Source organism: Sphingorhabdus sp. 109 (assembly GCF_902506555.1).
In the GTDB taxonomy this organism is placed as follows: Bacteria; Pseudomonadota; Alphaproteobacteria; order Sphingomonadales; family Sphingomonadaceae; genus Parasphingorhabdus.
The window spans coordinates 549,574-664,916 of record NZ_LR732707.1 but is presented as its reverse complement, the minus strand read 5'-3'; the positions used below and the strand labels follow the sequence as shown (position 1 = coordinate 664,916).

The window sequence follows — 115,343 nt, the reverse complement described above, 5'->3', positions numbered from 1 at the left end:
GGCTTGACCGCATCGATCTGCCGGTCCTTGAGCGGGAAGATTTTCGGTTTTTCGCTACTCATGGTCCGCGGCCTCCGCCGGCGCGCGGCCATACCATTCCTCGAGCCGCATCAGCTGGTCATAATCGGCATAGCGGGCATATTCCGGATGCAGCATGGCGGTCATCGGTTCGTCGCCCAATATATAGCGGTCGGCGGCCTCGTTGAACCGGGCGACGGCATGGTCGACCATCGCGTCGGCCGGAATGATATTGTCACCGCGCCCCTTGGCGGGTGAGCGGATATAGCCGAATGCATCGACGCCACCCTTTTTCGCCAGCGACCAATATTCAAAGGCCACCGCCTCGCCTTCAATATCCTTGAAGCCGCCCAGTTCGGAGATGGCAGCGAGCAGGCCAAGCTGCAGATTATAGCCTTCGGCCACCGCCTTGTTGCTCGGCGCGCCGCCGGTCTTGTAATCGACAATGGCGAGTCCGCCATCGGGCATCCGGTCAATACGGTCAGCGATGCCCGACAGTTCGACACCGGTAATCTCGGCCTTGCCATAGATTTCCGAAGCCAGCGGTTCGCGACCCGTCTTGCGGCCCTCGGCCAGCGTGGCAGCGATCCAGTCCAGCCCTTCGAGCAGGCGCGGCGCCCACAGGCTGCGCATCAATGGGTGTAAGCCCGGGTCCTGCAGAAAGCTCTGCGCCCTTTCCCGCAACGCCGCCGGTGCATAATCATCCTGTTTGGCCCATTGCTCGAGAATATCGTGAATAATGGTCCCCCGCCAGGCGGCACTCGGATCCGCATCGATCATGTCGAGCGCCGCGAGGCCCATGACTTTCTTTGCGTAAAAAGAATAGGGATCGGCGATCAGGCTATCGACCTGGGTGACCGAAATCGGGATATGGCGCTGCTCTTTGCTCGGTAACGGAGCGGGGCGCGCATAAGGCTGGGGTTCGCTTTCCGGCTGGTCGATCGCCGACAACCAGGCGCGGGCTTGCGGATGTTTCTTCAGATTGTCGCCGCACATGCCCTTCAGCCGCAGCAGGAAGCGCGAGGCAATGGCCGGACCGGAATCATCCCGGTGCGCGCGGGAGAGAATGACTTTTCTGGCGCCCATCGCGCCGACGAGATCGTGCGCGGAAAGACCGATCTGCCGTTCCTGCGCCGGCAGGCCGAGCGACTTGCGGATCATTGGCGCGAGCCAGGGATCGGGCGTGATGGCCTGCGGCCAGCTGCCCTCGTTGAGGCCGCAGCAGATAACGAGGTCGGACTGTTGCAGCCGCGCTTCGAGCAGACCGTAGAGCGCGATCCGCGGGTGGCCGCCATAAGGCGGGCGCACGGATATGTCGGCCATCAGGGTTTCGAAATAGCCGGGCAGCTCATCCGCCTTTATCCGGATCGGCCCCATTTCCGCGCGGGTCTGCAACTTGGCCAGCAGGTCAGCCATTTCCCGGCCACCCGGACCGGCCCAGATCGCGCCTTCCGTCAAATTTTCGGCGAGTTGCCGCAACTGGTCGAGCAGTTTCGGCCAGTCGAGCGCAGCAACGAACAGGCTTTGCATCGGTTCGAATATGGTGCGCACCGATTGCCACCAGGGAATGATGGCTTCCCGCAGCTTCTTCGTCCGATGATTGTCTGCCTTCAGCAGCGCGTCAATGCCCGCCAGTCCCGGTGCCGGACGCGGTCCGCGCAGCAACAGGTCGAGCTTGCGGACATGGTCGAGCCATTGCAGCCGCCCTTCCCCGCGCTGCACCAGCGGATGCTTGAGCAAGGCCAGAAATTCCGCCGGCGGGAAACCGTCCGCGACCGCCGACAGCAGGTTCAGGAAAAATACACCCTCCGGCAGCTTCGCCAGCGGCTGGCCGGCCGTGTCATCCACCTGGATATCCCAGCGTTTCAGATGGGCGGAGATGCGGGTTGCCAGAGACCGGTCCGGCGTGACAATCGCCACCCGCTGATCCGGGTCTTCCAGCGCCTCACGCGCCAGCAACGCGATGACCTGCGCTTCCTCGGCGCTGTTGCGCGCCTCGACCGTCTGCACCCCGGCGAGACTGCGTTCGCTGCTGTCCAGCGTCTGCCAGCGCACCGTCAGCTTCGGGATCGCGAAGGCATTGCTCAGCGCCCGGCTCCGCTTGGCCGCCGCGCCGCTTTCGCCGGTGCGCGGCCAGCGCAATATTTCGCCCCGCGCAATCGACATCCGGTCGAGCAGCACTTTCATATGATATTGTGGATGGGTTTCTTGGGCGCGCTTTACATAGCCGCTGTCGGGGTCGGGCTGGAAGGGACCCAGCATATCCCATTCCGCGTCCGGCATGATCAGGTCGAGATCGGGCAGGACCGCCAGCCCCTGCGGCATGAAGGCTATGGTCTCGAGAAAACGGGCAATGGCCGGAGCGGAGGTGGTTATACCGGCCGCAACGACGAAATGATCGGGCGGCGACGTCTTCCAGCTTTTGGCGATATGATCGAACAAAGCGTTGCGGCGGACCGCCTGGTCCACCCGCTGCCATGCATCCAGCTGCTTTCGCCATTTCTCGGCAATGATCAGGAAGAAGCGATAGGAATCCTGCCAGTGGCGCGACAGGTCGAGACTTTCCGGCTCCGTCTTCATCAGGTCGGCCAGCGAGATTTCCTCGACATTCAGCTGGTCAAGCGTGCTGGCGAACTCGCGCGCCAGTCGCAGCGCATCCTTGGCCAGTATCGCGTCGTCGCGCAGCCGGACTTCCTTCTGGATCAGCTGCGCGAGCGTGAGCAAGCGGTCCATCGGGTCGACGGCGGCCGGAATATCCAGCGCCAGTTCGCCGGAGTCGAGCGCGACACCGATGGATTCGTCCAGATTGAGATCGCCGATCACCGCCATTTGCGGGAGCAGAAGCCCGTCTTCGCTCAGCCGGACGAAGGCATCCTGCAAGGCGCGCTGGGCGCGGTTATTGGGCAGTATGACGAGCCCACGGGCCAGCCCGAAAGCATCCTTGGCAAAACGGTCGATCAGCCCCTGTGCCAGCGCATCGGCGAAGCCGCCATGCGCAGCGATATTGTAGATGGATGGTCGCCGACGGTCAGACATTCGCCAGCGCGGCTTCTGTCGGCGCGATCGCCTGCGGCGTGCCGACCTCGAACCATTGGCCTTCGTGTACTGCCCCGAACAACCGACCGTCCCCGATGGCGCGCTCCCAGAGGATATTGGTAGAAAAGGGGCCGGCGGGTGCATCGCGCAACAGTCGTTTGGAAATCAGCTGGATGCCGGAGTAAATCAACGGTGCCGTCTGTCCGGGTCGCCTGCGCGAAATCCGCTTTTCGTCATCGAGATGGAAATCGCCGTCGCCCTTGTAATTGTTGGCCGCTTCCCGTTTGACCAGTAGCAGCAGGGCATCCATACGATCCCCGTCCCAGGCCTGCGCCAGTTGCAACAGGCTGTTGGTCGGCCCGTTGGTCCAGAGATTATCGCTGTTGATACAGAAAAAAACATCCTCTGCGATAAGTGGTTCCGCCCGGACCAGACCACCACCGGTCTCCAAGAGCTGCGCCCGCTCGTCGGACACAAGGATATCGACCGGATAGGGCACGGCGGCCAAATGTGCTTCCATCAGGTCTGCATGATAATGAACATTGACCACGGCCTTGCTCACGTCCGCTTCGACCAGCTTCTCGAAACAATGGTCGATCATCGCCTTGCCGGCCACCTCGACCAAAGGCTTGGGACGGCTATTTGTAAGCGGCCGCATCCGGGTACCCAGCCCTGCCGCCATGATCATCGCGGTTTCGACCCTGGTCATTTGATTGCCTTCGTCACCTGCATGGGACGGCTGCGGACCTCTTCGGGGATATTCCGGTCGAACCATTGCGCGACTGGTGCCAGCGCGGGGTGACGCAGGTCCTTTTCCAGCAGACGCCACATTCTCGGCAGGAAATCGAGATAGCGCGCCTTGCCGTCCCGCACGCAGAGACGGGTGAAGATTCCGATGATCTTGCTGTTTCGCTGTGCGCCCAGAATGGCGTAATGACCGCGGAATTCGTCCGCCGCATCCCTGTCATGATCGGTGAGATAATATGCCAGCATATCCTCTTCGAGTTCGTCCGCCACATCGCGCCGGGCATCCTGCAGCATCGACACCAGATCATAGGCCGGATGCCCCATCAGCGCATCCTGAAAATCCAGCAGGCCGAGCCGGCCGTCGTCCAGCAGCATGATATTCTCGGCATGATAGTCGCGCATCACGGTGACCGGCGGATCTTGCGCGGAAAGAACCGGCGCCAGAACCTGACGCCAGATCGCTTCGAAACCCTCCGCATCAACCTCCAGCTGCTGCGCCGGGCAATACCATTCGGTCAGCAAATTGGCCTCCCGCAAATATTGGGCCTCGTCATAGGGCGGCAGTGATGCCGCCGGCGCCTGATGCAAATCCCGCAGCAGATCCATTACCCGGCGGTATATCCCATCTTCGGCCGACGGATTCTCATCCAGATATTCGCGCATTCGCTGGTCGCCAAAATCCTCCAGCAGAACCAGTCCCCGATCGAGATCGCGAGCGTAAATCGCGGGTGCTGCAAATCCGGCACCGGTCAGATATTCGGCGATCGCGATAAACGGCCGGGGATCTTCATGCGGCGGCGGCGCGTCCATCAATATCGCCTGACGACCACCCTCCTCAACGCGGAAATAGCGACGAAAAGACGCATCTCCGGCAACCGGTGATATGCGGGCGTCCTGCCAGCCGTTCTGCTTCAAAAATTCTGCCGCCGTAGCAGGCGGTTTCATGTCAATGGCCATCGGTTGTTCCAAGCGTTGCCGGCAGTCCAAGTCAACCGGCGATTGCCTTCCACGGTTATTTCAAGTTCAAGATTGAGCGCATCATTCCAGAAACCGTCGGGCATCCGGTCGGGCCATTCGACGATCATCGCGCCGTCAACCAGCACCTCTTCGAGACCGAGTTCGGGAATTTCTTCGGGGTCGTCGATACGATACAGGTCGACATGAGCGACGGGAATTCTGGTGTCGGGCGGTTCATAGGGCTGGACAATCGCGAAGGTTGGACTGGGCACTTCCTCGCTATAGCCAAGCCCTTCCAGCATGCCTCTCGCCAATGTGGTCTTGCCTGCGCCCAGCGTGCCCCGCAGCGCGATCTTGTCGCCGGCGCGCAATAATTTGCCCAGTTTCCGTCCGGCGTCCAGAGTTGCCTGCTCGTTTTCGAGGATCATCATAGTATCAATGCCGCGGCAATTGCAGGGTGACCAGCGTGCCCTGCCCCGGTTCGGATGTGAGTGACAGATCGCCGCCATGGGCACGGACCAGCTGCCGCGCGAGAGGCAGGCCAAGGCCGCCGGATTTCTGTCCGGCCTTCTGATCCCGTGAACGGGCAAAACTGTCAAACACCTTGGACTGCTCGCCGGCGGTCATCCCGGGACCATTGTCGGATATATGGATCATTGCTTGCTTCACATTTCCCGATCCGTGGATGAGCAATCTGCCACCGTCATCAGTATATTTGATCGCATTGTCGACGATCTGCGAAATGGCCTGTGTCAGGCGCTTCTTGTCGGCCATTGCCGAACCGAGCGTTTCGTCCAGCTGCAGTTCCACGCCGATCGCCTTGGCGGAAGCATCATCGGCAAAATGACCGGCAATATCCTCTATCATCTTTTTCAGATTGACCTTCTCCTTGGCGATTGGCAACGCGCCGGCCTCGCTCTGGCTGAGGTCGAGAACATTTTCGATCTGGTTGCCAAGCCGTTTGACCGACTGCAGGATCGCCCGCACATAATCGTGCCCCTGGTCAGTCAGCGGCCCGGCAATGCCCTGGTCCAGAAGCTCGGCAAAACCGCCGATAGAAGTAAGCGGGGTCCGAAACTCATAGCTCATGTTGGACAGGAAACGACCCTTGATCGAGTCGGCTTCGACCAGCGCTTCGTTGCGTTCACGCAGCGCCTGCTCGATCCGGTAGCTGTCCGATATGTCCAGCATGGTGAACAGTGCGTTGCCATCGGGCAAGGGGATCGCGGCAAATTCAAACCGGCGGCCATCGGCGAAGTTGAGCCGCCCACCCTTTTGCTGACGTTCGGTGGTAGCGCTCCGCACCATTTCGCGCACTTCCGAAATTCGCGCCGGCTGCTTCAACTGGCCTGCCATTTTCTGCATCAGCGAATCCACACGCGGATGTTTCCCGAGATCGGTTTCCGCCAGTCCCCAGTTGCTGGCAAACTGGTGGTTCCAGATGTTCAATTTTCCATCGGCAGCGAACACCGCAAGCGACTCGAACAGATTGTCGAAGGTCGCGGTCCGCACCCTGAGCAATGTGTCGCGGGCGCTCGCCAGCTGGACCTGTTCGGTGCGGTCTTCGAAAATGACCAGCAGCCCGCCGTCCGGCGTCGGATTGGCCAGCACCCGCAAATGGGTTCCGTCGGCCAGCAGCCAATTCTCTTCCATCGCCCTGGCGGACTGGAACCAGCCGGTCCGTTCCTCGCGCCATTCCGGAAAATCACGGACTTCGGGAATGCGGTTCATCTCCCGCATGCGATCCAGTACGCGCGGAAATTCGGGCCGTTCCGCGATCCATTGCTGGCGCATGGAGAAAATGCGCTGGAACGGAAGATTACAGAATTTCAGCGATTTGTCCGCGCCAAACTGGGCCACACCGGCGGATATACGGTCAAGCATATCGCGCTGCGATTCCCCGAAACGCCGCTGTTCCCGGCGCGCATCTTCCAGATCCTGGATGTCGATCGCATAGCCGGCGATCCCCGATTTGCCGAGCGGCACATCGACCACCTGGGTCATCCGCCGTTCGCCGCCAACGGTTGTCGCAACGACCCGTTCAAGCGGTTCGCCCCTGTCCCGCGCCCGGGCCGCGGCATCGACGGGACTGAAACCGTCGACCGGTTCGACCAGTTCGACCCCATTGGCAATGACCTGCTCGCCATTCTCGGCATCGACGGCGGCAACATAGGCGCTGTTGACCAGTGTCAGGCGCAGGTCGGGCGAGCGGTGCCACATCGGCACCGGAGCCGCCTCGATCAGGGCGGAAAGCGCATCAAACGCCGCCCGTGCCGCCGCATTCTCCTCGCGTAGCTTGGCGATCTCGCCCTCGCTGTCGGTCGCGTCGAAAATCCAAAGCAGGGCACTCCCATTGGGCGCGATTTTCTGGTCCGCCAGCCCGCCACGGATCAGCAACGCCTTGTCCGACCCCCGCACATTGATCGCGCGGACGAAACTGCTTCCGGTTTTCTGGGCGAGATTGACATCCTGCATCAGCGCGTCGAGATCCTCCCGGACCATCCCCCGACTCTCCTCGGACAATTCCGAAATATGGGCCGGCAGATGATCGAAACCGAGCCAGAGCATCAGCCTTTGCGAGGCCTCCAGCTTGCCGTCGGAACGGACGAGCAGCGGCAGCGCCGGTGATGTTTCCAGCAATCGTCCGAGCCTGCCGGATTGCCGGAGGGTGGATTCCGCCTTGGCCTTCATTGCCAGACCGGTCCAGATGGCCCAGGCAGCCACGCCCAGCCAGGCCGCAAGTATGAGGCCCAGTATGACAGCCGTGAGATCAGGGACGTTGGACATTGACTAATCCGATTAGACGGATAGTTAACCCACGAAAACCCCTATTCTTTATGACTTGGAAATGCGCCGCAGACTAAGTTATTCTGGGCGTCTTACCAAAGCGGAGAGCAGCCATGCCAATCGACGAAAGCCGGACCTTCAAACCGATCAATATCGCATTGCTGACCGTGTCCGATACACGCTCGCTGAAAGAAGACACGTCGGGCGACATCTTGGCTGGACGGATCGAAAGCAAGGGCCATGTGCTGCTCTACCGGAATCTGCTGAGAGACGATAAATCCGTGCTGGTGGCACAGCTTCACCAGTGGATTGACGATGAAGAGGTCGATGTCATCATTACCACCGGTGGCACAGGCCTGACCGGACGCGACATTACGCCGGAGGCTCTGGATGCGGTCAAGGACAAGGATATACCGGGTTTTGGTGAATTGTTCCGCTATCTCAGCATCGCTCAAATCGGCACTTCAACGGTGCAGTCCCGCGCTTGCGCCGTGGTTGCGCGCGGAACCTACATTTTTGCGCTGCCCGGCTCAAACGGCGCGGTCAAAGACGGCTGGGACGGCATCTTGGACACCCAGCTGGACAGCCGTCACCGGCCCTGCAATTTTGTCGAGTTGATTCCCAGACTGCTTGAAAGATAGCGATTAAATTTATTTGTTCTTACTATGTTCTCATAGTATGAAGACGCGATGGTCGACAAGCACAAGGAATTTTACCTGGCCCGCAAGGGCAGAGGTGCACCAAGCAACGGGGTTTCACAGCGGTTCAATCTGCAGGACCGCGAGATCGACGGTGACTGGCTGGACGAACGGGAATGGATCGGCGACAGCCCTGCACCACTGCGGACCGACGTCACCACCGAATTTCCCAAATCGATCATTACGTACAATCAGTCACCGGACCTGCCCTTCGACCGCTCGATCAATGCCTATCGCGGCTGCGAACATGGCTGTGTCTATTGCTATGCCCGACCGACCCATGCCTATCACGACCTGTCTCCCGGCCTTGATTTCGAAAGCCGGCTGTTCGCCAAGCCCAATGCCGCCGATCTGCTGCGCCGGACATTGGCCAAACCCGCCTACCGGCCGGCCAGCCTCGCCATCGGCACCAACACCGATCCCTACCAGCCTATTGAAAAACGTTACCGGATCACGCGGCAGATCTTGGAGGTCATGCTGGAAACGCTTCACCCGGTGGTAATCACGACCAAATCCAGTCGCGTGGTCGAGGATTTCGACTTGCTGGCTCAGCTTGCGGTGCAGCAGCTTACGGCGGTGGCGATTTCCGTTACCTCGCTCGATCCGCAGACGGCGCGCCTGCTGGAACCCAGAGCGCCCGCTCCCGCGCGGCGGCTGGATGCCGTGCGGGCGCTCAGCGACGCCGGCATATATGCGCATGTCAATATCGCGCCGGTCATTCCGGGGATCACCGATCACGAGATTGAAGCGATTGTCGCGGCGGCGGCGGATTGTGGCGCCAAGAGCATCTCGTTCATTCCCATGCGGTTGCCGCACGAAGTGGCGCCGCTATTCGAACAATGGCTGGAAAACCATTATCCGGAACGCAAGGCCAAGGTGATGAGCATCGTCCGGCAAATCCGCGGCGGCAAGCGCAACGATCCCGGCTTCCACAGCCGCATGCGCGGCCAGGGACCATGGGCCGACCTGATCCGCACCCGCATAGGCATCGCGTCGCGCAAGGCGGGAATCGGCAAGGCGAATCTCAAACTCAGAACCGATCTTTTCCGGCGTCCGGTGATCCAGGGCAGCCAGATGGAACTGTTCTAGGCGTCCAAGAGGCTCTTCAGCTGATAATCTTTATATTCGTCCCGCAGCGAGCGCTTGAGGATTTTCCCGGTTGCGGTGTGCTGCAATTCGTCGACGAATTTCACTTCGTCCGGCAACCACCATTTCGCGACCTTGTCGCCGAGATATTCGATCATATCAGCTTCCGACACATCGCTGCCGGGTTTGCGCACGACCAGCAGCAGCGGCCGCTCGTCCCATTTCGGATGGTAGACACCAACCGCCGCCGCTTCGGCAACGCCCGGACAGCCGACAGCGGCATTTTCCAGCTCGATCGAGCTGATCCATTCGCCGCCCGACTTGATCACATCCTTGGCCCGGTCGGTAATCTGCATCGTACCGTCGGCATGCAGCACCGCGACATCGCCGGTATCGAACCAGCCGTCATCCGCGACCGCATCCTCATCCGCACGATAATAGCGCTGGATAATCCAGGGGCCCCGGATTTCAAGCGTCCCGCTGGTCTTGCCATCGCGCGGGGCGACATTGCCCTCCTCGTCGATCACCCGCAGTTCGACGCCGAATGGCGGCCTGCCCTGTTTACAGATAACATCTACCTGCTCGTCAAAGCTCAGCTCGTCCCAGTTGGCGGGAAGCGAACCGGCCGTCCCGATCGGAGAAGTCTCGGTCATGCCCCAGGCATGGGCGACGCGGATGCCGTTCTTCATCAGCCGTTCGATCATCGAGCGCGGGCAAGCAGAGCCGCCGATCACGACAACCGCCAATTTGCCGTAATCGCCACCATTTTCATCCATATCGGCAAACATTGACAGCCAGACGGTCGGCACGCCCGCGCTATGGGTCACACCCTCGTCCCGGATCAGCTTCCACAGGACATGCGCTTCATTGCTGGCCGACATGACCATTTTCGCGCCAACCGCAGCACAGGCAAAGGGCAAGCCCCAGGCATTGGCATGAAACATCGGGACCACCGGCAACATTACCGAGCGGGTCGCCAGATCCATCACATCCGGCTGCACCTCGGTGATCGCGTGAATGACGTTCGAGCGATGCTCGTACAGCACACCCTTCGGGTTCCCCGTCGTGCCGCTGGTGTAGCAAAGGCCGCAAGGATCATTTTCATCGACATCGACCCATTCGAAATCGCCATCTTCCGCGTCGACAAGCTCGCGAAAGGTCGGATAGTCGCCTTTCTCGCCATCGAACTGGATATAATGCTCAACCGTTTTCAGCTGCGGCTTGAGCATTTCGACAATGGGAGCGAACATCTTGTCGAACAAGAGCACGCGGTCTTCGGCATGGTTGATGATATAGACCAGTTGCTCCTCGAACAGGCGCGGATTGACCGTGTGGAGAATGCCGCCAATACCGGCCGAGCCGTACCAGCTGATCAGATGATGCGCATGGTTCATCGCGATGGTCGCGATCCGGTCGCCCCTGTTCATGCCGAGCCGTTGCAGCGCCTGAGAGAATTTGCGGGATTCGAGCCCTATTTCGGCCCAGTTGCTGCGGCTGATACTTCCGTCGGCCCAGTAGCTGACAATCTCGCGATCACCATGTTCTCTGGCGGCGTGATCTATCAAATTGGTAATCTTGAGCGCGCTCGCTTGCATCGCACCGGCCATATTATCTCTCCAGACTAGTTGTATTTGGCCGGTTTCTGGTATGTTTCAGGCTAGCTGACAAGCCTTAATTTGGGTTTCGCCACCCGCATCGGTCGCGCCGGCCCCAAGCGGACGTTGGCCAGGCCTTCAACCCGCTCCAGCATCTCCACCGTTTCAGCGTCGAGGCGGAAGGATCGTCCGAGGCAGACTTTGACAAGATCATCGTCGGGACCAGCCATGATTGCCACTATTTCGCTCTGGCCGCCAAGCAGCGGCGCCACCAGATTGGTCAACTCGTGCAAACCGGCAATATCGAGGATTTCCAGCTCCATCCGGGTGCGGGTGGTCTTCTCCAGACCGTCCAGCGGTTGCACCGTCCGGATCGCAACCCGCGGATTTTCATCTTCCGACTGCTGATCCAGTTCAACCTTGAGCAGGGCACAGCGCCCTTCCTGCGAGAGTTCCTCCAGAATCTTGCACTGGTCTTCGTCAAAGCAACTGGCGGAAAACTGGCCGCTGCTGTCCGACAGGTCGGCGAGCGCGAATCTCTTGCCCCTGCGGCTGTCCCGCCAGCGCACCTTTTCGATGAGAGCGGACATCACCGCCGGTTTGCGTATGCCTTCGCCGATCGGTTCCCCGCTGCACAGGGCCGCATAGGTCATGGCGCCAAGCGAAGAGGAAACCGCCTGAAACTGGGAAACCGGGTGCGAGGAAAAATAGAAACCGAAAGCATCGCGCTCCCGGGACATGATCTCGTTGAGCGACCAGTTGCTCCCCTCCGGCAATCGGATCGCCTGCATGTCCCCCCCGGCACTACCCTCCCCAAAAAGGCCGCCCTGTCCGCTTTCACGCGCATCGGTCGCACTGCTGGCCACCGAAAGGATCATGTCCGCACCATCATGGACCGCCGCGCGATTAGGCTCCAGATCATCAAAGGCACCAGCCGAAGCCAGGCTTTCCAGCTGGCGCTTGTTGAGACCATGCGGATCAATCCGGTTGGCAAAATCCTCTATCGACAAAAACGGACCGGACTCGGCGCGTTCGGTGACCAGCGCGTGCATTGCCTTCTCGCCGACATTCTTCAGACCGGCCAGCGCATAGCGCACGGCGAGTCCGGATTCCGGCTGCTCCTCGACCGAGAAATTTGGCCGGCTTTTGTTGATTGCCGGCTGCAGCACGGTGACTCCCAGCCGCTTCATGTCGTCGACAAAAATACTGAGCTTTTCCGACTGATGCATATCGAAGCACATCGAAGCGGCGTAAAATTCATGCGGGTGATGCGCCTTTAGCCAGGCCGTCTGATAGGCGAGCAGCGCATAGGCCGCCGCGTGGCTCTTGTTGAAGCCATAGCCGGCAAATTTGTCGATCAAGTCGAACAGTTCGTTGGCCTGATCACTGTTCAGACCGTTTTCCGCGGCCCCCGTCACGAACCGCTTGCGCTGGACATCCATTTCCGCCTGGATCTTCTTGCCCATGGCCCGACGCAGCAAATCTGCTTCGCCAAGCGAATAGCCGGCGATGATCTGCGCGGCCTGCATCACCTGTTCCTGATAGACAAAAATCCCGTAGGTTTCCTTGAGAATTTCTTCGAGCAAGGGATGCGGATAAGCAATATCGACGCGTCCGTTCTTGCGGTCCCCGAACAGCGGTATATTGTCCATCGGGCCCGGCCGGTAGAGCGAAACGAGCGCGATAATATCACCGAAATTGGTTGGCTTCACGGCCGCAAGCGTGCGTCGCATGCCTTCGGATTCCAGCTGGAACACACCGACGGTATCGCCGCGCTGGAGCAGCTCGAAAACTTTGTCGTCTTCCCAGCTCAGGTTTTCCAGCTCGACCGTTATGCCGCGTTCAGCAAGCAGTTCGACCGCCTTCTTCAGCACCGAGAGCGTTTTCAGCCCCAGAAAGTCGAATTTCACCAGACCGGCTTTTTCAACAAATTTCATGTCGAACTGGGTTACCGGCAGATCCGAGCGCGGATCCCGATACAGCGGCACCAGCTGATCGAGCGGACGATCGCCGATCACCACCCCTGCAGCATGGGTAGAGCTGTGGCGCGGCAAACCTTCCAGTTTCATGGCCAGATCGAACAGCCGCTTCACGTCCGCCTGCTTATATTCCTGCGCCAGTTCCGTAATCCCGTTGAGCGACCGCTTCAGATCCCAGGGATCGGTGGGATGATTGGGTACCAGCTTGGTCAGCCGATCCACCTGCCCGTAAGGCATCTGCAGGACCCGGCCGACATCGCGCAACACGGCACGCGCTTTGAGCTTTCCGAAAGTGATAATCTGGGCAACCTGCCGGTCGCCGTATTTTTCCTGCACATAGCGAATGACTTCACCGCGCCGGGTTTCGCAGAAATCGATGTCGAAATCGGGCATCGACACACGTTCCGGATTGAGGAAACGTTCGAACAGCAGTCCAAGCTGGATCGGATCCAGATCGGTAATGGTCAATGCCCATGCGACAACCGAACCGGCACCCGAACCACGCCCCGGCCCCACCGGTATATCATGATCCTTGGCCCATTTGATAAAGTCGGCAACGATCAGGAAATAGCCGGGAAATCCCATGCTGACGATCACATCCAGCTCGAAAGCCAGACGTTCAAAATAGACTTGCCTTTCCTCCTCGTCCGTCACCCCGGCAAACTCCAGCCGCCTTTCGAGGCCGGCGGTGGCGTCTTTGCGCAATTGTTCGATCTCCCCATCCAGATCGCCAGCGAGACTGGGCAGGATCGGGTTCCGCTTGGGCGGTGAAAAGGCGCATCGCTGGGCGATGACAATGGTGTTCTGCAACGCTTCGGGTATGTCGGAGAATAGTTCCTCCATCACCAGCGCGCTTTTCATCCACAGATGTTTGGACGGCTTCTCGCGCTCGTCATTTTCGACATAGGCCGACTGCGCGATACATTTCATCGCGTCATGGGCTTCGTGGAAATCGGGTTCGGAGAAACAACTCGGGTTGGTTGCCACCAGCGGAATATCCCGGTCCATCGCCAGCGCAATCAGGCCCTGCTCCGCGGCCATTTCGACCGGGTCCTCGCGGCGCGACAATTCGATATAGAGCCGTCCCGGGAAATATTGCTGCAACAGGGAGAGATAGGCTTCGGCTTCCGGTTGCTGCTCCTCGGCAATCAGACGGGCTAGCGCGCCCTCCCCGCCCCCGGTCAGGGCCAGCAGTCCGGCATTATGGTCGCGCAACATTTCCATGGGAACATGGGCATCGAGTTCACCGGGGCGGTCGAGATGGGAGGCTGAAACCAGCTTGCAGAGATTTTCATAGCCCTCGGCATCCTGGGCATAGAGCGCGACCCAGTCCAGCACCACTTTGGCCGGGTCCGCCCCTCCGGGCCGCGCTATCCTGAGAAAGCAGCCGGTGATCGGCTGCACGCCCTGGGAGCGACAGCCGTCATCAAACGCCATGGAAGCGAAAAGGCCGATCCGGTCGCATAGGGCGACGGCCGGAAAGCCGCGCTCTTTTGCCGCAGCACCAATGACGGCCGGCTCCATCGCTCCGTCAAGAATAGTATAGGCAGAAAAGGTTCGAAGAGGGACGAAGGGAGTCTGGGCCATGATACTCAGACTAGCGCTCGATCCTGGTCTTGCATATGGCGACGATCAGACCGGGAGAAACTATCGACCATTTGTCCACAGCATATTTGCCGGCAATGGTGCTGGATTGCGTCCGGGACAAAGGACAGAGCTTGGCTACAACAGCTCTTCAATCTCGTTTTTCAGCTGGTCGGGCTTTACAGCGGGACCGTAGCGCGCGACGACATTGCCTTCGCGGTCGACGAGAAATTTGGTGAAATTCCATTTGATCCGGGAGCCGAGCAGACCGGATTTTTCCGCTTTCAGATATTTCCACAGCGGGTCGGCGTCATTGCCGTTGACGTCGATCTTGGCCATCAGCGGGAAGCTGACATCATAGTTCAGCGAACAGAAATTCTTGATTTCGTCGGCATCGCCCGGTTCCTGATTGCCGAATTGGTTGCACGGAAAGGCCAGTATTTCGAGGCCCTTGTCATGAAATTCCCGATGCAGCTTTTCGAGCCCTTCATATTGCGGCGTGAACCCGCATTTCGAAGCGGTGTTGACGATCAGCAGCACCTTGCCCTTGTGCGCAGACAGGTCCTCCATCGAACCATCCGCCTGCTTCACCTGAAATTCCGTAACCTTCATATGCGCCCCGCAATGTTTGTTTCTAGATTTTCCCTGCCCCACAGATTGATACTCGCAGGAGAAAAGTCAAAGCCAATCTCGATTCGAGCCGAAAAGCCTAGGATAAAACACCTTCATGCAGCCGCACAACCCGATCCATTTTGGCCGCCAGCCGCTCGTTATGAGTGGCAATCAGGGCGGCGCTGCCTTCCTGCCGCACCAACGCAATAAACTCGGAGAGAACCAGATCGGCGGTCGCTTCGTCCAGATTGCCGGTCGGCTCGTCGGCCAGCACCAGTTTTGGCGAAGTCGCGAGGGCGCGGGCAACGGCCACTCTTTGTTGCTCGCCACCGGACAATTTGCTCGGATTATGATCCAGCCGCGCACCCAGTCCCAGGCTACACAGCAATGTTTCGGCTCTGGCCTCGGCTTCTTTCTGACTCGTCCCGGCAATAAGCTGTGGCATCACCACATTTTCCAGCGCGCTAAAATCGGGTAGCAAATGGTGGAACTGGTATACGAAACCCAGAAGATCGCGGCGGATCCGCGTATGACCACTGGAAGGCAGTTGCGCGGTTTCTTCACCGTTCAGCTTGATCGAGCCCTCAAAACCGCCCTCGAGCAATCCCACCGCTTGCAGCAATGTCGACTTGCCCGAACCGGACGGGCCGAGAAGCGCGACAATTTCGTTCGCGTGGATGTCGAGGTTGACGCCACGGAGCACCTCGATCCTGACATCTCCCTGGACGAAACTGCGCCGTACATCTCGCAATTCCACCGTTTTTGCATTTTCTCTGTCACTCATAGCGAAGCACCTGGACGGGATCGGTACTGGCCGCCTTATAGGCGGGATAAAGCGTCGCCAGGAAACTGAACAGCAGCGCCAGCCCGGCGATACCCACGACCTCCATCGGATCGGTTCGCGCCGGCAGTTCGGTCAGAAAGCGGATCGACGGGTCCCACAGATTCTGGCCGGTGATCATCTGGACAAAATTGATAACATTCTGCCGGAAATGGATTGCGATCAGGCCGAGTATGATCCCGGCGGCGATGCCGAGCGTTCCGATGGATGTGCCCACCGTGACGAAGATCCTAACCAAGGAAGCACGCGAGGCGCCCATCGTGCGCAGGATCGCAATATCCCGCGTCTTGGCGCGCACCAGCATGATCAGCGACGACAATATGTTGAAAACCGCTACCAGGATGATGATCGAGAGGATGACGAACATCACCACCCGTTCAACCTGCAGCGTTTCGAAAAGCGAGGCATTCATTGTCTGCCAGTCGGTAATCACCCCGCGATCGGCCACCTTGGGCACGAGAGGCGCGATTATCTTGCCGACATTGTCGGCGTCATTGGTCTTGATTTCGATCATCCCGATCTGGTCGCCGAGCAGCAGCAGGGTCTGCGCATCTTCCATCGGCATGATCACGAACGCCTTGTCATAATCATAGACGCCGACCTCAAAAATAGCGGCGACGTCATAGGCGATCTCGCGCGGTACCGTCCCGAACGGCGTCGAGCGCCCTTGCGGATTGATGATGGTGATCCGGCTTCCAACCTGCGCACCCAGCGTGGTCGCCAGCCGGCTGCCGATGCCGACCCGTCCCGATCCGGACTCGAGCTGCGCCAGATCGCCGGAGATGGTTTTTCCGTCGAGCGTCTCATTGTTCAAAATGTCCGGCACCTGCATACCACGCACCAGCACGGCTTCGACCCGTCCGTTGAACGTGGTCAGCAAGGGTTGCTCGATCAAAGGCGATGCCGAGATAACCCCCTCGGTCTCGCGGGTTTCCTCGAGCAAGTCGCGCCAACCGGGAAGACGGCCGCCATAACCCTGGATGACGGCGTGGCCATTGAGACCGACAATCTTGTCGAACAGCTCGGCGCGGAAACCGTTCATCACGCTCATCACCACGATCAGTGCGGCTACACCAAGCATGACCGCGACCAGACTGATGCTTGCGACGAGGAAAATGAATCCCTCCCCCTTGCCTGGCAACAGATAGCGTTTTGCGATGACCCATTCATAACGGGATAGGAGCATGACTTGCGACGACTTCCTTGGATCAGAATATCCTGCCTTTACGGTTGCAGGTCGGGGCAAGCAAGTGGCATGGCACGAAATATGCTGTTGCCAATATGCCACAAGCGGCGACCAATCTTCCAAAACCAACAATTTTGTCATGACAAAATTAAGTCAGTCGATCAGATATGCCTACAGAATCAAACATCTCGATAAACGGGTCATGGTTCAGGGATCCCTTCCGGTTCCGCCAAATGTTGGGGGACAAGCGGCGTTGAATAGGACGGGAAAACAGGGGACGAATTAGTTCGTCACCATTTTCGCCCGGGTGCTTAGCGGCATCCGGGCGTTTTTTTCACTGCGAAAACATCCAAGATATAATTATCCAAAGCATTGGTATTTCTGTCTTTTCTTCCCCTTGAAATCGGGAAAGTTGATCATATCTCTATTGATGTGGGGCGCCATATGGGTTCCACAATAACGAACCGGATGCCGCATTTGCGGGTCCAGATTTACATTGCTCAATTGCAGAGGATATAGATATGAATCGTTTAGACTTTACCCCCTACCGCCGCTCAACCGTAGGTTTTGACCGGCTGTTCGACCTTCTTGAAAATAATGCCCGCGCGCAGCAATCCGAGAATTACCCGCCGTTCAACATCGAACGCAGCGGAGAAGATCATTACCGGATCACGCTGGCCGTCGCCGGTTTCAAGGATGATGAAATCGAAATTACCGCCCAGCAGAATCTGCTGCTCGTCGCCGGCAACAAGAAGACCGACGAACAGGAAGGCAAGCAGTTCCTGCACATGGGAATAGCCAACCGCAACTTCGAACGGCGTTTCGAACTCGCCGACTTCGTCCGCGTGGAAAATGCCGCGCTAGCCGACGGGCTGCTCGAAATCGATCTCGTCCGGGAAATCCCCGAAGCGATGCGGCCACAGACGATCGCGATCAACAAGGGCGACAATGTCACCAAGATCGCGGACAAGCGAAAGAAGAAAGAAGAGAAAGCCGCCTAGGCAGCGCATTTCTTCGCGAATCAGGGGCAGCCGGAGCGATCTGGCTGCCTTTTTTACCGTAGCTGAAATGAAATGGGGCAGCCGGATGAGGATCCGACTGCCCCTGACACCCGCTTGGTGTCACTCTTGACGATAATTAGCCCGGGTCGCAAAAGGCCAATTTTCGTCAAGAATCTGCTTCGGCAATATGGGAAAGCATCGCGTGGTCCAAAATCCGGACCTTCCCGCTCTCCACTGCCACAATCCCGCTTTCCGACCAGGCGGACAGCTGACGATTAATATGTTCACGCGACATCCCGGCAAAATTGCCGAGCTCGCTCTGGCTCAGGTCCAGCTTCAGACGCCCTTCATCTGCCCCGGCCACGGATAGCCTCAAAAGATAGCGCGCCAGTCTCGGCCCCGAGGTATAGGCACGATCGCCTTCGATCATGCTGTTGGCCGAACGGATGCGCTTGGCCATGACCTTGAGCAAGCGCAAGGCCATATTCTTGTGCTTGGCCAAAATATCTTCAAAGGCTTCCCGCGTTATCGACAACGCCGACGTTGGTTCGATGGCGGTAACACTGGCGGTCCGCTCGCCACCATCCAGCAGTGCGATTTCGCCCAGAACCTGCCCGGCTTCCGCATAGTCAAGAACAACCTCATAACCATTGCTGGCGATCATGCTGGTGCGCGCATTACCTGATAATAATATCAGAAGCGAGTTGCCAGGATCCCCCTGCATGATCAATTCGTCCCCTTTTTTATATTGCACGAAATGTCCACGCAATATCAAGTCAGCCAGCTCAGCGTCGTCGCAGTCAGCAAATAGGCTGTGTTCAGCCAAAAGATCTGCTAATTCTTCGACTTTCACTGCACCCGCCCCCGGCCTAATTCGAAGTTTCCACTAACTTCTTTATGCCGCATAATTGTGACAATAGTCACATCTCGTAAAATATATTGGACAAATTCGACATGTACCGGAATCTAGCCAAAACTATAGCTTGGCGTCCCTAAACGAGACGGCTTTGCTGCAACGCTGCGGCTATGAAGGAAGCAAATAGCGGATGCGGATCAAAAGGCTTGCTCTTCAGTTCCGGATGGAACTGTACGCCGACAAACCAGCTGTGATCGGGCCGTTCGACTGTTTCGGGAAGCTCGCCATCGGGTGACATTCCTGAGAACATCAGACCGGTTTGTTGCAGCCGCTCGACATAGCCCTTGTTCACCTCATAGCGATGGCGATGACGTTCGCTGATTTCGCGGCTGCCATAAATTTCGCTGATTTTCGATCCCTGCTGCAGCACCGCGTCATAGGCGCCCAGGCGCATGGTACCGCCCAGATCTCCGCCGGCCTCGCGCTTCTGCAGGCCTTCTTCGGTCATCCACTCGGTGATCAGGCCGACCACCGGTTCATCGGTTTCGCCAAATTCGGTGGTCGATGCACTGGCTATGCCGGCCAGATTGCGAGCCGCTTCGACGCACGCCATTTGCATGCCCAGACAGATGCCGAAAAACGGGATATCGTTTTCGCGAGCGAATTTGACCGAACCGATCTTCCCCTCGCTGCCCCGTTCGCCAAAACCGCCGGGCACCAGAATCGCGTGAAGCGGCTCCAGTTTGGAAGCAAGGTCTTCTTCATTTTCAAACAGTTCCGCATCAAGCCAGCGGACCTGCACTTTAACCCGATTGGCGAGACCGCCGTGAAACAATGCTTCCTGTAGCGATTTATAAGCATCCTGCAGGCCGACATATTTGCCGACCACGCCGACGATGACTTCACCTTCCGGATGCTCGATCCGCTCCATTACGTCATTCCACCGCGACAGGTCCGGTTCCGGCGCATCGTCGATCGAGAAGGCGCGCAGCACCTCTCTGTCCAGACCTTCCTGATGATATTGCAACGGCACATTATAGATATTGCTGGCATCCAACGCCGGGATCACGGATTCCTTGCGGACGTTGCAGAACTGGGCGATTTTTGCCCGTTCGGAATCGGGCAGCGGATGTTCGCAACGGCAGAGCAGGATGTCCGGCTGGATGCCCAGCGAGGTCAATTCCCGGACGCTATGCTGGGTTGGCTTTGTTTTCAGTTCACCAGCTGCGGCAATATAGGGCACGAGAGTGACATGTACCGAAATCGCATTGTCCCGGCCGACCTTGTTGCGCAACTGCCGAATCGCTTCGATAAACGGCAGACTTTCGATATCGCCCACGGTTCCGCCAATTTCGCAAAGGACGAAGTCGATACCGTCGAGCTTGTCTTCGGCAAAGGCCTGGATCGCATCGGTGACATGCGGAATGACCTGGACGGTTGCGCCGAGATAATCGCCACGTCGCTCCTTGGTGATGATCGACTGATAGATTCGGCCCGAAGTCACATTGTCGGATTGCAGCGACGGAACGCCGGTAAAGCGCTCGTAATGGCCGAGATCAAGGTCGGTTTCCGCCCCGTCGTCGGTAACATAGACTTCGCCGTGCTGATAAGGCGACATCGTGCCCGGATCAACGTTGAGATAGGGGTCAAGTTTCCGGATTCGCACGGAATATCCGCGAGCCTGCAACAGAGCACCGAGGCTCGCCGCCATCAGACCTTTGCCAAGAGAGGAAACCACACCGCCGGTAATGAAAATATATCGCGCCATGGGAGGAGAGGCTTAAGGCCTGTTAGGCCCAAATGGCAATCCCGCGAATCCGGAAAAGCGAAATAAATATTATTTGACAGCGTTCATCATTTGCTGGGTGAGCGGCCATGTTCCGCGCGCACGACCAAAGGTCGCGATCTTCGCGAAAACAGGAGTGAAGATGCTGCTGGAAAGTCTTATTGGTCGAGCGGGACGGCCCCGTCGGGGCTGTCCGCCGGCGCTTCTTCTGCCGCAGCGGCAGCCGCTGCGGCCAATGGATCGTCACCGACCAGAGGCACATCGTCAGCCGGTGCAGATATTGGTGCCGTATCGCGCTGCAGACTCTGGTCGATCGTTTCAATCTTGCCTTCCGCAGCCGCCATAACCGCAAGGGTGATCGACAATGCGACAAATAATACCGCCAGAATGGACGTCGTTCGCGTCAGCAAATCCGCCGCGCCGCGCGCCGACATCATGCCCGATGGCGAGCCACCCACACCTAATCCGCCGCCTTCGGATTTCTGCATCAAAATGACGCCCACCAGCATGGCGGCGACAATGGCTTGAAGGACGGTGACAAAAAGAAACATGGGTTTTCCGAACTAATTTAACGAGCATGCGCTCCGACGTGCAGCGCACATAGCGATTGCCCCGCCGGAGTTCAAGCAATGATCCACTCCCCTTGTCGTCGCCAGAGTCTTGCAAAATACCGGCAAAAGAAGCGGGGACTTGCACGCTGCGGGAAAGCGTAGGCGAAAGAAAAAACTACCGATCCGGCACACTGGCCGGCACATTGGACAGCCCGTCCCCTCGCGGCCGCAACATTTGCCTTGCGTCCGGCGTGCCTGTCAGCTCGACGCCGCCGCTTCGATAATCGGCCCGAATTTGGCTGCCGTCAGGCTCGCACCGCCAACCAGCCCGCCATCGACATTGGGAATCGCCAGCAATTCTGCCGCATTGCCGCCGTTCATCGAACCGCCGTAGAGAATGCGCACATCGTCACTGCCCTGCCCCATCAATTCTCCAAGCTTCACCCGGATTGCGGCGTGCATTTCCTCGACATCGCTGGCGGCGGGGACGCGGCCGGTGCCGATTGCCCATACCGGTTCATAGGCGATGGTCAGCCAGTCGGCGCTGGCCCCAGAGGGAAAGGATCGGGCGAGCTGGATGGTGACGATTTCAATCGCTTGACCGGCATCGCGTTCCTCTTCGGTCTCGCCGACGCAGATAATCGCCCCCATGTCGGTCGCATGGACCGCTTCGGCTTTGGCTTTCACCTCGGCGTCGCCTTCCTGCTGGTCGGCGCGGCGCTCGCTGTGGCCGAGAATCGAATAGGTTGCGCCCGCTTCCTTGAGCATTGCAGCGGATAGACATCCGGTATGCGCGCCGCTTTCGGCAAAATGGCAATCCTGCGCACCGATGGCAAAGCCGGGATTGGCCTCGGCCGCTGCGGCGATCAGTGTGGCAGGAGGACAGATTCCGACATCGGCGCCTTCATTATTGGCGGCAATCGCGGCAATCGCGGCGATATCCGACAGCTGCGCGCGCAGCCCGTTCATTTTCCAGTTGCCGACAATATATTTGCGGTTTGCCATAATACCCTTAGCCTTTTCCGTTTTTCCAATCTGCGCCCGCTAACAAATATCCTCCCGCTTGCCAATTTCCTTCCGCAGTCTTTTGCTTGAACCGCAAAGCCAAGCCGCCTAAAGCAGGCCCAAATCCACCTCGCGCAATGGAACATTTCCTTCATGATCAGTTTTTTCCGCCGTATTTTTTCTTCGAAACTGGGCCTTTTTCTGACCTTCTGTTTCGTCGGTTTGATCGCCATTGCCTTTGCCACGGCCGACGTGTCGAGCAGCGGCACATTCGGCGGAGTGACCGGATCGGGTACGGCCGCCAAGATTGGCGACAGCGCGTTAACCAGCGCGGAACTCGGCCAGTCGGTCAACAATGCCTTCCGCGGCGAACAGCGCGAGAATACCGGTCTGGACCTCAAGACCTTCATCAATGGTGGCGGTTTTGACGATGTTCTCGAACGGCTGATCAACAGCTTCGCCATTGCCGATTTTGGCTCCAAATATGGCATGGCCGCAGGCAAGCGTCTGGTCGATGGAGAGATCGCCGGCATCCCCACTTTCCAGGGTGCCGACGGCCAGTTCAGCGAGGAAAATTTCCGCCGCGCCCTGCAGCAGCAGGGCATTAACGAAACCCAGTTGCGTGACGATTTTACCCGCAACCTGATGGCCGACCAGCTGTTGACCACAGCCGGTTTCGGCGCGGCGGTACCGCAAAAGCTTGTCACGCCTTATGCCTCATTGCTGCTGGAATCGCGTGAAGGGCAGATCGCAACCGTCCCTTCGGTTGCCTTCATCGAAAACAGCAAACCGGCGAAGGCCGCCGTCGAAGCCTTTTATGCCAAGAACGCGTCCCGTTACACCATCCCCGAACGGCGGACGATCCGCTATGCACTGTTTGAAAAATCGCGGTTCAATGACAAGATCAAGCCGAGCGAAAAGGAAATCGCCGGCTATTACAAGCTGAACAACGCCCGCTATTCGGCCAGCGAGACCCGCACTCTGGATCAGGTCATCCTGCCAACCGAGGCCGCTGCCAAGGCACTTGCCGACAAGATCAAGGCTGGCACCACGATCGAGCAGGCCGCCCAGTCGGTTGGCCTTTCTGCGTCGTCTGTGGGACCGGTCAACAAGGCCGACTTTGCCGAAAGCGCGTCGCAAGCCGTAGCCAATGCCGCCTTTTCGGCCAGCTCAGGTGCGATTGCCGGGCCGGCGCAAAGCGCGCTCGGCTGGCACATCGTCAAGGTTCGGAATATCAAGCAAATCCCGGCTCGCTCGCTGGATCAGGTCCGCGCTGAAATCGTCACCGAACTGACGCGCGAGAAGATCGAAGAAGCGATCGCGGAATTGACCGTCCGTCTGGAAGACGAATTTGCCGACGGTGCAACGCTGGGCGATATTGCCAAGGCGGAAGAACTCAAGATCGAATCCACGCCGCCGCTCCTCGCCAATGGTCAAAATCCCAATGACCAGAATTACAAGCCAATCCCCGAGATGCAGCGGATTTTGCCGGTGGCCTTCGCCGTCGATGAAGACAGCGATCCGCAGATTGTCGAAATCGTTCCCGGCGAGAAATATGCTGCCATCGATGTTTCGGAAATCACTGAATCCGCCCCGCCACCGCTGGCACAGATCGAGCAACTCGTAACCCGCGACTATATGCTGGATCAGGGTGCGAAAAAGGCAAAGGCGGTTGCGGACAAGATCGCCAAGGCGGTCAGCAGCGGCACATCCCTGTCGAAAGCGGTTGCGGATGCCGGAGTAAAATTGCCCAATGTCCAGAAGATCAGCGCCACCCGGGCCGAACTTGCCCGGCAGAGCCAGCAGGGACAGGTCCCCGCGCCGCTCAGCCTGATGTTCAGCATGGCGCAGGGCACTGCGAAATCGCTGGCAGCACCGCGCGACCAGGGATGGTATGTGGTCGTGCTCGACAAGCTTAATCGCGGTGATGCCTCGAAACGGGAAGATTTGCTGACTGCGACGAGGGCCCAGTTCAAACAGGTGTTCGGTAACGAATATACCGCGCAATTTATCAACGCGATGAAGGCGGATGTCGGCGTCGAGCGCAACGAGGATACGCTGACCGCGCTGAAACAGCAGCTGCTCGGCGGAAACTGACCCTGGATGACGGGCAGTTTCGGAACGGACGCGGCGCGCGCGGCGCTGGATAACGGCAAGCCGGCGCTGATCTGGCGGCGACAGGTGGCAGACACCGAGACGCCGGTGTCCGCCGCCCTGAAGCTGATGGAAGAAGGCCGCGGCGATTATCTGCTGGAATCGGTGGAAGGCGGCGAGACCCGAGGGCGTCATAGCATGATTGGCCTCGCCCCCGATCTGGTGTTTCGTGCCGATGGCGAGCAAGCCGCTATCAATCCGATATGGCTGCAGGACCGCGAAGCTTTTGCTCCGGAAAGCGGCGACAGTCTCTCCGCCCTGCGCACTCTGGTAAAGGCCTGCCGGATGGACGTGCCGGAAGAATTGCCGCGTGCCCTCGCCTGTCTGGTCGGCTATTTCGGCTATGAAACCATCGGTCTGGTCGAGAAGCTCCCCCGCGCGCCGCAGTCCGAGCTATACCTCCCCGACATGCTGTTCGTCCGGCCGACCGTGATCCTGATTTTCGACCGGCTGGCCGACGAGCTGTTTCTGGTGGCACCGGTGTGGCCGGAGACCGACGGGAATGGCGATGCAAAAATCATCGCGGCGGAAAACCGGCTGGATGAAGCTCAGCGGGGCCTCTCCAGACCCGTTCCTCCCGAACTTGCCGAAGGACGCTTGTCTGGCACTCCGAAGGCGGGGCTCAATCCCGGCGAACCGGAATTCATCCCCCAGGTCCCGGCCGAAAAATATGGCGAGATGGTGTTACGCGCCAAAGATTATATCGAGGCCGGTGATATCTTTCAGGTGGTGCTGGCGCAGCGGTTCACCACGCCATTCACGCTGCCACCCATTGAACTCTATCGCGCATTACGCCGAATCAACCCCTCGCCCTTCCTGTTCTTTCTCGACCTGCCCGGCTTTGCCCTCACCGGTTCCAGCCCGGAAATCCTGGTCCGCGCGCGCGATGGCGAAGTAACCATTCGCCCGATTGCCGGCACCCGTCCGCGCGGTGCCAATGCTGCCGAAGACAAGGCAAACCGGGAAAGCCTGCTGGCCGATCCGAAGGAAAGAGCCGAACACCTGATGCTGCTCGATCTCGGTCGCAACGATGTCGGCCGGGTAGCGAGCGCGCACAGCGTCGAGGTCACCGACAGCTATACGGTCGAATTTTACAGCCATGTCATGCATATCGTCTCCAACGTCGTTGGCGAACTGGCCCCGGACAAGGATGCGCTCGACGCCCTGTTCGCCGGCTTCCCCGCCGGCACGGTCAGCGGCGCACCGAAAGTCCGCGCCTGCCAGATCATCGCCGAACTCGAACCCGAAACCCGCGGCGCCTATGCCGGCGGCGTCGGCTATTTCTCGCCCGATGGCAGCATGGACAGCTGTATCGTCCTGCGCACCGGGATTGTGAAAGACGGCACGCTGCACGTGCAGGCGGGCGCCGGGATCGTCGCGGACAGCGATCCGGACTATGAACTGGCCGAATGCCGGGCCAAGGCCGGCGCATTGCTGGCTGCCGCAAAAGAGGCGGTGAGACGAGCGCAGGATGTCGGTTTCGGGCAATGATCAACCAGACCGTCGGTAACTGAAGCGGTATCCTGGCCAGCCGGTCCCTCCGGTCATCCGGTTTCCGTCCGGAAAGGCGGGGAAATCGTCAAATTGCTTTTGCGAGAGCAATTTCCCCTTCACTCCATTGCCGCGGCGATTCGCCGTACAAGCGCTTGAATTCCCGGCTGAACTGAGACGAACTGACATACCCAACCTCCATTGCTGCCTGGCTGACCGGCATGCCGGCCGCAATTTTCAACGCAGCATTGTTGAGGCGCATCGATTTCACGAACTGGACGGGAGACATGGTCGTCGCGGACTTGAACTTGCGATGGAATACCGCGCGACTCATGCCGGCACGGGTTGCCAGATCCTCGACGGATATTGGTTCGCTGAGCTGGGAAGAGACATGCGCGATCGAACGCGCGATGGCGTTGCCGACGCCGAACGCTTGCCTTGCAGAATATCCGGCTTCGCCTTTCAGCACAGCGAAATATAGCTCGCGCAAACGGGACTTTCCAAGCACGGCAATGTCCACTTCGCTATGCCCCAGCTGCAGGAGCCGCAGCAGCGAACCCATAAAGTCGTCATCCCATCTTGCCAGCCCGATCGCCGGCGCCTCCCGCCCGCCGGTTGCCGCTGGCCTGACAGGTTCTGCATTCTCCATTTCCACCGCCAGCTCGGTCATCATCCGCGGATCGAGCGAGATATAGGCGCCATAAAGCGGATTGTCCGGCGTTGCACGGGGGGTCCCTGCCTCCACCGGCATCGACATCGGACAACACAGATAGCGGCTATCGTCATAGATGAGCCGCCTGCCGTCCAGTGCGGCCTCTTTGGACCCGCTGACAATGGCTATGACACAAGGCTCATAAACTACAGGGGCGCAGGGTATCGCCTCGGTCGCGCGAAAGAGTTTCACCCCGGAAATGCCGGATTCGACCATGCCGTCGTCCCGGACACGATTTTCGATAATATCCCTGATCTGTTGCTTGCTCATGCTGTCAGCTCTAATGTCTGCATCGGGCCGCTGCAATCCAGTTGATACAAATAGGCAAGCATTTGCGACGATCTCGCCTGTTTTATCATCATTGCGAGATTTATATGCTCATTCAACCATTGTTACAACGAGCAATGCGATCCGCGGAGCGCACGCTGAAGGAGAATGAAGAATGACAGATACACAATTCGGTCCCGATGGCTGGACCCCCGCCAGGCTCGGCTCGCTCGAAGGCAGAACCTATCTGATCACCGGTGCCAATTCGGGCACGGGTTTTCAGGCCTCCCGCATTTTTCTCGCAAAAGGCGCGCAGGTGGTCATGCTGAACCGCAATGAAGAAAAATCTGCCGCCGCTATCGCGACGCTGAAACAGGAGTTCGGTGCCGATGCGCCGGTCAGCTTCATCCGGATGGACCTTTCTGATCTCGCCAGCGTGCGCGCGGCGGCCGGGCAGGTCCGTGACAGCATCTCGAAAATCGATGCACTCATCTGTAATGCGGCTATCGCGCAGGTACCGACGCGGCAACTGACCAAGGACGGATTCGAAAGCCAGCTCGGCACCAATCATTATGGCCATTTCCTGCTTTGCGGCGAGCTTTTCGAAACCATCGAAAAATCGGCAGGCCGGATCGTGGTCGTCGCCAGTCTCGGCTATAAGATGGGACTGCGAACGATCCAGTTCGAAGACATGAACTGGGGACGGAATTACAAGGCCAATCCGGCCTACAGCCAAAGCAAGCTGGCACAGATGATGTTTGCTTACGAATTGCAGGACCGGATCGCTGCGGCGGACCGTAATGTTACGGTTCATGTCTGCCATCCCGGATCGTCGGCCACTTCCCTGATCGAGACAAGCGGCGGGTTGCTCACCCGCCTCATATTCGGGCTGATGGCAAAATCTCCTCTGGTGCAATCGGCCGAAAAAGGTGCCTATCCCGAAATAATGTGCGCGACCGAGGAGCGGCTGAAGCAGCGCGCGCTTTATGGACCGACCGGGCGCATGGAATGGGTCGGTCCGGTCGGCGAGGGCACGCTCGAATCCTTCGCCCACGACAAGTCGGTCATGAAAAAGCTGTGGGATCGGTCAGAGCGGGAAACCGGCTATCATTGGAATATCTGACATCGTCCGGTGTAAAATGGCACCGTCGTTCCGGTTCTTGACTTCTCCTGTCACTCCAGCATCTTCGGCGCTTCCTTTATCAGCTTCGCCTTGATCTTGTTGGCGAACATCGCCAGCATCGGTGGCAGGTCGAGCACGGCATAGACCTCGTCATCGCGGACATGCATGTCGCTTTTGATGCGCTGACCGATGGCTTCCAGGGTGAAGTGGAGATGATCGCCTTCCCAGTGATGGTCGGTCAGATTGGCGCCGGGGATGATGTCGCCCAGCGTGTGGATGCCGCTGCCGATACGGCTTTTGGCTTCTTCGAGCCCCAGTTTGTGCGGGATATTGACGGTGACGGGCTCGGCCATGCTGATTCTCCAATCGGATATCTGGTTTTTACCGTTGATCCTGAGCCTGTCGAAGGGCATCGGTCGATGCGCCACGCTCTTGGTCCGGCTCAGTACCCACGGTCTGTTGTTGGCAAATTCCCTATCACCGCTCGCGCCCACGTCAAACCATTCGCGGAAACACTTGGCCTGCCGATAATTTCCGATTAGGCAGCATCGCATGATCCTCGTTATCGACAATTATGACAGCTTCACCTTCAACCTGGTCCATTATCTGATGGAACTGGGCGCCGAGGTTCGCGTGGAGCGCAATGATGCGCTGACCGCCAGCGAAGCTCTGGCCACCGGCGCGCAGGCCTTCCTGATTTCTCCGGGTCCCTGCACCCCCAATGAAGCGGGCATATCGCTCGATCTGGTGGCGGCCTGTGCCGATGCGGAGAAGCCATTGCTTGGCGTGTGTCTAGGCCATCAGAGCATCGGCCAGCATTTCGGCGGCAAGGTGGTGCGCGGCGGTCTGATGCACGGCAAGACATCGCCGGTCACCCACGACAGCAGCGGCGTCTTTGCCGGCCTGCCCTCACCCTATACCGCGACCCGCTATCACTCGCTGATCGTCGAGGATATTCCCGCCTGCCTGCCGGTCAATGCGACCGCCGACGACGGTTCGGTCATGGGCTTCCGTCACGAAAGCCTGCCGATCCACGGCGTGCAATTTCACCCCGAGAGCATCGCCACGGAACATGGCCATGCCTTGCTGGCCAATTTCATGGCGATTGCGGGGATTGAAGCGAAGGAAGCAGCATGACCTTGCCTGATACGGCGAGCGCCCTGTCGGAAGCATCGGCCCGCGCAGCCTTTTCCGCAATCCTGGACGGCTCCTGCTCGGCAGAGGAGATCACGAAATTTCTGGTCGCGCTGGCCGACCGGGGTGAGACAGCGACGGAAATCGCAGCAGCCGCCACCGAAATGCGCGCGCGGATGATCGGCGTCGACGCGCCGGCCAATGCGATTGATGTCTGCGGCACCGGCGGCGATGGCAGCCACAGCCTGAATGTTTCCACCGCCACCGCTCTGGTGGTCGCCGCCTGCGAAATCCCGATGGCCAAACACGGCAACCGCGCTGCCTCGAGCAAATCGGGGGCTGCGGATACGCTGGAGGCGCTCGGGCTGGATCTGGCCAAAGCGGCGAGCAAGGCCGAGCAGAGCCTGCACGATATCGGCATCGCCTTTTTCTTTGCACCCAATCACCATCCGGCGCTCGGGCCGCTGGGACCGATCCGCAAGGCCATCGGTCGCCGGACGATCTTCAATCTGCTCGGCCCCTTGTGCAATCCCGCGAAGGTCAAGCGCCAGCTGATCGGCGTAGCCTCTCCCGATCTGGTCGAGACTTATGCCGAAGCGGCGCTGCAACTGGGCTATGACAAGGCGATGATCGTCTCCGGCGAAGAAGGGCTCGACGAGCTCAGCATCTCCGGCCCCAGCCGCGTTGCCATGATCAGCGACGGCAGCGTCACGATCAGCCGGATCGCCCCGGAAGATGCAGGCCTGACCCGCCATCCGGCGGAAGCGATAAAGGGCGGTGATGCGCAATATAACGCCGCTGCGCTCAAGGCGCTATTGCAGGGCGAGAAATCGGCCTATCGCGATGCCGTGCTGCTCAACAGCGCCGCCGCGCTGATGGTCGCGGGCGAAGTCGATAGCTGGGAGGAAGGCGTCGAGGAAGCCGCCGAGGTGCTCGACAAGGGTCTTGCCAACGCCATGCTCAACTGCTGGATCGCCAATCAATGAACAAGCTTGAAGAAATCTGCGCAACGACGCGGGAATATGTCCGGCAACGCAAAGCGGATGTCCCGGCGTCGAAGCTGAGCGAGGACATCGCTCTTCAAAGCGCGCCGCGAGGCTTTGCCACAGCGATCCGCGCAAAATCGGCCACCGGTTTCGCCCTAATCGCGGAAATCAAGAAAGCCAGCCCCTCCAAGGGCCTGATCCGCGAGGATTTCGATCCCCCGGCTCATGCCCGCGCCTATCAGGCCGGCGGTGCGGCCTGCCTGTCGGTATTGACGGACCAGCCCTATTTTCAGGGCGCGGACGAATATCTGGTCGCGGCGCGCGCTGCGGTCGACTTGCCCTGCCTGCGCAAAGATTTCATGGTCGATCCCTGGCAGATCGCCGAATCGCGGGCGCTGGGGGCCGACGCGATCCTGATCATCATGGCGGTGCTAGACGACGCTCTGGCGGCGGAAATCGAGGCGGAAGCGCTGGCGCTCGGCATGGACGCGCTGATCGAGGTGCATGACGAAGCGGAGCTGGAACGGGCGCTGAAGCTGCAATCGCCCCTGCTCGGCATCAACAACCGCAATTTGAAGACCTTCGAAACCAGCCTCGACCAGACCGAACGGCTGGCGAAACTGTTGCCCGACGACCGGATCATGGTGTCGGAAAGCGGTATCTTCACCCACGAAGATTGCCAGCGATTGTCAAAATCCGGCGCCCGCGCCTTTTTGGTAGGTGAATCGCTGATGCGACAGGATAATGTCGAGGCCGCGACCCGCGAGCTTCTGACAGGAACCCAATGAGCAAATTGACCCATATCGACGGCGACGGCGCGGCCCATATGGTCGATGTGGGCGGCAAGGCCGACACGGTCCGCGAGGCCCATGCCGAGGGCCGGATCACGATGAAGATGGAAGTATTGGAAGCTATAAAAGCGAACGCCATGAAGAAAGGCGATGTGCTGGCGACGGCCCGCATTGCCGGGATCATGGCGGCGAAAAAGACCAGCGATCTTATCCCGCTGTGCCACCCGCTGGCGCTGACCAAGGTGGCGGTTGATTTCACCTTTCTGGAGGACGGCATCAAGGTCTCGTCCATGGCCCGACTGACCGGAAAGACCGGGGTGGAAATGGAAGCTTTGACAGCCTGTTCTGTCGCACTCCTCACAATCTATGACATGTCCAAGGCGATACAGAAGGACATGGAGATCAGCGATATCCGCCTGCTCTCGAAAAGCGGCGGCAAATCGGGAGACTGGACAGCGGAATGAGCAGCTTGCTGCCTCTCGACGAAGCCCAGCAGCGACTGATCGCACTGGCGTCCCGCCTGCCCGCCGAAACGCTTTCCGTTCATGAGGCGCTCGGCCGCTATATTGCCGACGACCTGATCGCCAGGCGCGAACAACCGGCCGCCGATATGTCGGCGATGGACGGCTATGCGATCCGCTTTGCAGACCGCCACGGCCCATGGACATTGGTCGGCGAATGCGCCGCCGGCAACCCGCCCTGCCGCGCGCTGCAACCGGGAGAAACCGCCCGTATTTTTACCGGTGCCTTGCTGCCCGAAGGCGCCGATACCGTGGTCATGCAAGAAAATGTCGAAGCCGATGGTGCCACCATCCGCCTGACCGCAGAACCCTCACCCGAAAAAGGCCGCCATGTCCGGCATCAGGGTGGCGATTTCAAGGAGGGCAGCGTCGGTTTGCCCGCAGGCAGCCTGCTCAATGCGGCGGCGCTCGGCGAAGCGGTAATCGCCGGCTATGGCGAGCTATCGGTCGGCACACAGCCCCGCGTGGCGGTGGTCTCTACCGGCGACGAACTGGTCGCGCCGGGCAGCGACACCCTGCCCCACCAGATACCCGCCAGCAATGACGTCATGCTGTCCGCCATGCTCTCCGGCCTGACCGCCGAAACCCGCAGCCTGAGCCGCATTCCAGACGATATGAAAATCCTCTGCAAAGCGCTGGAAAGCGCAAAAGACTTCGATATCATCGTCACCATCGGCGGCGCATCGGTCGGCGACCATGATCTGGTCGGCCCCGCATTCGAGCGGCTCGGCGCGGAAATCGACTTCTACAAGATCGCGATGAAACCGGGCAAGCCGGTGATGGCCGGAACGCTCGGCAAGACGGTGATCCTGGCGCTCCCCGGCAACCCGGCCTCGGCGTTCGTCGCGGCGACCCTGTTCCTGCTACCGCTAATCCGCTTCATGGCCGGAGCCGCGCATCACCTGCCAGAATATCAAAGCGCCCCGACCACCGAAGCCCTCCCCGCCAACGGCCCCCGCGCGCAGTTCCTGCGGGCGAAGGTTGATCAGGACGGGATTACGCCTTTTGGCAGCCAGGACAGCGCCAAGCTTTCGGTTCTGGCCGCGTCCAATGCTTTGCTCTTCCGGCCTGCTCATGCGGAAGCGACTGATGTGGGTGAGATGGTGCCTTATATTGAGGTTTAGTGACCAACAGCCGCGAGAGGATATTTCGTTAGCGGCAAATGAAGCCTCCTGATCTGTGGCAGTCCGCTATCAGCATCCTGCTGGAGCACGCTGAAAGGCTAATATTGGAGTGGGAAGCGGACTGGCTCCTTCAAGGCGGCATTTTGTGAAAACGGACCTTGAACGCCACCAACCCATATGCCATTCTGAAGTCATGGATACATCGCCCGCCATTCACGCAGCTCGCCAATTTCTGTCTATTGCGTGGGATGGTCCCGTTCCAACAGACGCTGAGCTAACGGCGGCTCTCGATCGCCTCATCACGGCTTACCATATAACTCCCAATGGTGGGCCCTCAGAGGGTGATTTTGAGGCACCCCGCGATAGCGGTCCTGCTTTGTTTCAAAGAGTTGCCGCCCGATTTCCAGATTACGGTCTTTATCCGTGTGCGGACCCAACTGATGGACCAAATGCGGAATTGGGTGGGGGTGACGCAATCGATGATCTTGGCGACATTACGCTCGATATGAACGAAGTCGTCTGGCTGGCAAATAACGTTAGTTTGGACGATGCTCATTGGTCATTTCGGCTTCTCTTTTTCCATTGGGGCACACACGCCCGAGATTTGTTGCGTTATTTGCACGGCCGCCAGTTCGGTTGAATGTCCGCTTCTATGAGCATTCAATTCTGAGTTCGACGGCGACAATTGGGTCGTGAGAAGACAGGCGGCTTTTGTCGAAAAACGTCGCAGAGCAGCCGGTCAGCTTTTAGGCAATGCGGCGAGGCGATCGAATGTCTGAAAATGGGTGGTAAGCGGACATTGAGTCCGACGAAGGCTGACGGCAAAAACTAGCCCGAAAGCGGACATAAGGATTGCTAACCAAAACTTTGGCGGACTAAGCGACAGCAACTGCATTGCCTTCAGAGTGCATCCTTAGCTGGGGTTGCATTATTCCAATCAACCTCCGCGCCTAAGCCACACATCCAGCCTCGTTTGCAATCAACTGCTTTGTCGATGATATCTCGCAGTTCGGTTGCTCTATCGCAATTCGGTGCGCCAACTGGATCATATACTGTCAAAGGTTCAGGAACCATGTTTCTTGTTTCTGCAAAGAAGCCAGTCAGTTGGCTTTCTTTAACCGGTACGCCGTTCCAAGTGATCGAGGAATCGGACCAAGCAACGATGTTCACCAATGCGAATGTTGGGACTCCATCTTTTGGTTGGCTCCAACCCGCCGAAAGTAATGGACACTTCTCGGCATTCTGTACGCCATTGCTGCAAGCGACCAGACTTCCAATAAAACTCAAAACAAGAATGGATCGAAACATGGTGGGTCACATAACTAGTTAAGGCGTGTCGGACAAGTCTAAGCTAGTGTCCGCTTTTGCGCCCTATTCTGCCGTTGGCCATCGTCAGGTTGAATGACTGCAATTGGGTCGTTAGCCGACTGACCGCTTTTCGACGGAAAATGCAAACAGCCGCCATCAAGGCAGCGGATCAATTCCGTCTGTGTTGCCTGTCGCTCCACCAACGGCCTAATCACTTCCCGCTTAGTGATTATCCCCCTTGCATACGTAAAGACGCGGGCGCCAATCTCGGAGTGCAATCATGATTGATTGTGATAAAGAGATGGGATGGTTAGAGAATACATCCTATTCGTTCTCAAAATGTCTTGGGCCAACGCGTGGCGAACTATGATCGCCCATAGTTGGGCAGATTTGGCTGGGAAGGGATTGTCAGCGGTTTTGATTCTGGGCGTGCTGTATTTCGCGTCAGACAGTCCTGATGGTTACAGAGCATTCGACGATGAATTGAGCATCACTAAAACAGTATTATACGCCGCCCTATTGGGATTCGGGCTTGTTTTTGCAATTAATCTACTTTTTGTGGCACCTTATCAGCTTTATCAAAATGCCTCTATTGCGCTCGACGAGAAGATGAAATTTCAAGTTGATGAGATCGCATTTGATGTCCATCAATGGGATGATGTGAACTGCCTACAGCTGTTCCAGGCGGCTAGCCTTTGGGCTGAGGTCTCACCACCAATGAGTCCCGACGCAATGCATCACAAGGCGCTGCCAATATTACAGAAACTTAAATTCGGCGTCATAAATAGCGAACTCGCTCTTTTTGATGACTTAGACAATAAAAAGAGGCAGTGGTTATTGATGGTGCCTGCGGTTTCATTTGGCATGAACTCAAAAGCTATTGAGATACCAGATACAACCGAAACAGACAGGCAATCATTGATTAAATTTGCGGAGAAAATAAATGAACGGCCGCGCTTCTTATTTGGCGATGATGTGTGAATAAACTCGCCAATTTATTTCTTTTGGCTATGTTTGCGAAATGCGCCATCCACGAACACACAAATTTCTACTATGGGCAGGCCCCACGGTCTTTGGAGGGTTTTGCACCGCATTACTCACTATCGCTGGCCTTGCGGCGGTATGGACCGAAGTCAAAATGTGGGCACAAGGGGTTTTTATAGAGGTATCTTCTCTTATGTCACCGCTCTGGTTCTTTGGTTTGTTCTTGTTCGCGATATTGGCGTATGTTGGCGCTTTGGTCTATACAGGGTCACCAAGGCCTTATCGTCCTTGGTCTGTAAAATCCCTCGATGGGCTTCTGAATGTTTTAGAGAGAGGGCAAAAAACTGACAATCAAGGTGACCATGACCACACTTAAAGAAGCCCGAGAAAAGGGCAAACTCAAAGAGTTCATCAAAGAACATGCGACCGACAATGACGGCGATAAAGCCGCCATTGAGGCCACGCTTAGGTCAATGGTTGGTAAGTCGAAACCAGTTCCGAAAACATCGTCTCGGGACGGTGGCGACGATTGAAGCGATATTCCGCTTCCTTGGCATATTTCCAAAGATGCTGCGGCGAAACGTGAATGTGAGTGCCAAAGATACCGCGCTTCAACTGTGACCAGAAACCCTCAATGCCGTTGGTGGTCGTGCCGGTAGGAGTTACCCATTGGCCAGCACTGTGATTGACCGTCTTGTGCCAATATTTGTGGCCGGTTCCGTCAAGGCCAGCATAGCTCATAAAATCGTCGGTGTGGATCTCGGTATGTGGCAGCACATTGGCAACGATATTGCCCTGTAGCGTCGATTTGCGGCGATTGGGGATGACAACCGTCATGACTTCGCCGTTACGCTGCATCATGCCCATGATCGCTGTCTTGCCGTCTTTGTTGCCCGGACCGCCGCCATGATTGACGCCGCCGATATAGGTTTCGTCCACTTCAACGATTTTCATAAAGCCGCCAAGGGGATTTTCACCGTCCACATCGGCCATATGTTCACGGATCAGGCCAGCCATGCGCCATGCCGTCTTGTATGTGACGCCTAGCTGGCGTTCCAATTCTTTGGCTGCAACGCCGTGGCGCGTGGTGGTGAACAGATAGATTGCATAGAACCAAAGCTGCAATGGCGTCCGGCTCTTTTCAAACGGAGTGCCCACAGTAGGGTGCAAGTGATGACCGCACCACTGGCAGGAATAAGCGCGCTCGGCTTTGATCCGATACCAGTTGGAAGCCTTTTCGCACTTTGGGCATTCGTAGCCCTGTCCAAAACGAACATCAAAGATATGCTGCAAGCAGGTTTCATCATCGGGAAACTGCTTAAAGAATTGAGCGATCGTGAGAGGTTTCTGTTTCATGTCCATTATGTAGCAGATTTGACTACGTATGGCAAGGGGATAATCACTTCCCGCTTGACTTCCCCCGTTTTGTTTCTTAATTGTTCTTTATTCGTTCCCAGAACAGGACACTGGACATGCTCACGCAAAAGCAACATGAACTCCTCTGTTTCATCGATGACAGGCTGAAGGATAGCGGCGTTTCGCCCTCGTTCGAGGAAATGAAGGAAGCGCTCGGGCTCAAGTCCAAGTCGGGCATTCACCGGCTGATAAGCGCGCTGGAGGAGCGGCACTTCATCCGCCGCCTGCCCAATCGGGCGCGGGCGCTCGAAGTGCTAAAACTGCCCGAGGGCGGCCTGCACGAAGCGGAACCCTCCAATGTTGTTGCGCTGCATCCGGAAACGCCGGTGCGCGAAGTGGTCTCCAATCCTGCTCCGGCAGCTAATAATGATGTGCTGGAAATTCCCTTGCACGGCCGGATCGCCGCCGGCGCGCCGATCGAGGCGATGGAAGGCCAGTCGGCGCTCAGCGTGCCGGCCGCCCTGCTTGGCCCCGGCGAACATTATGCGCTGGAAGTGTCCGGCGATTCGATGATGGAGGCCGGTATTCTCGATGGCGATTATGCGCTGATCCAGAAAACCGAAGTGGCGCGCGATGGCGAGATCGTCGTGGCTTTGATCCACGAGGAAGAGGCGACGCTGAAATATCTTCACAAACAGGGCGCACAAGTGCGGCTTGATCCCGCCAATGCCGCCTATGAACCGCAAATCTATGGTGCGGGTGAAGTGCGTATCCAGGGCAAAATGGCCGGATTGCTGCGCCGCTACTGATCGGGACGGGCGCTGGCCGCATTGCCTCTCGCGGCAACGCGATAGCGGGTCCAGATATGCCTGCCGGTCCAGCCGAGCGCCGTGGATATTTGCCGGTTTTCCAGATCAATCGTCATGCCGCCGACTTGCGATAGCAGGTTGCGGTCGGCTTTCAGCCAGCGCGGCTGACAGCCGTCCGGCAGCCGCCTTTCGCTGACCACGATATCGGCGCGGCGGCAAGCTGCCGACAGCGCAAGCGCCGGGATATAGTGACCGCTGCGCGTCGCCAATATCTGCCAGTCGCGCCCGCCTGCCGATACAGTCGCCAGGCAGCTGTCACCATTGCACGTGGCGTTGGGCCAGTCTTCCAGCGCCTGCGGCTCCCCCTCTACCCCGGCATTTTCGCGGACCATGTCTCGGATAAAGTCGCCGCTACGGTTGCGCAGCATCGCCAGCTCGCCCTGCTCGTTTCGGATGGCGACATGGCGCCCGTCGCCGGTGATATAGAGATCGGGCGCGCGGGTGGTGGCGATGACCAGCCCGCCGACCAGCATCGGGCCCAGCCCCCAGTAGCGCCAGGGCTCCCGCCACAGGCAAAGCCACAGACCGCCAAGCAGCACCAGACCGAAGGCGATCACCGGCATGGTTGGCAACATGGTCACCGCGCCGGGCCGGCTGGAAACAAAATGGGCCAGCGCGATCAGGCTGCTGAGGGCCTGTTCGCATAGCCACCAGACGGGCGCGCCGAGACCGAAGCCGTCGAGCACCAGGGCCAGCGCCTCCAGGGGCATGATCAAAAAGGTCGTCAACGGGATGGCGATGATATTGGCGAGCGCGCCATAGAGGCCGGCCTTGTGGAAATGGTAAAGCGCGATCGGCATCAGCGCGATTTCCACCACCAGTCCGGTGAGGAACAGAGCAAAGACGAACCGTCCGGCGCGCCGCATCAGGCTTTCCTCGCGCAGCATCAGCAGCGCCTTGATCCGCGGATGCTCGTGCAACGCGATGATCGCGGTCACCGCTGCAAAACTCAGCTGAAAACTGGGACCGACCAGCGATTCGGGCCAGAAAATCAGAACGAACAGCGCCCCCGCCGCGACCATCCGCAGAGTGATCGCGCTGCGCCCCATCATCAGCGCCACCAGCACCAGCAGGGCGGCCACGCAGGCCCGGATCGTCGGCACCTGCGCCCCGGTCATCAGCGTATAGGCAACCGCCGCCAGCGCCGCGCCGGCGGCCGCCACAATCGGCAGGCGGAAGCGCAGCGCCAGCGCAGGCGACAGGGCAAGCGTCTTCAATATCAGCAGATAGACCGCCCCGACCACTGCGGTGACGTGCAGCCCGCTGATCGATAGCAGATGCGCCAGCCCGCTGCGCCGCATCGCTTCGGCATCTTCTTCATCAATCGCGCCGCGATCTCCGGTGGCCAGGGTCGCTCCAATCGCACCGGCTGCACCGGCCATCTGCGACTGGACATGCGCCGAAAGCATCTGCCGGTATCGGGACAGCGCGAAAACCGGGTCCGCAGCGCGCAATATCCGTATCTCTCCCAGCGCCTGTCCGGTCGCGCCGAGACCCTGAAACCAGGCGCGCTCGGAAAAGTCATAAGCGCCTGGCAGCGCCGGCATCGCCGGTGGCATCAACCGCGCGCGCAGCTGGATCAGGGCGCCATCCTGCAAACCGGGGCTGGTGCGATCCAGTGGCACGTTCACCCGGACGCGCGGCGGCAACCCGGAATTGTCACCGGTACTCAATGTCAGCCGGACCATATCACGCGCCAACACCGGTTCGACTCGTTCGATTTCCGCATTGAACGTGGTGACGATCGGTCGCTCCAGCACTGGCGCGGCAACGCTCCAAGAACGCAGCCAGATTAGCGCGCAGCCGATTCCGGCCAACAGCGCGAACCAGAACAGGACCTTGCCGAGCCGCGTGCCGCCGCTCGTGACCGCGAACAGCACAATTCCGCCGCACAGGCTGATAAAGGCCAGCCACCGCGCGCCAGTGGCCAGATTGAACCAGCAGGCGATGCCGAAACCAAGCGCCACCGGCACCCATAGAGGCAGTTGGTCCCGCTCCTTTTCCAGCTGCCTTTCAATCAATTTGGAGAGTTGTATATCGCGCCAGAAATCAGACAATTGTCGCGGGTGAAACAGCGTGCTAAGGGCGGTGCCAGTCGAACCGGAACCGGTGCCTGTGGTGCCATTCGGGCTCAATCCATCCCGCATTTCAAAATCCTATCACAGGGATCATGCAAGCGTGAATTCAAATGATGCTGAACAGCCGAAAGAGACAAATATGGTCGTAACCCGCTTTGCCCCCTCCCCGACCGGCTTCCTGCATATCGGCGGCGCCCGCACCGCCATGTTCAACTGGCTGTTTGCCCGGCACCACGGCGGAAAAGCGTTGCTGCGGATCGAAGACACCGACAAGGCGCGCTCTACCCAGGAAGCAATTGATGCGATTTCCGAAGGGCTCGAATGGCTCGGTCTTGACTGGGACGGAGAAACCGTTTTCCAGTCCGAACGCGCTGCCCGCCACGCTGAAGTCGCCCACGAGCTGCTGGCATCGGGCAATGCCTATAAATGTTTCGCCACCCAGGAAGAACTGGCCACCATGCGCGAACAGCAGAGGGCCGAGAAAAAGCCGATGCGCTATGACGGCCGCTGGCGCGATCGCGATCCGTCGGAAGCGCCGGAAGGCGCGCCTTATGCGATCCGGCTGAAAACCGAAACCGCCGGCAAGGTCACCATTGCCGATATGGTCCAGGGCGATGTCTCGGTCCAGAATAGCGAGATTGACGATTTCATCCTGCTGCGTTCGGACGGCACGCCGACCTATATGCTCGCGGTGGTGGTCGATGACCATGACATGGGCGTAACCCATCTGATTCGCGGCGACGATCATCTCAACAATGCCTTTCGCCAGCTGGCGCTGATCCGCGCGATGGGCTGGGATGAACCCGCCTATGCTCATATCCCGCTGATCCACGGCAATGACGGCGCAAAATTGTCCAAGCGGCATGGCGCGCTGGGCGTCGAGGCCTATCGCGACATGGGCATCTTGTCCGATGCGATGTTCAACTATCTGCTGCGTCTCGGCTGGGGCCATGGCGATGACGAGATCATTTCGCGGGAACAGGCGATAGAATGGTTCGACATCTCCGGCGTCGGCAAATCGCCTTCGCGATTCGACACCAAGAAGCTGCAGAATCTCAATGGTCACTATATGCGGGAGGCCAATGATGCGGATCTGGTGCGGCTGGCCACACCGTGGATCGAACAGGATCTGGGAGCGCCTTTATCCGCTTCGGACCGCGATTTGCTCGGCCAGGCCATGCCGGTTTTGAAGAGCCGCGCAAAAAATCTTATCGAATTGGCGCAAAGCAGTCTTTTTCTCTTTAAAAAACGCCCACTTGGCCTCGACGAACGGGCAGAAAATCTGCTAGAGGCTGCCGCACGGACGCTGCTGAAATCGATTCACCTTGGCTTGACCGATCTGGAAGACTGGACGCTCGAGACAACGGAAGAAACCATAAAAGCGATCGCGGAGTCTGCCGAATTGGGGCTGGGGAAGCTCGCACAACCTATGCGCGCGGCCCTGACTGGAAGCACCAGTTCACCCGGAATTTTTGACGTTCTGATACTTCTTGGGAAAGAAGAATCATTGGGACGTCTTGCAGATCAAATAGAAAAAACCTGAGTTTTCAGGAGCAGAAAGGACAATATCGTGGGCGATAACGCAAAATTCAGCATCGATGGCGACAATTTCGAATATCCGGTTCTACAGGGCACCATTGGTCCCGACGTGGTCGATATCCGCAAATTATATGGCCAGACCGGTGCCTTCACCTATGACCCGGGCTTCACCTCGACCGCCAGCTGCGAATCAGAGCTGACCTTTATCGACGGCGGCGAAGGCGTTTTGCTGCATCGCGGCTATCCGATTGAACAGCTCGCCGAAAACAGCAGCTTCATGGAAGTCGCGCATCTGCTGCTGCGCGGCGAGTTGCCGACGGCGGACGAATATTCCGAATTTACCAACACGATCACCCGCCACACCATGGTGCATGAACAGCTGCGCGGTTTCTATCAGGGCTTCCGTCGTGACGCCCACCCGATGGCGATCATGTGCGGCGTGGTCGGTGCGCTCTCGGCTTTCTATCATGACAGCACGGATATCAACGATCCCGCCCAGCGGATGATCGCCAGCCACCGTCTTGTCGCGAAAATGCCTACCATCGCGGCTATGGCCTATAAATATTCGATCGGTCAGCCGTTCGTCTATCCCGACAACGAACTGTCCTACACCGGCAATTTCCTGCGCATGACCTTTGGTGTTCCGGCCGAGGAATATGAAGTGCACCCGGCAATCGAAAAAGCGATGGACCGGATTTTCATCCTCCATGCCGATCACGAACAAAATGCGTCGACCTCGACAGTCCGGCTGGCCGGCTCCTCGGGCGCCAATCCGTTTGCCTGCATCGCCGCCGGCATCGCCTGCCTGTGGGGCCCTGCCCATGGCGGCGCCAATGAAGCGGCGCTCAACATGCTGCACGAAATTGGCCATCCTGACCGCATTCCGGAATATATCAAGCGCGCCAAGGACAAGGACGATCCGTTCCGCCTGATGGGCTTTGGTCACCGGGTTTACAAAAATTACGATCCGCGTGCATCGGTGATGCAGGAAACGGTTCGCGAAGTGTTTGAAACGCTCAAGGTCAAGGACCCCGTCTTTGACGTAGCCTTGCAACTGGAAGAAATGGCGCTCAACGATCCCTATTTCATCGACAAGAAGCTGTTCCCGAACGTCGATTTCTACTCGGGTATCATCCTGTCGGCGATCGGCTTCCCGACCTCGATGTTCACCGTGCTGTTCGCCCTTGCCCGCACCGTCGGCTGGGTTGCCCAGTGGAACGAAATGATTTCCGATCCCGGCCAGCGCATCGGTCGCCCTCGCCAGCTCTACACCGGCCCGGCAAAGCGCGACTATGTACCGATCGACAAACGGTAATTTTGATTGAAATTTGCAAAAAGGGGGGCGTTTCGCTCCCCTTTTTTATGCTGGCTTCCGTTCCGGCAAGGACAGGGTGAAGGTCGCCCCCTTCCCGGCTTCGCTGGCCACGGTCAGGCTGCCGCCCATCGCGCCGGCCAGGCGGCGGGAAATGAACAGCCCCAGACCGCTGCCGCCGTCCCCGGACCGGCCCAGCCGTTCGAACTTCTCGAATATCCGCTGCTGGTCTTCGGTGGCGATACCGTCCCCCTGATCGCTCACGGCAATCCGGGCAAAGCCGTCTTCGGTTGAAACCCGCAGCTTGATCACCGAGCCGTCGGGTGAATAGCGGATCGCGTTACCGATCAGATTGACAAGAATTTGCAGCGTCCGGCGAAATTCACCACTGGCGGGGCATTTCGCGCCTTCGTCCGGAAGATCCAGACGAATGTGATGGTCCGCCGCCTTGACCGCCAGCAGGCCTGCCGCCCGGTGGGCCAGATCAACCAGATCGATTTCGTCCCCGGCGACGGTGAATTCGGGCCGTTCGATTGCCTCGAGATCGGACAGGTCATTGACGAGATCGAGCAAATGGCGCCCCGCCGAAGCGATATCCTTGGCATAGCTGGCATAGTCACCGCGTAGCGGACCTTCCAGCTTGCTGCTGATCGTTTCAGCGTTGGCGATGATCTTGCCCAGCGGCTGGCGCAGCGCCGGCCCCAGTTGCATGCCGAACAGGCTGTCGCTGATCAGTTTGCCGCCCGGCCGCTTTGGCTCTGTTCCCTGAGTCACCATATCAGCATCTGTATCATCCGGGGTCGCGGTGAATCGATAGCCGGCAAACGCCCCTGTCTTGTCGATCAGCGGATTGCCCTGCAACACGAACAGCCGCTGGGCACCGCCCTTCTGGCGCATTCGCTGATTGCGTATCGGCTGCCGCTCGGCCACGGCTTCCAGCAGTCCGGCATTGGCCGATGGCGGAATCACGTCATATATATCGAGCAGGGACTGGCCGATGACATCATAATCCTGGCCCGCCTCACCCGACAGTTGCTGGGCGATGATTCGTAGCGCAGCATCAGTGCGGATCGCCCCGCGACCTTCGAGCCGGTCGAAATCGCGCTCCCGCGCCGGGTCGATTTTCTCGCTCTCGTCTTGCGGATATTCTTTCCAGTCGATGATCGACAGGCTCAGCGGCTCCGCCTTTTCCGGCGTGCTGAGCCAGGTCTCGACCCACATTTCAATACGTGACTCATTATCCGAAGCATGAACCGGCCGAGAGAGATTCATTCCCAACCGCCGGCTGAGGCGGCATAATTCTGCCAATTCCGGAACGGCCAGAGGGCCGCCCTCCTTGCCACCGCAGTGCAAATGCAACCGCAAGAGCAGCGGATCAGCCGACAGGAGCAATCCGTCGGCGTCCACCTGTCCCTGCACCGGCGCGGTCAATTTACCATCCGTGGTCATCTACCGGGAATATCCGGAAAATCGTCGGAAAGCAGCCGCGCGGCATTCTGAAAAGCGTCGGGCGAGGCCCAGCGCGACACCAGGCCCTGACAGCGATCCTGGTCGGTCTCGCCATAGGTTGCGGCGGTCAATATATGGTCGCCGCCGTCAAGCGCGGCAAAAATCGACAGCGCTTCCTGTACCGGAAAGTCCGCCGCCCGCATGACTACAACAAGACGCACCATATCGGGTTCAGCGGTGAAGCTTATAATCTGGTCGCTGGTCAGGCCGGTCCGCCGGGCGAGGCGCGCCACGAACAGGGTCAGACCATCCGTCATCGGATGGGGAACCGACTTCCGGTCGGCGGGGGACTGGTCGAGCAACTGGGCCAGCCGCTCGGCCTTGCGGGCCACGCCTGCGCTTTCATCATGCGCGGCAAGCAGCCTCTCGGTTGCCTGCTGCAACTGAAGACTGGCATGGCCGGACCGGCTGGCGAGCGCGGCGGTTACCGGCCAGGCAAAGGCATAAGCGATTTCCGGCGGTAGATCCGCGAGACTGGCGGCGATTTCTCCGGCAGCACCGGTTGTTTTGGACTGGGCCACCAGCAATCCCATGGCGGCTTCGGCAACGGCAGCATCCTCGTGATCCAGATGGCGCGTCAACGTGGACTCGAGATCTTCCTGCGAAATTTTCTGCAGCAATCTTGCTGCCAGTTCGCTTTGCTGCGTCTTGACAAACAGATGCCGGACAATCTCGGGGGTCTTGAGCAGGCCGGATTGCTCCAGCATGGCATAGCTCTGGCCTTTGCCGCCCTGCGCGATGCCGAGCAGCACCTCTTGCCGGAGCCCCATATCTTCGGTCGCGATGGTACAGATACGCCTTTCAATCTGGTCCACGACGCTGCGCAAATATTGCTGCGCATTGGACCGCATACGGTCGTTGAAAACGATGTCGGTTCTGGGGAACAGGGCATGCGAAAAATCATCAGCCACGAACGAGGCCTTGTCGGCCATCGCGGTCGCGCGGCGGACAATATCGTTGTGCTTGCTTGGATCCATCGGAAAAACTCGCTCTGCCATAGCCAGGCTGTACCCTAATGTGGTTAACAAGCCGCTAAGTCGATTATTCCGCTATCCGCCTCGCCGATCCTTGGAAATCGTCGGTTTTTTCGCCGGATAGCGATCAAGAACGAGCGTCATGCCGGCGTAGAGCGCGGCGGCATATATGCCATAGCTGATCGGACCGAAAATAGCGGCAACGAGCAGCACCAGCAGCACCAGCCGCAGATCCGGCCGGATCAGTGCGAAACGGCAATTCGCTGATACACCCCGCAACAGCAGCAGATGGGCCAGCAACAATGCAAAAATCACCAGATTGGGCAGCAGGGTGACCGCGTCGGAAGCCTGCAGCATCAAGATGGCGACGCTAGCGGCCACGATCAGATCCAGCCCCATGGCGGTCCAGTCCCTACCCATTGCGGTGCCGTCAAATTGCAGCATCGTGGTTCGGGCCAATTGGGCGACGCTGCCGAAAAACAGCAGCCCGATCGCCGCAATTGCGTAGCCAAAGGTTGCCAGCCCGATAGCGGCAAGTCCGGCCACCAGCGAAAAAATCTGCAGATATTGCGGTGCGGCCTTTTTTCTCCACAACCGGGGAAGACTGCGCTTGATCAGGGGACGCAGCAGAAAGCGATTGAGAAAATTGTCCTTTCCCCAAGGCATTTCCTTCAATTTGCGCCGCGTATATTGCCCCGCGCTGAGGGCGCTCTGGATATGGGAGACCGCCCCTGCCCCCATCCGCCGGTCCGAGATGATTGCGCGCGGACAATCGGCCTGCACTGCGGTCCGCAGCAGCGCCGACCCGATCTCCCATTCATCCGGAATATCGATCATCGCCACCAGCCGCGATGCGTTGAGGGATAGAATGCCGAGCCACCGCTGGTTGAGATCGATGCGCTCGAATTCCTGATATTCCTCTGCATGCAACACGGTGAACAGCAATTCTTGCGGCGCGGCGCCCAGCTGGCCAATGATCTCGTCATTGGGGATGATGCCATCGGCCAAGTAAACAATATGATCCTGCTCGCTCGCATATTGCACGAGATCGCTGGGACTGCGGACATATTCCGCGTCGAAGCCCAGCTGCTTCATTTCGTCGATTTTCTGCAATAATGCGCCGTGGGTGGCGGGACAGAGGAAGACAAATTTTTCGCAACCGATGCGCTGCGCGGCCTGAATCTGCAAGTCCAGCAAGGTTCCGGCAAACAACGGCAGCAGGGCAATCGGCCCCTGTCCGTCAAGATCGTCTTTTGCCAGAGAAATCAGAGCCAGTTTCACAAGATTGGGAGTCCCGAACGAAGAAGTGCCGATAGGTTCCTGTCCATATATGGTGGCGTCGGGACATGCCAAGCGATAATCGGTAATGTTTTGGCTGGAGTTTGCTTCTGGCTGACTAGCGGTCGTCCGGATGTGGATCAAACTGCGCTTCCCCGATCTCGTCATCGTGCCGACTGGCGAACCGATATACCGGTAGGGCGGCAACCGCGGTCAGAACAGCAATGGCTAGAAGCAGGTTTAGATTGCTTGGGGATGAGAATTCATCGGCAAGGAATATGATCGCTGCCCCGCCGGTTGCCAGCACGACCCACGTGCCACTCCAAGCAGCGGATGGTTCCTTGTTGCCGCTGGCACGCCTGTTCTTCGACTCAACAATGGTTAAAACCGCAATGGAAAGCTAGGATCCGAACTGTATATAACCAGACAGATGTCCGGGATCTGCGATGAACGAGTTCTCAATAAGCAGCCACCAGCCAAACAAGACCAAGACAAGCGCCGTGAGAATTATCTTCGCATATTTCATCGGGCTTTCATGGCTGAAAGATGCGAACCGGGCAATATGTGCAACAAAGGCAGAAGCGAAAACTTGCCCCGTGACATTCCTCTAAATTCGGGCGATGCCGGAGAGTTCGACGTGCCGAAGCCAGGATTTCAGTCCCGGTGCGCCTCGACCGCGGAAACCGCACGTTCCAGTTTTCGCAGGATGACCGGATCGCCGGGTGCGCTATGGGCTGCCTCGTCCGCCAGTTGCAGGATCCTGGTCGCGGAGAAGCTCGCAGCCAGACCTTTCAGACGCCAGGCCGCATATTCCCAATTGGCATCACAGCGCGCTCTCCCTAGCAAATCAACCTGCCGCTTCGCGCTCTCCAGAAACGCCGCACGCAATTCTGCAATAAGGGGCTGATCGTCCCCCACCGCAGCCGTCAGAGCGGCATCCAGAGCTCCATAATCAAATGACATTCCAGCCGTTTACAAGCAATATGGTTAACTTATGGTTTCTAAGGCCCGATATTGTGTTAAATAGTCCCCATGGCAGGTGAATCAAAGATAATCGGGATGTGGCGCGACCGGGACGAAAGTGCCGGCGAGGACCAGACAAAATCAACCGCAGGCATCGAAAGCGAAGCGCCAGACCTGACCGCGGAACCGCATGATCTTTCAGAAGAAAACCGCGAAAACGACGATGGTTCACCGGATGACAACTGGGATTATTATGCCGATGATGCGGCTTCGGACCCTGCCCGGTCGCGCCTGCTGCCGCTGCTGCTGTTAACCATGATCGCAATAGGCTGGACCGCGTTTTTCCTCTGGGCCTACCGCGACATATTTACAACAATGGTGACTCCCAAGGCCGGAATTGACCTGTTCAGCCAATGGTGCCTGCCTATTGCCACGCTGGGCATTGCCTATCTGCTCTACATGCGTAACAGCACCCGTGAAGCCGGCCGCTTTTCCGATGTCGGCCTCTCGCTGCGCACTGAATCAGAATTGCTCGAAGCCCGATTGAAGACCGTCAATAATGAGCTTAGCGTCGCCCGGGAATTTCTCAGTCAGGAAAGCCGGGAACTGGAGTTTCTCGGAGAGCAGTCATCGGGCAAGCTCACCACCGCTGCTGGCCTGATCCGGAAATCGCTGGATGACGGGCTGGACAAGATGCAGAAACTGGATGATGTCGGTGGCGCTGCCTACAAGAATCTCGAGCAGCTGCGCGAACATCTGCCGGTGGTAATCAACACCGCCAAGGATGTAACCAACCAGATCGGCAATGCCGGACGTACCGCCCAGACCGAAATGGCGGCAATGGTTTCGACGCTCAGGAAAATCGGTGAGGTTGGCACGGCGGCCGAAAAGAGCCTGACCACCCTGACTGACAAATCCACGCTGTCGGTTGAAAATCTGGCCGTTGAAGCCGAGCGGATCAAGGCCAGCTTGGCGGAACAGTTGCAGGAAGCCGAAGCCGGATCGGAGCAGTTGGCAGCCCTGTTGCGGAAAACCACATCAGAAACCGTTGAAACCATCCACAAGACACGGGCACGCCTCGCCACGGAAGCTTCGGATTCCACCACAGCGATGCGGGCCGATCTGGACGCGCTGGAAACCGCTCTGGCAAGCGCGGGAAAAATAGCCGACGAAGAAGAAGTCCGCCTAAAAACCCTTGCCGAGACGCTCGATCGGAATATCACCGACATTGCCGAGAATCTCGCAAATCTCGACAATGAGAGCGGCGACAAGACGGCCAAGCTGGCCTTTGCCATGACCGCCATGGAACAGAATAGCGAAGCGCTGAAACAGTCGCTGGAAAATGGCTATGCCGTTGCCGATGGCATGATAGAAAGGATGGAGCGGCTGCTGGTCGCGCTCGACAGCAGCGCTCGGGAAATGGACGAAACCCTGCCCACGGCTTTTGAGCGCGTGACAGAGAAATCGCAGGAAAGTCTGGCACTTTACAGCCAGATCGCCCGCGAAGCCCGCAAGGCACAGGAAGATGCCGGCAGGGTCGCCCAGCAGGTTGCCCAGACCGATCATTCGATTACCAAACAACAGGAACAGCTGGGCAAGTTGCGCGACAGGAGCGACGATACCAGCAAGTCGGTGGTCGAGCAGATTGATGATATTGCAAAATCCATCGAAGCGGTGCGCGAACAGAATGAATCGCTAGCCGAGAGCGCCGGCGAGAAGATGATCACCGCGCTGTTGCGGGTGAAAGAGACCGCAAAACAGGCGTCGGAACATTCGCGTCAGGCGCTCGAAAATTCCATTGCCGGCTCGACCGAAACGTTCGAGAAAATGAGCGAAGAGGCGCTGAACCGGATTATCGACGACAAGATCGCCTCGATTGCTCCGAAACTGGAGCAGGCCGTTTCAAGCGCTGTCATGACCACCGAGTCGACCGCTGCCCATCTTGCCGACCAGCTCGCCGCCATCGAAGATATGACGACGAAGCTGGAACAGCGTATCCTGTTTGCCAAAGAGAAGGCCGAGCAGAGCAGCGACGAGAATTTCACCCGGCGGGTCGCGCAGCTGACCGAGTCGCTCAACTCGATTTCGATCGATGTCGGGAAAATTTTGTCGAACGACGTTACCGACACCGAATGGGCCGCCTATCTGAAAGGCGATCGCGGTATTTTCACCCGTCGGGCGGTTCGCCTGCTCGACAACCGGGAAGTGCGCGAAATCCTCGCCCAATATTCCGGCAATAACGAATTCCGCGAGCATGTTAACCGCTATATCCACGATTTCGAGGCCATGCTGCGCGGCGTGCTCGCCACCCGCGATGGCAGCGCAATCAGCGTGACCCTGCTGTCATCCGACGTCGGCAAGCTCTATGTGGCGCTGGCCCAGGCGATCGAGCGCCTGCGCAACTAGCATCGGTCGCCTAGCGCATCCGTTCCCGGCTGTTGAAAATATCGATCGTGTCGAGCGTGATCCAGCCATTGGCATAGTTGAGATAGAAGAGACCGAACGCCGCCGTTGCCAGCAATGTGGTCATCAGCAACACGCGCAACGGCCGAAAGTTGGCCGGCGCTCCATCCGCCTGTCCCTTGACCATCTCGACCCCGGATTCATGATGGTTCCGGATGCCGATGGGCAGCACGATGAAGGCTGCCGTCACCCAGAAAAGCACATAAATCGCAATGATCGAAGTGAGTTCCAAAGTCCGCTAAGCCTCCACCGTCAGTACCGAAACAATGGGCTTCTTGCCCGTCCACTCGGTTGCACTGCGGCGCACCAGCAGCCGGATTGCTTCGTTGAACTTGTCGATATCGCCGACCGGCTGGCTATATTTGCCAACAATCTTGTCGATGACCTCGTCGAGAAAATCTTCTTCGTCTTCCTCCAGCGGAACGCCGTTGAGTTTCAGCACCGGCTGGCCAAAAATTTTCCCCTTGTGGTCGAGGCCGATGGCAACCGAAATCAGGCCGTTATGAGCAGATTTGCGGCGCTCGTTCAGGGTTTTTCCGTCAGCCGGAATGATCACATCGCCGTCAACAACAAGCCGCCCGGTCCGCTCCTGCCCCAATATTTTCGGGCCATTGGGCGCCAGCCGGACGACATCGCCATTCTGCTGGAAGATCGCTTTGGGAATACCGTGCTCAAGACCAAAGGCGGCCTGGGTTTTCATATGGCGGATCTCGCCATGGACGGGCACCAGGATTTCCGGTTTGATCCAGTCATACATTTGCGCCAGCTCCGGCTGACCGGGATGACCAGAGACATGGATATGCTCCTGCCGTTCGGTGATCATAACCACGCCTTTGGCCGCCAGCTGGTTCTGGATTCGGCCGATGGCAATTTCATTGCCGGGAATCTGTTTCGAGGAGAAAAGCACATGATCGCCCTCGGAAAGCTTGATCTGGTGGCTGTCGCCGGCGATCCGGCCCAGCGCAGCCCGCGCCTCGCCCTGTCCGCCCGTGGCTATGATCATGATTTCGTCGCGCGGCAGGCTCATTGCTTCCTGGAAATCTACCGTCGGCGGAAAATTCTTGAGATAGCCGTTTTCGCGGCAATTTTCGATGATCCGGTCGAGCGAGCGGCCGGCCACGCAGAGCTTCCGGCCCGCGTGGATGGCAACCTCGCCCAAGGTCTGTAACCGGGCGGCATTGGAGGCAAAGGTGGTTATCACGACGCGGGTGTCGATTTCATCGACCACGCGCATCAGATTGCGACGGACTTCGCCTTCCGAACCGGAAGCATTGGTGTTGAAGACATTGGTCGAATCGCAAACCATCGCGAGGACGCCCTCGTCGCCTATTTTCTGCAATTCCTCGGGAGTCGACGGCACGCCAAGCACCGGCTCGTCATCCAGCTTCCAGTCACCAGTGTGAAAAATCCGGCCATAAGGCGTGTCAATCAGCATCGCATTGCCCTCGGCAATAGAATGCGCAATCGGCAGGTAGCGGAAACCGAACGGGCCGAGATCAAAACTGCCCTCATTGGGAATGATATTCAGTTCGACATCATTTTGCAGGCCAACCTCTTCCAGCTTGCGCCGGATCAGACCCGCCGTGAACGGCGTTGCAAACAATGGCACATCCAGATCGGCGGCAAAATAGGGAACCGCGCCAATATGATCCTCGTGCCCGTGGGTCAGCACGATACCGAGCAGGTCCTTCTGGTTTTTCTCGATAAATTCGAGATCGGGCAGGATCAGGTCGATCCCCGGATAGCTGGGATCGGCGAAGGTCATGCCGAGATCCACCATCACCCATTTGCCGTCACAGCCATAAAGATTGACGTTCATGCCGATTTCGCCCGAACCGCCAAGGGCCAGGAAGAGAAGTTCTTTTTTTGCTTTTGTCATGAAGCGCTGGTTGCTCGCTGATAGAGGAAATGCAGGCCCTGAAGAGTCAGGTCCGATTCCAGATGATCGAATACATCTGTATGTTCGTCAAAAAGTACGGCTAATCCACCGGTAGCAATGATCTTCGTCGGGCGGCCGATTTGTGCTTTCGTGCGCGCTACCAGACCTTCGATCATCGCGACATAGCCCCAGAAGATGCCGATCAGCATCTGGCTTTCGGTGGTTGTGCCGATCACATTGTCATCTTGCGGCGATTCCAGTGCGATCCGTGGCAATTGCGCGGTCTTGCCGACCAGCGCATCGAGCGAGAGATTGATCCCAGGGGCGATAACACCGCCCTTATAGGCGCCTTGATAATCGGCAACGTCGAAGGTGGTCGCCGTCCCGAAATCGATGATGACGATATCCTGTCCGTATTTTTGGTGCGCGGCGATTACGTTGAGCACGCGGTCCGCGCCTACGCTGTCGGGCTGCTCGACATCGAGCGCAATACCCCAGTGCGCAGCGTCACGGCCGGCAATCAGCGGGCTCACGCCAAAATATTTTTCCGAAAGAACCGTCAGATTATGCAACGCGCGCGGAACAACGGTGCCGATGATCACCGCATCGACGGCGCCCAGCTCCAGCCCTTCGAGCTCAAGCAGCTGCCTGAGCCAGACGACATATTCGTCCGCTGTGCGACGGGCATCGGTGGCGATCCGCCAGCGCGCACGAATGTCGTCGCCGTCAAACAGAGCGAACACGACATTGGTATTTCCGGCATCTATGGCCAATAGCATAAGCGACTCTTCTGTTCAGCCGATGGAAATATCACCGGCGCGTATTTCGATAAGCGTTCCGTCGGCTTTTCTCAAGCGCAGCGCACCGTCGGCGGTCAGGCCGGCGAACTTGCCGCTGATTTTGTCGCCACCAATGTCGCTGGTTGTGACCGTCATTCCAACCGGATGCGCCAGCATCTGCCATTCTTTCAATATCCGGGCCAGCCCCGCTTCGCGCCAGAGCGTCACCCAGGCCTCAAACTCTTTCGACAGCCGGTCCAGAAACGCAGCGGCGTCGGTGATCGCGCCCTCCTGTTTCAGGCTGGTCACCGCCCGTCCCTCGACCTGTGGCGCCTGGGCGATGTTTACACCGATACCGACCACCACCTGCTCCTTCACCCGCTCCAGCAAGACACCGCAAATTTTCGCGTCCGACACCAACACGTCATTGGGCCATTTGAGGAGCATCGGCGCATCGGGCAGAAAGTTGCGAAGGGTGGCATGAACGGCCAGCCCGGCAACAAAGGACAGCGAAGACGGTTCCGGATTCCCGGGCCGCAAATCCACGATCGTGCTGCAAAAGAGATTGCCTTGCGGGCTTTCCCATTTGCGGCCCCGGCGCCCTACCCCGCCGGTCTGCGTCTCGGCGCGCAGCCAGAAGCCTTCCGGTGCGCTACCGGCCAGAGCCAGCGCCTTCACATCCGCATTGGTCGATGCGGTCTCGGCAACAGTCTCTACGAATATAGTCAGAAAAGCGACGCCGCAGCAGCGTTGGTTATCGGCGCCATGAACGGGATTGCCAGATAGCCAAGCGGAGAGACAAACAATGCCATGAGCGCGATCAGACCGTTTTCGGTCTTGTGCCCGGTCGCGACAATCTCGCCCGATGGATCATCAAAATAGATGATCTTGACGACCTTTATATAGTAGAAGGCACCGATCACCGATGCCGCAATACCGATTACCGCGAGCGGCAACATGCCGGCGGCTACGGCGGCATCAAAGACCAGGAACTTGCCCCAGAAACCGAAGAGCGGCGGGATACCGGCAAGCGAGAACATGAACACCGCAAATGCGGCAGCCAGACCGGGACGCGTCTGCGACAGTCCGGCAAGGCTGGAAAGGCTTTCCAGCGGCCTGCCGTCCTTGTCGCGCATTTCCAGCACACAGATAAAGCTGCCCAGCGTCATCGCGACATAAATGGCGAGATAGAACATCATCGCCGAAATGCCCTCCGGCGTACCGGCAGCCAGGCCGATCAGCAGGAAGCCGACATTGTTGATCGAGCTATAGGCGAGCAGACGCTTGATATTCTGTTGTCCGATCGCGGCAACCGCACCGAGAATGATCGAGGCCAGCGCGACAAATATGATGATCTGCTGCCAGGCAGATGTCTGGCCGCCAAAGGCTTCGATAATGACCCGCGCCGTCAGCGCCACCGCGGCCACTTTCGGCGCGCTGGCGAAGAAGGTGCTGACCGGTGTCGGAGCGCCTTCGTAGACGTCGGGCGTCCACATATGGAACGGCACGGCGCTGATCTTGAAGGCCAGTCCCGAGAGAACCAGCACCAGACCGATCAGCGGACCGGTGGACAGATCACCGCTCAGCGTCTCGCCGATCACCGCAAAGCTGGTCGAACCGGCAAAACCGTAGACCAGGGAAATGCCGAAGAGCAGCATCCCGCTGGCCAGCGCGCCCAGCACGAAATATTTCAGCCCCGCTTCGGACGAACGCACATCGGTGCGGATGAAGCTGGCCAGAACATAGGCCGACAGGCTGTTCAGTTCGAGACCGATATAAAGGGTCATCATGTCGGTCGCCGACACCATCATCCCCATGCCGACGCAGGCAAACAGGATCAGGACCGGATATTCCGGACGATATTTGCCGCCCGCCTGAAAGAATCGCGGTGCGATCATCAGGGAGACAATGGCGGCGATATAGATCAGGAATTTCGCGGAACTGCCGAATGCGTCCATACTATACTGGCAGTCAAAGGCATACACCCCGCCCTTGAATTCGGGCATATGGGCCAGAACCATCAACAGGATCGAGGCGCCAAACAGCGCAGCGGCCGACAATATTGTCACCAGGCGCGCCGATTTTTCGCCGCCCCAGGCCGCAATCAGCAGCAGGATCAGACTGGAAACCGTGAGAAATACTTCCGGTGCAACCAGATAAAGGGAATTTCCGATATCCATCAGTGGGCCTCCCCATGAACTTCGTCCTGGGTCACGGCCTTGGCCTCTCCCATTTTAAGATGCGCATCGCCTTCCGGAGCCGCGCGATCGATACGCGCAACCAGCGCGCCAACATCACCGCGGATCGGCGCCATGAAGCTTTCGGGATAGACACCCATCCACATTACCGCAGCGGCGATCGGCGCGAGCAGCGCCATTTCCCGTGCGGAAAGATCCGGCATGGCTTTTACGTCCTCGTGGACAAGCTCCCCGAACGCCACCCGGCGATAGAGATAGAGCATATAGCCGGCGCCGAGGATGATCCCCGTCGTGGCGACCAGCGTCACCCAGCTGTTAACCTTGTACAGGCCGACCAGCGAGAGAAATTCGCCGACGAAACCGCTGGTGCCCGGCAGACCGATAGAGGCCATGGTGAACAGCATGAATAGAATGGCATATTTCGGCATGTTGATCGCCAACCCGCCGTAGCGATCGATTTCACGCGTATGCAGCCGGTCGTAGATAACGCCGACACAGAGGAAGAGTGCGCCGGATACCAGACCGTGGCTGAGCATCACGACGACCGCGCCCTCGATACCCTGACGGTTGAAGGCGAACAGGCCGAGCGTAACAATCGCCATATGGGCAACCGACGAATAAGCGATCAGCTTTTTCATATCCTGCTGCACCAGCGCCACGAGAGACGTGTAGACCACGGCCACCATCGACAGGCCGAAGACCAGCCAGATGAACTGCTCGGACGCTTCGGGGAACATCGGCAGCGAGAAGCGCAGGAAGCCATAACCACCCATTTTCAGCAATACGCCTGCCAGAATCACCGAACCGGCGGTCGGCGCCTGAACGTGCGCGTCGGGCAGCCAGGTGTGGACCGGCCACATCGGCATCTTCACCGCGAAGCTGGCGAAGAAGGCCAGCCACAGCCATGTCTGTGCCTCCGGCGCAAAATCATAGTTGAGCAGGGTCGGAATGTCGCTGGTGCCGGCATCCTGCACCATCCACAGCATCGCGATCAGCATCACCACCGATCCGAGCAAGGTGTAGAGGAAGAATTTATAGCTGGCGTAAATCCGGTTCGCGCCGCCCCATATACCGATAATCAGATACATCGGGATCAGGCCCGCTTCGAAAAGGATGTAGAAGAGGAAGATATCCTGCGCCGCAAAGACACCGATCATCAGCACCTCCATGAACAGGAAGGCTGCCATATATTCGCCGACCCGCGTCTGGATCGATTCCCAACTAGCGCCGATACAGATCGGCATCAGGAAGACCGTGAGCATGATCAGCATCATCGAGATGCCGTCGATACCCAGGGCCCAGGCAAAATTGCCGAACAGATCGGATCGCTCGACATATTGCCACTGCGGGCCACCAATATCATAATTGGCCCAAAGCACCACGCCGAGGCCAAACAGCACCAGCGTCGTCACCAGCGCCAGCCAGCGCGCCGCCTGTGCATTGAGGAACAGACAGATAATCGCTGCCAGCATCGGCAGGCCCATCATCAGCGACAGGATAGGAAAGTCAAGCTGGTTCATTAGCTGGCTCCCCGCATGATGACCCAGGTCGCTGCAGCCGCCAGACCCAGCAGCATGACGAGCGCATAGCTATAGAGATAGCCGCTCTGGAAGCGTTTCATCACGCCGGAGCCACTGGCGATCACCGATGCGATCCCGTTGGGACCGAAGCGATCGATCGTGCCTTCGTCCCCGGTCTTCCAGAATTTCCGGCCCAGCCAGAATGCGGGGCGGATGAAGATCAGATTGTACAACTCGTCAAAATACCATTTGTTGAAGAAGAAATTGTATAGCGGACTGAAGGTCGCAGCCAGTCTTGCCGGACGGTCTGTACCCCGGAAATACATGAAATAAGCGGTTGCGAGACCGGTCAGCATGGCCACGGTCGCGGACAATTTCACCCACAGCGGCACTTCGTGCATCGCGTGCATCAGGCCGGCGTCATAGGCAATGGATCCGTTCCAGAACGCGCCATCGTCGATAAAGGCATGGCTGAACACAAAGCCGGCAAAAACAGCACCGATGGAGAGAACGCCGAGAGGAATCAGCATAGATAACGGACTTTCATGCGGGTGATAGCCACCGGTCTGGTCAGCACCAGCCTCTTCCGGCGTCTTGTGAACGCTGTGCTGGATATGCTCGGACTGGATCCAGCGCGGCTTGCCCCAGAAGGTCAGGAACATCAGGCGCCAGCTGTAGAAGCTGGTCAGCAAGGCGGCGAGCACGCCGATGAAGAAGGCGAACTGGCCGGTTTCGCTGCCCGAGGCGAAGGCCGCCTCGATAATCGCGTCCTTGGAGTGGAAGCCGGCAAAGCCCGCGTGCAGCCAGTAGATACCGACACCGGTGATCGCCAGCGTACCGGCCATCATCGCCCAGAAGGTCAGCGGGATTTCTTTCCGCAGGCCGCCGTAATAGCGCATGTCCTGCTCGTGGTGCATCGCGTGGATCACCGAACCGGCGCCGAGGAACAGCAAAGCCTTGAAGAAGGCGTGGGTGAACAGGTGGAACATCGCCACATTATAGGCACCAACGCCGGCGGCAAAGAACATATAGCCGAGCTGCGAACAGGTGGAATAAGCGATCACCCGCTTGATATCATGCTGGACCAGACCGACGGTCGCGGCGAATATCGCCGTACAGGCCCCGACAACCGTCACGACAGTCAGCGCGACGTCGCTGGTTTCGAACATCGGCGACAGGCGGCAGACCATGAACACACCTGCGGTCACCATCGTGGCCGCGTGGATCAGCGCCGACACCGGGGTCGGCCCTTCCATCGCGTCCGGCAACCAGGTGTGCAGACCGAGCTGCGCGGATTTGCCCATCGCGCCAACAAACAATAGCAGGCAGATGATCGTCATCGTATCGAGACGCATACCGGCAAAGGTGATCGTGGATCCGGCCATTCCCGGAGCGGCTTCGAGGATTTCGGGGATCGAGACCGTTCCGAAGACCAGAAATGTCGCGAAAATACCGAGCATGAACCCGAGGTCGCCAACGCGGTTGACGACAAAAGCCTTGATTGCAGCCGCATTGGCGCTCGGTTTCTTGAACCAGAAGCCGATCAGCAGATAGGAGGCCAGTCCCACGCCTTCCCAGCCAAAGAACATCTGGACCAGATTGTCGGCGGTCACCAGCATCAGCATGGCGAAAGTGAAGAGCGACAGATAGGCGAAGAAACGTGGCTGGTCCGGATCTTCGTCCATATAGCCCCAGCTATAGAGATGCACGAGCGCGGACACGGTGGTCACCACCACCAGCATCACGGCGGTCAGCGTGTCGACGCGCAGCGCCCAGTCAAATTGCAGGTCCCCGGAAATCAGCCAGGTCAGGACCGGCACGACCTCGGCGGTGCTGGATCCGCCCAGAAAGCCTAGAAAGATCGGCCAACTCAGCGCACAGGACGCGAACAGCGCGCCGGTGGTGACGATCTTGGCCGGCACATTGCCGATGATACGATTGCCGAAACCGGCGACGATTGCTGCCAGCAGCGGCAGGAATACGATTAGCTGGATAGCCAAGGTCTTATCCCTTCATCCGGTTGACATCATCGACGGCAATCGTGCCGCGCTGACGGAAATAGATCACGAGAATGGCCAGCCCGATAGCGGCCTCGCCTGCCGCCACGGTCAGGATGAACATGGCGAAAATCTGCCCGGTCATATCGCCGAGAAAGGCGCTGAACGCGACAAAGTTGAGGTTCACCGCGAGCAGGATCAGTTCGATCGCCATCAGGATGATGATGACATTCTTGCGATTGAGAAAGATGCCGAGCATGCCCATCACGAACAGGATCGAGCTGACAACGAGATAATGTTCAATGCCGATCACAATTCCACTCCCTTGCCAACTTCTGGCTGTGTGTTGCGGGTCGCGTCTTCGGGACGCCGGGCGACCTGATCGGCGACATTCTGCTTGCGCACGCCGCCACGGGTTCGCAGGGTCAGCACGATTGCACCGACCATCGCGACCAGCAGGATCATGCCCGCGGCCTCGAACAGGAAGACATATTTGCTGTACAGCAAGGCGCCGAGCTGCTCGATATTCGACGGCGCGCCTTCGGGCAGGCCGACCGCAGCGGTGGCCTCGCCCATGCCCGCAGACTGCCAGGTACCGACACCAAAGATAATCTCGACCACCAGCACCAGCGCGAGCAACAGACCGAGCGGCAGGTTTTTCATGAACCCGGCGCGCAATTCGGCAAAATCAATGTCGAGCATCATCACGACAAACAGGAACAATACCGCGACCGCACCGACATAGACGATGACCAGCAGCGCCGCGATAAACTCCGCGCCGACCAGCAGCATCAGTCCCGCCGCATTGAAGAAGGCCAGGATCAGCCACAAGACGCTATGCACCGGGTTGCGCGAGAAAATGCACAGGGCACCACTGGCAAGCACGATGGATGCGAAGAGATAGAAAGCGAATATTTGCATTATACACTTCCTCCCTGAAACGAAGCTTTGGGGAGGTGGCGCGCCGAAGCCTTGGCGAAGGCGTGACGGAGGGGCCGCGAACGAAGCGAGCGCTGCGCACTCGCCCCCTCCACCAACCTGCGGTTGGTCCCCCTCCCCATGCTACGCATCGGGAAGAAACATACAGCGCAATTTTGCAAAAATGCCCCCATCTCAATCATCACAGCGCCCATTACCGATAGGGCGCATCGGCGGCAAGGTTTGCCGCGATTGCCCGCTCCCATTTATCGCCGTTTTCGAGCAGCTTCGACTTGTCGTAAATCAACTCTTCACGCGTTTCCGTTGCATATTCGAAATTCGGCCCCTCGACGATCGCATCGACCGGACAGGCTTCCTGACAGAAACCGCAGTAGATGCACTTGGTCATGTCAATGTCATAGCGCGTGGTCCGGCGCGAACCGTCTTCGCGCGGTTCGGCCTCGATCGTGATCGCCTGCGCCGGGCAGACCGCTTCGCACAGCTTGCAGGCGATGCAGCGTTCCTCGCCATTGGGATAGCGACGCAGCGCATGCTCCCCCCGGAACCGCGGCGAAATCGGGTTCTTTTCATAGGGATAGTTGATCGTCTTCTTCGCCTTGAAGAAATATTTCAGCGTCAGCAAATGCGCGCCGATAAATTCCCAAAGCGTGAAGGCCTTGATGGTTTGTGCAATACTCATAGCGGCAATCCAAACTTGTCAATCATCACATAGCCGCTGACCAGGAACACCCAGAGCAGGCTAAGCGGCAGGAATATCTTCCAGCCCAGACGCATCAGCTGGTCATAGCGGTAGCGCGGGACCGTCGCCATCACCCAGCTGAAGATGAAGAAGAAAAAGAACATCTTGCCGAACAGCCAGACGATACCCGGAATATCGAACCACGGAATCCAGTCGACATCAAGCGGCGGCAACCAGCCACCCCAGAAGAGGATCGCGTTGAGCGCGCACATCAGCAGGATATTGGCATATTCACCCAGCCAGAACAGGGCGAAACTCATCGAGCTATATTCGGTCTGGTAACCGGCGACCAGCTCGCTCTCCGCTTCGGTCAGGTCAAAGGGATGCCGCGCGGTTTCCGCCATCGAGGCGATCAGGAATACTACCGCCATCGGGAACAAGAGCGGGTTCAGGCCATAGGCATTAACGAGACCGAATATATGGCCTTCCTGCGAAAGCACAATATCGGAAAGATTGAATGTCCCCGCGAACAATACCACCGAGATCAGGATGAAGCCGATCGAGACTTCATAGGAAATCATCTGCGCGGCGGCGCGCATGGCGGAGAAAAACGGATATTTCGAGTTACTCGCCCAACCGGCTATAACCACGCCGTAGACGCCGAGCGAACTGATCGCGAGAATATAGAGCAGGCCGATATTGATATTGGCCAGCACCATGCCATCGCCAAACGGGATCACCGCCCAGGCCAGCAGGGCCACGGTAAAGGTGATGATCGGCGCCAGCAGGAACAGGCCCTTGTTGGCGCTCGACGGAATAATCGTTTCCTGCAGGAACACTTTCAGACCATCGGCAAATGATTGCAGCAAGCCAAAGGGCCCGACCACATTGGGACCACGCCGCAACGCCATTGCTGCCCAGACCTTGCGGTCGACATAGATGATCATCGCGACAGCCAGCATCAGCGGCAGCGCGATCAGCAGGATCAACGCCAGCGTGGCCACGAACCAGCCGAGCTCAGCGCCAAGAAATGTGGATTGGAGAAATTCGGTCATCTAATATTTCCTCCCTGAAGCGCCGCTTTGGGGAGGTGGCGCGCCGAAGGCGTGGCGGAGGGGCCGAACGCAGTGAGGTGGCGCGGTGCCCCTCCACCATCCTGCGGATGATCCCCCTCCCCGTGCTTCGCACAAGGAGGAAAAATGGCAGTCACATTATTCACTCTGCCGCCTCCATAATCTCGTCATCGGCGTGCAGCAGTTCCGCGGAACAGCGCTGCATGGTCGCGCTGGCGCGGGCGATGCTGTTGGTCAGGTAGAAATCCTTGACCGGATGGATGCCCTGCCCTGCTGGCTTGTCCGGCAAGCCGGTTGGCGGCGACCATGCGAGCGTCACCAGACCTTCTGCGGCCAGTTCGGGATGGTCCTTCGCCATATTGGCGCGCAATTCTTCAAAACTGTCGAACGGCAGCGTCTTGCCCATCACATCGGACAAGGCCCGCAAGATGCTCCAGTCCTCGCGCGCGTCACCCGGCGCAAAGATCGCCTTGTTCGAACGCTGCACACGGCCCTCGAGATTGACATAGGTGCCATTTTTCTCGGTATAGGCAGCCCCCGGCAGAATGACATCCGCCGCATGGGCACCGGCATCGCCATGATGGCCGATATAGACCTTGAAGCTCTTGTTGAATTGGGAAAAGTCGGTTTCATCCGCGCCCAGTGCAAAGACCAGCTTCGGCTGCTTCGCCGCAATCGCCTTGATCCCGCCGTCATAGGCATAGCCGAGCATGAGCCCGCCGGTGCGCGAGGCCCCGATATGCAGGACGTTGAAACCGTTCCAGCCATCGCGGACCAGCTTATATTTGCTGGCCAGCTTGAGCGCCGCGCCATGCGCGCCTTCGACGCTGAGCGCACCACCGCCGAGAATGATCGCGGGCTTCTCTGCCCCTTTCAGCGCATCGGTAAGCGCCTTGGGCAGCTTCGCCAGCAAGCCCATATCGTCGCCCAGCCATTCGACCGGATAGGTCTGGTCTGCTTCCGGCCCGATGCCGTAAACCTTCGCGCCGCGCTGGCGCACGGCCTTGCGGATACGGGTGTTGACCAAAGACGCTTCCCAGCGCGGGTTGGTCGAGACCAGCAGGATCACATCCGCTTCCTCGATACCGGCGATGGTAGAATTGAAATTCACTGCAGCGAGATTGGACACGTCATAGGAAAGCCCGGTCTGGCGGCCTTCCAGCATGTCCGATTTCATCGATTTCAGCAGCTTTTTCGCCGCATACATGGTTTCGCAATCGACCAGATCGCCGGCGATCGCGGCAACAGAGCTACCGGCCTTCACATCGGCGATTGCCTGAAAGGCTTCGTTCCAGCTCGCTTCTTCCAGCTTGCCGTTCTTGCGCACATAGGGCTTGTCGAGACGGCGCTCCATCAGGCCGTCAATCGCGTGGCGGGTCTTGTCGGTCGCCCATTCCTCGTTCACGTCATCGTTAACGCGAGGGAGCGCGCGCAGCACTTCACGGCCACGGCTGTCGATGCGGATATTGGTGCCGACGCCGTCCATCACGTCGATGCCGAGCGTCTTGGTCAATTCCCAGGGACGCGCTTCAAAAGCGTAAGGCTTGCTGGTCAGCGCACCAACCGGGCAGAGGTCGACAACATTGCCGCTGAGTTCGCTGTGCACCGCGCCTTCGAGATAGGAGGTAATCTCCATCCCCTCGCCTCGGCCAATTGCACCAATTTCCTCGACGCCGGCGACTTCCTCGGCAAAGCGCACGCAGCGGGTGCAGTGGATGCAGCGGGTCATCGCAGTCTTGACGATCGGCCCCATATATTTCTCGGTCACCGCGCGCTTATTCTCTTCGTAGCGCGAGCCGCCCTTGCCATAGGCCATGGCCTGGTCCTGCAGATCGCATTCGCCGCCCTGGTCGCAAATCGGGCAATCGAGCGGATGGTTGATCAGGAGAAATTCCATCACCCCTTCGCGCGCCTTCTTGACCATTTCGCTGTCGGTGCGGATTTCCTGCCCTTCGGCAGCGGGCAGCGCGCAGCTCGCCTGCGGCTTCGGTGGTCCCGGCTTTACCTCGACCAGACACATGCGGCAATTGCCGGCGATGGACAGCCGCTCATGGTAACAGAAACGTGGAATTTCCTTACCGGCCAGCTCGGCCGCCTGCAGCACAGTCGCGCCCTGCGGAACCTCGATTTCAACGCCATCTACGGTGACTTTAGGCATTAGTTTTGCGCCTCGGTTGTTTCAGTGGCTTCCATTCCCAGAGCCAATTTCATATCCAGTTCATAAGCAACTTCTGCAAGAAGCGTTCGCAATTCTAGACGGGTGAAACCGAATTGCTGGCCTTCGGAAACCGGCAGACAATGGCTCATTTCGGCTTGCAGGGATGCAAATGCCGCATCCTCGTCGTTCGAATATGGCTTTGTGCCAAAAAGCGCGAGCGTCTTGGCTGGAGCCATCCGGGAAACACATTCGGAGAACTGCTTCAGGGCGATGGCTTTTACGATCGCATCGCTCGTACCATCGGCTAATGTTGTGACCCGGTAGAGGGGCTCGACAGAAGAATAGTCGCCGACCGCATCACTGCGGTATTTCCGACTTAGCAAGGCACCGGACAAAGCAGCCCTGAAAAGCGACCCGGAAAATTTCATTTCCGATCCCGCCGGGATGCAGCCGCGATTTTTCGTGGCGAGCAACTTTGTCATTCTGACATTTTCGTCCGAGTTGTCCGCTTCAATCAAAATGTCCTCTGCGCGCCGGCGGTCATGTTTCGCCACACAATTGGCATATCTCCAGAAATGCGTAACAGCCTGCCGCTCGCTGGCCTGCGAAGTTTGCGCATAAGCCGGGTCACCAAACCCGTTGATTGCCATCAGGGCCATGAGTATGAATGCAAGGACCGGTTTCACGCGGCCGCCTCCAGCACAGCTGACCCGATCGGGTGGCCATGTCCCATGACATTTATGATGAGCCCAAACATTAGTCCTGCGCCTCTGGCGGAGTATTTTCTCCGGCTGACGGCGCTCCAACGACGAAGCGCTGCCACATTCCGTCGGCTGCAAAGCCGCGGATATTGGCGGGCTTGAGCTGAAGCTGCTGACCGGCGACGATGCAGGCGCTCAGGGCTGGAACCAGAGCGACGGCCGCATCCTTTTCGGCTTTCGTACCGGAAGCCGTGCGGAGCAGCTTGTCTGCATTTACCGGATCCTGGCTCGCAATACAGTCGGACATGATCCCCAGAGCCTTTGCCGTTGGCAACATATCGCCGCTCGTCACATAGTCGCGCGGCTTGGCTGCCCATATCTCGTGATTGGCCGGCACTTTGGGATGCGCGCGCAAATAGGCTGCTTCGAGCATCATGTAGCGGAAAGCCGACGGAGAAAATGAAATCGAGCTCTGGACCGCATCGCCCTGCATGACAAAACATTCGCGGATATTCCACTGGCGGAACATTTTTGATTCCTCGATCCCAGCGCCCTCGAAATCGACGGTCAACGGGTCGCTGATGACCAGCAGGCCATCAATCTGCTTCTGGTGCGGACCATAAGCGCAACTGACATAGCGGTCCCTGACCAGACCATCCCTGACCGGATCGGGCTTTTCCGGACGGACCGGTATCTTCGAACCGAGCTGGATGTCGGGATCGACCTGCGCAAGGGCGGGACTTCCGATGCCGACAGCCACGAGGGCACCCAATATTACCGATGCGATTTTCATTCCGCTGCCTCCAGCACGTTCGTGCCTTTATGTTCGTGTATCCGCCGCTCTATCTCGGGGCGGAAGTGTCTGATCAGTCCCTGGATCGGCCAGGCCGCCGCGTCGCCGAGCGCACAGATCGTGTGGCCTTCGACCTGCTTGGTCACTTCGTAGAGCGTATCGATATCCTCGATATCCGCGTCGCCATCGCGCATTTTTTCCATCACCCGCCACATCCAGCCGGTGCCTTCGCGGCACGGCGTGCACTGGCCGCAGCTTTCATGCTTGTAGAAATAGCTGAGCCGCGAAATCGCGCGGACGATATCGGTCGACTTGTCCATCACGATGACCGCAGCCGTACCAAGACCGGAACCGAGATCCTTCAGACCGTCAAAGTCCATTGGCGCGTCCATGATCTGCTCGGCCGGCACCAGCGGGACCGAAGAACCGCCTGGAATAACCGCGAGCAGATTATCCCAGCCGCCGGTGATACCGCCGCAATGTTTCTCGATCATGTCTCTGAACGGAATCGACATGGCTTCCTCGAACACCGCCGGTTTGTCGACATGGCCGGACACCTGGAACAGTTTCGTGCCGTGATTGCCCTCGCGACCGAAGCTGGCGAACCAGCTGGCACCGCGCCGCAGGATTGTCGGAACCACCGCGATCGATTCAACATTGTTCACCGTTGTCGGGCAGCCGTAAAGGCCGGCACCCGCCGGAAATGGCGGCTTGAGACGCGGCTGGCCCTTCTTGCCCTCGAGGCTTTCGATCATCGCGGTTTCTTCGCCGCAAATATAGGCGCCGGCGCCGCGGTGGACGAAGACGTCGAAATCATAGCCGGACTTGGCCGCATTCTTGCCGATCAGGCCAGCGTCATAGGCTTCCTTGACGGCCGCCTCCATGACCTTGGCTTCGAAAATATATTCGCCGCGAATATAGATATAGGCGGCGCGCGCGCGCATTGCGAAACCGGCGATCAAGGCGCCTTCGATTAGCTTATGCGGATCGTTGCGCAGGATTTCGCGGTCCTTGCAGCTGCCCGGTTCGGATTCATCGGCGTTGATCACAAGAAAGCTCGGCCGCGGATTGCCCTGGCTATCCTTGGGCGCTTCCTTGGGCATGAACGACCATTTCAGACCGGTCGGAAAACCCGCGCCGCCACGACCGCGCAGGCCGCTCGCCTTCATTTCCTCGATGATCTTGTCATTGCCGCGCTTGATGATATCGGCGGTATTGTCCCAGTCGCCGCGATGCTGCGCCTCTTTCAGCCCCCAGTGCTGGAAACCGTAGACATTGGTGAAGATGCGGTCCTTGTCCTGAAGGAAATCAAACGCCATTATTTTTTCCTCCAGCGACCCCACAGGCCGCCAAAAATACCAAGGATGACCACGGCGAGCCCGATCCAGCCTGCATATCCGTCGAGTAGCATGGCATCAACATCCTCCCTGAAGCGCAGCTTTGGGGAGGGAGACCGCGCGAAGCGTGGTGGAGGGGTAAAATCCGCAGAGCGCAGCGTGCGTCGCCGCCCCTCCGTCAGTCCTGCGGACTGACACCTCCCCGTGCTTTGCACAGGGAGGAAAATAGGAAACGCCCATCACCATTCCCCCCGGTAATCGTGATTTTCTTCAACCATCGCCTGCAGGTTGGTAGGCCCACCTTCCGCTTCGCTGGTCTTGCGACCGATCTGCGAGCCCACGGGGATTTCCTTGCCCGCTGCCAGATCCTCGAGGATCCGGGTCATGATGTCATAGTCGAGATCTTCGTAATTATCGTCGTTGATCTGGCCCATCGGCGCGTTCGAGCAATTGCCCATGCACTCGACCTCGGTCAGCGTGAACAGGCCGTCCGGCGTGGTCTTGCCCTTTGCCATGCCCTTGTTCTTGCAAGCCGCCATCACATCGTCGCTGCCGCGCAACATGCACGGCGTGGTTCCGCAGACCTGCACATGATAGCGACCGACCGGCGCGAGATTATACATGGTGTAGAAGGTCGCGACCTCATAGGCCCGCATATAGGGCATATCGAGATAGGCGGCGACATATTCGATCACCGGAACCGGCAGCCAGCCTTGTGTTTTCGTATCCGCACCGACCTGCCGCTGAGCCAGGTCGAGCAACGCCATGACCGCCGATTTCTGGCGGCCAGCCGGATATTTCGCGATCTGCCACTTGGCCAGCTTCTCGTTTTCCGGCGTAAACGCAAAATCGCCCCATTTGGCGCGGGTTTCGATTTCGTCAGGGATGGTTGGTGCTTCAGCCATTATCGGTCACATTCTCCAAATACGACATCAATCGCGCCCAAAATGGCGGTGGCGTCGGGCAGCATATGGCCCTTGGTCATGAAATCCATTGCCTGCAGATGCGAGAAAGCGGTCGGCCGGATCTTGCAGCGATAGGGCTTGTTTGTCCCGTCGCTGACCAGATAGACGCCGAATTCGCCCTTCGGGCTTTCGGTCGCGACATAGACTTCGCCCGCCGGAACGTGGAAGCCTTCGGTGTAGAGTTTGAAATGGTGGATCAGCGCTTCCATCGACTGCTTCATCTCGGCGCGCTTGGGCGGGACAATCTTGCGGTCGGTGGAGGCGACGGGGCCTTCGGGCATTTCATTGAGGCACTGGCGCATGATCCGGGCGCTCTGGCGCACTTCCTCTACCCGCACCATGAACCGGTCATAGCAATCGCCCTTGGTGCCCACAGGCACCTCGAAGTCCATGCGGTCGTAAACGTCATAAGGCTGCGACTTGCGCAGGTCCCAGGCGACACCGCTGCCGCGCAATACCGGACCGGAAAAGCCCCAGCGGATCGCATCATCCTGCGACACAGTGGCGATATCGACGTTGCGTTGCTTGAAGATACGGTTGCCGACGACTAGGCTCATCGCGTCATCGAACAGCTTTGGAAATTCGTCGAGCCAGTCGGCGATATCGGTGAGCAGCTTCAGCGGTACATCCTGGTGCACGCCGCCGGGCCGGAACCAGGCGCTGTGCATCCGCGCGCCGCTGGCTCTTTCGAAAAAGCCCATGCATTGCTCGCGAATTTCAAACACCCAGATATTCGGCGTCATCGCGCCGACATCCATGACATGGGCGCCGATATTGAGCATGTGGTTGCAGATCCGGGTCAGTTCGGCGAACAGCACCCGCAGATATTGACCGCGCAGCGGCACTTCCAGATCAAGCAATTTCTCGATCGCCAGCACATAGCTGTGCTCCATCGCCAGCGGCGAACAATAGTCGAGCCGGTCGAAATAGGGCAAAGCCTGCAAATAGGTCTTGTGCTCGATCAGCTTCTCGGTGCCGCGGTGCAGCAGGCCAACGTGCGGATCGACACGTTCGACCACTTCGCCGTCCAGTTCCATCACCATCCGCAAAACGCCGTGCGCGGCGGGGTGCTGGGGACCGAAGTTGATTGTGAAATTCTGGATTTCCAGATCGCCGACCGTCGGATCGGATTCGTCTGCGATATGATCCATTTCGTCGAGATAGTCAGACACGTTTATCTCCTTCGGAGTGAACGTGCCCCTGCGCAGGCAGGGGCCCATCCAGGACCATTGCGTCCAGCGGCACTGGCAGGAGATGGATTCCTGCCTTCGCAGGAAAACAGAAAGGAACGTTCATCACTTGCCCTCCCCCTTCTTCTGCGTCCCCGACTTGGTCCGCTTGGGAGCGGGTTTCTTTGCTGCAGCCTTCTTCCGCTTCGACGGCTTGGCCGCTTCCTTGTCGGCTTTCGCGCCCGCGCCGGTATCTTTCTTGTCGTCGGTAGTCTTGGGCGTTGGAGGTGGCGCTTCGCCGCCTACTTTCTCGTCACCCGGCAGGATATAATCCGCGCCTTCCCAGGGGGACATGAAGTCGAAACTGCGAAAATCCTGGGCCAGCTTCACCGGCTCGTAGATCACGCGCTTGTCTTCTTCGGAATAGCGCATCTCGACATAGCCGGTCAGCGGAAAATCCTTGCGGAAGGGATGACCCTGAAAACCATAGTCGGTCAGGATCCGGCGCAAATCGGTATTGCCGTCGAACAGAACGCCATACATGTCGAACACTTCGCGCTCGAGCCAGCCGGCAACTTCCCAGATATGGGTAACGCTCGGCACCGCATTGTCTTCGTCGGTCGTGACCTTGACGCGGATGCGATGGTTTTTCGTCAGGCTGAGCAGATGATAGCAGACCTCGAACCGCTCGGCGCGATCCGGATAGTCGACGCCGGCGATTTCCATCAACTGCTGATATTCATGCTTGTCGCGCAGCTTTTCCAATACCGTGGCAAGCTTCTTGCGCTCGACGGTAAAGCTGATTTCGCCATAGGCCTCGACTGTGTCGATCAGTGCCGCGCCGATCGCCTTGCCAAGCTTCGCCGCAACACCGGAGTTGCTGGATATTATAGGAGCAGAATGGGCCATATTAGCGCTCGAACGTTCCGACGCGGCGGATCTTCCGCTGCAATTGCATCACGCCGTAGAGCAAGGCCTCTGCGGTCGGCGGGCATCCCGGCACATAGATATCAACCGGCACGATCCGGTCGCATCCGCGCACGACCGAATAGCTGTAGTGATAATAGCCCCCGCCATTGGCGCAGCTGCCCATCGAGATCACATATTTCGGATCGGACATCTGGTCATAGACCTTGCGCAGCGCCGGTGCCATTTTGTTGCAGAGGGTTCCGGCGACGATCATCACGTCGGACTGGCGCGGACTGGCACGCGGGGCAGCACCGAAACGCTCCATATCGTATCGCGGCATGTTGACGTGGATCATCTCGACCGCGCAGCAGGCGAGACCGAATGTCATCCACCACAGCGATCCGGTCCGCGCCCACTGGAACAGTTCTTCGGTCGAGGTGACAAGAAAGCCCTTGTCATTCACTTCCGAATTCAGGTCCTTGAAAAACGCCTCGTCAGGCTGCGTATCAGGACGCATCGGCGTGCCGTCTGCGTTCAATATGGCCGAACCACTGGTGCCAGTTTCTAATCCCACTCCAGCGCTCCTACTTTCCAGGCATAAACAAAGCCGATGACCAGTTCGGCGAGGAAGACCATCATCGTCGTCCAGCCAACCCAGCCGGTCAGATCCAGCGACACCGCCCACGGAAACAGAAAGGCTGCTTCGAGGTCGAAAATGATGAACAGGATCGCCACCAGATAGAAACGCACATCAAACTGGCTGCGCGAATCTTCAAAGGCGGGAAAGCCGCATTCATACTCGGAAAGCTTTTCCGCATTCGGATTATGGGTTCCGGTCAGCCGGGAGACGCCCATGGGCAGAAACACAAAGGCTGTTGACAGGCCGGCGGCCACAAACAGGAAAAGCAGGATGGGTGCATATTCGGAAAGATCGACCACAAATGACTCGTTTCGCTAATATTCGGGCCCGCTTTTAGGCAGTGGCTTGCCATGCCGCAAGGGCGAAGTGGCTTAAATTTGCGGCCATTTGCGAGGCGTTCGCAGTTACAGCAGCGACTTGGCCAATATCCGGTGCAGCTTGCTGTGCAGCGCTTCGTTCGATGCCAATATCTCGCTCTGCCCGATCGGCTGGTCGCCGCCGGTATAATCGGTGACAAAGCCGCCGGCTTCGCGAACCATCAATATTCCCGCGGCAACGTCCCACACTTTCAGGCCAGCTTCCCAGAAACCGTCATAGCGGCCGGCCGCCAGCCAGGCGAGGTCAAGCGCGGCCGAACCATTGCGCCTGATCCCGGCAACCTGTGGCGCCACGGCACCGAAAATCCGCGCCCATTCGCCCAGATCACCATGCCCCTTGAAAGGAATGCCGGTGGCAATCAGCGCTTCCGAAAGATCGCGGCGAGCCGAGACGCGCAAACGGCGTTCGCCGAGCCATGCACCCTTGTCCATTTCCGCCCACCAGGTGAGATCGGTCAGCGGTTCGTAGATCAGGCCGCTGGTGATCTTGCCCCAGCCGCGCCCGTCGAGCGAGCGTTCCTGGACCGCGATCGAAATGGCGAAATGCGGGATGCCATGGAGAAAATTGGAAGTGCCGTCGAGCGGATCGATGATCCAGCGCGGCTTGCCTTCCTCGCCCTCGATCATGCCGCCTTCTTCGAGCACGAAGCCCCAGCCGGGCCGGACCTTCTGCAACTCGTCGTAGAGAATCCGTTCGGCGCGCATGTCGGCCTTGGAAACAAAGTCGGCAGGCCCCTTTTTGGATACCTGCAGATGCTCGACTTCACCGAAGTCGCGGCGCAGGCGCGATCCGGCCTTGCGCGCGGCGCGTTCCATGACGGTAATAAGGGCGGAATGTGCTGGCATTTCTTTATCTCCCCCCTCCCGTGTACGGGAGGGGCTGGGGGTGGGTCTATCTGTTTTTCAAAGAACGGGCGAGCGGTTTGGTCGTGCCCGCCCCGGATTCCTCCCGCAAGCGGGAGGGTATCGGGTCAGCTGGCCTTGCCAACATATTCGCGGGCATAGACATCGACGATGATCCGCGTGCCGGCCGAAATGAACGGCGGCACCATGACGCGGACGCCATTGTCGAGAACAGCCGGCTTGTAGCTCGACGAAGCGGTCTGGCCCTTGACGACGGCGTCGGCCTCGACGATTTCCGCTTCGATCTGGTCGGGGAGCTGAACGGAAATCGGCTTCTCCTCGTAAAGCTCCAGCTGCACGTCCATGCCGTCCTGCAAAAATTCGACCGCATCGCCCAGCAGATCCGCAGGCAGGGTGATCTGCTCGTAATTTTCCTTGTCCATGAAGGTCAGCATATCGCCATCGGCGAACAGATACTGGAACGTCTTGGTATCCAGACGAACCTTCTCGAGCGTGTCGGCGCTGCGGAAACGGACATTGGTCTTGCGACCGTCGACGAGATTCTTCATCTCGACCTGCATATAGGCGCCGCCCTTGCCCGGCTGCGTATGCTGGATCTTGGCAACCTTCCACAGGCCACCTTCATATTCCAAAATATTGCCGGGACGGATATCCACACCGCTGATCTTCATCGCTTGTCTCGCTCGATAGAATGTTTGATTGTGCGGCGCTGTAATCTGCTGGCGGTTAATAGGCAAGCCCGCTGACGCCGAAAGGCTGTGCAATCAGTCACAGGTCTTTTTCATACAATACGCCGCAAGGCCTAGCCGCTATTGTCAAATCATGGCCCAGACAGACCTCTCCCGCCTTCGTAGCGATCCCGAAAATCCGCCCTTGCGGCGACAATGCGCACTGGCCGCTGGCCTCTTCGGTTATTCGATTGCCGATGGCCGGGTGCATTCGTTCAAGGAAACCGAGGGCTATTTGCGCGATATGGAACAGATGCCCAATTTTGTCCCGCCCTCAGCCAGCAGTTTCGTCGCCCAATATCTGGCTTCCAATATCGGCAAGACGCGCAGCTCGTCCTGAACGGCCGGATCACTCTCCCAATATATCGGCAAATTTTCTGACCGCCGCGGCCGGGCCGTCCGGATCATTCCAAACCGCGCCGCTCACCGCCAGAAAATCCGCACCGGCCTCGACCAGCGGCCGGCAATTTCCCGGTGTGATCCCGCCAATCGCAACGCATGGTATTTCCATCATTCCCGACCACCATGCCAGCAGATCGGACTCCGGCCGATAGACGGTTTCCTTGGTGCTGGTGGGGAAAAAGGCCCCGAAGGCCACATAATTGGCACCGCCCTCACCGGCTTCCATCGCCAGATGGCGGCTGTCATGGCAGGTGATCCCGATCTGGACATCATTGCCCAAAGTCTCGCGGGCATTTTTCAGACTCTCGTCGCCCTGCCCCAGATGCACGCCATCCGCGCCCAGTTGCCGGGCCAGCGCGACATCGTCGTTAACGACGAAAGCCACGTCAAATTCGTCGCAGATCGCTTTCAGCGGGGTAGCAAGCCGGGTCGCCTCATCGGCGTCCACATCCTTGACCCGGAACTGGAAGGCGGCCACCGGCCCCGCCTCCAGCGCCTCGCGCAGGCGGTCGGGAAAGGAACCGCCGACGTCCAGCGGTGAAATCAGGTAAAGCTGGCAGGGGATATCGTTCATGGCCGGGCTTCCAGCGCTCCGTCCTTGCCGATCCGCCTGCCGACGATATCATCGTCGACCGCGGACCGGCCCGGATCGGTTGTGGACAAAACCGCGCGCCCAGTTCAGGCGATCGAAGCGCGATAAATCTGGTCGATCGCGCCGCCGAGCACGGCGTCAAATTCCTCGTCGCTCTGCGAGACCCGGAGGTCCTGCAGCAGGCCGCGGCTGAAGCTGGCGATCATGCCTTCGTTCTTCGCCAGTTCCGCGCAGGCTTCCTCGGTGGAATAGCCGCCGGAGAGGGCTACCAGCCGGACCACCTTGGGGTGATCGACCAGCGATTTGTAGAGATTGGCCTCGACCGGGATCGACAGTTTCAGCATCACCCGCTGGTCATCCGCCAGCGCGTCAAGATGCTTGGTCAGTTCACCGAGCAGAATCTGGTCGCATTCGGCCCGCTCGTCGCTCTTGATATTCACTTCCGGCTCGATGATCGGCACCAGTCCGTTGGCCAGGATCTGCTTGCCGAAGTCGAACTGCTGGGCGACGATCGCCGCGATGCCTTTCGCATTGGCCTTGTTGATCACCGAACGCATCTTGGTACCAAAAACGCCTTTCGACAGGGCCAGCTTGCACTGCTCGTCGAGATCGGGAATCGGCTTCATCAGCTGGACACCATCGGCCTCGTCCTGCAGTCCCTTGTCGACCTTCAGGAAAGGCACGACACCGCGGTCCCACAGCGCTTCGGGAACCGGCTTACCACCGGCGTCACCGTTCATCGTTTTTTCGAACAGGATCGCGCCGATCACCTTGCCATTGCCGAAGCTGGGCGAGGTGATGATGCGGCTGCGCATCTTGTGAATCAGGCCGAACATTTCGTCATCGTTGGAGAATGAATCCGCGCCGATGCCGTAACCGGCCAGCGCCTTGGGCGTCGAGCCACCGCTCTGGTCCAGAGCGGCAATAAAGCCTTGGCCATTCTCGATCTTGCTCATCATTTCACTATTCGCCATTTTTCATTTCCTGATATGTTCAATATTATTGGTTAAGCGCTTCGACGCCGGGCAGAGGCTTGCCTTCCATCCATTCCAGAAAAGCGCCCCCCGCGGTCGATACAAAGCTGAAATCATCGGCAACGCCGGCATGGTTGAGCGCGGCGACCGTATCGCCACCGCCGGCAACGGAAAGCAATTGCCCCTCTTTGGTGAGAGCGGCAGCGGTTCTTGCCAGCGCCACGGTGGCGCTGTCGAAGGGCGGCGTCTCGAACGCGCCGAGCGGACCGTTCCAGACCAGAGTCTTGCAGGTCTTGAGCACATCGGACAGCGCCTCGACCGCGGCCGGTCCGATATCAAGGATCATTTCATCCTCTGCCACTTCATGGACGTTGACCGTGCGGGTCGGCGGATCGGCGCGAAATTCCTTCGCCGCCACCACATCATAAGGCAGGTGCACGGTGCAGTCGGCGGCGTCCGCCGCAGCCAATATTTCGTTGGCGGTGTCGGCCAGCTCATGCTCGCACAGGGACTTGCCGACAGCAACGCCGCGCGCCGCCAGAAAGGTGTTGGCCATGCCGCCGCCGATGATCAGATGATCGACCTTCTCGACCATTTGCCGGAGCACATCGAGCTTGCTGGAGACTTTCGCCCCGCCGACCACGGCGGCCACCGGATGTTCGGGATTGCCGAGCGCCTTGTCGAGCGCGGTCAGTTCGCCTTCCATCGAACGGCCGGCATAGGAAGGCAGCAGATGCGCCAGCCCCTCGGTGGTCACATGCGCGCGGTGCGCCGCCGAAAAGGCATCGTTGACATAGAAGTCACCGAAAGCGGCGATCGCCTTGGCCATGGCCGGATCATTTTTTTCCTCGCCCGGCGCAAAGCGGCTGTTTTCCAGCACGGTGATGCTGCCCTCGGGCAAGGCATCGATGGCCGCCTGGTCAGGTTTCTGCATGAAGCCGACGTCCCGGCCCAGGACGGCCGCCAGAGGGGCGACCACGGGCTCGAGCGAATATTCCGCTACATATTCCCCTTTCGGGCGTCCGAAATGGGCGAGCAACAGCAGTTTCGCGCCCTTGTCAGCCAATTCGGCGACCGTCGGCATCAGGGCCTTCAGGCGCATGTCGTCGGTTACCTTGCCGTCCGCCATCGGGACGTTCAGGTCGACGCGGACCAGGCCGCGCTTCCCCCGAACATCACCGATATCATCAAGCGTTTTGAAGCTATTAGCTGACATTAATCAGAACCTTTGTGAGTTAGAGCAAGCCCGCCATGACCTTGGCAGTGTCGATCATGCGGTTGGAGAAGCCCCATTCATTGTCATACCAGCTGACGACGCGGACCAGCTTGCCGTCCATGACGGTCGTTTCCAGGCTGTCGACCGAGCTGCTGGCTGGCTGATGATTGAAATCGCTCGAGACCAGCGGCTTGTCTTCAAAGACCAGCACGCCTTTCATCGGGCCTTCGGCTGCGGCTTTCAGCGCGCCGTTGACTTCCTCGACCGTGGTGTCGCGGCTTGGCGTGATCACCAGATCGACCAAGCTGACATTCGGCGTCGGCACGCGGACGGACGAGCCGTCGAGCTTGCCGTTCAGTTCCGGCAGCACCAGGCCGACCGCGCGGGCCGCACCGGTGGTCGTCGGGATCATGTTGACCGCACCGGCGCGGGCGCGGCGCATGTCGCTATGCATCTGGTCGAGCATCCGCTGGTCATTGGTATAGCTGTGGATCGTGGTCATGAAGCCGCGCTCGATGCCGACCGTATCGTGCAGCACCTTGGCCACCGGAGCGAGGCAGTTGGTGGTACAGGAAGCGTTCGAAACGATGATATCGTCGGCGGTCAGCACATCATGGTTGACGCCATAGACAACCGTTTTCAGGTCACCCTTGGCCGGAGCCGAGATCAGAACGCGTTTCGCGCCAGCGTCGATATGCGGTTGCGCCGCATCCTTCGACTGGAAGAAGCCGGTGCACTCGAGCACGATGTCGACGCCCATGTCGCCGTGCGGCAGGTCGCCGGGATTGCGTTCGGAGGTGACGGCGACTTTCTTGCCATTGACCATGATATGATCGCCATGAGCGGTCACTTCGCCGGGGAAACGGCCGTGCACACTGTCATAGGCGAACAGCAGCGCGTTGGATTCGGCATCCGCAAGATCGTTGATCGCGACCAGTTCAAGACCATCATCATCGCGTTCCAGTATCGCGCGGGCGACCAGACGACCGATCCGGCCAAATCCGTTAATTGCTACTTTTGTCATCAATCTTGCTCCTTTGAATGCGAACTTTGTGGCTGTTTTCAGCCAATTTTATCTAAAATCTGCGGCGTGATGGCATCTGCGGTGAGACCGAAATGCTCGAAAAGATCGTCGATCGGTGCCGATGCTCCGAAGCTGTCGATACCGAAACGCAGTCCGTCAAGACCGGTATACCGCTCCCAGCCGAACGTCGTGCCCGCTTCGATCGAGACGCGCAAGATGTCAGAGCCACCCAGCAGATCATTGCGATATTCGGCCGACTGTTCGTCGAACAATTCGGTGCAAGGCATCGAAATGACATCCGCACCGGTTCCGGCGGCTTCCAGCTGCTCGGCAACCGCCAGTGCCAGCGACACTTCCGAACCGGTAGCGATCAGCACCACCCGCTTGCCATTTTCTGCTGCCTTGATGCGATAAGCGCCCTTTTCACAACGATTTGAGCTGACGTCATCGCGGATTGGCGCGAGCCCCTGCCGCGTCAGCGCCAGGGTCGATGGCCCATCGGCGCGCTTGATGGCGAGCGCCCAGCATTCCGCCGTTTCGATTGCGTCCGCAGGCCGGTAGACATGCATGTTCGGCATCAGGCGCAGGCTCTGTACATGCTCGATCGGCTGATGGGTCGGGCCGTCTTCGCCGAGTCCGATGCTGTCGTGAGTCATCACATAAATGGCCCGCGCGTTCTGGATCGCGGAAAGCCGCATGGCACCCCGGCAATAATCGGTAAACACCAGAAACGTGCCGCCATAGGGGATGATACCGCCGTGCAGCGCCATGCCGTTCATCGCCGTCGCCATGCCGAATTCGCGAATACCATAATAGATATAGCGCCCCGAATAATCATCTTTTGTCAAAGGCTTGGTCGAAGGAGTTTTGGTGTTGTTTGAACCTGTAAGGTCAGCACTGCCGCCAATCATTTCGGGCAGCGCTTCGGTGATCGCCCCCAGCGCCATTTCGGACGACTTGCGGGTTGCCCATTTCGGTGGATCCTTCGCCAGACCTTCCAGATAGGCTTGCATTGCCGTGCCGTCGGGGAGTTCGCCCGCCATTCGCCGCTTGAATTCGGCCGCCTCGGCGTGACTCTCCAGACGCTTGTCCCAGTCGGCGTGCGCGGCAGCGCCCTTTTCTCCCAACTGACGCCAAGCCGCCAGCACATCGTCGGGAATGACAAAAGGCTCCGCATCCCAGCCGAGCGCGACACGGGTGCCAGCGATTTCCTCGTCGCCGAGCGGAGCGCCATGGGTCGCCGAGGTGCCCTGCTTGGTCGGGGCACCATAGCCGATGACCGTCTTGCAGGCGACCAGCGACGGCCGCGGATCGGCCTCCGCTTCTTTCAGCGCCCGGCGGATATCGTCGAAATCATGGCCATCGCAGGAAACCACGTGCCAGCCTGATGCCCGATAGCGCGCCGGAATATCTTCGCTGGTCGATAATTCCGTTCCACCATCGATAGTTATGCCATTATCATCCCAAAGAACATTAAGTCTTCCAAGACCCAGATGCCCGCCCAGACCAACCGCTTCATGGTTGATTCCTTCCATCAGGCAGCCGTCACCGGCAATCACCCAGGTCTTATGATCGACCAGATCATCGCCGAAGGTCGCGTTCAGATGGCGCTCGGCGATCGCCATGCCGACCGCCGTGGCAAAGCCCTGCCCCAGCGGCCCGGTCGTCGTTTCCACGCCTTCCAGCTTGAAATTTTCCGGATGGCCGGCGCAGGGCGAGCTGAGCTGGCGAAAATCCTTGATATCCTGCAGCGTCGGCCGGGCGTAGCCGGTCAGATGGAGCAGCGAATAGATCAGCATCGAGCCATGGCCCGCCGACAGGACGAAACGGTCACGGTCCGCCCATTTCGGCGCTTTCGGATCAAATTTCAGGAAATCGGAGAACAACACAGTTGCCACGTCTGCCATGCCCATCGGCATTCCGGGATGGCCGCTGTTCGCCGCTTGTACCGCATCCATGGAGAGCGCTCTGATGGCGTTTGCCATGCTTTTTTCGGTTACGGTCATATCTAGTCTGATCCCTCGATTGGACGCGTGAAAAAACGCAACGGAATGCCGCGATTCGCTATTTTGCCTCCTCCTTTGATGATCCAGCGAGGCGGCGTCAAGGACCGCTTTTCATCATCCGGTGTTTACGGGGTCAGAATAGATTGATAGCAATGAAAGACAGCAACTGACCTGTTGGGAACAAGCTTTGGAAAATGCTCATGGACAATGAACGCGTCATCCTGGCCATCGGCCGGATCGAGCGGGCGCTCAGTCGCATAGAATCGTCAATCGACCGGTCGGCAAGCAAGAGCGACCCGGCGCTGGAGGCGCGCCACGAAGCGCTGAAAGCGGAGATGAAACAGGCGATCCGCACGATCGACGGGCTGATCGAGCGACAGGAGCACTGATAGCATGGCGCAGATGAAACTGGAAATCGGTGGCCGTTCCTTCATGGTCACCTGTCAGGACGGCGAGGAAGCGCATCTGACGAAACTGGCCGCGATGGTCGACGGAAAAGCGCGTGAATCCGGTGACCCGGCGGGATTGACGGAAAGCCGGATGTTGCTGTTCACCTCGCTTCTGCTGGCCGATGACCTGCACAGCGCACAGGGCAGCGCCGCGGCGCCCGCAGAAGCCAGCGCGCCGGCGAAACCCGACCCGATGGACGAACAGGCCATTGCTGCCCTGGAAAAACTGGCAGATCGTGCCGAACAATTGGCGAACAGCCTTGAGTAACACCCCCATCGCGCCTAGATAGGGTGTGACGGGTACTGTCTGGCACGAGCCTGATACGAACATCCCTGAGGCGATATAACTTCCTAGGGAGCTGTCCCTGCCCGGATTGCGGACTGTTTGGCAGTCGGGTCCGGTGCATATGGCGCCCACCTGACGTAATAGGCGTCAGAGGATTTTCCGGCAAACGACCAAGACGGTCCCGTCACCTTCCCAAAGAAAGACTTCCTTTTGAGTAACTTAAAAGAGAAAAAGCAGAAACTACGTAAAGAATATAGAAGACGGCGCGACAGCTTTGTCAGACAGATGGACGGGGCCAGCCGCAATCTGTCCTTCCGCCGGCCGCCCTCGCCTCTGGCCCGGCTGTTCCAGCCGCAGCAGACCGTTGCCTTTTACCGCAGCGTGGGCAGCGAAGCGCCAACCGAGCGGCTGGTCGAATATCTGACCGAGACCGGCGTGAATATTGCCTTTCCCCGCGTGACGGACAATGGCGCGATGGAATTCCGGCTGGTCACCGGCCCGGAACTGCTGGAACATGGATTCCGCAATATTCCCGAGCCGGGAGAATCCTGTCCGCTGGTCGATCCCGATGTAATTATTGCCCCGCTGGTGGCCTTTGACCGGTCGCTGCAGCGTCTTGGCCAGGGCGGCGGCTATTATGACCGCATCTTTGCCCGATATCCCGAGGTAACGCGCATCGGCCTGGCCTGGTCGGTGCAGGAAGCGGACGAGATACCGGCCGAAGCGCATGACCTGCCCTTGCAGATGATCGTCACGGAATGTGAAATCATAGAATGATACAGGATGAAGCCATGACCGCAGAAATCGACGGCAAGCCAAAAGATCAACCCAGCTGGCGCAAACCGGCAGGCATGATTCTGATATTGTTTCTGATCCTGCTGTGGTGCGGCATTGCCGTCACCCTGATCGAACAGATCGACGCGCTGCATTTCTGGCTGCAATTGCCAGTCTATGTGATTCTCGGAATTGCGTGGATCTTCCCGATGCGTCCGTTGCTGATCTGGATGAATACGGGGTCTTGGCGCCATTTCCCGGAAAACAAGGGAAATGGCGCGAGTGACGAGACTTGAACTCGCGACCTCCGGCGTGACAGGCCGGCGCTCTAACCAACTGAGCTACACCCGCTTATGTGCCTCTATAGGCGGTGGAGCAGCGCAAGTATAAGAGCGGTGCATTTCTGTCAACAACACTCTTTCGATTATTTGATATATTTCTTTCCGGGACCTGTCCGATCGCCATGCGGAGCCCTTTCCTGCTCCGATGCCGGCGCCTGATTCCTGTCCAGGCAAAAACAGCCATGAACGGTCATTGTTACAAAAAGTTACGCACCTTCATGGTAAACAGCGGGTTAACCGTTCCGGATCGGTGGCAATTTTACCGAGGAAAAAGGCCTGAAATCCGCAATTGCTGAGGCCCATGGCGGGCCAACATCATTTATCGCGCGTTTACCAAATATTTTGCTTTCCTTGGCATATGGCCTGCATGGAAAACGCACCAACACAGGATTTTCGAGGCCGGCCATCTTTGCCCGCCGCTTCCGGTATGAGTCGCCGTCTGGCGCTGGCGCTGGGCACGGCCGCGCTTGCGCTGGCATCGACCGCAGCGCAGGCAGCGGGGACATTGGCCGGGACCGACATCGTCAATGTCGCCCAGGCCACCTATGAATCGCCCGACGACGGCACGCCAATCACCATTGATTCGAACAAGGTCACCATCAAGGTCGACGAACTGCTCGATGTGACCGTGGTGTCCAGCGATCCGGGTGACGTGGCCACGGCCCCGGGACTGACCGCACAGGTGCTCACCTATCAGGTGACCAATAGCGGCAACGGCTCGGAAGCATTTACCCTCTCGGCCGACACCGCCCGGCCCGGTGACGAATTTGACACCGGCTTCGAACAGATGATTCTCGATAGCAATGGCAACGGAGTCTATGATCCGGGCGTCGACACTATATATGCGCCCGGCACCAATGACCCGGTGCTGGCTCCCGACGAAAGCATTGTGGTTTTCGTCCTGTCGACGATACCCGCCTCCGCCGAGGACGAGGACCGCGCCGAAATCGAACTTTCCGCAACCGCCAATACCGGCAGCGGCACCCCCGGTACGATATTCGCCGGAGAGGGCGATGGCGGCGGTGATGCCGTGGTCGGTTCCACCGGTGCGCGCGATGCCGACAGCGGCTATTTCGTCATCCAGACATCGGATGTCACCCTTACCAAAAGCGCGACGGTTATCGATCCGTCCGGCGGCGACCAGCCAATTCCCGGCGCGACCATCGTCTATCAACTGGTCGCGACGACGATCGGCTCCGGCGAGCTGACCAATCTGGTGATCAGCGACGATATTCCGGCCGACACCACATACAAGGCCGGATCCATCACGCTCGAAAACGCACCGCTGACCGACGCCGTCGATGATGGCGATGCCGGCAGCTTCGCGGACGATGCGATCGCCGTGGCGCTGGGCACGGTTCCGGGCGGGCAGACCCGCACCATCACTTTCCAGGTCACCATCGACTGAATGCAATCGGGGTATAGCAATATGTTTAAAGCCATTTCTCTCGCGATAGCGCTGATCATGCCGGGCACGGCAATAGCCGCCAATAACGTCAGCCTGTCGAGCGATGTCTTCGTCGAGCGCAAGGTAGCGAAGCCCAACGGCACCACCGCCCTTGTGCTCGAACCGCCGACGACCGTCACGCCGGGCGACAAGCTGGTGTTCGTCGTCAAATATAAAAATGTCGGCCGCGCGCCGGCTACGGATTTCTCTGTCACCAATCCGCTACCGAAGGCGGTGGCGTTCAATGGAACGTCTGATGGCACTGAAATTGTCTCCGTTGACGGAGGCAAAAGCTGGGGACCGCTTGCGGACCTCACCTATCTGGGCGGGAACGGTGAAGTCCGCCCCGCTCTCATGACCGATGTTACCCATGTGAAATGGACGTTCAATCGTGCCCTTTCTGCAGGTTCGGGAGGGAAATTGGTTTTTCGCGGCACCGTGAGGTGACCGCAACCGTACCGGATCGCCGCGGGGTTAGGCGATCCAATTAAGTGAAACAGGAGACAGTTATGACCAGTATACTGAAACTTCTCGTTGCCACTAGTACCATTTCTGTAGCGGCGCTGGGTGCAAACCCGGCGTTCGCTGCAGATCTGGGCACTGATGCAGGAACGAGCATTACCAATACCGTTAGCGTGGCCTATAATGTCGGAGGAACCGGCCAGACCGCGGAAACCGACAGCGACGTTTTCGTCGTCGACCGTAAAGTCAATCTTGTCGTCGCCAAAAGCGATGCCGTGAATACGTCGGTAGCGCCGAACGCCACACAGCAAGCCGTAACCTACACGGTCAGCAACCAGACCAACGACACGATTGACGTGTTGCTCAGCTCCGAACAACCGGCCACCGACGATTTCGACGTGACCGGCACGATCAGCTACTATCTTGACAATGGTACCACCGCCGGCGTTTTTGATGCCGGTGACACGCTGATCACCTATATCGACAACCTGGCCGAAGACAGCAGTGTCACGATCCACGCCGTAGCCAATATTCCCAACGGCGTCGTCACAGGCGATCTGTCTGACCTCATTCTGATCGGCCAGGCAGCCGCTCACGGCGGCAGCGGTCTTCCCGCGACCGGTTCGGGCGTGCAGGGTACTGCTTTCTCGGACGATTCGGGTGATGCCGATGATGCATCGCTGGTACAGAACGTCTTTGCCGACGCGGCAGGAACAGGCAGCTCGGATGGCGCCGGCGACGGCTATCACAGCGCAACCGACACCTATGAAGTGTCGGCAGCGGACATCACGGTTACCAAGACCAGCAATGTCCTGTGGGATCCGGTCAACGGCAGCGCCAATCCGAAAGCCATTCCCGGCGCGATTGTCGAATATTGTATCGCGGTCGCCAATGCGGCCGGCGGCGCAGCAGCGACCGGCGTGGCCATTTCGGATACGATTCCGGCCAATTTGGTCTATTATAACAGCCTGGCCACCGGTCCGGCGACGGTTCCGGCCGTCATTGGCGTGGTAACCGAAGGCACGGTCACCGGATCCACCTGTAATGCAGATGGTACCGGCACCGGTTCGGAAGCCTCCGGCGTGGTTTCGGGTAACCTCGGCACTGTTGCCGCGGGTACGACCGAAACGCTAGTCTTCCGTGTAACGGTTGAATAGCGCTTTGTGAAATTTGGTGGCAAGCCGGCATTTCCGCCGGTTTGCCGCCGAATTCCGGCCATTACCGTGGGTAAATTCACCACCTTTTTCAAGCCAGTCGGCCTGGCATTGGCTGCTTGCGTCCTCAGCGCGCCGGCCTCTACGGCACTCGCCCAACCCGAGTTTGCCGAGGAGCAGCCGCACGCGCCCGATTTCGCGATCGAAGAGGCGCAGGATCTGCCGCTGATCAGCAATATCGCGCGAGCGGAATGGGATGTCGGCGGCCAGCGGTTGCAGAAACCGTCCAACCGTTTCGATATCCAGGTCGAGCAGCCCCCTGCCGATCCGCTGGAAATCAAGATTTACCATTTTGCCGATCCGCCAGGGGCCGAGCAATTTCCGATTGGCCAGACAATGTGTCGCGGCACGCAAGGCAGCGTGCCGATCGAACTCAGCGGTGCCTTCGCCGGGACGTCCAGAAGCCCTGCTTCGGTCATGCCGACCGACAATATCCGGGCCGGCGAGCCACTGATCGTCTCGATCATGGCCGATTACCGCAATCTCAATCCGCTGGCGATCGACAATTTCGACATCTACCTGACCACGCCGAGCGGTGACCGGGAACAGATCAATATTGTCGAAACTGCGGTCAACAGCGGCCGCTTTGTCGGACTGATCAACACCGCTGCGGTTCCGCCCGCTCCGATTCAGGGCGATTGCGTCCTCTCGGTCAAACGCGGGGAAACCTTTGACATCACCGTCCATGAACTGGGCGGCAAGGCCATCGGCGTAGCGAAAGTCGGGATTTTGATCGATCCCTTCGGCGAAATATTCGACAGCGCCGACGGCACGCCGGTCAGCGGCGCGCGCGTCACGCTGATCGATAGCGCCACCGGCCTGCCTGCCGAAGTCTTCGGTGATGACGGGGTTTCGCTATTCCCGAGCACAGTCATTTCGGGCAGCAGCGTCACCGACAGTGGCGGCACCGTCTATGACTTCCCCGACGGCTATTATCGCTTCCCCTTTGCCAGACCGGGCCGCTATCGCCTGCTCGTCGAGCCGCCAGCGCCCTATAGTTTCGCATCGGCTGCCACACCCGCGCAATTGACGGGATTGCGGAGAACCGACGGTTTTCCCTTCACCATAGTCGACGGCTCCTATGGCGGCATCATCATTCTCGACGATCCGGCACCGGTGCGCGTCGACGTACCGCTGGACCGGCCCGGCGCGCCACTGTTGATCACCAAATCCGCCTCCACGACCCAGGCGGCGCCCGGAGACGCGGTGCAATATCGGATTACCGTGCAAAATTCCGATGTCCTGCGGTCCACCGGCCAGATTACGATCACCGACCAACTGCCCGCCGCTATGCGCCTGAAAGCCGGAACGGTCCGCTATAATGGCGAATTGATCACGCCAACGGTCGCGTCCAATGGTCAGGACTTCTCGGTCGCGGCACCGCCGCTGGCTCCGTCCGCGAGCGCGCTGCTGACCTATATTGCCGAAGTGCGTCAGGACGCCCAGCCCGCAGACGCGATCAATCTCGCCTCCGCGCGCGACGATCGGGGCACCACCAGCGACACTGTCGATGCTATCGTAAGCATTGTCCGCGACGGTATTTCCGAACGATTCACGCTTGTCGGCCGGATCACCGAAGGCGGTTGCAGTACCGATCCGCGGACTGCCGCGGGCATCGGCAATATTCGCGTGATGCTACAGGACGGGACCTATACGGTCACCGACAGCGACGGCCGCTATCATTTCGAGGGGCTGAAGCCCGGCCTGCACGTGGTCCAGATCGATCCTTCAACCTTTCCGGCCGATCAGGCTCCGGTTGACTGCGCCCGGAATACTCGCGCTGCAGGCAGCGCCATTTCCCGCTTCGTGGAAGGCCGTGGCGGCGCGCTGAAACGCGCAGACTTCCGCGCCAGAACAGTCGCTCCCAGAAAGATGGAATCGGCTGATGCCTATCACAGGCCGGAGATCCTCTCGGATTCCGAAGCCGCTGGCGCCGGCCGCGACTGGGTTTCCGGCGAACAGCCCGGCATTGCGTGGCTGTTTCCGGAAGCAGAGCATAATCCAAGGGTCAAGGCGCTGCGCGTCGCGATCAAGCATCATGCCGGCCAGCGGGTCGAACTGTCGGTCAACGGCAAGCCGGTCACGCCGCTTGCCTTTGACGGCACCAAGAAAAGTGCCGACGGCAAGGTCCGGGTCAGCACCTGGCGCGGGATCGAAATCGAGGACCGCACCAATATCCTGATCGCCCGTGTCGTAGACCGCGATGGCAGGCTGGTCCAGCAACTGGAACGCAAGGTCCATTATGCCGGTAGCCCGCTGCACGCGGAACTGCTCAAGGACCGCTCCATTCTCGTCGCCGACGGGGTTAGCCGCCCCGTAATCGCTGTCCGCCTGACCGATCGGGACGGCAGGCCTGCCCGCAACGGCATGGTCGGTGACTTCTCTGTCCCCGCCCCTTATGCGCCGGCGATCGAAATCGACGCCCAGCAGGCCAATCAGCTCGCCGGTCTCGAACGTGGCGGCCCCGTTTGGCGCGTCGAGGGCGAGGAAGGCATTGCCTATATCGAACTGGCTCCGACCACCGCTTCCGGTTCGCTGAGCATTTCCTTCCCCTTCCGCGATGGTGAAGTCGAACGCGCGCAACGGGTCGAAACCTGGCTTGATCCGGGCGACCGCCCATGGACCGTCGTCGGTTTTGCCGCCGGCACGCTGGGCTTCAACACGCTCGACGAAAGGCTGGAAGACCTTGCCGATGACGAAGACAATATCAACGTTGATGGCCGGGTCGCGCTTTATGCCAAGGGCCGGGTGACCGGCAAATGGCTGATGACGCTCGCCTATGACAGCGACAAGGAAGAAGATGAGACCGAGCTTCAGGGCATTATCGATCCCCGCCGCTATTATACGGTCTACGCCGACCGCAGCGAGCAACGCTATGATGCCGCATCGGTGCGCCGCCTCTATCTGAAGCTGGAACGGCCGCAGTTTTATGCCCTGTTCGGCGATTATGAAACCGGTATCAGCGAGCCCCAACTGGCGCGCTACCAGCGCGCCTTCAACGGTATCAAGGCGGAATATAAAAGCGATCAGGTACATCTCAACGTTTTTGCCGCGGATTCGCCCAACCAGTTCCGCCGCGAAGAAATCCAGGGCAACGGCCTGTCGGGTCCCTATGCTCTCGCCACGCGCGACATATTGGCCAATAGCGAGCGGATCACGCTGGAAACCCGCGACCGTTTCCGCTCGGAGCAGATTATCGAACAACGCGTGCTGACCCGGCATATCGACTATGACATCGATTATCTCGCCGGAACGATCAGCTTCCGCGAACCGATACTCAGCCGCAGCAGCGATCTCGATCCGCAGTTCATCATTGCCGAATATGAAGTTCTCGGCATTGGCGGACGCAATCTCAACGCCGGCGGCCGCGCCACCTACCAGACCGCCGACGAAAAGCTGAAGATCGGTGCGACGGCGGTGCACGACGAGGATGAAAGCGTCAAAACCGACCTGCTCGGCGTCGACGTCCGCTACCGGCCGGACCTGAAGACCGAATTGCGTGCCGAACTCGCCGTCACCGACAATGAAGCGAAAGATATCAGCGCCACCGACAGCGGCGGGGCGGCAACCGCCTGGCTGGTTGAAGCCGAACATCACGGATCGAAGTTCGACATTCTCGCCTATGTCCGGCAACAGACCTCGGGCTATGGCCTGGGTCAGTTGAACACCGCCGAGAACGGCACCCGCAAATTCGGCATTGATGGCCGGGTCGGCATAAGCGACAATCTCTCGCTTGCCGTAACCAGCTATCAGGAGAATTTCCTGACGTCCGACGCACGCCGTCGCGCCGCGACCGCCGAGCTGGAATATCGCGCCGACAACACCTCTTTCCGCGCTGGTCTGGTCTATGCCAATGACCGGCTGTCGGACGGCACGGTGAACGAATCGACCCTCGTCCGGCTTGGTGCCACGCAGCGGCTGTTCGGCGGCAAGCTGGAGCTCGATGCGCAGACCGAATTTGCGCTGGGCGGACAGGATGAAAGCATCGACTTTCCGGCTCGGCACAGTGTCTCGGCCCGTTATGCGGTAACCGAGGACATCAAGATTATCGGCACCTACGAAATTGCCGATGGCGAAAATATCGATGCCCGCACCGCCCGTATCGGCGTCGATGTCTCGCCGTGGAACGGCGCGCGCATCGTCAGCAGCATGAACCAGCAGGAAATTACCGAATATGGTCCACGCAGCTATGCGGCTTATGGCCTGACCCAAAGCATCCCGCTCGGCGAGAGATGGACCATCGATTTCTCGCTGGATGGCAATGAAACGATCAGCGGATTTGATCGCGCCGATGTGATCAACAGCGATCAGCCCGTCGCCTCGGGCGGTTTTCTGGGCAATGACGCGACGCTGACCGAGGATTTTCTTGCGGTCACCGCCGGCGCAACTTACCGGCACGACGACTGGAGCTGGAACAGCCGGGTCGAGTATCGCGATGGCGATATCAGCACCCGCTACGGGCTAACCACCGCCCTGCTGAAGCAAATTGGCGAAGGCAGCGCGCTTGGTGCCCTGGCAAGCATCTTTGTCGCCGAGGACGAAACCGGTGTCAGCTCCCGCGTCATCGAAGCCGAAGCCAGCTGGGCCCACCGTCCGTCGGACAGCCAGTGGTCGTGGCTCGCAAAGCTCGAGTTCCGGGAAGATCGCCTACGCAATGCAGTCGCCGGCGAATCCGGACCGATTGGCGGCGCAGCGCTGCTCGTCGATGGCGATGTCACATCGCGCCGGATTATCAACAGCCTGAGCGTGAACTATACACCGCTGGATTCAGACAACGGCATTTTCACCGAAGCGGGCGAATATGGCTTCTTCTGGGGCAGCCGCTATGTATTCGACCGCTTCGGCCAGGATGATGTGAAGGGCTGGAGCAATGTCGTCGGCGCGGATGTCAAATTCGATCTGTCGGACACGATTGACGTCGGCGGCCAGGCCACGGCGCGCGTCGGCAATGATTTCGACAGCATCGCTTATTCCGGCGGACCGAGCCTGGGCATCACCCCGTTAAAAGATGCCTATATTTCGGTCGGCTATAATGTCGTCGGCTTTGCTGACCGCGACTTTGAAGATAGCCGCTACACAAGAGACGGCCCGTTCGTCACCTTCCGCCTGAAATTCGACCAGGAAAGTCTCGGCAGACTCGGGCTTTGAAAGTCGGCTTCTTCTCCCTCAAGGGAGAAGGGCCGCATTTACCCCATTCCGTTCGCACTGGGCTTGTCGAAGTGTACCTATCGGCGCGCATTGTCCTTCGACAGGCTCAGGACGAACGGCGGTTCGCTCGCCCTCTTCAGTCCGCAAACAGCAAGACCGGCGTCTCGAGCAGGTGCTTGAGCGCCTGCACATAGCTGGCTGCATCATAGCCATCGACCACGCGGTGATCGCAGGAGATCGACAGGTTCATCAGCTTGCGCGGGTGAATCTCGCCGTCGATGATCATCGGGCGCTCGACAATCTTGTTCGGGCCGATAATCGCCACTTCGGGTCGGTTGATCACCGGCGTGGTCGCGATGCCGCCGAGCGGGCCGAGCGAGGTCAGCGTCAGGGTCGAACCGGTCAGCTCTTTCGCCGTCGCCGTACCGTCGCGCGCTGCCGCTGCCAGACGGGCTATTTCGGACGCCAGTTGCCAGACATTCATATCCTGCGCGTTGCGCAGCACCGGTACCATCAGCCCCTGCCCGGTCTGCGTGGCCATGCCGAGATGGACCGCACCATGGCGGGTCACGATTCCGGCCTCGTCATCATAAATCGCATTGAGCATCGGAAATTCGGGCAGCGATTTGCAGATCGCGACAATCATCAACGGCAACATGGTCAGTTTCGGCCGGTCGCCGCGATTGGCGTTCAGATCGGCGCGCATATCCTCCAGTTCGGTCATGTCGATTTCGTCGACATAGGAGAAATGCGGAATATTCCGTTTCGAATCGGCCATATTCTGTGCAATTTTGCGCCGCATTCCGATGACTTTTATCACTTCATCGTCACGTTTTTGCACGGATCCGGCCGGACGATAGCCCTGCCCCGCCCCATAGTTCAGATAGGCGTCGAGATCGCTGTGCCGGATATGCTCGCCCTGCGCCTTGACCTGGCCGAGATCAACGCCGAGATCGGCGGCACGTTTGCGGACGGCCGGCGTGGCGAGCACTTTCTGCCCGGCATTTTCGGTTGCGGGACTGTCTGAGGCCACGGGCGCATCAGCGACCTGCTCGGTCTCGGTCCGGGCTGTTGGATTTGCTGGAGATGAAGATTTTGCTTCTTTAATTTCAGCATCTTGCCTGTCATTCTTGACATCAGACTCAGCTTCTTCAGAGGCTTCCGCAACGGCGTCGGATGCTTCCAATTCTTCCAGTTTCTCGGCATCAACCTCGCCTTCGACTTCGATCTCGACCAGCATCGAACCGATCGCGATAATGTCGCCTTCCTCCCCGCCGATAGCAACGATCTTGCCGGAAACCGGCGCTTCCATCTCGACCGTCGCCTTGTCGGTCATGACATCGGCCAGCTGGTCATCCTCGGCCACGACATCGCCGACCTTGATATGCCATTTGACGATTTCCGCCTCGGCAATTCCCTCGCCGATATCAGGCAGATTGAATGTATATTTGCTCATGATTTCAAGTCCCTGACAATTTTCTCCAGCGCTTCACCGATCCGTACCGGTCCCGGGAAATAGGCCCATTCCAGGCTGTGCGGATAGGGCGTGTCAAATCCGGTGACCCGCTCGATCGGCGCTTCGAGATGATAGAAACAGCGTTCCTGCACCAGCGCCGACAGCTCCGCACCAAAGCCGCTGGTCCGCGTTGCTTCATGAACGATCAGACAACGTCCGGTCTTCTTCACCGACTGCTCAATCGTCTCGATATCGACCGGAACTAGTGTCCGCAAATCAATGACTTCGGCGTTGATCTGGTGCTCCTCGACCACCGCCTTGCAGACATGGACCATCGTGCCATAGGCCAGAACCGTCACCGCATCGCCATCGCGCACGATATTGGCCTTGCCCAGCGGCACGGTATAATGGCCCGCCGGCACTTCGGCCTCGGCAAATTTCGACCAGGGTTCAACCGGATTGTCATAATAGCCGGTGAACGGCCCGTTGTAGATACGTTTGGGTTCGAAAAAAAGCACCGGATCATTGTCCTCGATCGACGCGATCAGCAGCCCCTTGGCATCATAAGGCGTTGACGGAATGACGGTTTTCAACCCCGAAACATGGGTGAACATGGCCTCCGGCGACTGGCTGTGCGTTTGTCCGCCGAAAATGCCGCCGCCAAAGGGCGACCGCACCGTCAGCGGCGCTGTAAACTTGCCCGCCGAACGATAGCGCAGCCGCGCCGCTTCGGAGATCAGCTGGTCCATTCCGGGATAGATATAGTCGGCGAACTGGATTTCCGGCACCGGCCGCAGGCCGTAAGCGCACATGCCCACCGCCGCGCCGATGATCCCGCATTCCGAGATTGGCGTGTCAAAACAGCGCGTCTTGCCAAATTTTTCCTGCAGGCCGGCAGTCGCGCGGAAAACGCCGCCAAAATAGCCAACGTCTTCGCCCATGATCACGACATCGTCGTCGCGTTCCATCATCGTTTCGAGGCCGCTGTTGATAGCCTCTATCATATTCATGACGGCCATTTGATTTCCCGTTCCTTATTGGCCTGTTCGGCTTGTTCCTTGAGATGCCAGGGCATGTCTTCGAATACGTCCTGGAACATGGTTTCGAACGGCTGGTGCAGACCGTGACCCAATATGCCGTTTTTGGCGGCTTCCTTGACCGTCTCCTTGACCGCTTCCAGACATTCGGCATCCAGAGCTTCCTGCTGCTCCTCGCTCCACACACCGCGCCGGATCAGGTGCCGTTTGAGCCGCATGATCGGATCACCGAGCGGCCATTCCTCGCGCTCCTGCGCGCTGCGATAGGCCGTCGGATCATCGGAAGTGCTATGGGCCTCGGCGCGATAGGTGAAATGCTCGATCAGGGTCGGCCCCTGATTGGTCCGCGCCCGCTCCGCTGCCCAGCTGGTAGCGGCATAGACGGCCAGCGGGTCATTGCCATCGACGCGAAGAGCGGCAATGCCATAGCCGGCACCGCGCGCTGCAAAGGTCGTCCGCTCTGCTCCGGCGAAGCCGGAGAAGGACGAGATCGCCCACTGATTGTTGATCACATTCATGATCACCGGCGCGTTATAGACCGCGGCGAAGGTCATCGCTGCGTGAAAATCACCTTCCGCGGTCGATCCCTCGCCGCACCAGGCCGCGGCGATACGGCTATCACCCTTGCTTGCACTGGCCATCGCCCAGCCCACGGCCTGCGGATATTGGGTGGTCAGATTGCCGGATACGGTAAAGAAATTGAGCTCGCTGGAACTATACATGATCGGCAGCTGGCGCCCTTTCAGCTTGTCTGCCTTGTTCGAGAAAATCTGGTTGACCATCTCGATCATCGGATAGCCGCGGACAAATAAAATGCCCTGCTGGCGGTAGCTCGGGAAGCACATGTCATCGCCATGCAAGGCCATGGCGGCGGCAACCGAGGTCGCCTCCTCGCCAGTGCATTTCATATAGAAGCTGGTCTTGCCCTGTCGCTGCTGGCGGTGAAGCCGGTCGTCAAAGGTCCGCACCTGCACCATCGTGCGCAGCATCTTGAGCAATATCTCGTCATCCAGATTCGGATCCCACGGACCGACAGCCTTGTGATCATCATCGAGGACGCGAACCATGTCATAAACGAGGTGCTGCATATCCTTGGGGGCGCTATGGATGTCCGGCCTTGCCTGAGCGCCGGCTTCCGGAATCTGCAGATCGCTATAGTCGACCGTATCGCCCGGACGGAATTTCGGTTCGGGTATATGTAATGTCAGCGGCGGCAAATTGCTTTGTATATTGTCGTCAGCCATCGGGCCTCTCCAGCAAGAATCGCGCAATTGTTGCGCTGCAATATTCGTTCAACCGGCTGTTACAATATTACAAAACCCAAATTAGGTCAATCTCCCTGCCCTTTTCGCCGGTCAGACGGCTACCGGCGCGGAAATATGCGCCTGGGGACGATAATCCTGGACCTCGAAATCACCGATATCATAATCAAATATCGAATCGGGCCTGCGCAGGATTTTAAGTTTCGGGGCACCGGATGGCGTACGCGCAATCTGCTCTTCCACCAGATCGGCATGATTGAGATAGAGATGGACATCCCCGCCATTCCATACCAGTTCCCCCGGCTCCAGATCACATTGCTGCGCGATCATGCGGATCAGCAGCGCGGCAGAAAAGACGTTGAAAGCAAAGCCAAGACCAAGGTCGCAGCTGCGCTGATAGAGCAGTCCCGACAATTTTCCGCCAGAGACATAAAACTGGTAGGTCTTGTGGCAGGGTGGCAGAGCCATTTGGTCCAGCTCGGCAACATTCCAGCCGGTGAAGATGTGGCGCCGGGACCCCGGATTTTTCCTGATACCCTCGATCAGAGCTGCAATCTGGTTAAATCCCGTTTCCTCCCGCCGATATAGTCCCTCGCCCGCCGGTGTATAGCGCGGCCAGTCGACCCATTGCTTGCCATAGACCGGCCCCAGATCTCCCCATTTTGCAGCGAAACCATCATCCTCGACAATCCGCTGTTCAAATGTGTCGCGGTCCAGCTGCTCGCCGGTTTCCTTGCGATATTTGTCGAGCGGCCAGTCGGTCCAGATATGGACCTTCTGCTTGACCAGCTCGCGGATATTGGTGTCTCCGGTCAGGAACCAGAGCATCTCCCGAGCCGCCGTCTTCCAGAACACACGCTTGGTGGTGAGCAAGGGAATGGCCTCATCGGCGAGGTCAAAACGCATCGTCACCCCGAAAATCGCGCGCGTGCCAACACCGGTGCGGTCAATCCGCTCGTCCCCATGCGTCCAGATCTGCCGCATCAGGTCGAGATATTGCTGCTCATAATGCTGTCCGGGAATCAAACCATCAACCTCCTACCAATGCCCGGCAAACGCTAGACCGCAATGCTGATATGCTCAACCCAATCCGGCGGGAGATATTATCGGCACTGTTTGTTCGAGACAGGCTGAGGATGGCTTGAACCGCAAATCATCCTAGCATATAGGCAATATATCGCATCCGCAGCAGCGGATTAACAAGCGGATCGGGAAGTAGCTCAGTCTGGTAGAGTACTGCGTTCGGGACGCAGGGGCCGGAGGTTCGAATCCTCTCTTCCCGACCAATTTCCGCCCAGTTTTCCGCCATCGCTAAACTCAACCCTGTAGAAACTTGCAGGAACAAACCGCGAATTTCTTTCATCGGTCGTACAAATCCCGTACAGTTTGTTCTCCACATGTTTTTGCGACGCGGCTAGTCGGCGCGCTCTAAAAGAGGGATGTTCGAATGCAGAAACAAGCAACGGATCCGCGCACGACATCTTTTTTTGAGAATTCGAGTTGAGGAAACTCGGACACGGAACACTCACCTAGACAGAAATCCTTCGCGAATTCATGATGATTCGCAATTTCCACATGACTATCACATCTTATCATGGCTAGGTAAGCCTTCTAAGATCGCCCCATTCACATCAACCACCTCAACCGCCTTCCATGCGGAGATCAGGCTGGTCAGGTTCGAATAGTTATCAGCGCAAATCAGGGCGTCGGATTGAGAAATGACGGCCGCTCCGGTTCCTGACACAGCCCCTCCGGGCATGTCGGAAATGACGGGCAAGTCCGTTGTTCCGCCACCACTGATACCGACGCTGGTGGTTCGTACCGATCCGGCCCGCAGGCGGTCAGCGACAAGGCGGCGATTGCTATCGCGCAGTTCGATATTTTCATCTTCAATCTCCGATATTCTGGATTGGGCTTCCTTTTTGAAGCGTTCGACATTCTGCCGGTCGAGCTCGGCCGCGACCTTGCGCGCCAGTTCGACCTTGATGATTAATTCGTTATAGGCGCGCCGTTCTGCGACGAACCATTTGGCGAGGATATTCTTCGCGCCGGCCTGTACCGCTATCTCCCGGTCCTTGGCCGGTATGGTGCGGGTCTGGACCACAACCATCCATAGTGCCAGAAACAGGCAGGCCGCCTGCCACGGATGCTCGATCGCCCATTTCGCGGCCTTGACGATCATATCCTTGATCCACCCCAGACCGGCAGCGATAAGATTGAACGGTGGCGGCAGGACCATGCCGGCGAGTTTTGACACTATGGACATTTCAATCTCCTGTCAGACCGCTTCGCCGCTGTAGCATTTCTCGAATTTCACATTCCCGATCCGGGTCCGTACCCAGCCCACCATGAATGTTTCGAACTTGCTGTTGTTACGGCCGAGGCTGGCGTAGTGGTCGAGTTGCTTCCCATCGAGATATTTCATCATCAATTCGCAGGCCAAGGGACCGCGCTTCGATCGCAATATCCGGTACGCGCCGATGGTGGCCGGGCCAATGTCGCAATCGACCTTAACGTCCGGATATATCTCGCCGCGGTTGTTGAAGGCGTTGAGACCTTCCTGAAACCAGCAACTCGGTCGGCGGGGGCCGGCGTTTACCCCGCTGTCAATCACTTCATGGGCAAGAGCCGGGTCAATTTCGATCAAGGGCATGAAACCCGGCTTCTTGATATATTGGGATATCAGGATATCTTTTGCTGTCTCGAGCGGCAGCACGGACATTGCGCCCTCATATCCGTTAGCGCGAGCCACGGCTTCCGTGATGCCGTAGCGGGTTGCTCCACCGGGATCATTGGCGTCATCCACAAAACCGCCCTCATGACCGAATATCACCCCCAGGATGAGCAACACGGCAGCACCGGCGCCAACACCGGACTTTTTGGGAACACTATTTGCCATCGGACCCGTCCTTTGGAATGGTTATATCCTGCGGCCAGACCCGCGCGATGAACGGCACGAAAAAGACGACGCCGCCGACGCCAATCGAGAATACCAAGCGGATCCAAGGGTCGACCGGGATCACACCCAACAGGCCGACCAGCAGTTCCGGATTGGCGGTAAGGACGCCGGAAAGAGCGGCGATCAAGCCGGCCAGTTGAATGCTGCGCAGTTGCCACCACGCCTTCAAATCAGCGAGAAATTCTTCAATATTCATGTCGATCTCCTATAAAAAAACCCGCTCGGTGGCGGGTAGATTAGTCCAAATTTTCAAAGTCACCGGTTAGCGGCGAACGCCAATATTTATCTGTCCGGTCACTTCCAGTATGATCGCGATGAGAATGAAAAAGCCGATAATCGCCGGCCAGTTTTTCACTCCCCACTCGACTATTCCCATCGCGCCTTCACGGCGAAGGTTTGATGCTTCCAGATAAAGCACCCGCTTGTCCAGATTGGCGATTGAAACACGGTTCCTCTCGACTTCACGATCAAGACTATTGTTCTCGATCACGGTCAGTCGGTTATCCACTTTGTGCAGAATATTTCCGATATCATCCAATTTTGACTCGGTGCGATCGCCACGGTCGGCCGCGCGGTGGAGCGCGTCGGTTATCTGCCGCAAAACTTCAATTTCCAGTGTTTTTGTATGGCTTTCTGGCACAGGCATATTACTCACATTTGATGGTGGTAGACGGCTCATTCGAGCAACTCTATCCGCGCTTCAAGCGCAGATTGCCGGCGCGCTTGCGCCGCCAGCAGGAACATGGTGAGCTGTTCGGTCCGGATGCCATAACGATCCCCGGCTTCCCGGATCAAACCGCCCTGCTCGCCAGGAACAATATCACCTTTGTCATCAAGAACTTCAGCATATTCGGCTTCCCAGCTATCATAGCAAGCGAATGCGTAGTGATGCCACGCATCTTCACCCAGATGTTCGTCCAGAATCGCGAACACTCGCTGCGCACGAGGGCCGAAGTGGAAACGCGCGGCATCCTGCCCCTTTGCTGCGATGCTGTCGTTCCACTGATAGAAACCGAGTTCGTCAATGATCTGCAGCGCGGCCGCATATTCATCATCGGTCATCGCCCCGCGCCAGGTCTTTTCGCGCTCATCGGAGGTGCTTATCGAGCCGGTGGTAGCATAAACCGTATCGAAACGAGCATTAGTGAAGCCCAGATTGCCCACCCCGTCCGTCGACGGACGAAAATCTCCGTTCTGCATACTGGACAGAACTTCCTCCCATCCCGACCACGTACTATTTTTGATCCGGTAAAAGATCGTGCTGTTGGTCAAATATGGGATCGCAATCTGCGTCATCTTGGCATTGCTACCGTCCTTGGTGTCATATTCGAAAGTGAAGGGATGATAATAGCCGTCTTTTGGAGGGTGATTTGTATCACCAGTCCTCATCAGCCTTTTCCCGCTGCCGGAAATTGCATTCGAAGCATCATCCCAATCATCCACCCCACCAGATATGGTTTCAGCGCCAAACCCGCCCTGCAGCAATCCAGGCGCGTGAAACGGTTCGTCATCCCCGCGCCGGGCGACGATATGCTCGCCTGGGATTTCAACCCCGCCCCCACCCGATGTTCGGGCCAACAGCGTGTCATCTTCTTTCAGGTGATCCTGATCCGCGAATGCTGCCCAATCCTGTTCATCTGCCATAATATTATCCTTGCGTTCCTGTGATGGTTCCATTGTTGGTCACACTGACCGTGTTTCCGTTTTTGCGAATGGCATAGCCGGCAGCACCGCCGTTGGTTCCGGACGCTACGTTAGATCCGGCAGTGGCAAAGCCGCCGCCATTTCCGCCTGCAGATGAATAGGTGGCACTACCAAGCGCGCCACCGGCGCCACCGCCACCCGTTGTGCCCGGCGAACCGTTGCTGGCCTGTGTGCCGCCATCGCTGTTGCCGCGAGCTCCGCCCACGCCGTTCGGTGCACCACCGCCGCCACCACCACCGCCGTAAAAGATCGGCTCTTCGGCGACATAGATGGTTGTGCCTTTGCCGCCGCCGCCGCCGCCGCCGCCCGCCTTGACCTCACCGCCTGAGTTGACGGTGATATCGAGATCTTCCAGCGCGTAGACCGCATCGCCACCGGCTCCACCGTTCGTGCCGCCGTTATCGCCGCTCTCGCCATTGCCACCCTTGCCACCGCCACCATAGACCTTGCCGGTGACGCTCAGGTCGAGGTTTATCGTATATCCGCTGGGCCAAGTGCCAGTCGTGATGCCGTTCAATCCACCGGCGCCACCGGTGATCGTTACACCGGTCGGGACATTGAACGTGATTGTCGCGTCACTCATTCCGGTATAGCCGGCAGCATCGGCGAGGGTCCGGAGATTGACCGGCCCCGTTTGCGTTGTCAGGTCGATCGTGTCCGTGAATGCACTCGGCGGTGTGGCCGGCGTTCCCGGCGAACCTGGCGCGGCCACCACATACCAGTTCGCGTTGTCCTGATCAGTGCCGCTCGGCGCTTGGTTCGTGTTTTCTGTCGCCGCCGCATAGGTCCCGCCGCCATATTGGACGGTATCATCCGGATAATAGGTGTCGGTCCCGTTCCACGCACCCCGGTTGCGAAATGAACCTAGCTTGACCGGAACAGACCAGGTTGTCACTAGAGCTCCATCACTCGCCCGTTTTTCAGCCCTTGAATAATATCCGCCTTCGACAGGCTGATTACTCCATCCCGCAGGGCTGGCCCCGGTGGGCGTTGCCGGTTCCGGACCAGGCGGATAGAACAGAATATCGACATAATTACCCTTGTCTCCATTTTGTGCCATCAATGATACGGCCGCCCATTCTCCGGAAGCGATGGTGTCGGTCGCACTGTTTGAACTTGCTGTTGCGGTACTGACATAGAGAGGGTCCGTGCCGGCAGGAATGGTTGCCTGCCAGCCATTGTCCAAACCGGTTGTAGCGCCCGACGCAAATGTAAATGTCACGGTCGCGGATGGTAGAGACGGCTCGGTCGATTTCCGCTGATAGATGTAAACGACTGCGTTGTTGAGGCCATCGACTCCATTGTCGCCAGGCGGTCCATCTTCACCGATCAGACCGTCCCTCGCCATAATCGTCGGGCTAGCCCACTCACCAGCTGCGATCGTGTCCGTCGCGCCGGTCCCCGAAGCACTCGCAGTCGTGACATAGAGAGGATCCGTGCCGGCAGGAACCGTTGTGCTCCACGAGTTATTGAAGCCAGTCAGAACGCCCGTGGCAAAGGTATAGGTGGATGTGGTGCTCGGAAGGTCTGGCTCAGTCGCGCTGCGGCGATAAAGGAATACGGAAGCAGAATTAAGGCCGGAAGAACCGGTGTCGCCACGTTCAACAGTCAGTGCCCATTTTGTTTCATCAGAAGGCGATGTACCGGTGGTGGCCCCTGCCCCGATCCGGGTATAATTATGGCCAGTCCCGCCGCTTGCTACAGTCCAGACGACACTATCCCCGGGTATATACTCCGTCCCCGCCTCATAATTACCGCGCGCCTGGTTCCTGGTCGCGCCATCCTCTGGCCGACTATCGCCGCCAACATTCGCAAAATCCACCACCGTTGCATCACTGCGCCGTTCCCAGTCCGGATTGCTGTCGGATGGCGTTGATCCGGCAACTGGATCAACCCCTACAAACCGCCACGTGGATCCATCATCGGTGCTGACAACATCATCAAGGCGGTAGACCCTGGCGACGGCATAGGCACCGCGAAAATTATACTGGTAGGCTATATCCGCGTCACCATGGACAACCCATGTTTTTTCACATTCTGTCGCCAACCTCCAGAACGGGGGATCCACCGGCAACTGGGAAACATCCGCAATTGGTGGCAATGCACTACCATCCGCATTCAACGTCTTTACCGCGCTCGTGACCCCAACCGGTGCGACAAACAAATTGCCTGTCCAGTCGACCCCGGCAACCGCTTTTACGCTCGCGGCAATGGACTGGATCAATTCCCGCGCAGTAATCTGGTCGGTAATGGCCAGCGATAGATTATACGGACGCGCACTGTTGATCGCGGTCCGTGAGACAGATGAAAGCGATCCACCCGCGATGCTGGCGATCCGGGCGATAATATCCCCGGGCAGACGCGACCATCCTCCCACAGCGTCGCCGCTGACATGAAAACTGACCTGACCATCCGGCGGCGCTCCAAGCCGGACCAAACCCAGCACATTGCAGGTGGCCCAACTGCCATTGGCAATGTCCGCAGCCAGCAGCGCTTCAAGAGAGCCATAATCACCGCCAGCGGCCCCCAGGCTCGATAACCGGTCAAAAACCGCCTCGACGCCTTGGATCATGCCATATGCGGACAGTTGATAGACATTGTCCACTGCATCGATCAGGACACCAGGAACAAATCGCGGGGCCCCCAGCATTAACGGCTTGGCCTGCCCTTCCAGATCCTCTGGGCCCTCGATACCAGCGCCACCGGTATAGGTCTGCAACAATGGTTCATCCAGCCAGCGACTGTCACTCTCGAAGCTGACCTCTGCTGTGCCGTTTGAGAACCGGGGCTGGGACCTGACCCGTCCGGCAAATATCGTGGTCAGATTCATTATCTGACTCACCTGCAAGACCGGCCTGTAACCCGCCAGCACGACAATATGTCCGTCCAGCGATATCGCTCGGGGTGGTTCGAAATCGATAAAATCCATTTGAAAAATGGTCACCGTCGCATCGGACCAGATCGCCGACGCCATATCGGGATAGGCCTGCATCGACGCCGAGAAACTGTCCGACGGGTTACTGATATCACCCCGAAATCCGCCGTCAAAAAAATCATAGCTAAGCGACGGCAACCGCGCGATTGCTGGCCACCATGTATGGCCGCCATAATGGCACAACCCGGCGTCATCATGACTGGAGAAACGCATGGTCAGCGGGTCGCCTGCACTGTCCCGTGCATCGATCTGGATCAGATATGCTTTCATGGAATCAGTCTATCGCGACCAGGTTGATCTGCGCTTGAAAACCGTTGGGCCGGGCCCAGACGGTTCCGATATTACCTACCAGGAACCCGAAATACATCCGCGATTGCCGCTGCGCATGAGCATCCGGATCCGTAATTACCATGACCGGCGTGTCATTGCCCGACGCCTCCAGCAATGGCTGGACCTTATCCTCCACTTCATCCCGGTGGACATGGCCGAAACTGATGCCGATCGCCCGCATCTTGCTGCCACGCCGACGCAACGGCACACCATTGACCGAAAAATCAACATTCCCCAGCGCGTTTACACCAAGGGCGGCACCAAAGGAAAAATTGCGCGCCAGCTGGATTTTTTGCCCGATCACAATTCGGCCAATAGTCACTGGCATGCCGCTCAGAGAAGCAATGGTGAACCGGATATAACGGCCAACCGCTGGCGCACCGGACGGCGCCATCCACAACGCCTTGCAGCGCCCGTTTCGCGGTGACACCGTGCCAGCCAGAAAAGCCTCTGTGCTACCGGTCCATGCGCCGGCAAAGCCGCTACCCTGTGCAGCCGCTGCAATCTTCACTTGCAATGTCCACCCTGCCTGAGCCCCAACACAGCCGATCAGACATGCGGTATCGAACGCGACGTCACTGCCCATATCGACCGTCACCGTGACGCTGGAAAGCCCGCTTTCTGATCTCCACACCACTCCGATAAAGTCATTATCCAGATACCCGGCATCATAACCGGATGCGGTGTTGCTGGCGCTGATCGAAGACATCGCCAGCGGCTCGATGATCATGGCATTTGTCATCAGCCAAATAACTCCCAATCGGTGGTTTCGGTTTCCAGATCGACCACAACCCTCGATACCAGGCACGGCGTATCAACCTGTTGTTCGCTATCTATCAGGCGATAGGAAGGGATACCGTCGGACGCCGGGTCCAATATATCCATTTCCTGCGCCCGCACGGCAAAACGGCGTCGCGCGACGCCGGTCAATGCCCCTTCGATATTCAGCGCTGCCATCGCGTCACTCTGACTGTCAAAATATCCGGCAGACGGGCTCTCCAAATTGTCGCGCGCACCGGGATAGGATGATTTCGTCGCCGTATCTTCACGCTTCACAATGCGTGCAGCCCGCCGCGCGGCGACAATATCTGCTGCCACTGCGGTCATCGTGACACCGCATAGTTGCGCGAATCAAACGAACCATTGGTGCTGCCCGACAGATATTTGACCAGATTATCGTTGATGCTGTGCAGTAAATCGGTGTGATCGCTCAAAATATTGGCGGTCGCTTCGGTAAACGGATCCTGCGCCGCATCCCGGATTGGCACCGCATTGTCGATCAGCGAAATCGCGCTATTGGTAAGATCACGGATACGGTCAAACTGGGTGAAAAATCCGGCGCCGCTCGCATCAATCTGGCGGGAGATGTTGAGCAGCAATGACCCGCTGTCCTGGAACCCGCTCTGGTCGATTTTCTGCGCAGCGATTCGTGCCGCCGTTTCTGCTGCCTCGATATCGGACGCACTCCCGCCTGCCGCGCGCAAACGGTCCAGCTCGGCCTTGGCGGCCTCCGCTTCCCTGATCTGGGCAATATAGGGGGCCAAAGCGGCCTCTGCCTCTACCTGCTGCTGCCGCAAGGATAACGGGCTTCCCGATCCGGCGTTTAGCGACAACAGAAATTCCTTCAAACCGTCGCTAGCGCCGCCAATCGCGGCGATTGCATCTGCTTTTTCCAGTTCCCACAATTGTTGTGCCTGGGCAAATTGTTCTGCATTCGCTCCGCCCTCACGCAGAACGTCGGCAAGCTGCTTGTACTTGTCGTAAATCTGGTCCAGCTCATACCCCAACGGGTCAAGCCGCTGCTGCAACAGATCAGGCAACTGTTCGATCATCACGGCTTTTTCGATAGCAGTTTCTATTTCCTGACCACTGCGCAGAATTTTCTGCGATGCATCGGAAATACCCTCGATGACCCCGTCGCCTATCAGATCGGCGATAGCTGCACGAACCGCGGCCTCCTGATCTTCGCCAAAGTCCATGACATCGTGATATTTTGAAGTCTTTGTATATCCGCGACCCTGCGGGTCGACGCGATAGTTCCCATCCCTTATTCCTATGGAAACCAGTCCGTTTGCAGAATTTACATTGCCGCCCAGGGCCTCAGCAATAGACGAGATACTATCAAGCGCAGATCCCGCCAATCCGCCAGCAGCATCTTTACGGGAACTGCTGTTCCCGTAATATCCGGTAATTCCAAGACCATCACCAACACCACCGATAATGGCCGACCCACGCTTCGTGGATTTGAGCATTCCCCCGACGATAGAGCCCAGCAAACCACCAACAGCCGCGCCGATCGGACCCGCGCCAGCCCCAAACAATGCAGTTGCCAATGCCGACCCTCCTGCGCCACCGATCGCGCCGCCAGTGCTGGAACCATCGAGACCCAAAACCTCTGACAAAGAGGACACACCAAAACCGATACCCGCTCCCCCCAGAATACTGGAGAAACCCGCATTGATTGGCTCCGGCACATTAGAAGGAGCGCTATTTGGCTGATCACCCGGCAATATGCTCTGCTCATACCAACGCAGAGCCTCTCCACTTACCGGATAATTGTCATTTGCTGCCTGACCAGAACTACCTCCGGGGGACAAAGCCCCTAACAGGCTTCCCAATGGCGATCCGCCACCGGGGAACGGGCCACCCATCACATTGCCGGCGATGGTGGCCAAGGACGTATCTTTTCCGGCCAATAGCGCCAGCGTCCATTGCGCGGCGATATCGGAGATTACACCCAGACCCTGCCTCTTGAAATCCTTCCAGATATTGCCGGTGTTGCCGGAAAACAGATCGTAATAGAAATCCGAGATGTCGCGAAGCTGCTCCTCCTGAATCCGCCTCTGCTGCTCCGCGACACGTTTTTGCGATTCAATGATCTGCTTTTCAGCATCGGCTATCGCTTCATTGAAATTACTATCCTGCAGATCATACCATTTTTCCAGGCTAGCCTGTTCGGCCATCTGTTTGGTCAGCGCCAGATTGTCGAGCAGTTGCTGGCCCTCGGCCACCGTTATATTGTATCGCTCGGCCACTGCATCGGCGGACTTACCCACCAACGTCGGGAACTGCCGCTCGATATCCAGATGCTTCTTGGCAATCTCGGCGGCAAGTTCACCCTTGGTACGCCTTATTTCGTCAATTTCCGAGGCATCCTGCAACAATTCAACCTGTCGGTCGAGGGAACCCTCCAGGCGCTCATATTCCTTAGCCAGAGCCTTCGCCGCACGCTCCTGCTCACGCTGTTCAGCGGATGCTCCGGACTTGCGCGACCCGCGACCTCTAGATGAACCGCCGGGGGGTGTAACAGTTCGCGGGGTGTCGGATCCATATCTTACAGAACCAGGAGTCGTTCCGCCGAATATGCCCGATGCAGAACCGGCGACGGGCCCATCTAGATAATCTTGCCGCTGTTTGTAATGTAGCCTGGCAAGCGCCGCGGCCTCTCCCGGAGCCTCTTTACCGAGGACCGTCCATCCCTGCATACCATCGACTTTTTGACCGGCTGCGATCCAAAAACGTTTATAGGCATCATGCGCAGTTAAAAGCCATTTTACGAGATCGGCGAGACTATTGGATAGGGAAATAATGCTTTCTGCATTTTCGGCAACCGTGCTGGCAATATTAATTGATAATATCCGCTGCAATTCGTCGAACTTGGCGTTGGTTTCCTGAAGCTTTTGAATTTCCTCTTCGGACAACACCCCGTTCAAACTGTATAGCCGATCGGTCAGTTCGCTAACGCCGTCCGCGCCGAGTGCCAATATCGGTTCAAGCTGCTGATATTCCTCTCCCAGTAACTGGGTACCGATCCGCGCGCGCTCGGACGGATCCTCGATCGCGCCCAGCGTTTTAATAATATCCTGAAACACTTGATCGGTTGTGCGTCCGCGCCCCTCGGTATCGGTCAACGCGATACCCAGTTCAGCAAATCCTTCGGTAAACTTCCTGTTGCCGGACGCTGCCTCTCCGATAGTCAGGGTCAGCTCTTGCAGCGTCCCTTCCAATTCACTCTGCGACACACCAACCTGTTCGGCGACATATTGATATTCCTGCAGGGCATCTGTGCCGATCCCGATCTGCTGCGCCGATGCGGCGATATTGGCACCCAGATCGACCGAATCATTAACCGCCTTGACCAACAATCCAAAGGCCGCAGCCCCCGCCGCTGCAAATGCAGCATGTTTCGCGGTAAACCCCTTCGCCATCCGGTCACCGGCATCACTGCCGGCCTTCTCCGCTTCATCACCAACACCGGAAAAAGCATCCTTAACGCCCGCGCTAAACTCCTCACCCTTCAGGCGAAGGCGGACAAGAATATCACTTTCACCAGCCATGCCCGTTCTCCAAATGGTAAAAGCCCGCGAAGCAATCGCTCCGCAGGCTATTCTGCAAAAAATTCAAATATTCAGTCTTTTAGACGGCAATCCCGTCGCCAGCTTCCATTGCTGTGGAAACTTGCATATCCAAAATCGGTCAGGCACTTCCAGAATATCTGGACACCCTCCGCGCATACATCATTGGCCTCACACCAATTTTCATAATCATCGCGGAGCTCATGTGCCGCGATCCGGGCGCCAGGTTCGAATGCCAACCGCTCCTCCGCCCACCGGGCAATATTGCGGCTGCGCGGCGCGCTCAATTCCGGCACGCCATTCATGCTTATCCTCGGCGCTTCCGGCAACCCCAAGATAGGCCAAAGCCGCTTTGCCTTGCTGCGCCCGTGCACGATCCGGCATTCCCTGACCGCCGCCAGAGCCGACCGGAACCGGTCCACTTCATCGGCGGAATCCAGAAACGGCAATATCACCGGACGGTCATCATCATTCGCGACCGGCATCTGATATTCGCCCGTCCGCCGCAAGGTGGGCAGCACTTCCGATGTGACCCATTTGCGAAACCGGACCGCCGCCGCCTTCCGACTTTTAAAGATCAGAGCGTAAAGACCCGATTCAGAGATAATCGAAACTTCCTGCCTCCCTCCAAGGGTGTCACTAATAGTGACGCCCTTTTCATCGTCATCCAAACGAGAGACAACCTGTCTGTGGTTGTTTATTTCCAACACCGCACAAATATCCTGCGCGATGAACCACGGTGCACCAGCCTGATCGATCACTCTCACCAGATGATCCTCGAAGCCAAAGCTTTGCAATGCCAGGTCGCTCATAGTCCTGCCCCCGGCTGCTCGGCGATCAGACGCGCTCCATTCACATTCTCACCAATGCACATCAACAATGATGCCATTTCATCGCTGACATCCGCGTGGGTGATCAATGTGCCGATCAGGACGTTCGTATGGCGAAGCCGCCGTTCAATATCCTCCAACCGGCTTTTTGCCGGGGCGGCAAGAGAATGAATAATACCGGATGACGCGCATTCGGCATCTGTGCTAATTATCGTGATAGCTTGTTGCATGGCTTGCTCCATGTTGCAGGTTAGAGCCGGGTCAGTGTTTCAGCACTTGCCCGGCTTGTCTTTTTCTCGTATCAATAAAAAATGGTCACGTCAATAAATGATACGAGAAAAAAAAGAGGTCGCGGGCGACCCCGAGTAGATGCCACTCAACTGGCGGTTCGCGTTCCCCCTGAATTGCTAGCAAAATTGGACGCCTGGATATCTCACCAGGAAGAAGCTATTTCTCGCCCGGAGGCGTTGAGGCGTCTGGCAGTGCTGGCCTTGGATCATGACCAACTGAAATAAACGCCGCCAACATTGCAGAAAAATATTCTCCAGGGATATGGAACTGAAGATCATCGACAGCATTTATAGCCTTCAACTCCAACCCGGCCCTCAATGTTTCGTCTGAGAAAGCCACGCTGAATGGGATTTTCGCCGAAGTATGCAGTAAATAGTTACACTGTCTTCGACGACAGCTTATCACGTTACTCGACGGACGTCCGGACAATTCCAACGCTTCACCACCCCGCATATTAATTGAATAATATTCGGACCGGAAGTACGAGCTAGACCTGACGGTTAACGTCAAATATTTCCCAATTCCCTCTTTCGAATATAGTCCCATCAGATAATATTCTGGAGAATCCAGACCTCTATCGGCGATAACAACATTAGGACCAAGGATTGCATTGAATCTCTTAAAATCGTCGCGCTCTATCTGGACAGATCCCGAGTAGCTTGAAGAAGGCTGTTGAGCATAGCTGGAAATAGGCAGGATCAACAATAACAAAAATACTATCTTTTTCATGACAAAACCAAATATCCGATTTTCTGATTGTGAGCAACACTCCTTGCAATATCAATCCTCATTGTTCCGCGCACCTATCCGCCTCCTAAAATTCGTCACCAGATCGGCCCGTCCCCGCACGATTGCAGGATACAGGCTGACACTATTCGCATGATCCTGATCGGTCAGCAGCGCGAAAATCGGCACCGTTGCCCGCTTCAAATTCTGTCCGCCCCGCTGCTTGGCGCGCAACCGGCCCGGATCCATTGCCTGGAACGCGCCGGTCGATGTCACCGCCCCGTCCGCGACCAGCAACGGCGTTTCACCTGGCCGGAACAACGGCCGCAATTTCACGCCATTGCGCCCTTCCCATTGACGCGGACTGATATCCCGGCCCTTGGCCGTGTTGACCGCGGCACCCAGTGGCACCGCCAGATATTCGCCACGCTTTGCCCGATTGATGCCCGGCGTGGTAAAATACAGCACCATGCCACGCGACCGGTTGCCGCCGTTGATAAACACCGTACCAACCGGGTCATAGGCGCCGATATCGGCCTTGGGAAAGGCGGTGGACTTCCATGCCCGCCACGCCTTCCCCTTGACCTTTGCCCGGGTCAGCGCCTCGAATTCCCGCTCCAGCCCGCGAGTGGTCGCCTTGACCGCCCGCACACCGGATTTCAGAACAAAGCTGACAACCTCCCGCTCAACCTCGGTCAGTTGCCGTTCATCGATCTCTATCTCGATTTCGGCTTTACTCGACATCGCCTTTACCTTCCGCCGCAAACCCGTCCAGCATCTCGAACGCATCCATCAAAGCAGCGGGCTGATCCCCGAACCCGCCAGTACATGGCAACATGGGTTGGGACGCGATCAGCCCGCCTCCCCCGTTTCGCCGCAGCCGGAACCACAGCAAAGCGATATTGATGATATTTTTCGGCAGGATTATTTTGGGATTTTCTTCCCAGATTTCGCCGGCGATTTCCCACCCTTTGTTGATCCGCCGCCCGAAGTCGAAGTCTGCTGGTTTCCGGATGACTTCGAAAGCGGCGCGGAGTTTTTTGCCTCTCCGGATCCATATTGCATGGAATAGGCCTGCATACCGGTAACGTGCAGCATGATATGGGGAACCCGGCGCAGCACATCCTCGTCAATCTGGCCGAGCGCATTGGTTGCAAACTTCAGGGGCTCGCCATCATTGCCGGTGACGTCGCTCCAACCGCTACAAAATGTCATGAACGCCAGCGTCGGCAGCAATTTGTTTCGCCGGGAAACCTGCGCCTGGATGGCTCGATACTCGGGCCAGTGAAGGGACAGAACCTCCCGCAGCCCACGCAACAACGCGGCCTCCTCCGTTGAAAGCTCATCACCTTTGTCGAGAGCCGCCTCCTGATCCAGAAGATCGATCAACCGGCCCTGGTCATCTTCTGCCGCCAGCGCGCGGACACCGGCGATGGTGATTTCGCGGACGACGACGTCATAGACCGCCCCGGCATTGTGGACACCCTCCAGTTCCGCCTCGAACGCGTCACGCTCCAGCGTCGAAGCGGTGCGCAGATGAAAGGTTGGAGGGTTTTTCCGGTCGCGCAGCCATGGCGGCGAATAGGGCGTTGTTTTGCTTGTGCTGGTACCGATCATCAGCTGTAACACAGGATAGAGTCTGAATCACGAAGCGACGCATCCGGCCCGGCGGTCAATGCCCGCAGACCCAGCTGCTCGGTTCGCGCGATACCGCGCTGCCCAACCGCGGGATCTACCGGCAACAATTTCGGGAAGGTAATGGAAACGCGGTTTTGCGCGGTATTACCCATCCGGATCACGCCGCTATATTCCGTTCCCGCCTCCATTTCCGCGATCGTATTGCGATTTTCGACATGGGTGGTCAGCGGATCGATGGTGAGCAGCGGCGTCCGTCCGGCAATTTCCGGAGACCCGAAGCCGAATGGCGTGTTCGGATCGTCGATCACTTCCTTGTTGGCACTTTCCGATATTCCCCAATTGCTGATCCGCAATTCCTTGCGGTTGACCAGCAACGCCGGATTGATGCCGCCATTGCCCATAGCCAGCACCGGCGCGCTATGCTGCGGAATTGTCACGGTCGGGATAGCCGCCGTGGTCTTGCCGGCATAAATGCCCATCAGGTTGAACGTCATAAAGCCCGGGCGCGCCGTATTGCCGGACCAGTCGGATATGCTGCCACGACAGCCGACAAATTTATGCAGGGATCCATCCTCGTAAATATACAAGGTGCCGGTTGGATGGTCAGTCGCGCGCGAGGCTACATCCTTGGGCGATGTCCCGGCGTACGTCCAGTTCGCAGGAAGCGCAGCGGATCCCGCAACCGTGAGCGCCGAACCGAAAACGTCAGTCAAGGTAGCGACCTTCGCCGCGCTATAGTCTGCAACATGCACCGTGCGGCCACCACTGCTACCGCCCGACAGGATCAGCGGCATCCCGCGATAGGATTGCGCCACCGTCGCAAAACCGGTGCCCAGCGTCGCGCTGGTCGTGGTTCCTGCAGTCAGGGACGCTGCAGCAATGGCCGCTGTGAACACACCACGTTTTCCGCATGCTTCCAACAGGCTGTGATGCGGCGGCTTGATCGATGCAGAATAGGCAGAGCTTCCGCCGATACCTTTCATCCGGACACGGATACTGACTTCCGCTGGTTGCCCGACAATCAACGGAGCAGCATCGACCAGGGTGCCATTGACCTCGTTGCTCGCCTCGTTGGTGTAGGGCGCATTATAACTGTACCCGTCTGCCTCGAATGGAAAGGCATCACTGACACCGGGCGCAGCGTCCGTACCCTGCGTCGATTCCAGCTTGAACAGCATGGCCACATTGCGTGGGCGAATAATTGGATCAACCATCTTCTACTCCTCTAGGAAAAATTAAATCGCGTCCGGATTTCCCCGATTAGTGGGGAAATTCACTGTAAACTCTGCCGTGAAGGCAAGCCGTCTTTTGCTCGCGAGCGGCGCGATCGAAACGTTCATCACGCCTTCTGTAATTTCATCGACCAGGCCGCCGATCGGCGGTTCGGTCACTAGTGCCTGGACCATGCTGCTGTGGAGCGCGTTCAAAGCCGTGTGCGCTGCTGAACCACCCGCAGCCTGCACATAGCCGTCGATATTGAACGTCATGCCATATTCGGTCACGCCCGCCTCGGCTTGCTCGGGCCGCTGCCCTTCATCCCAGATATGCAGCGCCGGGAATGTCGCCGGATCACCCGAGGGCATCCGCTCGACTTCATTGACACCGGATATGGCATTCAGCAGCTCTTCGATTTTGGCGAATATTGCCTCGCGTGCCGCCGTCATGCTGCACGCTCGACGATCAGGTGCCAGGCCCCGATATCTTCGCGATCGGTAATATCAATCACCGACCAGTCGATACCGGACACCTCCACGATTTCATCATCCTTACCCGGCACCGAAGGCAGAGCCGACTTCAAGATCTCGAACTTGACCATCCGCGCGCTACTACCCGCGCCCTGGAACGGATCGGCGGGCTGGTCCGATTTGACGGCACTGATCACCGCTGCGCTCGGCGTCCACGAGGTCAAAGGGATATATCCGGCCAGAACGACAGCGTTTCCGTCCAACACCACCCCGACATCCGGCACGCGCAGCCCTTCGCCGGAATATTGCACAGTTTTTGCAAAGGCATTGTGGATGGCGATCGCATCGGCATCCGCGCCCGGCACATTGGTCATTGCCTAGTCGTCGGACTTTTTGGCCGAGGCCTTTACCGGATTGATTTCAACCGCAGTTCCGGCATCCACCATCGCCTTTGCGCGGGCCGCGGGGATTTCGGTCTTGCCGGACCCCACTTTCAAAAGGGTACCGCTCTCCTGCCGCACGCCGGTATTGTCCACCGCCGCAGTATAAATTTGTATCTCTTTCATGAGAATTTTTCCCGTTGGTTTTAGGTAGAACGAACGATCAGGCTTTGTTCGCCGTCACTCCCGGTGCTGCAGCCGACACTTGGCCGGCGGCGGAAGCATCCTTTGGAAGCTGCTTTTTCAATTCAGCCTCAATCAGGCCCGGCAGCATTTCCTTTAGCGCCTTTTCAGCCGCAGACTTGATACCGTCGCCGGCAAGCTTACCGACCACCTCGGTGACCAGTTCTTCGACGACAGGGCGGTGCTGAGCGCGCAGTCTGTCGAGCCGCGATTCTTCAGCGGCGCGTTCATCAGCCTCGCGATTTTTCTTCTGCTGTTTGATCTCAGCAATCAATTCCTTCGGTTCTTCGTCAACCACCTTTCCCGACACCAGAAGGTGCCCGTCTTCACTTTTGTCGAAGTCCGAAATCTTATCACCGGCGGTATAAGCGACGCCGGCAACCATGAGCGAGCAAGTTGCCCAAACCATCATTTTTTTGGCCATTTCAAGTTCCCTTTTTGTTTGCCGCCGAGCGGCAGAAAAAGACGGGCCGGCACTATGGCCAGCCCGTCTCTGTTTTTGACAATCGCAGTTAAGCGGTCAGCGCATCCACCATGGCGGAGAAGGATTCAGCATGGCGCACCGCCACATCAACATCCTGCAGGGCCACGATCCGGACCGTTCCGCTGGTCGAGCTCGTGAATGGATCAACCATCAGGTCAAGCCCGCCCCACATGCCGATCAACAGGTCAGCCCAGTTACCAAACATGATCGCCGAACAGACACTCGACGCGGTTCCCTTGGTCAGATTGGAAGGCACCTGATTGGAAACACCTGCAGTATATCCGTTCAGATTGTTTCCATCTTCCCACACCGGGTTACCGTTGGTGCCGGCAAATTTCTCAGTCAGCTTGAGCTTCCCGCGAACCGCGCTGTTGGTTAGATAGCCGAGACTACCAATCGCCGCATTATCGACGGCGACAGCCGTTTCCAAGCCAACAATATCGGCATAGTCTGGCGCGGCACCGTTGGTACCACCAACCACCGAACCAATGCCGCTGGTGTTCAACACGCCGCGGGGCTGGTTCGAGCTTCCGGATCCGTTGATGCCGGCCAGATCGATAGCAAGAGCCAATGTGACCGCCAGATCCTGACGGACAAACGCCTCCACATCGATCGAGCTTTGCAACAGCAATTTGCGGCTGATATCGGTATAGGCGCCAACCGTTTTCGGAGTCATCGACACCTGGTCAAACGCCTGCTGGCTTTCAGTCGGCGCGCCGGATTCAGCCACCCAATATGCCGTGGCGCCACCGGTCTGGCGCGGAATAGCAATATTACCGTTCAGATCGGTCAGCATCCGTGCTCCGAGACCATGCAGCGCCATATTGTTGCGCAGCAGATCAATGAACGATTCCGCCAGCAAATCCGTTGCAACAGTGTGCCCCCCTGCCGTGGTGGTGCCAACCACCAGATCACGCTGGGAACCTTCTCGCGACGGACGCAAGACATCGACCGGCACGGTATATCCGCGCATCTCGCCATCCGAACGCTGCGCCTGGGCGGCATTCGAACATTCAATTTCAAATGCAGCAGATTCCTGTGCCCGGCGGTCCTGGGGATTCGCGATGGCGTTGAGCAGGCGAACGAAGCTGTAGTTGTTCCGCTCGCTGCCATTCAATCCGATTGCCGGATCTTCCGCTGTGCGAATGGCCTGACTATCCGGCGACAGCGCATTGAAATCGCTGACGAACTGGTCCACCGACCGGCCATCTGCAACCGCAGCATCTGCCAATTCGGTGGCACCGACCCGCTGGCCCATGGCACGAATATTGGCAATGCGCGCCCGTTCGGCCTCCACGGCCGTCCGGTTGGAGGCGGCAACATCGACGGGGGCCGGTCCATTATCACCATTATCGCGCTGTGCGGTTGGCGCAGGGGCCGGCGCAGGAGACGGGGTTACAACTGGTGCCGGACCATTGCCCGAACCATCACGAGTTCCGTTAAACATATCTTCTTCCTCTTCATTGACTAAAGTTCGGGGATCAAAATCCTTGATTTCACCATCGCGGCCCACACCCACGGTGGTATCGGCGGGAACCGAAACCAGGCTGATTTCATAGGGTTCCCATTCAAGTGCGCGGTAGGTGCACTCACCATCTTCCTCTTTTTCAAGAACAAGTTTTTTGATGCGGTAACCGACGCTGACCAGCTTGCGGATGCCATCCTTGACATCATTGAAAATTTCATCGGCGCGGGCGGATTTTCCAAATCGGACCAGCGCGCGACCTTTTTTGCCCTTCAACCAGGCCTTTTCCACAACACCCACCTGATCACGGATATTATGGTCCATCAGGAGCGCAGCAGATCCGTTCAAGCGACCAAGCTCGACAGCGGATTTGCCATGATCCAGAATTTCTGTTCCCCACCACCGCTCATAAGGCTCTTCGGAAGAGAAGCTGAGCTCAACTGTGCGGGTGTTCTCATCAACCAGCTCGGCGCGAATATCGAAGGTAATTTCGCGCGTAATCGAATCTTTGGGATTTTCGCTATCGCGAGTCTGCGCGAATGCTGCTGATGTCATCAGTGATGCTGCCCCGGCGAGCATAATGGCTTTTGTCATCTCGATTTCCTCTGTTCAGTCTTCGTCTTCGGGTGGTGGACGCTTCGCCGCGCTGCTGGCGACTGCTGGCGCAGTAAAGCCGCGATCCGCCTCCGCATCTAGCTCATCCCACACATCCTGCGGATCGCGCCCATTGGCGCGGATAATGCTGGCCCGGCTCTTGACGCCCAGAGCAACCCCTTCTTTGGCTGCCAGCATATCGTTGCGTGGATCGACCCAGTCCCAGCCCCGGCCAAAAAATTCAGCCGCGTCATATTTTTCGAATTTTGTGAACGGCAGTTTCTTCAAGTCATCGTCGTTCATCAACGCCCGGGTCAGCCACCATGGGAAGATCATCATTTTCTTGGCATCGATGTACCAGTTCTGGATCACCTTCCACATTTCGCGCTCATCCAGCGTACCCGACCGGATAGAGCTGAAATTGACATCGGTCAGATCGCCTGAAAGACCATGGGCACTGACCAGCAATCCCATTGCCATGGTCCGCAACGTCGATTTTACGAACGGATCATAGACATCGTTAGGATAGGACGGGTTGAACTCCGAAAACTCATATCCGTCCGGAATGACGTTGAACGTGCCCGGGTCCGCTTCGTCGATAAAATCGCCTTCTCCACCATATCCTGCGTCATCCTCTTCACCATCCACACCCATTGGCGCGCCGGCTTCCGGATCCTTCTGCTGGAAAAAACCCATCTTGCCAGCACCCACGCGAGCATTCACCTGCGCCGATTCCTGAAATTCTTCCAGATGCTTGGCGCTGCGTAGCGCCGCAAAAGGCCACGGCACTCCGCGCCACTGGTCAACCTCTTCCGGTACAAACAGATGCAGCATTTCGTCTGCAGATACCCGCTCGTATCGCTGACCTGCCGTGCCGTGCATGTCGGCATTACCGTTCATAATCCGCAGATGATAGGCGACCGGTTTCATCCAGCGATTGAATTCAACCCCCATACGGATCCGGTTCCCGCCGGCCAAATCCATATTATGCTCTTCGTCCAGAAGATGCGCGGATAGCAGCTGCAGCTGGCATCCGTGGACGCCAAAACCGCGTCCGGTCACCTTGCGCACCAACACCTCGCCATCGCGGGCAATCATCGTCATTGCGAGCATGTCGAACATCGTCTCGCTCAACTTGCCCGTCACATCGAAATTACCGGGCTTGGCAAATTTCAGATAGGCTTTGCGGATCCGTTTGCTGTCTTCATGATCGCACGAACCGTCTTGGTTCAGGCAATTGACCTTCAATGTGAAACCGGCGCTACCAACCACGTTGGCCCGCACCATGCCGAAAAATTTTCGGCCATACTCATTGTTCTTGGCAAAATCACGGCTACGTGCGCGCATTGCCCGCAGGTTTTTGAGCAGCGACTGGTTGACCGTCTGATCGGCGACCGTCCATTTGCTCGTCAACCGGTCGGTGATACCCGACTGGAAACTACGCTTCTGTGCGCCCTTAGCAATATATTGCCGCTTGGCGGGCACAGCGACGTCATCCTCAGCGCGCGATCGACCAATCTCAAATCCCAAAATCCGCATGGTCTACAGCCGTGCCAGAACTTTTTTCGGACCGGTGCGGCGCTGATCTTCGGCCGCTACCTTGCGGACATATTCCCTGCGCAGTTTCAGAATTTCGCTATTCTCCATATGCTTTATCCTGCGCCCATCCTCGAATTCGACCTCAAGCTGTGTCGTCGTCGCGCGGCCTTCGATTGTTGCGTTCAGCGCATCCAACACCTTTCTGGCATGGCTGCGCGCGTCGACATCACTGCCCGCAGGGTCAGGCAGAACCTGAATCTGACCACTGTCCAGCGTCGTCCGCTCCCCGGCATTCACTGCCGATGTGGACCAGCGAAAGAGACCCGCCGCCAATGCTGCTGTCTGCGCCGATGAAACAGAAAAGCTCCAGTCGACCGAGCCGCCCGATCCGGTTATTTCCAACGGCATGCCGCCGGCAATAGGAACCAGCGTCAGTTTTGCCGCCCATCCAGCCCCTGCCGGATATTCCTGTGCCGCCTGCACCAGTGCCAGCGTCAGGCTGTCACCGGCAACCAGTCTGGAAGGCATGGCGGACAAGATATTCGACATCAAAAATTCCCTTTATGACTGGTCATCCATCCCTTTTTCCGGCGCGGCTTGCGCGGTCGGCGGGTCGGCTTCGCAGTCCGTGCCTTTACTTCCTCCGCAACAGGAGCAGCCAAGGCGTTGATTTCTTCCTTCTCGGCAGTCGGCTCGGAACCGAGCTTGGGCCAGGTGATGCTGTATCCGCGTGGGATCCAGCGCATATGATTCTGACTCTGCGCAAAAGGCGGCTTGAGCAGCGCCGCCTCTCCGTAAACCAGCAGATCGAGCGTTTCATTGCGCGCCCGGATTTGCTTCCACTTGCCGTCGACCATCTCTTCGGACGTCAGCTCATCAAAATGTTCGTCCGAAAAATCTTCCGGAAAATGCACATAGCCAGGGCCGGGCTTCGCCCGGCGCAGACGCGCATCGATAATATTCTTGATCTTGTGGACATTGGGTATCCACAATCTCGCGCTGCGCCGCTTTGCACCGCCACGCGTTCTTTGATCTGCAAACTGGCCTGCAGGCATGATCTTCGCTGTGACACTCGATCCACCTTTGACCAGAGTGATCCGGGACGGATGGATTCCAAGGGCAACCGCCGCCTGATAAAAATATTTCGCACCCTCGGTTGCCTGGTCACCCTTGCGACCAGACCCACCGGTGTCGATTGTCACCGACAAAACCGGAGCAAAACCAATCGGCTTGCCATCCGCGCCAGTTGCCGCGAGCGGGAATTTCCGGTCAAACAAAGGCAGCAAGACCTTCCAATGTTCCTTATGGATGAACGGCTGTACGCCGGTAAGTCCATCATCCAGCACATGGATCGCGAACCGGTCGATATACCAGGTTTCGCGGCCTGCAGCTGTTCCCAGACAGGCCAGCTCGAAACGGTCCTGCTGGACATCGATCGTGATATTCAGAACCTTCGGGCCACGGGGAACCGTCCCCATCACCCAGCCTTTTTCCCGTCGCGATCGCAGATCACTGGCCTTCACCGGTTTTTCCCCGCTCAACTGCGATCGATAATTCTGTCCGCCCTTGACGTTGAAAAACGTGCGCAGTGGATTTTCATCCTGCCGGGCTTCCCAGGCTATCTGGGCTTCCCGCCATTCCCGCGCCAGTTTCGGCCAACTGGTAAAAGCCAGCAGCCCGTCGCGGCGGAATGTCCGGCGGCGCCGTGAAGCATTTTTATTATGAGCGACAAATCCGCGCTGCGGCAGATCAATCATGCTGTCCAGCAACTGGCGCTTGGCCAGCGGCTCCAGAATGCACCCGTGCGCCGGGCAGATCACATGGGCGCTGGCTTCCGCTTCGTCCAGGCTGCCCTGGTCGAACTTCAAATCCCGTTTTATATTGAGCTCGATCCGTTCGCCGCATGAAGGACAGACCGGTTGCAGCCGTTCGTCTGTACCCTCGGCGATAAATACCTCGATCCCGCCACTTTCTTTTGCGGGAGAAGAGCTCACCAATTTCGTATCACGGCCCTCAAATGTCGTCTGGCGGCCGTCGAGCAACTTGATCGCATTGCCCTGCCCCTCGATATCATCATCAAACTGGTCATAATCATCCAGCCAGCCCCGCGGAACGGGCCTCGCCCGGAA

General features: G+C 58.3%; 104 protein-coding genes and 2 tRNA genes (2 of these 106 only partly in view). 27 read left to right on the top strand and 79 right to left on the bottom strand.

The genetic code is table 11. The annotated features are described in order from the left end of the window. The 6 genes in view from addA to BOSE62_RS03225 are tightly spaced (at most 7 nt apart) and all read right to left on the bottom strand, a layout consistent with a single transcriptional unit that may run on beyond the window. A protein-coding gene (gene addA / locus BOSE62_RS03250; RefSeq protein ID WP_159642031.1) for a double-strand break repair helicase AddA crosses the window boundary here: on the bottom strand, positions 1-62 show its beginning. 3,391 nt of this gene lie to the left of the window's left edge; only the first 62 of its 3,453 coding nucleotides appear in the window; it begins with the start codon at positions 60-62; its stop codon lies off the left edge, out of view. Beyond that, a complete protein-coding gene (gene addB, locus BOSE62_RS03245) occupies positions 55-3,054 on the bottom strand; it encodes a double-strand break repair protein AddB (protein WP_159642029.1) in 3,000 nt (999 codons plus the stop codon). Before addB ends, addA begins: the two co-directional genes overlap by 8 nt. Continuing rightward, entirely contained in the window at positions 3,047-3,763 is a 717-nt protein-coding gene (locus BOSE62_RS03240) for a nucleotidyltransferase family protein (RefSeq protein ID WP_159642027.1), read from the bottom strand. Before BOSE62_RS03240 ends, addB begins: the two co-directional genes overlap by 8 nt. Next, positions 3,760-4,746 (bottom strand): aminoglycoside phosphotransferase family protein, encoded by a 987-nt coding sequence (locus BOSE62_RS03235; protein WP_159647870.1) that lies wholly within the window; start codon positions 4,744-4,746, stop codon positions 3,760-3,762. Before BOSE62_RS03235 ends, BOSE62_RS03240 begins: the two co-directional genes overlap by 4 nt. Beyond that, positions 4,743-5,186, bottom strand: coding sequence for a tRNA (adenosine(37)-N6)-threonylcarbamoyltransferase complex ATPase subunit type 1 TsaE (tsaE, locus tag BOSE62_RS03230; RefSeq protein WP_159647869.1), 444 nt, complete (start codon positions 5,184-5,186; stop codon positions 4,743-4,745). Before tsaE ends, BOSE62_RS03235 begins: the two co-directional genes overlap by 4 nt. A 7-nt stretch (positions 5,187-5,193) precedes the next feature. Beyond that, positions 5,194-7,545 (bottom strand): sensor histidine kinase, encoded by a 2,352-nt coding sequence (locus BOSE62_RS03225; RefSeq protein ID WP_159642025.1) that lies wholly within the window; start codon positions 7,543-7,545, stop codon positions 5,194-5,196. 113 nt (positions 7,546-7,658) lie between these two features. On the opposite strand from BOSE62_RS03225, the gene moaB reads away from it, so the two are divergent. Both moaB and BOSE62_RS03215 read left to right on the top strand, forming a co-directional pair. Continuing rightward, on the top strand, positions 7,659-8,186 hold the full coding sequence (gene moaB, locus BOSE62_RS03220) for a molybdenum cofactor biosynthesis protein B (RefSeq protein WP_159642023.1): 528 nt from the start codon (positions 7,659-7,661) through the stop codon (positions 8,184-8,186). Positions 8,187-8,234: 48 nt separating this feature from the next. Further along, the gene (locus tag BOSE62_RS03215; RefSeq protein WP_159642021.1) at positions 8,235-9,332 is read left to right on the top strand and encodes a PA0069 family radical SAM protein; all 1,098 of its coding nucleotides are present in this window, start codon (positions 8,235-8,237) and stop codon (positions 9,330-9,332) included. Here BOSE62_RS03215 and BOSE62_RS03210 read toward each other — a convergent pair. From BOSE62_RS03210 to BOSE62_RS03190, 5 genes are all read right to left on the bottom strand, one after another. After that, positions 9,329-10,936 carry a long-chain fatty acid--CoA ligase gene (locus BOSE62_RS03210; RefSeq protein WP_159642019.1) on the bottom strand — a complete coding sequence of 536 codons (1,608 nt, stop codon included), beginning with the start codon at positions 10,934-10,936 and terminating at the stop codon, positions 9,329-9,331. The genes BOSE62_RS03215 and BOSE62_RS03210 overlap by 4 nt on opposite strands. Positions 10,937-10,986: 50 nt before the next feature. Beyond that, positions 10,987-14,490: a DNA polymerase III subunit alpha gene (gene dnaE / locus BOSE62_RS03205; protein ID WP_159642017.1), complete on the bottom strand. Its 3,504-nt coding sequence runs from the start codon at positions 14,488-14,490 to the stop codon at positions 10,987-10,989. Between the two features lie 135 nt (positions 14,491-14,625). Further along, positions 14,626-15,099, bottom strand: coding sequence for a glutathione peroxidase (locus BOSE62_RS03200; RefSeq protein WP_159642015.1), 474 nt, complete (start codon positions 15,097-15,099; stop codon positions 14,626-14,628). 97 nt (positions 15,100-15,196) lie between these two features. Beyond that, entirely contained in the window at positions 15,197-15,883 is a 687-nt protein-coding gene (locus BOSE62_RS03195; protein WP_159642013.1) for an ABC transporter ATP-binding protein, read from the bottom strand. Continuing rightward, positions 15,876-17,126, bottom strand: coding sequence for a lipoprotein-releasing ABC transporter permease subunit (locus BOSE62_RS03190; RefSeq protein ID WP_159642011.1), 1,251 nt, complete (start codon positions 17,124-17,126; stop codon positions 15,876-15,878). Before BOSE62_RS03190 ends, BOSE62_RS03195 begins: the two co-directional genes overlap by 8 nt. A gap of 521 nt (positions 17,127-17,647) precedes the next feature. Between BOSE62_RS03190 and BOSE62_RS03185 the strand changes: the two genes are divergently transcribed. Beyond that, entirely contained in the window at positions 17,648-18,127 is a 480-nt protein-coding gene (locus BOSE62_RS03185; protein WP_159642009.1) for an Hsp20 family protein, read from the top strand. Positions 18,128-18,293: 166 nt separating this feature from the next. Here BOSE62_RS03185 and BOSE62_RS03180 read toward each other — a convergent pair whose 3' ends face one another. From BOSE62_RS03180 to tpiA, 4 genes are all read right to left on the bottom strand, one after another. Then, the gene (locus BOSE62_RS03180) at positions 18,294-18,980 is read right to left on the bottom strand and encodes a Crp/Fnr family transcriptional regulator (protein ID WP_159642007.1); all 687 of its coding nucleotides are present in this window, start codon (positions 18,978-18,980) and stop codon (positions 18,294-18,296) included. A 139-nt stretch (positions 18,981-19,119) separates the two neighbouring features. Next, complete coding sequence (locus BOSE62_RS03175) at positions 19,120-20,751, bottom strand: CTP synthase (RefSeq protein WP_159642005.1); 1,632 nt, start codon at positions 20,749-20,751, stop codon at positions 19,120-19,122. A 176-nt stretch (positions 20,752-20,927) separates the two neighbouring features. After that, positions 20,928-21,320 (bottom strand): preprotein translocase subunit SecG, encoded by a 393-nt coding sequence (gene secG / locus BOSE62_RS03170; protein WP_159642003.1) that lies wholly within the window; start codon positions 21,318-21,320, stop codon positions 20,928-20,930. Positions 21,321-21,578: 258 nt separating this feature from the next. Continuing rightward, a complete protein-coding gene (tpiA, locus tag BOSE62_RS03165; protein WP_159642001.1) occupies positions 21,579-22,325 on the bottom strand; it encodes a triose-phosphate isomerase in 747 nt (248 codons plus the stop codon). 153 nt (positions 22,326-22,478) lie between these two features. Here tpiA and BOSE62_RS03160 point away from each other — a divergent pair, with 153 nt between their 5' ends. Both BOSE62_RS03160 and trpE read left to right on the top strand, forming a co-directional pair. After that, positions 22,479-24,422, top strand: coding sequence for a peptidylprolyl isomerase (locus BOSE62_RS03160; RefSeq protein WP_159641999.1), 1,944 nt, complete (start codon positions 22,479-22,481; stop codon positions 24,420-24,422). A gap of 6 nt (positions 24,423-24,428) precedes the next feature. Continuing rightward, positions 24,429-25,970, top strand: a complete 1,542-nt coding sequence (trpE, locus tag BOSE62_RS03155; protein WP_159641997.1) for an anthranilate synthase component I — start codon at positions 24,429-24,431, stop codon at positions 25,968-25,970. 88 nt (positions 25,971-26,058) lie between these two features. On the opposite strand, the gene BOSE62_RS03150 is transcribed toward trpE, so the two are convergent. Further along, on the bottom strand, positions 26,059-26,952 hold the full coding sequence (locus tag BOSE62_RS03150) for an AraC family transcriptional regulator (protein WP_159641995.1): 894 nt from the start codon (positions 26,950-26,952) through the stop codon (positions 26,059-26,061). A 172-nt stretch (positions 26,953-27,124) separates the two neighbouring features. Between BOSE62_RS03150 and BOSE62_RS03145 the strand changes: the two genes are divergently transcribed. Then, positions 27,125-28,072 carry an SDR family oxidoreductase gene (locus tag BOSE62_RS03145; RefSeq protein ID WP_159641993.1) on the top strand — a complete coding sequence of 316 codons (948 nt, stop codon included), beginning with the start codon at positions 27,125-27,127 and terminating at the stop codon, positions 28,070-28,072. Positions 28,073-28,122: 50 nt separating this feature from the next. Here the strand turns inward: BOSE62_RS03145 and BOSE62_RS03140 are convergent, their stop codons facing one another. After that, the gene (locus BOSE62_RS03140) at positions 28,123-28,425 is read right to left on the bottom strand and encodes a polyhydroxyalkanoic acid system family protein (protein ID WP_159641991.1); all 303 of its coding nucleotides are present in this window, start codon (positions 28,423-28,425) and stop codon (positions 28,123-28,125) included. A 199-nt stretch (positions 28,426-28,624) separates the two neighbouring features. On the opposite strand from BOSE62_RS03140, the gene BOSE62_RS03135 reads away from it, so the two are divergent. The 6 genes from BOSE62_RS03135 (at position 28,625) to BOSE62_RS03110 (ending at position 33,268) form a co-directional block, all read left to right on the top strand. Beyond that, the gene (locus tag BOSE62_RS03135) at positions 28,625-29,209 is read left to right on the top strand and encodes an anthranilate synthase component II (RefSeq protein WP_159641988.1); all 585 of its coding nucleotides are present in this window, start codon (positions 28,625-28,627) and stop codon (positions 29,207-29,209) included. Then, the gene (trpD, locus tag BOSE62_RS03130) at positions 29,206-30,192 is read left to right on the top strand and encodes an anthranilate phosphoribosyltransferase (RefSeq protein ID WP_159641985.1); all 987 of its coding nucleotides are present in this window, start codon (positions 29,206-29,208) and stop codon (positions 30,190-30,192) included. Before BOSE62_RS03135 ends, trpD begins: the two co-directional genes overlap by 4 nt. Then, the gene (gene trpC, locus BOSE62_RS03125; protein ID WP_159641982.1) at positions 30,189-30,980 is read left to right on the top strand and encodes an indole-3-glycerol phosphate synthase TrpC; all 792 of its coding nucleotides are present in this window, start codon (positions 30,189-30,191) and stop codon (positions 30,978-30,980) included. Before trpD ends, trpC begins: the two co-directional genes overlap by 4 nt. Further along, positions 30,977-31,447, top strand: coding sequence for a cyclic pyranopterin monophosphate synthase MoaC (gene moaC / locus BOSE62_RS03120; protein ID WP_159641979.1), 471 nt, complete (start codon positions 30,977-30,979; stop codon positions 31,445-31,447). The genes trpC and moaC overlap by 4 nt, the downstream gene beginning before the upstream one ends. Beyond that, positions 31,444-32,628, top strand: a complete 1,185-nt coding sequence (locus BOSE62_RS03115) for a molybdopterin molybdotransferase MoeA (RefSeq protein ID WP_159641976.1) — start codon at positions 31,444-31,446, stop codon at positions 32,626-32,628. Before moaC ends, BOSE62_RS03115 begins: the two co-directional genes overlap by 4 nt. 145 nt (positions 32,629-32,773) lie before the next feature. Further along, positions 32,774-33,268, top strand: coding sequence for a hypothetical protein (locus tag BOSE62_RS03110; RefSeq protein WP_159641973.1), 495 nt, complete (start codon positions 32,774-32,776; stop codon positions 33,266-33,268). A 260-nt stretch (positions 33,269-33,528) separates the two neighbouring features. Here BOSE62_RS03110 and BOSE62_RS03105 read toward each other — a convergent pair whose 3' ends face one another. Beyond that, the gene (locus tag BOSE62_RS03105; protein WP_159641970.1) at positions 33,529-33,936 is read right to left on the bottom strand and encodes a hypothetical protein; all 408 of its coding nucleotides are present in this window, start codon (positions 33,934-33,936) and stop codon (positions 33,529-33,531) included. Between the two features lie 366 nt (positions 33,937-34,302). Here BOSE62_RS03105 and BOSE62_RS03100 point away from each other — a divergent pair, with 366 nt between their 5' ends. Then, positions 34,303-34,917, top strand: a complete 615-nt coding sequence (locus BOSE62_RS03100) for a hypothetical protein (RefSeq protein WP_159641967.1) — start codon at positions 34,303-34,305, stop codon at positions 34,915-34,917. Positions 34,918-35,385: 468 nt separating this feature from the next. On the opposite strand, the gene BOSE62_RS03095 is transcribed toward BOSE62_RS03100, so the two are convergent. Next, on the bottom strand, positions 35,386-36,276 hold the full coding sequence (locus BOSE62_RS03095; protein ID WP_159641964.1) for an IS1595 family transposase: 891 nt from the start codon (positions 36,274-36,276) through the stop codon (positions 35,386-35,388). A gap of 116 nt (positions 36,277-36,392) precedes the next feature. On the opposite strand from BOSE62_RS03095, the gene lexA reads away from it, so the two are divergent. Beyond that, on the top strand, positions 36,393-37,085 hold the full coding sequence (gene lexA / locus BOSE62_RS03090; RefSeq protein WP_159641961.1) for a transcriptional repressor LexA: 693 nt from the start codon (positions 36,393-36,395) through the stop codon (positions 37,083-37,085). Here the strand turns inward: lexA and BOSE62_RS03085 are convergent. Beyond that, positions 37,079-39,292 (bottom strand): ComEC/Rec2 family competence protein, encoded by a 2,214-nt coding sequence (locus BOSE62_RS03085; RefSeq protein WP_159641958.1) that lies wholly within the window; start codon positions 39,290-39,292, stop codon positions 37,079-37,081. The two genes, lexA and BOSE62_RS03085, sit on opposite strands and share 7 nt — an antisense overlap. A gap of 70 nt (positions 39,293-39,362) precedes the next feature. Here BOSE62_RS03085 and gltX point away from each other — a divergent pair, with 70 nt between their 5' ends. After that, entirely contained in the window at positions 39,363-40,766 is a 1,404-nt protein-coding gene (gene gltX, locus BOSE62_RS03080; protein ID WP_159641955.1) for a glutamate--tRNA ligase, read from the top strand. 27 nt (positions 40,767-40,793) lie between these two features. Further along, the gene (locus tag BOSE62_RS03075; RefSeq protein WP_159641952.1) at positions 40,794-42,077 is read left to right on the top strand and encodes a citrate synthase; all 1,284 of its coding nucleotides are present in this window, start codon (positions 40,794-40,796) and stop codon (positions 42,075-42,077) included. Positions 42,078-42,122: 45 nt separating this feature from the next. Here the strand turns inward: BOSE62_RS03075 and BOSE62_RS03070 are convergent, their stop codons facing one another. The 4 genes from BOSE62_RS03070 to BOSE62_RS03055 all read right to left on the bottom strand — a co-directional run bounded on the left by BOSE62_RS03070 (position 42,123) and on the right by BOSE62_RS03055 (position 46,798). Next, positions 42,123-43,523 carry a sensor histidine kinase gene (locus BOSE62_RS03070; RefSeq protein ID WP_159641949.1) on the bottom strand — a complete coding sequence of 467 codons (1,401 nt, stop codon included), beginning with the start codon at positions 43,521-43,523 and terminating at the stop codon, positions 42,123-42,125. After that, complete coding sequence (locus BOSE62_RS03065) at positions 43,520-44,560, bottom strand: hypothetical protein (RefSeq protein ID WP_159641946.1); 1,041 nt, start codon at positions 44,558-44,560, stop codon at positions 43,520-43,522. Before BOSE62_RS03065 ends, BOSE62_RS03070 begins: the two co-directional genes overlap by 4 nt. Before the next feature lie 72 nt (positions 44,561-44,632). After that, entirely contained in the window at positions 44,633-45,838 is a 1,206-nt protein-coding gene (locus tag BOSE62_RS03060; RefSeq protein WP_159641943.1) for a hypothetical protein, read from the bottom strand. A gap of 651 nt (positions 45,839-46,489) precedes the next feature. Next, the gene (locus BOSE62_RS03055) at positions 46,490-46,798 is read right to left on the bottom strand and encodes an Hpt domain-containing protein (RefSeq protein ID WP_159641940.1); all 309 of its coding nucleotides are present in this window, start codon (positions 46,796-46,798) and stop codon (positions 46,490-46,492) included. Positions 46,799-46,867: 69 nt separating this feature from the next. Between BOSE62_RS03055 and BOSE62_RS03050 the strand changes: the two genes are divergently transcribed. Next, complete coding sequence (locus BOSE62_RS03050) at positions 46,868-49,204, top strand: hypothetical protein (protein ID WP_159641937.1); 2,337 nt, start codon at positions 46,868-46,870, stop codon at positions 49,202-49,204. 10 nt (positions 49,205-49,214) lie between these two features. On the opposite strand, the gene BOSE62_RS03045 is transcribed toward BOSE62_RS03050, so the two are convergent. The 22 genes from BOSE62_RS03045 to efp form a co-directional block, all read right to left on the bottom strand. Continuing rightward, complete coding sequence (locus tag BOSE62_RS03045) at positions 49,215-49,493, bottom strand: DUF1467 family protein (protein WP_159641934.1); 279 nt, start codon at positions 49,491-49,493, stop codon at positions 49,215-49,217. Between the two features lie 6 nt (positions 49,494-49,499). Beyond that, on the bottom strand, positions 49,500-51,140 hold the full coding sequence (locus BOSE62_RS03040; RefSeq protein WP_159641931.1) for a ribonuclease J: 1,641 nt from the start codon (positions 51,138-51,140) through the stop codon (positions 49,500-49,502). Further along, a complete protein-coding gene (locus BOSE62_RS03035; protein WP_159641928.1) occupies positions 51,137-51,919 on the bottom strand; it encodes a type III pantothenate kinase in 783 nt (260 codons plus the stop codon). Before BOSE62_RS03035 ends, BOSE62_RS03040 begins: the two co-directional genes overlap by 4 nt. A gap of 15 nt (positions 51,920-51,934) precedes the next feature. Beyond that, entirely contained in the window at positions 51,935-52,642 is a 708-nt protein-coding gene (locus BOSE62_RS03030) for a biotin--[acetyl-CoA-carboxylase] ligase (RefSeq protein ID WP_159647868.1), read from the bottom strand. A gap of 2 nt (positions 52,643-52,644) precedes the next feature. Next, entirely contained in the window at positions 52,645-54,099 is a 1,455-nt protein-coding gene (nuoN, locus tag BOSE62_RS03025) for an NADH-quinone oxidoreductase subunit NuoN (protein WP_159641925.1), read from the bottom strand. Beyond that, a complete protein-coding gene (locus BOSE62_RS03020) occupies positions 54,099-55,637 on the bottom strand; it encodes an NADH-quinone oxidoreductase subunit M (RefSeq protein WP_159641922.1) in 1,539 nt (512 codons plus the stop codon). The genes nuoN and BOSE62_RS03020 overlap by 1 nt, the downstream gene beginning before the upstream one ends. Further along, positions 55,637-57,637 (bottom strand): NADH-quinone oxidoreductase subunit L, encoded by a 2,001-nt coding sequence (nuoL, locus tag BOSE62_RS03015; RefSeq protein ID WP_159641919.1) that lies wholly within the window; start codon positions 57,635-57,637, stop codon positions 55,637-55,639. Before nuoL ends, BOSE62_RS03020 begins: the two co-directional genes overlap by 1 nt. A gap of 4 nt (positions 57,638-57,641) precedes the next feature. Then, positions 57,642-57,947: an NADH-quinone oxidoreductase subunit NuoK gene (nuoK, locus tag BOSE62_RS03010; RefSeq protein WP_089132663.1), complete on the bottom strand. Its 306-nt coding sequence runs from the start codon at positions 57,945-57,947 to the stop codon at positions 57,642-57,644. After that, positions 57,944-58,558: an NADH-quinone oxidoreductase subunit J gene (locus BOSE62_RS03005; RefSeq protein WP_159647867.1), complete on the bottom strand. Its 615-nt coding sequence runs from the start codon at positions 58,556-58,558 to the stop codon at positions 57,944-57,946. The genes nuoK and BOSE62_RS03005 overlap by 4 nt, the downstream gene beginning before the upstream one ends. Before the next feature lie 208 nt (positions 58,559-58,766). After that, the gene (gene nuoI / locus BOSE62_RS03000) at positions 58,767-59,252 is read right to left on the bottom strand and encodes an NADH-quinone oxidoreductase subunit NuoI (protein ID WP_159641915.1); all 486 of its coding nucleotides are present in this window, start codon (positions 59,250-59,252) and stop codon (positions 58,767-58,769) included. Beyond that, entirely contained in the window at positions 59,249-60,307 is a 1,059-nt protein-coding gene (gene nuoH / locus BOSE62_RS02995) for an NADH-quinone oxidoreductase subunit NuoH (RefSeq protein ID WP_159641912.1), read from the bottom strand. The genes nuoI and nuoH overlap by 4 nt, the downstream gene beginning before the upstream one ends. A 160-nt stretch (positions 60,308-60,467) precedes the next feature. Next, complete coding sequence (nuoG, locus tag BOSE62_RS02990) at positions 60,468-62,483, bottom strand: NADH-quinone oxidoreductase subunit NuoG (RefSeq protein WP_159641909.1); 2,016 nt, start codon at positions 62,481-62,483, stop codon at positions 60,468-60,470. Beyond that, entirely contained in the window at positions 62,483-63,169 is a 687-nt protein-coding gene (locus BOSE62_RS02985; protein WP_159641906.1) for a hypothetical protein, read from the bottom strand. The genes nuoG and BOSE62_RS02985 overlap by 1 nt, the downstream gene beginning before the upstream one ends. A gap of 70 nt (positions 63,170-63,239) precedes the next feature. Continuing rightward, positions 63,240-63,977, bottom strand: a complete 738-nt coding sequence (locus BOSE62_RS02980; RefSeq protein WP_159641903.1) for a hypothetical protein — start codon at positions 63,975-63,977, stop codon at positions 63,240-63,242. Then, positions 63,974-65,296, bottom strand: a complete 1,323-nt coding sequence (nuoF, locus tag BOSE62_RS02975) for an NADH-quinone oxidoreductase subunit NuoF (RefSeq protein ID WP_159641900.1) — start codon at positions 65,294-65,296, stop codon at positions 63,974-63,976. The genes BOSE62_RS02980 and nuoF overlap by 4 nt, the downstream gene beginning before the upstream one ends. A gap of 257 nt (positions 65,297-65,553) precedes the next feature. Next, complete coding sequence (locus tag BOSE62_RS02970) at positions 65,554-66,219, bottom strand: complex I 24 kDa subunit family protein (protein WP_159641897.1); 666 nt, start codon at positions 66,217-66,219, stop codon at positions 65,554-65,556. After that, on the bottom strand, positions 66,219-67,451 hold the full coding sequence (locus BOSE62_RS02965; RefSeq protein WP_159641894.1) for an NADH-quinone oxidoreductase subunit D: 1,233 nt from the start codon (positions 67,449-67,451) through the stop codon (positions 66,219-66,221). The genes BOSE62_RS02970 and BOSE62_RS02965 overlap by 1 nt, the downstream gene beginning before the upstream one ends. A gap of 123 nt (positions 67,452-67,574) precedes the next feature. Further along, positions 67,575-68,357: an NADH-quinone oxidoreductase subunit C gene (locus BOSE62_RS02960; RefSeq protein ID WP_159641891.1), complete on the bottom strand. Its 783-nt coding sequence runs from the start codon at positions 68,355-68,357 to the stop codon at positions 67,575-67,577. 1 nt (position 68,358) lies between these two features. Next, complete coding sequence (locus BOSE62_RS02955; protein WP_159647866.1) at positions 68,359-68,874, bottom strand: NuoB/complex I 20 kDa subunit family protein; 516 nt, start codon at positions 68,872-68,874, stop codon at positions 68,359-68,361. Positions 68,875-68,921: 47 nt separating this feature from the next. Continuing rightward, the gene (gene ndhC, locus BOSE62_RS02950; RefSeq protein WP_159641888.1) at positions 68,922-69,296 is read right to left on the bottom strand and encodes an NADH-quinone oxidoreductase subunit A; all 375 of its coding nucleotides are present in this window, start codon (positions 69,294-69,296) and stop codon (positions 68,922-68,924) included. A gap of 105 nt (positions 69,297-69,401) precedes the next feature. Further along, positions 69,402-70,220 carry an inositol monophosphatase family protein gene (locus tag BOSE62_RS02945; RefSeq protein ID WP_159641885.1) on the bottom strand — a complete coding sequence of 273 codons (819 nt, stop codon included), beginning with the start codon at positions 70,218-70,220 and terminating at the stop codon, positions 69,402-69,404. 125 nt (positions 70,221-70,345) lie between these two features. After that, positions 70,346-70,909, bottom strand: a complete 564-nt coding sequence (gene efp / locus BOSE62_RS02940; RefSeq protein ID WP_159641882.1) for an elongation factor P — start codon at positions 70,907-70,909, stop codon at positions 70,346-70,348. A 151-nt stretch (positions 70,910-71,060) separates the two neighbouring features. Here efp and BOSE62_RS02935 point away from each other — a divergent pair, with 151 nt between their 5' ends. After that, positions 71,061-71,306 carry a hypothetical protein gene (locus tag BOSE62_RS02935; RefSeq protein ID WP_159641879.1) on the top strand — a complete coding sequence of 82 codons (246 nt, stop codon included), beginning with the start codon at positions 71,061-71,063 and terminating at the stop codon, positions 71,304-71,306. A 9-nt stretch (positions 71,307-71,315) separates the two neighbouring features. Here BOSE62_RS02935 and thiE read toward each other — a convergent pair whose 3' ends face one another. The 5 genes from thiE to tkt form a co-directional block, all read right to left on the bottom strand. Then, positions 71,316-71,942: a thiamine phosphate synthase gene (gene thiE / locus BOSE62_RS02930; protein WP_159641876.1), complete on the bottom strand. Its 627-nt coding sequence runs from the start codon at positions 71,940-71,942 to the stop codon at positions 71,316-71,318. Between the two features lie 104 nt (positions 71,943-72,046). After that, complete coding sequence (locus BOSE62_RS02925) at positions 72,047-72,934, bottom strand: fructose bisphosphate aldolase (RefSeq protein ID WP_159641873.1); 888 nt, start codon at positions 72,932-72,934, stop codon at positions 72,047-72,049. A 25-nt stretch (positions 72,935-72,959) separates the two neighbouring features. Next, complete coding sequence (locus BOSE62_RS02920) at positions 72,960-74,150, bottom strand: phosphoglycerate kinase (RefSeq protein WP_159641870.1); 1,191 nt, start codon at positions 74,148-74,150, stop codon at positions 72,960-72,962. 19 nt (positions 74,151-74,169) lie between these two features. Further along, complete coding sequence (gene gap, locus BOSE62_RS02915; protein ID WP_159641867.1) at positions 74,170-75,177, bottom strand: type I glyceraldehyde-3-phosphate dehydrogenase; 1,008 nt, start codon at positions 75,175-75,177, stop codon at positions 74,170-74,172. 35 nt (positions 75,178-75,212) lie between these two features. After that, a complete protein-coding gene (gene tkt / locus BOSE62_RS02910) occupies positions 75,213-77,180 on the bottom strand; it encodes a transketolase (RefSeq protein WP_159641864.1) in 1,968 nt (655 codons plus the stop codon). A 200-nt stretch (positions 77,181-77,380) separates the two neighbouring features. On the opposite strand from tkt, the gene BOSE62_RS02905 reads away from it, so the two are divergent. The 4 genes from BOSE62_RS02905 (at position 77,381) to BOSE62_RS02890 (ending at position 78,985) form a co-directional block, all read left to right on the top strand. Continuing rightward, complete coding sequence (locus BOSE62_RS02905) at positions 77,381-77,569, top strand: hypothetical protein (protein WP_159641861.1); 189 nt, start codon at positions 77,381-77,383, stop codon at positions 77,567-77,569. Between the two features lie 4 nt (positions 77,570-77,573). Continuing rightward, positions 77,574-77,897, top strand: coding sequence for a cell division protein ZapA (locus tag BOSE62_RS02900; RefSeq protein WP_159641858.1), 324 nt, complete (start codon positions 77,574-77,576; stop codon positions 77,895-77,897). Between the two features lie 228 nt (positions 77,898-78,125). Next, the gene (locus BOSE62_RS02895) at positions 78,126-78,692 is read left to right on the top strand and encodes a 5-formyltetrahydrofolate cyclo-ligase (RefSeq protein WP_159641855.1); all 567 of its coding nucleotides are present in this window, start codon (positions 78,126-78,128) and stop codon (positions 78,690-78,692) included. Positions 78,693-78,706: 14 nt separating this feature from the next. Then, positions 78,707-78,985: a DUF2842 domain-containing protein gene (locus tag BOSE62_RS02890; protein WP_159641852.1), complete on the top strand. Its 279-nt coding sequence runs from the start codon at positions 78,707-78,709 to the stop codon at positions 78,983-78,985. On the opposite strand, the gene BOSE62_RS02885 is transcribed toward BOSE62_RS02890, so the two are convergent. Then, positions 78,964-79,040, bottom strand: a tRNA-Asp gene (locus BOSE62_RS02885). The genes BOSE62_RS02890 and BOSE62_RS02885 overlap by 22 nt on opposite strands. A gap of 357 nt (positions 79,041-79,397) precedes the next feature. On the opposite strand from BOSE62_RS02885, the gene BOSE62_RS02880 reads away from it, so the two are divergent. The 4 genes from BOSE62_RS02880 to BOSE62_RS02865 all read left to right on the top strand — a co-directional run bounded on the left by BOSE62_RS02880 (position 79,398) and on the right by BOSE62_RS02865 (position 87,301). Further along, the gene (locus BOSE62_RS02880; protein ID WP_159641849.1) at positions 79,398-80,438 is read left to right on the top strand and encodes a hypothetical protein; all 1,041 of its coding nucleotides are present in this window, start codon (positions 79,398-79,400) and stop codon (positions 80,436-80,438) included. Between the two features lie 21 nt (positions 80,439-80,459). Next, entirely contained in the window at positions 80,460-80,924 is a 465-nt protein-coding gene (locus BOSE62_RS02875) for a DUF11 domain-containing protein (RefSeq protein WP_159641846.1), read from the top strand. 62 nt (positions 80,925-80,986) lie between these two features. Beyond that, a complete protein-coding gene (locus BOSE62_RS02870; RefSeq protein WP_159641843.1) occupies positions 80,987-82,096 on the top strand; it encodes a DUF11 domain-containing protein in 1,110 nt (369 codons plus the stop codon). A gap of 66 nt (positions 82,097-82,162) precedes the next feature. Then, positions 82,163-87,301, top strand: a complete 5,139-nt coding sequence (locus BOSE62_RS02865) for a hypothetical protein (RefSeq protein ID WP_236553798.1) — start codon at positions 82,163-82,165, stop codon at positions 87,299-87,301. Between the two features lie 136 nt (positions 87,302-87,437). Here the strand turns inward: BOSE62_RS02865 and BOSE62_RS02860 are convergent, their stop codons facing one another. The 4 genes from BOSE62_RS02860 to thyA form a co-directional block, all read right to left on the bottom strand. Further along, a complete protein-coding gene (locus BOSE62_RS02860) occupies positions 87,438-88,757 on the bottom strand; it encodes a dihydrolipoamide acetyltransferase family protein (RefSeq protein ID WP_159641840.1) in 1,320 nt (439 codons plus the stop codon). Beyond that, entirely contained in the window at positions 88,754-89,767 is a 1,014-nt protein-coding gene (locus BOSE62_RS02855) for an alpha-ketoacid dehydrogenase subunit beta (protein ID WP_159647864.1), read from the bottom strand. Before BOSE62_RS02855 ends, BOSE62_RS02860 begins: the two co-directional genes overlap by 4 nt. Beyond that, a complete protein-coding gene (locus tag BOSE62_RS02850) occupies positions 89,764-91,038 on the bottom strand; it encodes a 3-methyl-2-oxobutanoate dehydrogenase (2-methylpropanoyl-transferring) subunit alpha (protein ID WP_159641837.1) in 1,275 nt (424 codons plus the stop codon). Before BOSE62_RS02850 ends, BOSE62_RS02855 begins: the two co-directional genes overlap by 4 nt. 111 nt (positions 91,039-91,149) lie before the next feature. Continuing rightward, positions 91,150-92,082 (bottom strand): thymidylate synthase, encoded by a 933-nt coding sequence (gene thyA / locus BOSE62_RS02845; RefSeq protein ID WP_443028801.1) that lies wholly within the window; start codon positions 92,080-92,082, stop codon positions 91,150-91,152. A 183-nt stretch (positions 92,083-92,265) separates the two neighbouring features. Between thyA and BOSE62_RS02840 the strand changes: the two genes are divergently transcribed. Continuing rightward, positions 92,266-92,342 (top strand) — tRNA-Pro (locus tag BOSE62_RS02840). 296 nt (positions 92,343-92,638) lie between these two features. On the opposite strand, the gene BOSE62_RS02835 is transcribed toward BOSE62_RS02840, so the two are convergent. The 23 genes from BOSE62_RS02835 to BOSE62_RS02725 form a co-directional block, all read right to left on the bottom strand. Then, a complete protein-coding gene (locus tag BOSE62_RS02835; RefSeq protein ID WP_159641834.1) occupies positions 92,639-93,322 on the bottom strand; it encodes a hypothetical protein in 684 nt (227 codons plus the stop codon). Positions 93,323-93,334: 12 nt separating this feature from the next. After that, complete coding sequence (locus BOSE62_RS02830; protein ID WP_159641831.1) at positions 93,335-93,955, bottom strand: glycoside hydrolase family 108 protein; 621 nt, start codon at positions 93,953-93,955, stop codon at positions 93,335-93,337. Further along, positions 93,945-94,211: a hypothetical protein gene (locus BOSE62_RS02825; RefSeq protein WP_159641828.1), complete on the bottom strand. Its 267-nt coding sequence runs from the start codon at positions 94,209-94,211 to the stop codon at positions 93,945-93,947. Before BOSE62_RS02825 ends, BOSE62_RS02830 begins: the two co-directional genes overlap by 11 nt. Positions 94,212-94,277: 66 nt before the next feature. Further along, a complete protein-coding gene (locus tag BOSE62_RS02820; protein WP_159641825.1) occupies positions 94,278-94,661 on the bottom strand; it encodes a hypothetical protein in 384 nt (127 codons plus the stop codon). A 29-nt stretch (positions 94,662-94,690) separates the two neighbouring features. Continuing rightward, positions 94,691-95,659, bottom strand: coding sequence for a tail fiber domain-containing protein (locus tag BOSE62_RS02815; RefSeq protein ID WP_159641822.1), 969 nt, complete (start codon positions 95,657-95,659; stop codon positions 94,691-94,693). Between the two features lie 4 nt (positions 95,660-95,663). Next, positions 95,664-98,924 carry a hypothetical protein gene (locus BOSE62_RS02810; protein ID WP_159641819.1) on the bottom strand — a complete coding sequence of 1,087 codons (3,261 nt, stop codon included), beginning with the start codon at positions 98,922-98,924 and terminating at the stop codon, positions 95,664-95,666. Positions 98,925-98,928: 4 nt separating this feature from the next. After that, positions 98,929-99,726, bottom strand: coding sequence for a hypothetical protein (locus BOSE62_RS02805; protein ID WP_159641816.1), 798 nt, complete (start codon positions 99,724-99,726; stop codon positions 98,929-98,931). Further along, positions 99,726-100,091 carry a hypothetical protein gene (locus tag BOSE62_RS02800; protein ID WP_159641813.1) on the bottom strand — a complete coding sequence of 122 codons (366 nt, stop codon included), beginning with the start codon at positions 100,089-100,091 and terminating at the stop codon, positions 99,726-99,728. The genes BOSE62_RS02805 and BOSE62_RS02800 overlap by 1 nt, the downstream gene beginning before the upstream one ends. After that, the gene (locus BOSE62_RS02795; protein ID WP_159641810.1) at positions 100,088-103,321 is read right to left on the bottom strand and encodes a hypothetical protein; all 3,234 of its coding nucleotides are present in this window, start codon (positions 103,319-103,321) and stop codon (positions 100,088-100,090) included. Before BOSE62_RS02795 ends, BOSE62_RS02800 begins: the two co-directional genes overlap by 4 nt. Before the next feature lie 71 nt (positions 103,322-103,392). Beyond that, positions 103,393-104,151 carry a BRO-N domain-containing protein gene (locus tag BOSE62_RS02790; RefSeq protein WP_159641808.1) on the bottom strand — a complete coding sequence of 253 codons (759 nt, stop codon included), beginning with the start codon at positions 104,149-104,151 and terminating at the stop codon, positions 103,393-103,395. After that, complete coding sequence (locus BOSE62_RS02785; RefSeq protein WP_159641806.1) at positions 104,148-104,399, bottom strand: hypothetical protein; 252 nt, start codon at positions 104,397-104,399, stop codon at positions 104,148-104,150. The genes BOSE62_RS02790 and BOSE62_RS02785 overlap by 4 nt, the downstream gene beginning before the upstream one ends. 217 nt (positions 104,400-104,616) lie before the next feature. Beyond that, positions 104,617-105,189: a hypothetical protein gene (locus BOSE62_RS02780; RefSeq protein ID WP_159641804.1), complete on the bottom strand. Its 573-nt coding sequence runs from the start codon at positions 105,187-105,189 to the stop codon at positions 104,617-104,619. Between the two features lie 51 nt (positions 105,190-105,240). Next, a complete protein-coding gene (locus BOSE62_RS02775; protein WP_159641802.1) occupies positions 105,241-105,930 on the bottom strand; it encodes a DUF6441 family protein in 690 nt (229 codons plus the stop codon). Between the two features lie 180 nt (positions 105,931-106,110). Beyond that, positions 106,111-106,815: a hypothetical protein gene (locus BOSE62_RS02770; protein ID WP_159641800.1), complete on the bottom strand. Its 705-nt coding sequence runs from the start codon at positions 106,813-106,815 to the stop codon at positions 106,111-106,113. After that, the gene (locus BOSE62_RS02765) at positions 106,803-108,038 is read right to left on the bottom strand and encodes a hypothetical protein (protein WP_159641798.1); all 1,236 of its coding nucleotides are present in this window, start codon (positions 108,036-108,038) and stop codon (positions 106,803-106,805) included. The genes BOSE62_RS02770 and BOSE62_RS02765 overlap by 13 nt, the downstream gene beginning before the upstream one ends. A gap of 21 nt (positions 108,039-108,059) precedes the next feature. Continuing rightward, positions 108,060-108,488, bottom strand: a complete 429-nt coding sequence (locus BOSE62_RS02760; protein WP_159641796.1) for a hypothetical protein — start codon at positions 108,486-108,488, stop codon at positions 108,060-108,062. Beyond that, the gene (locus BOSE62_RS02755) at positions 108,485-108,883 is read right to left on the bottom strand and encodes a hypothetical protein (protein ID WP_159641794.1); all 399 of its coding nucleotides are present in this window, start codon (positions 108,881-108,883) and stop codon (positions 108,485-108,487) included. Before BOSE62_RS02755 ends, BOSE62_RS02760 begins: the two co-directional genes overlap by 4 nt. Positions 108,884-108,886: 3 nt before the next feature. Then, the gene (locus BOSE62_RS02750) at positions 108,887-109,075 is read right to left on the bottom strand and encodes a hypothetical protein (RefSeq protein ID WP_159641791.1); all 189 of its coding nucleotides are present in this window, start codon (positions 109,073-109,075) and stop codon (positions 108,887-108,889) included. A gap of 37 nt (positions 109,076-109,112) precedes the next feature. Further along, a complete protein-coding gene (locus BOSE62_RS02745) occupies positions 109,113-109,556 on the bottom strand; it encodes a hypothetical protein (RefSeq protein ID WP_159641788.1) in 444 nt (147 codons plus the stop codon). Positions 109,557-109,644: 88 nt separating this feature from the next. Further along, a complete protein-coding gene (locus BOSE62_RS02740) occupies positions 109,645-111,675 on the bottom strand; it encodes a phage major capsid protein (RefSeq protein WP_159641785.1) in 2,031 nt (676 codons plus the stop codon). Positions 111,676-111,690: 15 nt separating this feature from the next. Further along, positions 111,691-113,214: a phage portal protein gene (locus BOSE62_RS02735; protein WP_159641782.1), complete on the bottom strand. Its 1,524-nt coding sequence runs from the start codon at positions 113,212-113,214 to the stop codon at positions 111,691-111,693. A 3-nt stretch (positions 113,215-113,217) separates the two neighbouring features. Further along, positions 113,218-113,763 (bottom strand): hypothetical protein, encoded by a 546-nt coding sequence (locus BOSE62_RS02730; RefSeq protein WP_159641779.1) that lies wholly within the window; start codon positions 113,761-113,763, stop codon positions 113,218-113,220. Continuing rightward, on the bottom strand, positions 113,763-115,343 hold the 3' portion of the coding sequence (locus BOSE62_RS02725; RefSeq protein ID WP_159641776.1) for a terminase gpA endonuclease subunit. The gene runs 471 nt beyond the window's last position; the window shows 1,581 of its 2,052 coding nt (coding positions 472-2,052); the start codon falls outside the window, past its right edge — the gene reads right to left on this strand; the stop codon is at positions 113,763-113,765. Before BOSE62_RS02725 ends, BOSE62_RS02730 begins: the two co-directional genes overlap by 1 nt.

Coding starts and splice junctions, on each gene's coding strand:
- BOSE62_RS02815 (WP_159641822.1), bottom strand. CDS start 95,659: ATGGCAGATGAACAGGATTGGGCAGCATTCGCGGATCAGGATCACCTG.
- BOSE62_RS03055 (WP_159641940.1), bottom strand. CDS start 46,798: ATGTCATTTGATTATGGAGCTCTGGATGCCGCTCTGACGGCTGCGGTG.
- BOSE62_RS02785 (WP_159641806.1), bottom strand. CDS start 104,399: ATGCAACAAGCTATCACGATAATTAGCACAGATGCCGAATGCGCGTCA.
- tkt (WP_159641864.1), bottom strand. CDS start 77,180: ATGACCGTAACCGAAAAAAGCATGGCAAACGCCATCAGAGCGCTCTCC.
- BOSE62_RS02955 (WP_159647866.1), bottom strand. CDS start 68,874: ATGCGTCCTGATACGCAGCCTGACGAGGCGTTTTTCAAGGACCTGAAT.
- BOSE62_RS02790 (WP_159641808.1), bottom strand. CDS start 104,151: ATGAGCGACCTGGCATTGCAAAGCTTTGGCTTCGAGGATCATCTGGTG.
- BOSE62_RS02800 (WP_159641813.1), bottom strand. CDS start 100,091: ATGACCGCAGTGGCAGCAGATATTGTCGCCGCGCGGCGGGCTGCACGC.
- BOSE62_RS02980 (WP_159641903.1), bottom strand. CDS start 63,977: ATGAAAATCGCATCGGTAATATTGGGTGCCCTCGTGGCTGTCGGCATC.
- BOSE62_RS03150 (WP_159641995.1), bottom strand. CDS start 26,952: ATGAGCAAGCAACAGATCAGGGATATTATCGAAAATCGTGTCCGGGAC.
- BOSE62_RS02755 (WP_159641794.1), bottom strand. CDS start 108,883: ATGACCAATGTGCCGGGCGCGGATGCCGATGCGATCGCCATCCACAAT.
- BOSE62_RS03065 (WP_159641946.1), bottom strand. CDS start 44,560: ATGGATCCAAGCAAGCACAACGATATTGTCCGCCGCGCGACCGCGATG.
- moaB (WP_159642023.1), top strand. CDS start 7,659: ATGCCAATCGACGAAAGCCGGACCTTCAAACCGATCAATATCGCATTG.
- BOSE62_RS03115 (WP_159641976.1), top strand. CDS start 31,444: ATGAGCAGCTTGCTGCCTCTCGACGAAGCCCAGCAGCGACTGATCGCA.
- BOSE62_RS03085 (WP_159641958.1), bottom strand. CDS start 39,292: ATGCGGGATGGATTGAGCCCGAATGGCACCACAGGCACCGGTTCCGGT.
- BOSE62_RS03175 (WP_159642005.1), bottom strand. CDS start 20,751: ATGGCGCGATATATTTTCATTACCGGCGGTGTGGTTTCCTCTCTTGGC.
- secG (WP_159642003.1), bottom strand. CDS start 21,320: ATGTTTCTTTTTGTCACCGTCCTTCAAGCCATTGTCGCCGCCATGCTG.
- BOSE62_RS03050 (WP_159641937.1), top strand. CDS start 46,868: ATGGCAGGTGAATCAAAGATAATCGGGATGTGGCGCGACCGGGACGAA.
- BOSE62_RS02960 (WP_159641891.1), bottom strand. CDS start 68,357: ATGGCCCATTCTGCTCCTATAATATCCAGCAACTCCGGTGTTGCGGCG.
- BOSE62_RS02890 (WP_159641852.1), top strand. CDS start 78,707: ATGACCGCAGAAATCGACGGCAAGCCAAAAGATCAACCCAGCTGGCGC.
- lexA (WP_159641961.1), top strand. CDS start 36,393: ATGCTCACGCAAAAGCAACATGAACTCCTCTGTTTCATCGATGACAGG.
- trpE (WP_159641997.1), top strand. CDS start 24,429: ATGACGGGCAGTTTCGGAACGGACGCGGCGCGCGCGGCGCTGGATAAC.
- BOSE62_RS02860 (WP_159641840.1), bottom strand. CDS start 88,757: ATGAGCAAATATACATTCAATCTGCCTGATATCGGCGAGGGAATTGCC.
- BOSE62_RS03215 (WP_159642021.1), top strand. CDS start 8,235: ATGGTCGACAAGCACAAGGAATTTTACCTGGCCCGCAAGGGCAGAGGT.
- BOSE62_RS03195 (WP_159642013.1), bottom strand. CDS start 15,883: ATGAGTGACAGAGAAAATGCAAAAACGGTGGAATTGCGAGATGTACGG.
- BOSE62_RS02805 (WP_159641816.1), bottom strand. CDS start 99,726: ATGACAAATGCCATGATCATCGAGCCGCTGGCGATGTCTTCGATCAGC.
- BOSE62_RS02905 (WP_159641861.1), top strand. CDS start 77,381: ATGGACAATGAACGCGTCATCCTGGCCATCGGCCGGATCGAGCGGGCG.
- BOSE62_RS03190 (WP_159642011.1), bottom strand. CDS start 17,126: ATGCTCCTATCCCGTTATGAATGGGTCATCGCAAAACGCTATCTGTTG.
- BOSE62_RS03040 (WP_159641931.1), bottom strand. CDS start 51,140: ATGACAAAAGCAAAAAAAGAACTTCTCTTCCTGGCCCTTGGCGGTTCG.
- BOSE62_RS03095 (WP_159641964.1), bottom strand. CDS start 36,276: ATGAAACAGAAACCTCTCACGATCGCTCAATTCTTTAAGCAGTTTCCC.
- BOSE62_RS02880 (WP_159641849.1), top strand. CDS start 79,398: ATGGAAAACGCACCAACACAGGATTTTCGAGGCCGGCCATCTTTGCCC.
- BOSE62_RS03100 (WP_159641967.1), top strand. CDS start 34,303: ATGATCGCCCATAGTTGGGCAGATTTGGCTGGGAAGGGATTGTCAGCG.
- BOSE62_RS03235 (WP_159647870.1), bottom strand. CDS start 4,746: ATGAAACCGCCTGCTACGGCGGCAGAATTTTTGAAGCAGAACGGCTGG.
- BOSE62_RS03020 (WP_159641922.1), bottom strand. CDS start 55,637: ATGAACCAGCTTGACTTTCCTATCCTGTCGCTGATGATGGGCCTGCCG.
- BOSE62_RS03145 (WP_159641993.1), top strand. CDS start 27,125: ATGACAGATACACAATTCGGTCCCGATGGCTGGACCCCCGCCAGGCTC.
- BOSE62_RS03240 (WP_159642027.1), bottom strand. CDS start 3,763: ATGACCAGGGTCGAAACCGCGATGATCATGGCGGCAGGGCTGGGTACC.
- thiE (WP_159641876.1), bottom strand. CDS start 71,942: ATGAACGATATCCCCTGCCAGCTTTACCTGATTTCACCGCTGGACGTC.
- BOSE62_RS02765 (WP_159641798.1), bottom strand. CDS start 108,038: ATGGTTGATCCAATTATTCGCCCACGCAATGTGGCCATGCTGTTCAAG.
- nuoG (WP_159641909.1), bottom strand. CDS start 62,483: ATGCCTAAAGTCACCGTAGATGGCGTTGAAATCGAGGTTCCGCAGGGC.
- BOSE62_RS02730 (WP_159641779.1), bottom strand. CDS start 113,763: ATGTCGAATATCTTGTCCGCCATGCCTTCCAGACTGGTTGCCGGTGAC.
- BOSE62_RS02825 (WP_159641828.1), bottom strand. CDS start 94,211: ATGAATATTGAAGAATTTCTCGCTGATTTGAAGGCGTGGTGGCAACTG.
- BOSE62_RS03185 (WP_159642009.1), top strand. CDS start 17,648: ATGAATCGTTTAGACTTTACCCCCTACCGCCGCTCAACCGTAGGTTTT.
- BOSE62_RS03105 (WP_159641970.1), bottom strand. CDS start 33,936: ATGTTTCGATCCATTCTTGTTTTGAGTTTTATTGGAAGTCTGGTCGCT.
- BOSE62_RS02835 (WP_159641834.1), bottom strand. CDS start 93,322: ATGTCCATAGTGTCAAAACTCGCCGGCATGGTCCTGCCGCCACCGTTC.
- BOSE62_RS02945 (WP_159641885.1), bottom strand. CDS start 70,220: ATGCCAGCACATTCCGCCCTTATTACCGTCATGGAACGCGCCGCGCGC.
- nuoF (WP_159641900.1), bottom strand. CDS start 65,296: ATGGCGTTTGATTTCCTTCAGGACAAGGACCGCATCTTCACCAATGTC.
- BOSE62_RS02925 (WP_159641873.1), bottom strand. CDS start 72,934: ATGGCGAATAGTGAAATGATGAGCAAGATCGAGAATGGCCAAGGCTTT.
- BOSE62_RS02970 (WP_159641897.1), bottom strand. CDS start 66,219: ATGGCTGAAGCACCAACCATCCCTGACGAAATCGAAACCCGCGCCAAA.
- dnaE (WP_159642017.1), bottom strand. CDS start 14,490: ATGGCCCAGACTCCCTTCGTCCCTCTTCGAACCTTTTCTGCCTATACT.
- BOSE62_RS02775 (WP_159641802.1), bottom strand. CDS start 105,930: ATGTCGAGTAAAGCCGAAATCGAGATAGAGATCGATGAACGGCAACTG.
- efp (WP_159641882.1), bottom strand. CDS start 70,909: ATGAAGATCAGCGGTGTGGATATCCGTCCCGGCAATATTTTGGAATAT.
- BOSE62_RS02750 (WP_159641791.1), bottom strand. CDS start 109,075: ATGAAAGAGATACAAATTTATACTGCGGCGGTGGACAATACCGGCGTG.
- moaC (WP_159641979.1), top strand. CDS start 30,977: ATGAGCAAATTGACCCATATCGACGGCGACGGCGCGGCCCATATGGTC.
- BOSE62_RS02830 (WP_159641831.1), bottom strand. CDS start 93,955: ATGGCAAATAGTGTTCCCAAAAAGTCCGGTGTTGGCGCCGGTGCTGCC.
- BOSE62_RS02745 (WP_159641788.1), bottom strand. CDS start 109,556: ATGGCCAAAAAAATGATGGTTTGGGCAACTTGCTCGCTCATGGTTGCC.
- BOSE62_RS03135 (WP_159641988.1), top strand. CDS start 28,625: ATGATCCTCGTTATCGACAATTATGACAGCTTCACCTTCAACCTGGTC.
- BOSE62_RS03200 (WP_159642015.1), bottom strand. CDS start 15,099: ATGAAGGTTACGGAATTTCAGGTGAAGCAGGCGGATGGTTCGATGGAG.
- BOSE62_RS02935 (WP_159641879.1), top strand. CDS start 71,061: ATGGCCCAGACAGACCTCTCCCGCCTTCGTAGCGATCCCGAAAATCCG.
- BOSE62_RS03225 (WP_159642025.1), bottom strand. CDS start 7,545: ATGTCCAACGTCCCTGATCTCACGGCTGTCATACTGGGCCTCATACTT.
- BOSE62_RS02850 (WP_159641837.1), bottom strand. CDS start 91,038: ATGGCTGACGACAATATACAAAGCAATTTGCCGCCGCTGACATTACAT.
- BOSE62_RS03140 (WP_159641991.1), bottom strand. CDS start 28,425: ATGGCCGAGCCCGTCACCGTCAATATCCCGCACAAACTGGGGCTCGAA.
- tpiA (WP_159642001.1), bottom strand. CDS start 22,325: ATGGCAAACCGCAAATATATTGTCGGCAACTGGAAAATGAACGGGCTG.
- BOSE62_RS02780 (WP_159641804.1), bottom strand. CDS start 105,189: ATGAAAAAGATAGTATTTTTGTTATTGTTGATCCTGCCTATTTCCAGC.
- BOSE62_RS02920 (WP_159641870.1), bottom strand. CDS start 74,150: ATGTCAGCTAATAGCTTCAAAACGCTTGATGATATCGGTGATGTTCGG.
- BOSE62_RS02870 (WP_159641843.1), top strand. CDS start 80,987: ATGACCAGTATACTGAAACTTCTCGTTGCCACTAGTACCATTTCTGTA.
- BOSE62_RS02810 (WP_159641819.1), bottom strand. CDS start 98,924: ATGAAAGCATATCTGATCCAGATCGATGCACGGGACAGTGCAGGCGAC.
- BOSE62_RS02855 (WP_159647864.1), bottom strand. CDS start 89,767: ATGAATATGATAGAGGCTATCAACAGCGGCCTCGAAACGATGATGGAA.
- trpC (WP_159641982.1), top strand. CDS start 30,189: ATGAACAAGCTTGAAGAAATCTGCGCAACGACGCGGGAATATGTCCGG.
- BOSE62_RS03070 (WP_159641949.1), bottom strand. CDS start 43,523: ATGACCACGGATGGTAAATTGACCGCGCCGGTGCAGGGACAGGTGGAC.
- gltX (WP_159641955.1), top strand. CDS start 39,363: ATGGTCGTAACCCGCTTTGCCCCCTCCCCGACCGGCTTCCTGCATATC.
- tsaE (WP_159647869.1), bottom strand. CDS start 5,186: ATGATCCTCGAAAACGAGCAGGCAACTCTGGACGCCGGACGGAAACTG.
- BOSE62_RS02735 (WP_159641782.1), bottom strand. CDS start 113,214: ATGCGGATTTTGGGATTTGAGATTGGTCGATCGCGCGCTGAGGATGAC.
- BOSE62_RS02820 (WP_159641825.1), bottom strand. CDS start 94,661: ATGCCTGTGCCAGAAAGCCATACAAAAACACTGGAAATTGAAGTTTTG.
- nuoI (WP_159641915.1), bottom strand. CDS start 59,252: ATGAGTATTGCACAAACCATCAAGGCCTTCACGCTTTGGGAATTTATC.
- nuoN (WP_159641925.1), bottom strand. CDS start 54,099: ATGGATATCGGAAATTCCCTTTATCTGGTTGCACCGGAAGTATTTCTC.
- BOSE62_RS02760 (WP_159641796.1), bottom strand. CDS start 108,488: ATGACGGCGGCACGCGAGGCAATATTCGCCAAAATCGAAGAGCTGCTG.
- BOSE62_RS02740 (WP_159641785.1), bottom strand. CDS start 111,675: ATGACAAAAGCCATTATGCTCGCCGGGGCAGCATCACTGATGACATCA.
- BOSE62_RS02875 (WP_159641846.1), top strand. CDS start 80,460: ATGTTTAAAGCCATTTCTCTCGCGATAGCGCTGATCATGCCGGGCACG.
- BOSE62_RS03160 (WP_159641999.1), top strand. CDS start 22,479: ATGATCAGTTTTTTCCGCCGTATTTTTTCTTCGAAACTGGGCCTTTTT.
- BOSE62_RS02900 (WP_159641858.1), top strand. CDS start 77,574: ATGGCGCAGATGAAACTGGAAATCGGTGGCCGTTCCTTCATGGTCACC.
- BOSE62_RS02795 (WP_159641810.1), bottom strand. CDS start 103,321: ATGGCTGGTGAAAGTGATATTCTTGTCCGCCTTCGCCTGAAGGGTGAG.
- nuoH (WP_159641912.1), bottom strand. CDS start 60,307: ATGACCGAATTTCTCCAATCCACATTTCTTGGCGCTGAGCTCGGCTGG.
- BOSE62_RS03035 (WP_159641928.1), bottom strand. CDS start 51,919: ATGCTATTGGCCATAGATGCCGGAAATACCAATGTCGTGTTCGCTCTG.
- addB (WP_159642029.1), bottom strand. CDS start 3,054: ATGTCTGACCGTCGGCGACCATCCATCTACAATATCGCTGCGCATGGC.
- BOSE62_RS03210 (WP_159642019.1), bottom strand. CDS start 10,936: ATGGCCGGTGCGATGCAAGCGAGCGCGCTCAAGATTACCAATTTGATA.
- trpD (WP_159641985.1), top strand. CDS start 29,206: ATGACCTTGCCTGATACGGCGAGCGCCCTGTCGGAAGCATCGGCCCGC.